This window comes from Microbacterium sp. 01T413_2, assembly GCF_056398985.1.
In genome coordinates this window covers 1-115,343 of record NZ_JBFTQL010000019.1, presented here as the reverse complement: position 1 = coordinate 115,343, position 115,343 = coordinate 1, and the positions used below count along the sequence as shown (strand labels likewise).

The 115,343-nt window shown below is 70.7% G+C and carries 97 protein-coding genes (1 of these 97 running past the window's edge); 52 read left to right on the top strand and 45 right to left on the bottom strand.

All coding sequences use genetic code 11. From position 1 onward, the window contains the following. Positions 1-289, bottom strand: the beginning of a protein-coding gene (locus AC1DMN_RS11585; RefSeq protein WP_477230274.1) for an ankyrin repeat domain-containing protein. Its footprint begins 302 nt before the window's first position; only the first 289 of its 591 coding nucleotides appear in the window; it begins with the start codon at positions 287-289; the stop codon falls past the left edge of the window. A gap of 343 nt (positions 290-632) precedes the next feature. Here AC1DMN_RS11585 and AC1DMN_RS11580 point away from each other — a divergent pair, with 343 nt between their 5' ends. Then, positions 633-1,349 (top strand): hypothetical protein, encoded by a 717-nt coding sequence (locus AC1DMN_RS11580; RefSeq protein WP_477230275.1) that lies wholly within the window; start codon positions 633-635, stop codon positions 1,347-1,349. Between the two features lie 232 nt (positions 1,350-1,581). Then, complete coding sequence (locus tag AC1DMN_RS11575; RefSeq protein WP_477230276.1) at positions 1,582-2,970, top strand: NAD(P)/FAD-dependent oxidoreductase; 1,389 nt, start codon at positions 1,582-1,584, stop codon at positions 2,968-2,970. Between the two features lie 34 nt (positions 2,971-3,004). On the opposite strand, the gene AC1DMN_RS11570 is transcribed toward AC1DMN_RS11575, so the two are convergent. After that, positions 3,005-3,577 carry a ribosomal protein L7/L12 gene (locus AC1DMN_RS11570; protein ID WP_441978075.1) on the bottom strand — a complete coding sequence of 191 codons (573 nt, stop codon included), beginning with the start codon at positions 3,575-3,577 and terminating at the stop codon, positions 3,005-3,007. Between the two features lie 74 nt (positions 3,578-3,651). On the opposite strand from AC1DMN_RS11570, the gene rlmN reads away from it, so the two are divergent. Next, entirely contained in the window at positions 3,652-4,905 is a 1,254-nt protein-coding gene (rlmN, locus tag AC1DMN_RS11565; protein ID WP_441978076.1) for a dual-specificity RNA methyltransferase RlmN, read from the top strand. 17 nt (positions 4,906-4,922) lie between these two features. On the opposite strand, the gene AC1DMN_RS11560 is transcribed toward rlmN, so the two are convergent. Next, the gene (locus AC1DMN_RS11560; protein WP_477230277.1) at positions 4,923-5,435 is read right to left on the bottom strand and encodes a SixA phosphatase family protein; all 513 of its coding nucleotides are present in this window, start codon (positions 5,433-5,435) and stop codon (positions 4,923-4,925) included. Between the two features lie 65 nt (positions 5,436-5,500). Then, the gene (locus tag AC1DMN_RS11555) at positions 5,501-6,412 is read right to left on the bottom strand and encodes a LysR family transcriptional regulator (RefSeq protein ID WP_477230278.1); all 912 of its coding nucleotides are present in this window, start codon (positions 6,410-6,412) and stop codon (positions 5,501-5,503) included. Positions 6,413-6,474: 62 nt separating this feature from the next. Between AC1DMN_RS11555 and AC1DMN_RS11550 the strand changes: the two genes are divergently transcribed. Both AC1DMN_RS11550 and AC1DMN_RS11545 read left to right on the top strand, forming a co-directional pair. Then, complete coding sequence (locus AC1DMN_RS11550; protein ID WP_477230279.1) at positions 6,475-7,248, top strand: 3-hydroxybutyrate dehydrogenase; 774 nt, start codon at positions 6,475-6,477, stop codon at positions 7,246-7,248. A 115-nt stretch (positions 7,249-7,363) separates the two neighbouring features. Further along, positions 7,364-9,292, top strand: coding sequence for a DUF4407 domain-containing protein (locus AC1DMN_RS11545; RefSeq protein ID WP_477384252.1), 1,929 nt, complete (start codon positions 7,364-7,366; stop codon positions 9,290-9,292). Positions 9,293-9,346: 54 nt separating this feature from the next. Here the strand turns inward: AC1DMN_RS11545 and AC1DMN_RS11540 are convergent, their stop codons facing one another. From AC1DMN_RS11540 to AC1DMN_RS11525, 4 genes are all read right to left on the bottom strand, one after another. Next, positions 9,347-10,240: a carbohydrate ABC transporter permease gene (locus AC1DMN_RS11540; protein WP_477384250.1), complete on the bottom strand. Its 894-nt coding sequence runs from the start codon at positions 10,238-10,240 to the stop codon at positions 9,347-9,349. Further along, the gene (locus tag AC1DMN_RS11535) at positions 10,237-11,217 is read right to left on the bottom strand and encodes a carbohydrate ABC transporter permease (protein WP_441976934.1); all 981 of its coding nucleotides are present in this window, start codon (positions 11,215-11,217) and stop codon (positions 10,237-10,239) included. The genes AC1DMN_RS11540 and AC1DMN_RS11535 overlap by 4 nt, the downstream gene beginning before the upstream one ends. Before the next feature lie 4 nt (positions 11,218-11,221). After that, positions 11,222-12,535, bottom strand: a complete 1,314-nt coding sequence (locus AC1DMN_RS11530) for an ABC transporter substrate-binding protein (RefSeq protein WP_477230281.1) — start codon at positions 12,533-12,535, stop codon at positions 11,222-11,224. Positions 12,536-12,611: 76 nt separating this feature from the next. After that, positions 12,612-13,829, bottom strand: a complete 1,218-nt coding sequence (locus AC1DMN_RS11525; RefSeq protein WP_477230282.1) for an aminotransferase class V-fold PLP-dependent enzyme — start codon at positions 13,827-13,829, stop codon at positions 12,612-12,614. Positions 13,830-13,996: 167 nt separating this feature from the next. Between AC1DMN_RS11525 and AC1DMN_RS11520 the strand changes: the two genes are divergently transcribed. Together AC1DMN_RS11520 and AC1DMN_RS11515 are read left to right on the top strand one after the other, a co-directional pair. Further along, a complete protein-coding gene (locus AC1DMN_RS11520) occupies positions 13,997-14,674 on the top strand; it encodes a FadR/GntR family transcriptional regulator (RefSeq protein ID WP_477230283.1) in 678 nt (225 codons plus the stop codon). A gap of 80 nt (positions 14,675-14,754) precedes the next feature. Continuing rightward, positions 14,755-15,768, top strand: coding sequence for an aldo/keto reductase family protein (locus AC1DMN_RS11515; RefSeq protein WP_441976931.1), 1,014 nt, complete (start codon positions 14,755-14,757; stop codon positions 15,766-15,768). A 220-nt stretch (positions 15,769-15,988) separates the two neighbouring features. Here the strand turns inward: AC1DMN_RS11515 and AC1DMN_RS11510 are convergent, their stop codons facing one another. The 3 genes from AC1DMN_RS11510 to AC1DMN_RS11500 all read right to left on the bottom strand — a co-directional run bounded on the left by AC1DMN_RS11510 (position 15,989) and on the right by AC1DMN_RS11500 (position 18,280). After that, complete coding sequence (locus AC1DMN_RS11510; protein ID WP_477384248.1) at positions 15,989-16,498, bottom strand: glycine cleavage system transcriptional repressor; 510 nt, start codon at positions 16,496-16,498, stop codon at positions 15,989-15,991. 146 nt (positions 16,499-16,644) lie between these two features. Further along, positions 16,645-17,712: an L-cysteine desulfhydrase Cds1 gene (cds1, locus tag AC1DMN_RS11505; protein WP_441976929.1), complete on the bottom strand. Its 1,068-nt coding sequence runs from the start codon at positions 17,710-17,712 to the stop codon at positions 16,645-16,647. Between the two features lie 97 nt (positions 17,713-17,809). Then, on the bottom strand, positions 17,810-18,280 hold the full coding sequence (locus AC1DMN_RS11500) for a MarR family winged helix-turn-helix transcriptional regulator (RefSeq protein ID WP_477230284.1): 471 nt from the start codon (positions 18,278-18,280) through the stop codon (positions 17,810-17,812). 99 nt (positions 18,281-18,379) lie between these two features. Here AC1DMN_RS11500 and AC1DMN_RS11495 point away from each other — a divergent pair, with 99 nt between their 5' ends. Beyond that, on the top strand, positions 18,380-19,498 hold the full coding sequence (locus tag AC1DMN_RS11495) for an ABC-2 transporter permease (RefSeq protein ID WP_477384246.1): 1,119 nt from the start codon (positions 18,380-18,382) through the stop codon (positions 19,496-19,498). A gap of 109 nt (positions 19,499-19,607) precedes the next feature. Here the strand turns inward: AC1DMN_RS11495 and AC1DMN_RS11490 are convergent, their stop codons facing one another. Beyond that, the gene (locus AC1DMN_RS11490) at positions 19,608-20,144 is read right to left on the bottom strand and encodes a CGNR zinc finger domain-containing protein (protein WP_440734253.1); all 537 of its coding nucleotides are present in this window, start codon (positions 20,142-20,144) and stop codon (positions 19,608-19,610) included. A 39-nt stretch (positions 20,145-20,183) separates the two neighbouring features. On the opposite strand from AC1DMN_RS11490, the gene AC1DMN_RS11485 reads away from it, so the two are divergent. The 5 genes from AC1DMN_RS11485 (at position 20,184) to AC1DMN_RS11465 (ending at position 25,546) form a co-directional block, all read left to right on the top strand. After that, positions 20,184-21,164: an EamA family transporter gene (locus AC1DMN_RS11485; RefSeq protein WP_477230286.1), complete on the top strand. Its 981-nt coding sequence runs from the start codon at positions 20,184-20,186 to the stop codon at positions 21,162-21,164. Positions 21,165-21,260: 96 nt separating this feature from the next. Next, positions 21,261-21,941 (top strand): GntR family transcriptional regulator, encoded by a 681-nt coding sequence (locus tag AC1DMN_RS11480; RefSeq protein WP_440734433.1) that lies wholly within the window; start codon positions 21,261-21,263, stop codon positions 21,939-21,941. Next, positions 21,938-23,464, top strand: a complete 1,527-nt coding sequence (locus AC1DMN_RS11475; RefSeq protein WP_477384244.1) for an MmgE/PrpD family protein — start codon at positions 21,938-21,940, stop codon at positions 23,462-23,464. The genes AC1DMN_RS11480 and AC1DMN_RS11475 overlap by 4 nt, the downstream gene beginning before the upstream one ends. Further along, positions 23,464-24,375 carry a methylisocitrate lyase gene (prpB, locus tag AC1DMN_RS11470; RefSeq protein WP_440734250.1) on the top strand — a complete coding sequence of 304 codons (912 nt, stop codon included), beginning with the start codon at positions 23,464-23,466 and terminating at the stop codon, positions 24,373-24,375. The genes AC1DMN_RS11475 and prpB overlap by 1 nt, the downstream gene beginning before the upstream one ends. A gap of 37 nt (positions 24,376-24,412) precedes the next feature. Next, a complete protein-coding gene (locus AC1DMN_RS11465; protein ID WP_477384242.1) occupies positions 24,413-25,546 on the top strand; it encodes a bifunctional 2-methylcitrate synthase/citrate synthase in 1,134 nt (377 codons plus the stop codon). An 82-nt stretch (positions 25,547-25,628) separates the two neighbouring features. Here the strand turns inward: AC1DMN_RS11465 and AC1DMN_RS11460 are convergent, their stop codons facing one another. The 5 genes from AC1DMN_RS11460 to AC1DMN_RS11440 all read right to left on the bottom strand — a co-directional run bounded on the left by AC1DMN_RS11460 (position 25,629) and on the right by AC1DMN_RS11440 (position 31,349). Then, positions 25,629-26,225, bottom strand: coding sequence for an antibiotic biosynthesis monooxygenase (locus tag AC1DMN_RS11460; RefSeq protein ID WP_477230288.1), 597 nt, complete (start codon positions 26,223-26,225; stop codon positions 25,629-25,631). A gap of 214 nt (positions 26,226-26,439) precedes the next feature. Then, the gene (locus AC1DMN_RS11455; RefSeq protein WP_477230289.1) at positions 26,440-27,405 is read right to left on the bottom strand and encodes an acetylxylan esterase; all 966 of its coding nucleotides are present in this window, start codon (positions 27,403-27,405) and stop codon (positions 26,440-26,442) included. Between the two features lie 10 nt (positions 27,406-27,415). Continuing rightward, positions 27,416-28,753 (bottom strand): xylulokinase, encoded by a 1,338-nt coding sequence (xylB, locus tag AC1DMN_RS11450; RefSeq protein ID WP_477230290.1) that lies wholly within the window; start codon positions 28,751-28,753, stop codon positions 27,416-27,418. Positions 28,754-28,873: 120 nt separating this feature from the next. Beyond that, complete coding sequence (gene xylA, locus AC1DMN_RS11445) at positions 28,874-30,064, bottom strand: xylose isomerase (RefSeq protein ID WP_441976906.1); 1,191 nt, start codon at positions 30,062-30,064, stop codon at positions 28,874-28,876. Positions 30,065-30,353: 289 nt separating this feature from the next. Continuing rightward, positions 30,354-31,349, bottom strand: coding sequence for a LacI family DNA-binding transcriptional regulator (locus AC1DMN_RS11440; RefSeq protein ID WP_441976905.1), 996 nt, complete (start codon positions 31,347-31,349; stop codon positions 30,354-30,356). 148 nt (positions 31,350-31,497) lie between these two features. On the opposite strand from AC1DMN_RS11440, the gene AC1DMN_RS11435 reads away from it, so the two are divergent. The 6 genes from AC1DMN_RS11435 to AC1DMN_RS11410 are packed head-to-tail and all read left to right on the top strand — an operon-like array spanning position 31,498 to position 39,895. Beyond that, the gene (locus AC1DMN_RS11435; protein WP_477384240.1) at positions 31,498-32,790 is read left to right on the top strand and encodes an extracellular solute-binding protein; all 1,293 of its coding nucleotides are present in this window, start codon (positions 31,498-31,500) and stop codon (positions 32,788-32,790) included. A gap of 27 nt (positions 32,791-32,817) precedes the next feature. After that, a complete protein-coding gene (locus AC1DMN_RS11430) occupies positions 32,818-33,807 on the top strand; it encodes a carbohydrate ABC transporter permease (protein WP_440734432.1) in 990 nt (329 codons plus the stop codon). Then, a complete protein-coding gene (locus tag AC1DMN_RS11425; RefSeq protein ID WP_440734242.1) occupies positions 33,804-34,694 on the top strand; it encodes a carbohydrate ABC transporter permease in 891 nt (296 codons plus the stop codon). Before AC1DMN_RS11430 ends, AC1DMN_RS11425 begins: the two co-directional genes overlap by 4 nt. 2 nt (positions 34,695-34,696) lie before the next feature. Next, on the top strand, positions 34,697-37,132 hold the full coding sequence (locus tag AC1DMN_RS11420; protein WP_477230291.1) for a beta-xylosidase/alpha-l-arabinosidase: 2,436 nt from the start codon (positions 34,697-34,699) through the stop codon (positions 37,130-37,132). Then, positions 37,129-38,697 (top strand): glycoside hydrolase family 43 protein, encoded by a 1,569-nt coding sequence (locus AC1DMN_RS11415; RefSeq protein ID WP_477230292.1) that lies wholly within the window; start codon positions 37,129-37,131, stop codon positions 38,695-38,697. Before AC1DMN_RS11420 ends, AC1DMN_RS11415 begins: the two co-directional genes overlap by 4 nt. Positions 38,698-38,734: 37 nt before the next feature. Beyond that, the gene (locus AC1DMN_RS11410) at positions 38,735-39,895 is read left to right on the top strand and encodes an ROK family transcriptional regulator (protein WP_477230293.1); all 1,161 of its coding nucleotides are present in this window, start codon (positions 38,735-38,737) and stop codon (positions 39,893-39,895) included. Between the two features lie 230 nt (positions 39,896-40,125). Here the strand turns inward: AC1DMN_RS11410 and arfA are convergent, their stop codons facing one another. From arfA to AC1DMN_RS11385, 5 genes are all read right to left on the bottom strand, one after another. Then, positions 40,126-41,661, bottom strand: a complete 1,536-nt coding sequence (gene arfA, locus AC1DMN_RS11405; protein WP_477230294.1) for an arabinosylfuranosidase ArfA — start codon at positions 41,659-41,661, stop codon at positions 40,126-40,128. Positions 41,662-41,681: 20 nt separating this feature from the next. Further along, entirely contained in the window at positions 41,682-42,578 is an 897-nt protein-coding gene (locus AC1DMN_RS11400) for a carbohydrate ABC transporter permease (protein ID WP_477384238.1), read from the bottom strand. Next, positions 42,575-43,528, bottom strand: a complete 954-nt coding sequence (locus tag AC1DMN_RS11395; RefSeq protein ID WP_477384236.1) for a carbohydrate ABC transporter permease — start codon at positions 43,526-43,528, stop codon at positions 42,575-42,577. The genes AC1DMN_RS11400 and AC1DMN_RS11395 overlap by 4 nt, the downstream gene beginning before the upstream one ends. Further along, entirely contained in the window at positions 43,525-44,859 is a 1,335-nt protein-coding gene (locus tag AC1DMN_RS11390) for an extracellular solute-binding protein (RefSeq protein ID WP_477230295.1), read from the bottom strand. Before AC1DMN_RS11390 ends, AC1DMN_RS11395 begins: the two co-directional genes overlap by 4 nt. A 119-nt stretch (positions 44,860-44,978) precedes the next feature. Beyond that, positions 44,979-46,025: a LacI family DNA-binding transcriptional regulator gene (locus AC1DMN_RS11385; protein WP_441976897.1), complete on the bottom strand. Its 1,047-nt coding sequence runs from the start codon at positions 46,023-46,025 to the stop codon at positions 44,979-44,981. 79 nt (positions 46,026-46,104) lie between these two features. On the opposite strand from AC1DMN_RS11385, the gene AC1DMN_RS11380 reads away from it, so the two are divergent. From AC1DMN_RS11380 to AC1DMN_RS11320, 13 genes are all read left to right on the top strand, one after another. Beyond that, positions 46,105-47,352, top strand: coding sequence for an FAD-binding protein (locus AC1DMN_RS11380; protein ID WP_477230296.1), 1,248 nt, complete (start codon positions 46,105-46,107; stop codon positions 47,350-47,352). A gap of 318 nt (positions 47,353-47,670) precedes the next feature. Further along, entirely contained in the window at positions 47,671-48,723 is a 1,053-nt protein-coding gene (locus AC1DMN_RS11375) for a LacI family DNA-binding transcriptional regulator (RefSeq protein WP_477230297.1), read from the top strand. A gap of 400 nt (positions 48,724-49,123) precedes the next feature. Further along, complete coding sequence (locus AC1DMN_RS11370) at positions 49,124-49,927, top strand: hypothetical protein (protein WP_477230298.1); 804 nt, start codon at positions 49,124-49,126, stop codon at positions 49,925-49,927. 400 nt (positions 49,928-50,327) lie between these two features. After that, positions 50,328-51,050, top strand: coding sequence for an L-ribulose-5-phosphate 4-epimerase (locus AC1DMN_RS11365; RefSeq protein ID WP_477230299.1), 723 nt, complete (start codon positions 50,328-50,330; stop codon positions 51,048-51,050). Beyond that, positions 51,047-52,642, top strand: coding sequence for a xylulokinase (locus AC1DMN_RS11360; RefSeq protein WP_477384234.1), 1,596 nt, complete (start codon positions 51,047-51,049; stop codon positions 52,640-52,642). Before AC1DMN_RS11365 ends, AC1DMN_RS11360 begins: the two co-directional genes overlap by 4 nt. A 98-nt stretch (positions 52,643-52,740) precedes the next feature. Next, positions 52,741-54,258, top strand: a complete 1,518-nt coding sequence (gene araA, locus AC1DMN_RS11355) for an L-arabinose isomerase (protein ID WP_477230301.1) — start codon at positions 52,741-52,743, stop codon at positions 54,256-54,258. Between the two features lie 2 nt (positions 54,259-54,260). Beyond that, positions 54,261-55,217, top strand: coding sequence for an aldose 1-epimerase family protein (locus tag AC1DMN_RS11350; RefSeq protein WP_441976890.1), 957 nt, complete (start codon positions 54,261-54,263; stop codon positions 55,215-55,217). A 97-nt stretch (positions 55,218-55,314) separates the two neighbouring features. Then, a complete protein-coding gene (locus tag AC1DMN_RS11345) occupies positions 55,315-56,871 on the top strand; it encodes a hypothetical protein (protein ID WP_477230302.1) in 1,557 nt (518 codons plus the stop codon). A 303-nt stretch (positions 56,872-57,174) separates the two neighbouring features. Continuing rightward, a complete protein-coding gene (locus AC1DMN_RS11340) occupies positions 57,175-58,677 on the top strand; it encodes a CoA-acylating methylmalonate-semialdehyde dehydrogenase (RefSeq protein ID WP_477230303.1) in 1,503 nt (500 codons plus the stop codon). A gap of 68 nt (positions 58,678-58,745) precedes the next feature. Next, positions 58,746-59,972, top strand: a complete 1,227-nt coding sequence (locus AC1DMN_RS11335; protein ID WP_477230304.1) for an acyl-CoA dehydrogenase family protein — start codon at positions 58,746-58,748, stop codon at positions 59,970-59,972. Continuing rightward, positions 59,969-60,853 (top strand): 3-hydroxyisobutyrate dehydrogenase, encoded by an 885-nt coding sequence (mmsB, locus tag AC1DMN_RS11330; protein WP_477230305.1) that lies wholly within the window; start codon positions 59,969-59,971, stop codon positions 60,851-60,853. Before AC1DMN_RS11335 ends, mmsB begins: the two co-directional genes overlap by 4 nt. A 183-nt stretch (positions 60,854-61,036) precedes the next feature. Continuing rightward, positions 61,037-61,819 (top strand): enoyl-CoA hydratase-related protein, encoded by a 783-nt coding sequence (locus AC1DMN_RS11325; protein ID WP_477230306.1) that lies wholly within the window; start codon positions 61,037-61,039, stop codon positions 61,817-61,819. Between the two features lie 5 nt (positions 61,820-61,824). Further along, positions 61,825-62,361 (top strand): putative immunity protein, encoded by a 537-nt coding sequence (locus AC1DMN_RS11320; protein ID WP_477384232.1) that lies wholly within the window; start codon positions 61,825-61,827, stop codon positions 62,359-62,361. Between the two features lie 48 nt (positions 62,362-62,409). Here AC1DMN_RS11320 and AC1DMN_RS11315 read toward each other — a convergent pair whose 3' ends face one another. The 5 genes from AC1DMN_RS11315 to AC1DMN_RS11295 form a co-directional block, all read right to left on the bottom strand. Continuing rightward, complete coding sequence (locus AC1DMN_RS11315) at positions 62,410-62,832, bottom strand: organic hydroperoxide resistance protein (protein ID WP_440734221.1); 423 nt, start codon at positions 62,830-62,832, stop codon at positions 62,410-62,412. A 41-nt stretch (positions 62,833-62,873) separates the two neighbouring features. Next, a complete protein-coding gene (locus AC1DMN_RS11310) occupies positions 62,874-63,323 on the bottom strand; it encodes a MarR family winged helix-turn-helix transcriptional regulator (protein WP_477230308.1) in 450 nt (149 codons plus the stop codon). Positions 63,324-63,547: 224 nt separating this feature from the next. Next, on the bottom strand, positions 63,548-63,988 hold the full coding sequence (locus tag AC1DMN_RS11305; protein ID WP_477230309.1) for a YdeI/OmpD-associated family protein: 441 nt from the start codon (positions 63,986-63,988) through the stop codon (positions 63,548-63,550). A gap of 10 nt (positions 63,989-63,998) precedes the next feature. Further along, positions 63,999-64,487, bottom strand: coding sequence for an SRPBCC family protein (locus tag AC1DMN_RS11300; RefSeq protein WP_477230310.1), 489 nt, complete (start codon positions 64,485-64,487; stop codon positions 63,999-64,001). Next, the gene (locus AC1DMN_RS11295) at positions 64,487-65,023 is read right to left on the bottom strand and encodes a MarR family winged helix-turn-helix transcriptional regulator (protein WP_477230311.1); all 537 of its coding nucleotides are present in this window, start codon (positions 65,021-65,023) and stop codon (positions 64,487-64,489) included. Before AC1DMN_RS11295 ends, AC1DMN_RS11300 begins: the two co-directional genes overlap by 1 nt. 220 nt (positions 65,024-65,243) lie before the next feature. On the opposite strand from AC1DMN_RS11295, the gene AC1DMN_RS11290 reads away from it, so the two are divergent. Genes AC1DMN_RS11290 through AC1DMN_RS11280 form a run of 3 tightly spaced genes read left to right on the top strand, consistent with a single transcriptional unit; the run spans position 65,244 to position 68,784 of the window. After that, positions 65,244-66,020: an electron transfer flavoprotein subunit beta/FixA family protein gene (locus tag AC1DMN_RS11290; RefSeq protein ID WP_477384230.1), complete on the top strand. Its 777-nt coding sequence runs from the start codon at positions 65,244-65,246 to the stop codon at positions 66,018-66,020. A 2-nt stretch (positions 66,021-66,022) separates the two neighbouring features. After that, the gene (locus AC1DMN_RS11285; protein ID WP_477384228.1) at positions 66,023-67,003 is read left to right on the top strand and encodes an electron transfer flavoprotein subunit alpha/FixB family protein; all 981 of its coding nucleotides are present in this window, start codon (positions 66,023-66,025) and stop codon (positions 67,001-67,003) included. A 2-nt stretch (positions 67,004-67,005) separates the two neighbouring features. Continuing rightward, complete coding sequence (locus AC1DMN_RS11280) at positions 67,006-68,784, top strand: cytochrome b/b6 domain-containing protein (RefSeq protein WP_477384226.1); 1,779 nt, start codon at positions 67,006-67,008, stop codon at positions 68,782-68,784. Between the two features lie 251 nt (positions 68,785-69,035). Here AC1DMN_RS11280 and AC1DMN_RS11275 read toward each other — a convergent pair whose 3' ends face one another. After that, positions 69,036-69,542, bottom strand: coding sequence for a GNAT family N-acetyltransferase (locus AC1DMN_RS11275; protein WP_440734213.1), 507 nt, complete (start codon positions 69,540-69,542; stop codon positions 69,036-69,038). Positions 69,543-69,683: 141 nt separating this feature from the next. On the opposite strand from AC1DMN_RS11275, the gene AC1DMN_RS11270 reads away from it, so the two are divergent. Together AC1DMN_RS11270 and AC1DMN_RS11265 are read left to right on the top strand one after the other, a co-directional pair. Next, the gene (locus tag AC1DMN_RS11270; protein ID WP_477230314.1) at positions 69,684-70,247 is read left to right on the top strand and encodes an acyl-CoA thioesterase; all 564 of its coding nucleotides are present in this window, start codon (positions 69,684-69,686) and stop codon (positions 70,245-70,247) included. A 76-nt stretch (positions 70,248-70,323) separates the two neighbouring features. Beyond that, entirely contained in the window at positions 70,324-71,706 is a 1,383-nt protein-coding gene (locus tag AC1DMN_RS11265) for a hypothetical protein (RefSeq protein ID WP_477230315.1), read from the top strand. 18 nt (positions 71,707-71,724) lie between these two features. On the opposite strand, the gene AC1DMN_RS11260 is transcribed toward AC1DMN_RS11265, so the two are convergent. The 3 genes from AC1DMN_RS11260 to AC1DMN_RS11250 are packed head-to-tail and all read right to left on the bottom strand — an operon-like array spanning position 71,725 to position 73,591. Next, positions 71,725-72,291, bottom strand: coding sequence for a hypothetical protein (locus AC1DMN_RS11260; protein WP_477230316.1), 567 nt, complete (start codon positions 72,289-72,291; stop codon positions 71,725-71,727). Next, positions 72,288-72,905: a hypothetical protein gene (locus AC1DMN_RS11255; RefSeq protein WP_477230317.1), complete on the bottom strand. Its 618-nt coding sequence runs from the start codon at positions 72,903-72,905 to the stop codon at positions 72,288-72,290. Before AC1DMN_RS11255 ends, AC1DMN_RS11260 begins: the two co-directional genes overlap by 4 nt. After that, on the bottom strand, positions 72,902-73,591 hold the full coding sequence (locus AC1DMN_RS11250; RefSeq protein ID WP_477230318.1) for a hypothetical protein: 690 nt from the start codon (positions 73,589-73,591) through the stop codon (positions 72,902-72,904). Before AC1DMN_RS11250 ends, AC1DMN_RS11255 begins: the two co-directional genes overlap by 4 nt. A 121-nt stretch (positions 73,592-73,712) precedes the next feature. On the opposite strand from AC1DMN_RS11250, the gene AC1DMN_RS11245 reads away from it, so the two are divergent. The 3 genes from AC1DMN_RS11245 (at position 73,713) to rocD (ending at position 79,905) form a co-directional block, all read left to right on the top strand. Then, entirely contained in the window at positions 73,713-77,630 is a 3,918-nt protein-coding gene (locus tag AC1DMN_RS11245; RefSeq protein ID WP_477384224.1) for a proline dehydrogenase family protein, read from the top strand. Between the two features lie 161 nt (positions 77,631-77,791). Next, on the top strand, positions 77,792-78,664 hold the full coding sequence (ddaH, locus tag AC1DMN_RS11240) for a dimethylargininase (protein ID WP_440734206.1): 873 nt from the start codon (positions 77,792-77,794) through the stop codon (positions 78,662-78,664). Next, a complete protein-coding gene (gene rocD / locus AC1DMN_RS11235) occupies positions 78,664-79,905 on the top strand; it encodes an ornithine--oxo-acid transaminase (RefSeq protein ID WP_477230320.1) in 1,242 nt (413 codons plus the stop codon). Before ddaH ends, rocD begins: the two co-directional genes overlap by 1 nt. Before the next feature lie 153 nt (positions 79,906-80,058). On the opposite strand, the gene AC1DMN_RS11230 is transcribed toward rocD, so the two are convergent. From AC1DMN_RS11230 to AC1DMN_RS11200, 7 genes are all read right to left on the bottom strand, one after another. Next, complete coding sequence (locus AC1DMN_RS11230) at positions 80,059-80,541, bottom strand: GbsR/MarR family transcriptional regulator (protein WP_477230321.1); 483 nt, start codon at positions 80,539-80,541, stop codon at positions 80,059-80,061. 7 nt (positions 80,542-80,548) lie between these two features. After that, positions 80,549-82,165 (bottom strand): ABC transporter permease, encoded by a 1,617-nt coding sequence (locus AC1DMN_RS11225; RefSeq protein ID WP_477230322.1) that lies wholly within the window; start codon positions 82,163-82,165, stop codon positions 80,549-80,551. Next, entirely contained in the window at positions 82,162-83,142 is a 981-nt protein-coding gene (locus tag AC1DMN_RS11220; protein WP_477230323.1) for an ABC transporter ATP-binding protein, read from the bottom strand. The genes AC1DMN_RS11225 and AC1DMN_RS11220 overlap by 4 nt, the downstream gene beginning before the upstream one ends. A gap of 77 nt (positions 83,143-83,219) precedes the next feature. Then, positions 83,220-84,869 carry a molybdopterin-dependent oxidoreductase gene (locus AC1DMN_RS11215; RefSeq protein ID WP_477230324.1) on the bottom strand — a complete coding sequence of 550 codons (1,650 nt, stop codon included), beginning with the start codon at positions 84,867-84,869 and terminating at the stop codon, positions 83,220-83,222. A 177-nt stretch (positions 84,870-85,046) separates the two neighbouring features. After that, positions 85,047-86,291, bottom strand: coding sequence for a multidrug effflux MFS transporter (locus AC1DMN_RS11210; RefSeq protein ID WP_440734200.1), 1,245 nt, complete (start codon positions 86,289-86,291; stop codon positions 85,047-85,049). Continuing rightward, positions 86,288-87,676 (bottom strand): MFS transporter, encoded by a 1,389-nt coding sequence (locus tag AC1DMN_RS11205; RefSeq protein ID WP_477384256.1) that lies wholly within the window; start codon positions 87,674-87,676, stop codon positions 86,288-86,290. The genes AC1DMN_RS11210 and AC1DMN_RS11205 overlap by 4 nt, the downstream gene beginning before the upstream one ends. A gap of 5 nt (positions 87,677-87,681) precedes the next feature. Then, on the bottom strand, positions 87,682-88,128 hold the full coding sequence (locus AC1DMN_RS11200) for a MarR family winged helix-turn-helix transcriptional regulator (protein WP_440734199.1): 447 nt from the start codon (positions 88,126-88,128) through the stop codon (positions 87,682-87,684). A gap of 118 nt (positions 88,129-88,246) precedes the next feature. Between AC1DMN_RS11200 and AC1DMN_RS11195 the strand changes: the two genes are divergently transcribed. From AC1DMN_RS11195 to AC1DMN_RS11160, 8 genes are all read left to right on the top strand, one after another. Beyond that, positions 88,247-88,990 carry a copper homeostasis protein CutC gene (locus AC1DMN_RS11195; RefSeq protein WP_477230325.1) on the top strand — a complete coding sequence of 248 codons (744 nt, stop codon included), beginning with the start codon at positions 88,247-88,249 and terminating at the stop codon, positions 88,988-88,990. A 115-nt stretch (positions 88,991-89,105) separates the two neighbouring features. After that, complete coding sequence (locus AC1DMN_RS11190) at positions 89,106-89,975, top strand: alpha/beta fold hydrolase (RefSeq protein WP_477230326.1); 870 nt, start codon at positions 89,106-89,108, stop codon at positions 89,973-89,975. Positions 89,976-90,016: 41 nt separating this feature from the next. After that, positions 90,017-91,066 (top strand): lipoyl protein ligase domain-containing protein, encoded by a 1,050-nt coding sequence (locus AC1DMN_RS11185; RefSeq protein WP_477230327.1) that lies wholly within the window; start codon positions 90,017-90,019, stop codon positions 91,064-91,066. A 77-nt stretch (positions 91,067-91,143) separates the two neighbouring features. Then, positions 91,144-92,139, top strand: coding sequence for a DNA-methyltransferase (locus AC1DMN_RS11180; RefSeq protein WP_477230364.1), 996 nt, complete (start codon positions 91,144-91,146; stop codon positions 92,137-92,139). Between the two features lie 36 nt (positions 92,140-92,175). After that, positions 92,176-92,751, top strand: a complete 576-nt coding sequence (locus AC1DMN_RS11175) for a helix-turn-helix domain-containing protein (protein ID WP_477230328.1) — start codon at positions 92,176-92,178, stop codon at positions 92,749-92,751. 194 nt (positions 92,752-92,945) lie between these two features. Then, positions 92,946-93,917, top strand: a complete 972-nt coding sequence (speB, locus tag AC1DMN_RS11170; RefSeq protein WP_441976861.1) for an agmatinase — start codon at positions 92,946-92,948, stop codon at positions 93,915-93,917. After that, positions 93,914-95,581: a thiamine pyrophosphate-binding protein gene (locus AC1DMN_RS11165; RefSeq protein ID WP_477230329.1), complete on the top strand. Its 1,668-nt coding sequence runs from the start codon at positions 93,914-93,916 to the stop codon at positions 95,579-95,581. The genes speB and AC1DMN_RS11165 overlap by 4 nt, the downstream gene beginning before the upstream one ends. A gap of 105 nt (positions 95,582-95,686) precedes the next feature. Further along, positions 95,687-97,177: a sodium:solute symporter family protein gene (locus AC1DMN_RS11160; RefSeq protein ID WP_440734428.1), complete on the top strand. Its 1,491-nt coding sequence runs from the start codon at positions 95,687-95,689 to the stop codon at positions 97,175-97,177. Positions 97,178-97,350: 173 nt separating this feature from the next. On the opposite strand, the gene AC1DMN_RS11155 is transcribed toward AC1DMN_RS11160, so the two are convergent. Next, entirely contained in the window at positions 97,351-99,093 is a 1,743-nt protein-coding gene (locus tag AC1DMN_RS11155) for a PHP domain-containing protein (protein WP_477230330.1), read from the bottom strand. 102 nt (positions 99,094-99,195) lie between these two features. Beyond that, entirely contained in the window at positions 99,196-100,092 is an 897-nt protein-coding gene (locus AC1DMN_RS11150) for a LysR family transcriptional regulator (protein WP_477230331.1), read from the bottom strand. Positions 100,093-100,236: 144 nt separating this feature from the next. Here AC1DMN_RS11150 and AC1DMN_RS11145 point away from each other — a divergent pair, with 144 nt between their 5' ends. Further along, a complete protein-coding gene (locus AC1DMN_RS11145) occupies positions 100,237-103,713 on the top strand; it encodes a bifunctional proline dehydrogenase/L-glutamate gamma-semialdehyde dehydrogenase (protein WP_477384222.1) in 3,477 nt (1,158 codons plus the stop codon). 425 nt (positions 103,714-104,138) lie between these two features. Here the strand turns inward: AC1DMN_RS11145 and AC1DMN_RS11140 are convergent, their stop codons facing one another. Next, on the bottom strand, positions 104,139-105,614 hold the full coding sequence (locus AC1DMN_RS11140; protein ID WP_477230333.1) for a carboxylesterase/lipase family protein: 1,476 nt from the start codon (positions 105,612-105,614) through the stop codon (positions 104,139-104,141). A 167-nt stretch (positions 105,615-105,781) separates the two neighbouring features. Then, positions 105,782-106,348: a TetR/AcrR family transcriptional regulator gene (locus AC1DMN_RS11135; RefSeq protein WP_477230334.1), complete on the bottom strand. Its 567-nt coding sequence runs from the start codon at positions 106,346-106,348 to the stop codon at positions 105,782-105,784. Positions 106,349-106,514: 166 nt separating this feature from the next. On the opposite strand from AC1DMN_RS11135, the gene AC1DMN_RS11130 reads away from it, so the two are divergent. Both AC1DMN_RS11130 and AC1DMN_RS11125 read left to right on the top strand, forming a co-directional pair. Then, positions 106,515-107,822, top strand: a complete 1,308-nt coding sequence (locus AC1DMN_RS11130) for an MFS transporter (protein ID WP_477230335.1) — start codon at positions 106,515-106,517, stop codon at positions 107,820-107,822. Between the two features lie 81 nt (positions 107,823-107,903). Then, positions 107,904-109,436, top strand: a complete 1,533-nt coding sequence (locus AC1DMN_RS11125) for a carboxylesterase/lipase family protein (RefSeq protein WP_477230336.1) — start codon at positions 107,904-107,906, stop codon at positions 109,434-109,436. 120 nt (positions 109,437-109,556) lie between these two features. On the opposite strand, the gene AC1DMN_RS11120 is transcribed toward AC1DMN_RS11125, so the two are convergent. Then, a complete protein-coding gene (locus AC1DMN_RS11120) occupies positions 109,557-110,180 on the bottom strand; it encodes a TetR/AcrR family transcriptional regulator (protein ID WP_477230337.1) in 624 nt (207 codons plus the stop codon). Positions 110,181-110,302: 122 nt separating this feature from the next. Between AC1DMN_RS11120 and AC1DMN_RS11115 the strand changes: the two genes are divergently transcribed. Next, a complete protein-coding gene (locus AC1DMN_RS11115) occupies positions 110,303-112,570 on the top strand; it encodes a glycoside hydrolase family 3 C-terminal domain-containing protein (RefSeq protein ID WP_477384220.1) in 2,268 nt (755 codons plus the stop codon). Positions 112,571-112,838: 268 nt separating this feature from the next. Here the strand turns inward: AC1DMN_RS11115 and galE are convergent, their stop codons facing one another. Together galE and galK are read right to left on the bottom strand one after the other, a co-directional pair. Then, the gene (galE, locus tag AC1DMN_RS11110) at positions 112,839-113,816 is read right to left on the bottom strand and encodes a UDP-glucose 4-epimerase GalE (protein WP_477230339.1); all 978 of its coding nucleotides are present in this window, start codon (positions 113,814-113,816) and stop codon (positions 112,839-112,841) included. A 247-nt stretch (positions 113,817-114,063) separates the two neighbouring features. Continuing rightward, entirely contained in the window at positions 114,064-115,209 is a 1,146-nt protein-coding gene (gene galK, locus AC1DMN_RS11105) for a galactokinase (RefSeq protein WP_477230365.1), read from the bottom strand. Between the last annotated feature and the right edge of the window lie 134 nt (positions 115,210-115,343).

The following is a 115,343-nucleotide window of genomic DNA, read 5'->3' as shown; positions in this document are numbered from 1 at the left end:
GCAGGTCGGCGCCGTGCGCGAGCGTCGCCTGGAGGATCTCGTTCTGGCCGCGCGCCCCCGCGTAGAGGTAGGCCGAGTCGACGATGTCGTCCTTGGCGTTCACGTGGGCGCCGGCGTCGATGAGCGCGAGGGCCGCGTCGATCCGGTTGCCCTTCGTGGCGGCGATCAATGCGGTCATGCCGCCGGATCCACGGGCCTCGAGGTCGGCGCCCTCGGTGATCGCGGCGCGCACGCCGTCGGCGTCTCCAGAGGTCGCGGCCTCGAACAGGAGGGAGTTCAGAGCGGTCATCTCGGCCTCGGTTCTCGGTGCAGGGGAGGAGGGGGCGCCGGCGGTGGACGGCGGGGTCGTGGTGACGGTCGGGACGCCGGCCGCATCCGTCGCGCTCGCTGTGCAACCAGCCAGCATTGCCGCCACCCCGAGCCCGGCGAGTGCGCCGACGACGCGCGTGCGGCGTGGGGCTGCGCTCCATGAGCGAGCAGTGTCGGGAGGGCGAAGGGCCGAGGGCATAGAAATGGTATACCACGCGAGAGGGGGTGCCTCCTGAGACCTCCCTGCATGGAGCGGTGACCACGCGCCATCGCACGCGAAGAACGCTGAGCGGATGAGAGCCGCGTTGTGGTGGGATCGTGGCATGAGCACCATCGATCCTGACGCCGCGCGGCGAGAGCGACCCCTGCGACCGACCACCGCAGCGAGCCTTCTCATGCCGGGACTGTTCCTGTTGGGCGCCGGCGGCGTCCTGGCATGGGGACTGACGCGGGGCGCGGCCACCGGCTTCTCCGATGACGCGGCGGATCAGGACGTTCCCGCGATCATCGCGGCGATCGGCTCGTCCTTCGTGCTCCTGATCGCGCTCGGAGCGTGGAGCATTGCGGCTTCGCGCAATCCGCGCCTCCCCGGCTGGCTGGCCGGGATCGGTGTCGCGGTGCTCGGCGCGACCGCGGGCCACGCCGTCGTCGCGCTGCCACCGAGGTGGCTGCAAGAGCCGGTCTTCGACCTCGTCGCCGTCAGTCTCGCCGCCACCGCCGGCGTGCTGCTGGTGCTGGCGACGATGGCACGCGCGGGCAGGGCGCGTCGACTCGATGCCGCGGAGGAACTGATGCGCACCACGTCGCCCGTCACCGGCTCGGTGACGAATCAGGGTTACACGGACTTCGATGAGGCGAGCCAGGTCATCACCGCCGTGACCTACACCTTCCGCGATGGATCCGGTGTGCAGCGCTGGGTCACGAAACCCGCGACCATCCATGTGCGCGATCCGCTGGTGAACGGCGAGGAGGTCGACGTCTGGTTCGACCGTCAGGACCCGTCGGACCAGAACAAGATCGTGATCCGTCGGCGGGCCTGAGAACACCGGCCGCACCCGTCCGGCTCGCCGTGCAACCGGTCAGCAGCGGCCCAGCCGCGCCGAGGCTGGCGCACGACAAGTGCGCTGCAGCCACGAGGGTCGGCGCGCAGGCGCGAGCCGACCGGCACGCGCCGCAGAAGTGTGATTCGATGCATTCCGACAGCCCGCGCGAACCCGACGCGCACGGGGATCCGCGACGGCGCGCATCCCCGGCTGACGGAAGAGGAGCAACATGGTCGCGGCGGCCCCGCCGATCAACGGCAACGTCTCGCACTGGTGGCAGCAGCTCGGTACCCCGGCGCCGCGGCCCGAGCTGCCCGGCGACCTCAGCGTCGACGTCGCCATCGTCGGCGCCGGATACACGGGGCTGTGGACGGCCTACTACCTGAAGAGAGCGCAGCCCGCGCTGCGGATCGCGGTCATCGAGCAGCGACATGCGGGCTACGGTGCGTCCGGCCGAAACGGAGGTTGGCTCACCAACTCGGTGACCGGCGGGCGCGAGCAGTACGTGCGCACGCACGGACGCGACGCCGCCACGCGCTTCCAGCGGGCGATGAACGACACCGTCGACGAGGTGATCACGGTCGCCGCGGCCGAGGGCATCGACGCCGACATCAAGAAGGGCGGCGAGTTCGGCGTCGCGTACACAGCCGCACAGGAGGGGCGCCTCAGGGCCTTCGCCGCCGCCGAGCAGACCTGGGCGCACACCGACCTCGCCCTGCTCGAGGCGGCCGAGGCGACCGCCAAGATCAATGTGCGCGGTACCAGGGCTGCGGTCTGGCATCCGCATGCGGCACGGATCCAGCCCGCCAAGCTTGTGGCGGGGCTGGCTGCGGCGGTCGAACGACTCGGCGTCGAGATCTACGAGCGCACCACGGTCGCCGAGATCGCCCCGCACCGGCTGCGCACCGATCACGGCACGGTCTCCGCCGAATGCATCGTGCGCGCGACCGAGGGGTTCACCGCGAACCTGAAGGGACTGCACCGGCTGTGGCTGCCGATGAATTCGTCGCTCATCGCCACGGAACCGCTGTCGCGGGAGGTGTGGGACGAACTGCACTGGAGCGAGGGCGAGGTGCTGGGCGATCTCGCGCACGTCTACATGTACGCGCAGCGCACGGCGGACGATCGGATCGCGATCGGCGGACGCGGCGTGCCCTACAAGTACGGCTCGAGGACCGACACCGACGGGCGCACCCCGATGTCGACCGTGCGCACGCTCACCGAGATCCTGCACCGGTTCTTCCCCGCGACGGCTCACGCCAGGATCGATCATGCGTGGTCCGGCGTGCTGGGCGTCCCCCGTGACTGGTCGGCGACGGTCGGTCTCGACCGCAGCACCGGGATCGCCTGGGGTGGCGGCTATGTCGGCACCGGCGTGACCTCGACGAACCTCGCGGGGCGCACGATCACCGATCTCATCCTCGGGAACGAGACCGAGATCACCGGTCTGCCCTGGGTGAACCACCGGGTGCGGCGCTGGGAGCCCGAACCGCTGCGGTGGATCGCGACGAAAGGCCTCTACGCGGCGTACGGCATGGCCGATCGGGCCGAGCTGGCCGGGCGCCCCGACACCTCGCCCGTCGCGCACCTCGCAGACGTGATCACCGGGCGGCACTGACCCGCGTCCTGCCTCGAGGAGCAGCGCTCCCTGGTCAGCGCCAGGACTCGACGGCGTCCTTCGAGTCCTTGAGGCCGAGCCCGGTCGCCTCGCGAAGCAGCTTGATCGCGGCGATCTTCTGATCTGCGGTGATGAGACGGCCGACCTCCGCCCGTACCTCGGGGGAGAGGTGAGCGACGGCGTCGGCGACGGACAGCCCGCCGGCATAGGACGGCGCTCCAGCGGGACGTGGGCCGGAATGTGCGAGGGAGACAGGCGTCGCGTCCCTCGTGCCAGGAGTCGAGGGCACCCAGGCGTCGATCTGATCCTTCGCCTCGCGCAGCGAGAGGCCGGAGTGCTCGCGCAGCACCTTGATCGCCGAGATCTTCTGCTCGGCGGCGACCAGCCCGTCGATCTCGGCGATGACGTCGGGGGTCAGTGGATCCGATGTCGCCGGGCGCGGTCCGCGGGACGTCGGGACCGCGGCCGGTGCGGCGGATGACGGCGCGGCGAAGGCCGTGCCGAGCGGCTCCGGGGCCTTCGGCCGGATCGCCCGCAGCGTCACGGCGATGGCGACGAACAGGATGACGATCGCGACGGCGAGGAGGATCCAGATCCAGAGGTCCATTCCGTCAGCGTACGGGCGGATCCGCCGGACCGCGCCCAGCGCCTTCGCACCTTGCAGGCCCTACCCTTGAAGTCATGTCCGAGACTCCTGCGTCCGCCCGCCCCGGCGCGCCCGCGAAGCGTGCCGCCCAGGTGCGCCCCGCCACCGAAGGCTGGACGCAGAAGAAGGACGCCGAGGGGCGCCCGCTGCTGCAGTTCGCCAGCCCGAAGCGGGGCAAGCCGCCCGTGCACCTCGCCGACCTCACGCCCACCGAGCGCGTGGAGAAGGTCAAGGAGCTGGGCCTGCCCGGATTCCGCGCGAAGCAGCTCGCCACGCATTACTTCACGCACTACACCTCGGACCCGGCGCACATGACGGATCTGCCCTCAGGCCAGCGCGACGAGCTCGTGGCCGGGATGCTGCCGCCGCTGCTCACCGAGGTGCGGCGGCTCGAGACCGACCGCGGCGACACCATCAAGTTCCTGTGGCGTCTGCACGACGGTGCGCTCGTCGAGTCGGTGCTCATGCGCTACCCGGGCCGCATCACGCTGTGCGTGTCTTCGCAGGCGGGCTGCGGAATGAACTGCCCGTTCTGCGCCACCGGCCAGGCCGGGCTCACGCGCAACATGTCGACGGCCGAGATCGTCGAGCAGATCGTGCGCGCCAACCGGCTCATCGCCGAGGGTGGCCTCGGCGGCAAGAAGGCCGACGACCACTCCATGGAGCGCGTCTCGAACATCGTGTTCATGGGGATGGGTGAGCCGCTCGCCAACTACAAGCGCGTGATGGATGCGGTGCGCGTCATGGTCGCCCCGCAGCCGGAGGGGCTCGGCATGAGCGCGCGCGGCATCACGGTGTCGACGGTCGGGCTGGTTCCCGCGATCAAGAAGCTCGCCGACGAGCACATCCCGGTCACGTTCGCGCTCTCGCTGCACGCGCCGGACGACAAGCTGCGTGACGAGCTGATCCCGGTCAACTCGCGGTGGAAGGTCGATGAGGCGCTCGACGCCGCGTACGACTATTACGCGAAGACCGGTCGCCGTGTGTCGATCGAGTACGCGCTGATCAAGGACATGAACGATCACGCCTGGCGCGCCGACCTGCTCGCGGAGAAGCTCAACGCCCGCGGGCGCGGCTGGGTGCACGTCAACCCGATCCCGCTGAACCCGACCCCCGGATCCATCTGGACCGCGTCGGAGAAGGATGTGCAGGACGAGTTCGTCCGCCGCCTCAACGACGCCGGCATCCCGACGACCCTCCGCGACACCCGCGGCAAGGAGATCGACGGGGCCTGCGGCCAGCTCGTCGCCACGACCGAGGACGAGGCCGCCGCCGCCGCGATGGCCTGAGCGACCGGTTCGGAAGCTCAGTCGTGCGGGGTGCGCAGCCGCAGCAGTCGTCCGGATCCTTCGATCAGCTCCGACCAGGATTCGACGTCGACGGCGCACGCGGCGACCGCGCAGGTCGGGAACTCGACGTATGAGCCGGTGAGCTCCGCCACCGCGTCCGCCATCCCGGGGTTGTGCCCCACCAGCATCGCGACGTCGACGTCGGCGGGAAGGGCGGCCGCGACCCCCAGGATCGCGCGGGCCGAGGCCGCGTAGAGGGCAGGATCCTCGGCTACGGAGAGTCCGAACGCCGCCGCGTACACGTCGGCGGTGCTGCGCGCGCGGGTCGCCGTGCTCGAGACGATCCGCCGCACGCCGACGCCCTCATCGACAAGGCGCTGTGCCATCGCCGGAGCATCGCGGCGCCCGCGCGTGTTCAACGGCCGGTCGTGATCGCGCAGGCCCGCCATGTCCCAGTCGGACTTCGCGTGGCGCGCCAGCAGCAGGGTCTTCACGGTCACCAGCGTGCCACCGCGGAGGCGGCGGCGCACGCTCGCCGGCTGGATCCGGGGCTCGCCCTGCGGCTCGCCCTGCGGCTCGCCCGCAGGCGTCGCAGCTACCGCTCGCCGAGGAGCTGCGGACGCACCTCGGCGAGGCGTGCCTGCAGCATCTCCAGGAATGCCGCGATCGCGGGCTGGTTCAACGCCTCCGGACGGGCGATGAGCCAGTAGGGGAGACGTTCGTCGATCTCCTCGGGCAGCACGCGCACCAGATCCTCGTGCTGATCGGCGAGGAACGCCGGCAGCAGGCCGAATCCGGCACCACCACGGGTGGCGTCGACGTGCACGTACACGTTCGTGCTCGCGACGGCGTCGAGCATGCCCGGCACCGCCCGTCGCGCGTCGTCGAGGGAGTCGACGTGCAGCATCGACTCGATGAAGTAGACGAGCGGCTGTCCGGCGAGCTCATCCGGATCCCTCGGTTCCGGATGCTCGCGCAGCCAGTCGCGGCTCGCGTACAAGCCGAGCGCGTAGTCGGCCAGGTGGATCGCGCGCGCCCGCCGCACCTGCGGGCGACCGACCACGACCTCCAGGTCGGCGCCGGTGCGCTGGTGCGAGGCCTGACGGGTGCCGGTGATGAGCTCCAGCTGCACGTCGGGGTGCGCCCGCCGCAGCGCGGCCATGGCGGGAGCGGCCACGAACCCGCTGAAACCGTCCGTCGCGGAGAGGCGGATCAGGCCGCCGATCCGTGTGCCGTCTCCGCCGTCCAGCCGGCCGAGAGCCCGCTCCACGCCCTCGGCCGCGGCCAGGGCGCGCGATCCGAGCGGAGTCAGCTCCCACCCGGCTCCCTCGCGCGAGAGCACGCGTCCGCCCAGCTGCGCCTCGAGCGCGGCGATGCGGCGCGCGACCGTGGTGTGGTTCAGCCCGAGCTGCTGGCCGGCGGCGGTGAACCGGCCGCTGCGCGCCACGGCGAGCAGCACCAGGAGGTCGTCCGCGCTGAGCGGCGGTGCGGGGAAGTGCGCGTCCATCTGTGCAGTTTTGCATAGCCGGGTCACTTCCGCCGTGCGCGACAGTGAACTACCGTGCAAGCATGGCAGCGCAGCGATCCCCAGGCCCCGACACCGACCTCCGGGGGCGCACCGCCCTCGTCACCGGCGCGGGGAGCGGCATCGGTGCGGCGTGCGCCCGGGCGCTCGCACGCGACGGCGCGCACGTGCTCGTGCTCGACCGCGACGCCGAGGCGGCCGCCGCAGTGGCCGCCGAGATCGCCGGCGAGGCTCTTGGGATCGACCTCGGCGACCTCGATGCGCTCGCGGAGCGCAGCTTCGGCGCGGACATCCTCGTGAACAACGCCGGGCTGCAGACCGTCGCGCCCATCGTCGACTTCGACCCGCTGATGTTCCGCCGGATGCTCGACATCATGGTCACCGCGCCGTTCCTGCTCATCCGGGCGGTGCTCCCGGGCATGTACGCCCGCGGGTGGGGGCGGATCGTCAACATCGGCTCCGTGCACGGGCTGCGGGCGAGCGAGTACAAGTCGGCATACGTGACCGCCAAGCACGCGCTGGAGGGGCTCTCCAAGGTGACCGCGCTCGAGGGTGGCCCGCACGGTGTCACGAGCAACTGCATCAACCCCGGGTATGTGAACACGCCCCTCGTGCAGAAGCAGATCGCGGATCAGGCCCGCACGCACGGCATCCCCGAGGCCGACGTGATCGAGAAGGTCATGCTCGTCGAGTCGGCGATCAAGCGCCTGCTCGAGCCCGACGAGGTCGCGGATCTGGCTCGATGGCTGTGCGGTCCGATGGCGGGCTCGGTCACCGGCGCCTCGTACACGATGGACGGCGGCTGGAGCGCGCGGTGACGGTGACGGCTCGGTGTGCGGGGGGAGTCCTCCATAGCCGGCGCCAACGCTCTGCCCGGCGTGCGTACAGGCTTCGCCCATCGGTTGCCCAGGCGGGTTTTCGTACGGTTGAGGGATGTCCTATTCCGCCCACCGCCCTGGCCGCATGGATTCCCAGGGCCGGATCGCCTTCGACGTCGACGGACAGACCGACCCCTCGAACCCTTCCGACCCGACCGCTGAGGACCCGTTCATCTTCGTGCGGGACTACACGCCGACCGGATCCGATCCCGCCGCGGAGGCCGTGACCGCCCCGATCGAGCCCGTCGTGACCCCGCGCGCTGCCGGGCCGGAGACACTCCCCGAGCCCGCGCCGCGGATCGAGGACCTGTTCCCCACGGCCGCCGCGCCGGCTGTGGAGCCGGAGCCGGCGGCCGTCGTCGAGCCCGCCCCCGTCATCGCGGCGCCCGCACCGGCCGCCTCCAGGCCTCCGAAGCCGCCGCGCGAGCCCCGTCCGCAGGGCTGGTTCTGGCGTCGCCTCGCGATCCTCGGCGGCGCCGACGGCACGATCCTCGACCGCGTGCCCAGCGAGCAGCCGCGCTTCGTGCAGATGTTCTTCGTGCTCGCGGGCACCGCGCTGGTCTCCGCGCTGTCGATGCTGTTCGCCCTCACCACGGGCGTGCAGGTGCTGGTCTGGCTGGCGGTGCCGCTCGCAATCGTCTGGGCACTGCTGATCTTCAATCTCGACCGCTTCCTCACCTCGACCATGCGCTCCACGCGCAACTTCTGGCGCCTGCTCGGGCTCGCGATCCCGCGTGTGCTGATGGCCGCGATCATCGGGTTCGTCGTCGCCGAACCGATCGTGCTGCAGGCGTTCCACAACGACATCGCCCGCGAGGTCACCGCGACCAACCTGGTGCAGGCGCAGTCCGACCAGAAGGCCGTGACCAGYGGTCCCGAGAAGAAGGCGCTCGACGCCGCCTCGACCCGCCTCGCCGACCTGCAGAACCAGGCCTCGACCGGCATCGTGAAGGGCACGTCCAGCGACTCCGCCTCGCAGAAGGCCGCCCAGGACACCGTCACCAAGATCACCGGCCAGATGACCGACCAGCAGAAGGTCATCGACCAGGCCCGTGCGCTGTACCAGTGCGAGCTGACCGGGCAGGGCGCCGGAACGGTGCCCGGCTGCACCGGCGTGCAGGGCGACGGCGCGAGTTCGGACGCGGCGAAGTCGCAGCTCGATCAGGCCCAGYAGACCTACGACGCGCTCGCCGCGCAGTTGCGCCAGGCCAACACCGACCTGGAGTCGGCGGACAGCTCGTCGAAGTCGGCGACCTCGGCCTCCGAGACGCAGAACCGTCAGCAGGCGAAGGATCAGATCCCCGCCGCCGAGCAGGCGTACAAGACCGCACTCGACGCGTACAACGCACGGGCGGCATCCGTGGCCGGCACGAACGCCGGTGCGGTGGGCCTGCTCAGCCAGATCTCGGCGCTGGACCGGCTCTCCGCGAAGGAGCCCGTGCTGGGCTTCGCGCACTGGCTGATCGCCGCCCTGTTCTTCATGATCGAGCTGCTGCCGGTCATCGTGAAGGTGCTGACCAGCTGGGGCGACCCGTCGCTCTACGAGAAGGCCGAGGCGATCGCGAAGCAGGTCGAGCTCGACCGCGTCACGTCGAGGGGCTACCGCGATCGCGCCGCCATCATCGCGGAGGAGGCGCAGCATCGCGCCTTCGCCGACGCGCACGAGGCCGAGACGACCAACCCGGCCGACTCGGGTCGGACGTCCGCGAGCGAGACGGAGCCGGCACCCGCCGCGCCCACTTTCGCGGGTGCGACCGCGCCCGCGGTCGCTGTGACCGCTTTCGCGGGTGAGCCCGCGCCCACGGTCGCCGTCGAGACGACTCCGCCCGCACACCCCGCGCCGACCCCGCCCGTTCCGTCCGGTGCGCCCTCGTGGCCGGTGCCCGCACACCCGGGCATCGGATCCGCTCATCCCGCTCCGGCTTCCGCGCACCCGGCTCCGGCTTCCGCTCACCCCGCCTCGCCCGAGACGGCCAGAGTCTGAGCAGGCGCGAAAGGGCCCCCTCCGGTCGAATCGGAGGGGGCCCTTTCGCATCTGCTACTCCTTGAYGGATCCTGCGGTGAGTCCCGCCACGATCCAGCGGCTGGCGACGGCGAAGAGCACCATCGTCGGCAGGATCGTGAGCACCGCGGCCGCCGACATCGAGCCCCAGTCCACGTTGAACGTCGAGATGAAGCTGTTCAGCGCGGCTGGGATCGTGCGGTTCTCCTCGGACTGCATGAGCACCACCGACAGGAACAACTCGTTCCAGCAGTTCACGAAGTTGAAGATGAACGCGGCGATGATGCCGGGCGTCATGACCGGCACCAGGATCCGGAACAGCGCGCCGAGCCGTGAGCAGCCGTCGATCATCGCGGACTCCTCGAGCGCATCCGGCACGTTCTCGAAGAAGCCGCGCAGCATCACCGTGGAGAACGGGATGCACACGGCGATGTAGACCAGGATCAGCCCGGGCTTGCTGTCCACCAGTCCCAGATCGGTCATCATCGTGTAGAGCGGGCCGAGCGCGATGAACGCGGGGATCATCTGGGTCAGCAGGAACGCGATGAGCACCGCGCCCTTGCCGCGGAACTCGAACCGCGAGATCACGTACGAGCTGAGCAGCGCGATGAGCGTCGATGTCGCTCCCGCGATGAGCGCGACGACCGCCGAGTTCGCGAGGAATACYCCGAAGTTSGCGTCSGAGAACARCTTSGCGTAGTTCTGCACCGASGGYTCGGAGGGCCAGTACTCGATCGGGAACCGGTTCACGGTCTGCGGCGATTTGAACGACGTCAGCACGATCCAGTASAGCGGGAACAGCGTGATCAGCAGCCAGAGGGCGAGCCCCACCACCTTGACGACGCCGCCCGCGGTGATCCGGGAGCGGGAGGAGCGCACGGGGCGCGAGGAGCCCGCGCGGCCGGTCGTGAGGGTCATGGTCGCGGTCATCGGCTGGCCTTCCGCATCGCGAAGAGATAGAACGCGCAGAACACGAAGAGCACCGCGACGACGATGAGACCGAGCGCGCTCGCCGTGCCGTAGTTGCCCTGCTGCGTGAAGTTGATCATCCAGGTCGTGATGATGTGGGTCCGGTTCGCCGGTCCTCCGCCCGTCATCGCCCAGATGATGTCGGGGAAGTTGAAGATCCAGATCACGCGCAGCAGCACCGTGAGGAACAGTGTCGTGGAGATGTACGGGATCACGATGGAGAAGAGCTGACGGACCTTGCCCGCGCCGTCCAGGCTCGCCGCCTCGAGCACCTCGTCCGGCACGGACTGGAGGGCGGCGAGGATCATGATCGCGAAGAAGGTCACGCCGTACCAGATGTTGGCGACGATCACCGCGAACATCGCGAGCTTCGGATCCGCGAGCCAGGGCAGGGGCGCCGAGATGACGTGCGCCTTCATGAGCAGGTCGTTGATCACGCCGAACTCGGCGTTGAACATCCAGCGGAACAGCATCCCGATGAGGAATCCGGAGACGGCCCATGGGAAGAAGACGAGCGCCTGGTAGACGCCGCGGAAGCGGAACCGCTGGCGCAGCGCCAGCGCGATGAGGAAGCCGATCACGAACTGCGGGACGAGGGATCCGACCACCCACAGCACCGTGTTGCCCGCGACGGTCGGGAAGACCGGATCCGAGAGCACCTTGACGAAGTTGTCGAAGCCGACGAACGGCGTCGAGGTGAGATCCCAGAGGTTGTAGTCGAGGAACGCCATACGCGCGCCCTGCAGCATCGGCAGGTAGGTGAACCAGCACACGAAGACGGTCGCGGGGGCGAGGAACGCGAGGATCGTGAACGCGTGGCGGGCGCGGAACGTGGTGCGGCGGCGCCCGGCGCCGGAAGAGGCAGGACGCGATCGATCGGACCGGGCCGCCCGGCCGGACGAACCGGCCGGGCGCTCGGTGGCGGAGGTCGAGGTCACGACATCAGCCCTTCTTGTACTTGGACGTCCAGTACTGGTCCCACGAGGCGAGCAGCTCCTTGGTGCTCATGTTGCCGAGCARCACGCTCTGCACGTCCTGGTCGGACTTCTGGATCCACTCCGTCCACCACGAGACCCCGCGGGGCTGCTGCACGTTGACGTAGGTGTCGGGGTGCTCGGTCATGGTGACGTAGCTCGTCCACGGGCCGGTCGAGTAGAACGGGTCCTTGGCGGCAGCCGCGATGATCGGGACGAGGCTGTTCTTCTGCGCGAATGTGGTGGCAGGCTTCGCCGAGGACAGGTACTCGACGAGCTTGACGGCCGCGTCCTTGTGCGCGCTCGACTGCGCGATGCCCCAGCCGGCGACGGCCAGCGGCTGCGCCGCCTTGCCGCTCGGGCCGGTCAGCAGCGGCGCGGTGTTCCACTGGTCCTGCTTCAGGCTCGACGCCGAGACCGTGGCGATGACCTCCGGATCCTGCAGCAGGAACGCCGTGGTGCCGTTGGTGAAACCGGCCACCATCTCCGGGTAGCCCCACGACACGGCTGACGGCGGAGAGGCCTTCTTGAACAGCGCGAAGTAGTCGTCGACCCCCTTCTGCGCGTCCGGCGAGGAGAAGATCGTCTTGCCGTCCTTGAGCAGGAACGCGTTCGAGGTGTCCAGATCGTCGATCGTGTACGCCTCGATCGCCGCGACCACGTTCGAGTTGGCGTTCTTGCCCCCGCGGAATGCGTAGCCGTACTGGTTCTTCTCCGGATCCTGGATCTTCGAGGCCTGCTCGAGCAGATCCTTCCAGGACTTCGGCGGCCCGTCGAAGCCCGCGGACTTCACGAGATCGGTGCGGTAGAACAGCGAGAGGCCGTAGAAGCCATAGGGGACGAACCAGGTCTTGCCGTCGGAGACGCCGGCCTTCTTGGCGTTGTCGGTGAGCGCGCTCCAGCCGTCCCAGCTCTTCAGATTCTTGGTCATGTCGTACAGCCAGTGGTTGTTGGCGAACGGCCCGACCGTGATGTCGCGGGTCTCCAGCACGTCGATGCCCTTGCCGGACTGCAGCATCTGCTGGATGGTCGTGTCGGCCTGCTCGGTCGGCGGTGAGACCAGCTTGACCGTGATGTTCGGATTGGCCTTCTGGAAGTCGTCGAGCAGGCCGCGGATGAGCTTGGTGCGGTCGGGATTGGTCAGGCTCTCCACCATCTGGAGGGTGACCTTGCCGTCGGCGGATCCGCTTCCGCTCGTCGCTCCGCCGGAGCAGGCGCTGAGCGCGAGGAGGGCGACGATGCCCACCCCGGCGATCGAGGCGAGTCGGGTGCGCTTCACCATGGGGCTTCCTTTCGTTGGGTGTTGCAGGGGACGGTGCAGGGGAGGGGACGGTCGGCCAGCGTCCGGGCGGAGCCGGTCAGCGTCGGGCGAGTTCGAGGATCCGCGGCACGCAGCGCTCGGCGAACGCCTCGAAGTCGGCGGGCTCGTTGTAGAGGTGGGCAGAGAGGCGGAAGTAGCCGGCGCCGGCGAAGCTCGTGAAGGCGGTCTCCACACCGACCTCGTCGAACAGGCGCATGCGCAGGTCGTCGGCCTCCTCGCGGGTCCGGCCGATGCCGAGAGGCAGCCGGATCAGACGCATCGAGGGCACGGGCATCGGAAGCTCCACCAGGGCCGGCTCGTCGGCGGCGTGCTCGAACGCGTCCGCGATGATCCGCGCACCCGCATCGGCGATCTCGGAGATGGTGCGGCGCGTGCGCTCCCAGCCGTGCTCGCGCTCGATGAAGGCGATCGCGGCGGGGGTCGCGAGGTAGGTCGTGGCGTCGATCGTGCCCTGCGTGTCGAAGCGCACGGGGTACGCGTCCGTCGCGGCCCAGGAGTCGATGAGCGGCCAGAGCTCGTCCCGGTCGGGCGCCCGGGTGACGAGCAAGGCCGATCCGCGGGGTGCGCAGGGCCACTTGTGCATGTTGCCGAACCACCAGTCGCCGCCGCCCGCGACCGCCGCGTCGGGGATCAGGCCGGGGGCGTGGGCGCCGTCGACGAGGACGCGCACGCCGCGCTCGTGTGCGAGGGCGGTGATCTCGGCCGTGGGGAAGCGACGGGCCGTGGAGGACGTGATCTGGTCGACCACGATGAGGCGCGTGCGCGGTCCGATCTCCTCGGCGAAGCGGGCGACGACGGTCTCCGCATCGTCCAGCAGGCCGAGCGCGACCGTGCGCAGGCGGGCGCCGAACCGGCGGGCCAGCCGTGCCGCGCCCATGGTGACCGCACCGTAGCCGTGGTCCGTGACGAGGATCTCGTCGTCCCGATCCAGCTGCAGCGCGTTGTACACGACCGTCGCCGCGGCCGACGCGTTCGGTACGAAGGCGGTGTCGGCGGGGTCGGCGCCCACGAACGGGGCGACCTCGCTGCGCGCGGCCTCGACTTTCTCCGCGATCCGGGGGAACCAGCCGATCGGGCTGAGGTCTGCCTCGCGGCGCAGGGAATCCTGAAGGTCGACGACCTCGGTCGGCACGGCGCCGAAGGATCCGTGGTTCAGGTGCACGATCGCCGGGTCGAGGGGCCACGCGTCGCGTGCGCGCTCGAAAGTGGCCAGGCGCACGGGGGAGGTGCGGACGGTCGTGTCGGCGTCGGGCATGGTGCGCGCGGATCCTCACGGTCGGGGACGGGGTGACTTGTCGCACAACTTTGGCATGAAACCCCGGAAATAGCCACTGTTACGATCAGGTTTCACCATAGTCGTAGAACAACTACCCCTGGGGCGTGCGAAACGGCACACTCAAGGGAACGGATCGAAGGAGAAGCATGAGCGCTCGGGAGACCGCCTTGCACGGATTGCGGGCGCTCATCGCCGACGGGGAACTGAAGCCGGGGGACAAGCTGCCGAGCGAGGGTGAGCTCGGCGAGCAGCTCGGCGTCTCGCGCGGATCGGTGCGCGAGGCGATCCGTACACTGTCGGCGCTCGGGGTGCTCGAGACCAGGCACGGATCGGGCAGCTATGTCAGCAGCCTGCGTCCCGCCGATCTGATCCGCGGGCTGTCGCTGACCGTGGACGTGCTGCCTCTGGATGCCATCCTGGAACTCGTCGAGATCCGCCGTCCACTGGAGGCGCACGCGGCATCGATCGCGGCGGCACGGGGCGACGACGCTCTGCTGGCCGGGCTCACCGAGCTCGTCGAGCGGATCGCCGAGTGCCCCGATCACGACGAGGCGTCGCGCCTGGACCACGAGTTCCACATGCGCATCGCCGAACTCGCCGGGAACGCGGCGCTCACCAGCCTCCTCGAGGTGCTGCGCTCGCGCACCCGCCAATACCGGATCTTCGACGACGAGGACGCCGCTCAGCTCAAGATCCTCTCGGACGCCGGGCACCGCGCGATCGTACGGGGCCTGATCGCCCGCGATCCTGCAGCGGCATCCGCGGCGGCCGCAGGTCACGTGGCCCAGACCGAGTTCTGGCTGCGCAAGCAGATGTCGGAGTGATGCATCGCGTGGCCGCTTCCGTGTGACATCCCGAGGCGGATCCGGCCCGAGGTGTGTCCGGTCACGCCTACGCTGGAGCCATGGTCAACTACCGATACCTGGGCAACAGCGGTCTGAAGGTCTCCGAGATCACCTACGGCAACTGGGTCACTCACGCCTCGCAGGTCGAGGACGACGCCGCGGTCAAGACGGTGCACGCCGCGCTCGATGCCGGCATCACGACGTTCGACACCGCCGACACCTACGCCAACACGGCGGCGGAGCTCGTGCTGGGCAAGGCCCTCGAGGGTCAGCGCCGCGAGAGCCTCGAGATCTTCACCAAGGTCTACTTCCCGACCGGCCCCAAGGGCCCGAACGACACCGGTCTCAGCCGCAAGCACATCCTCGAGTCGATCAACGGATCGCTGAAGCGACTCGGCACCGACTACGTCGACCTGTACCAGGCGCACCGCTTCGACTACGAGACGCCGCTGGAGGAGACGTTCCAGGCGTTCGCCGATGTCGTCCGCCAGGGCAAGGCGCTCTACATCGGCGTCTCGGAGTGGACCGCGGAGCAGCTCCGCGCGGGCCACGCGCTGGCGAAGCAGCTGGGCGTGCAGCTCATCTCGAACCAGCCGCAGTACTCGATGCTGCACCGGGCGATCGAGGGCAAGGTCGTGCCGGCGTCGGAGGAGCTCGGGATCTCGCAGATCGTCTGGTCGCCGATGGCGCAGGGCGTACTGAGCGGCAAGTACCTGCCCGGGCAGCCGGTGCCGGAGGGGTCGCGCGCGACGGATCCGCACTCGGGCGCGCACTTCATCCAGCGCCTCCTGCAGGACGACATCCTCACCGCTGTGCAGCGGCTCAAGCCGATCGCGGCGCAGGCGGGCCTCACGATGCCGCAGCTCGCGATCGCCTGGGTGCTGCAGAACAAGAACGTGGCGGCCGCCCTGGTCGGCGCGTCCCGCCCGGAGCAGCTCGCGGACACGGTCAAGGCGTCCGGCGTGGTGCTCGACGCCGACACCCTCGCCGCGATCGACGAGGCGCTCGCGGGCGTCGTGAACGACGATCCGGAGGACACCTACGAGGTGTCGCCGAAGGAGCGCCTGGTCTGACGGCCGGCCCGCAAGACGGCCCGAGCCCGTGCGGCCGGGCCGTCTTGCGCGGCTCCGTCGCCCGTCACCGGGGTCTCGCCCGACGCGTGCGTACGTAAATCAGGCTGGATTTGCAATCGGCGCCCATGTGCACGTCAACACGGGCCTCGCCCCCGAATCCATCCTGAATACGGTGCAGTCCAGCGCGCCAACTGCGTGCCGACGCTTGCCGAAGGGGCACTCAGCCGACGGTGATGTCGACCTGGAGGTCGTGCGCGATCCGCTCCAGCGCGGCGCGCAGGGCCTCCGGATCCGCATCCGCCGGCACACGTGCGACCACCGACGCCTCGAACAGGCGTCCGCCGGCCATCGCCGCATCACGGGTCTCGGTGGTCATGCTSTCGATGCTCAGGGCGTGCTCGTTCAGCACGCTGGAGATCTCGCGCACGATGCCCGGCCGGTCGTTGCCGAGCACCTGGATCGACAGCTCCTGCGCGGCCTCGGCCGATTCGGATCCGGATCCCGGATGCACCGCGATCGTGAGCAGTCCGTCGAGCCCGTGCAGCGACGCGCGCAGCTCCTCGACCCGCTCGACGGGCACCGATACCTGGACCACACCGGCGAACGTGCCTGCGAGCTCGGCGAGGCTGCTGTTCTCCCAGTTGCCGCCGTGCTCGTCGACGATGTGCGCGACGGTCGCGACGAGACCGGGACGATCGGATCCGACGAGGGTGAGGATGAGCGTGGTCATGCCGCCAGCGTAGGGGAGCCCGGTCCCGGACCGCGAGACCGAACCCCTGTCCCGAGACCGAGGACAAGAACGTCGGTCTCGGGACGCCGTTTCGGTCTCGCGGTCAGCCGCGGGATCCTCGGGGCCGGCTGGGGCCGAGGCCCGGCTCAGCCCTCGGTCCACTCCCCGGTGGCGAGGAACTGCTCCAGGCGCGCGCGGTGCGGGGCGAGATCCCAGCCCTTCGCGGCGACCCAGTCGTCGGAGTAGTAGGTGTCGAGGTAGCGGGCGCCGCCGTCGCAGATGAGGGTGACCACGCTGCCGCGCTCGCCGTCGCGCAGCATCCGGGCGATGAGCTGGAACGCGCCGACGAGGTTCGTGCCGGTGGATCCGCCCGCCCAGTGCAGGGTGCGCTGCTTGAGCAGCCGGATCGCGGCGATCGATGCGGCGTCGGGCACGGGGATCATCTCGTCGATGACGCCGGGTACGAACGAGGGCTCGACGCGCGGTCGTCCGATGCCCTCGATCCGGCTCGGGGTGCCGGTCGTGAACGACGGATCCCCGTTGCGCCAGCCGCCGTAGAAGGCCGAGCCCTCGGGGTCCACGACGGCGATGCGGGTGTCGTGGCGACGGTAGCGCACATAGCGGCCGAAGGTCGCGCTCGTGCCGCCGGTGCCGGCGCCGACGACGATCCAGCTCGGGATCGGGTGCCGCTCGCGGCTCAACTGGCTGAACACGCTCTCGGCGATGTTGTTGTTGCCGCGCCAGTCGGTCGCACGCTCGGCATAGGTGAACTGGTCGAGGTAATGCCCGCCGCACTCGGATGCGAGGCGCTCGGCCTCGGCGTACATCGCCGCTCCGGAGTCCACGAAGTGGCAGCGCCCGCCGTAGAACTCGATGAGGTCGATCTTCTCCTGGCTGGTCGAGCGCGGCACGACCGTGACGAACGGCAGCCCCAGCATCCGCGCGAAGTACGCCTCGGACACGGCCGTGGATCCGCTCGACGCCTCGACCAGTGTCGTGCCCTCGTGGATGCGGCCATTGACCAGTCCGTACAGGATCAGCGACCGGGCGAGCCGATGCTTCAGGGAACCGGTCGGGTGCACCGACTCGTCCTTGAGGTAGAGGTCGATGCCCCATTCCGCGGGCAGCGGGAACACATGCAGGTGGGTGTCGGCGCTGCGGTTCCCGTCCGCCTCGAGCAGGGCGATGGCGGATCCGGTCCAGTCGGAGGTCATGACAACGAGGGTAGCCGGGGTCGTCGACGCGGACCGGGGACCGCCGTCCGTCGAGGCAGTCCGAACCAAGAGGGCTGCGAGCGCCCTCGCCTGTGCGTCACGCCTCCGGGCCGGAGTTGTAGCGCTCGAGGATCTCGGCGAATCGCGCGACGTCCGCGGTCGTCCACTCGCGCATGCGGCGGTCGGTGACGTCGCGCATCGCCCCCGCCTGCGCAGAGAGCAGATCCTGGCCGCGTGTCGAGAGCTGAAGCGGCTGTCCGCGGCGAGAGCTGCTGGAGGCCTCCGCCGGCACCTCTTCGATGAGCCCAGCCTCGAGCAGCGCGGCGGTCTGTCGTGAAGCGGTCGACCGGTTGAAGCCGAAGTACTCGGCGATGTCGACGACGCGCGCGCCCGGATTGTCCGCGAGCATCCTCAGCAGCGTCTGGTCGACATGCGAGATGGTGCCGGAGGAGCGATTGCGCGTGGCGCCGCGGCGCGCGACGACGCTCAGTCCGGTGTGCACCCGCGCCAGCGCCGCGTCGCGCGCGTCATCCGGTGGAGGCGCGGGGGAGATGCGGTCGGAGGGCATGCCCGGAGTCTAGGTCCATGTGTTGCCTAACACAACTTACGTGGTATGGTTCATGACGTTCCTGTTGCGTTTTGCAACATTGATGTCGTCCCCCGTGAAATGAGCATCGTGACCGCCGCGCCGACTCTGACCGCCGCCTCCGCTCCGTCGTCCCTCGCCCCGACGCGCGCCTCCGCGCAGCGCGGCCCCGCCCTCGGCCTTCCGTCCGCGGCCACGTGGCGCTCGATCGGGGCGCACCTGCTCATTCCGCTCTTCCTCGCGATCGGCATGGCGTTCGCCTACCTGGGCGCATTCCACGCCCCCAGCGCACACGATCTGCCGGTCGCCGTCGTCGGGACGACGCCACAGGCGGCCGTCTTCGCGCAGACGCTGAACGACAAGGGCGACGGCAAGGTCGCCGTGCGCACGGTCGCCGACGCTGCGCAGGCGAAGCGGTGGATCGTCGATCAGAAGATCCTCGCGGCCTACGAGGCGACGCCTGAGGGGGCGAACCTCTACGTCTCCCGCGCGGCTTCCGAGGCCGGCGCCGCCACCGCGGAGACGATCTTCCTGCCGATCGCCTACCAGCAGCATCTGCCGGTCAACGTCGTCGACGTCCGCCCCGGCACCGTGYAGGATCCGGGCGGGCAGACGCTCTTCTTCCTGCTCGTGGCTCTGAGCGTGGGCGCTTATGCGAGTGCGGTCGCGATCGCCGCGGCCACCGCGCGGCTGCGCGCCGGCTGGCGCCTCGGGATCGGTGCGGTCGTGTCGTTCGTCCTCTCCGCGATCGCGGTGATCATCGGCGGGGGCGTCTATCAGGCGCTGAACGGCAACGAGTGGAGCATCTGGCTGCTCGGAGCCCTCTATGTCTTCGGCATCCTGTCGATCGGGATCGGCCTGCACCCGATCCTCGGCAAGTGGACCACGCCGGCACTCACCGCGCTGTTCGTGATGCTGAACTTCACGAGTTCTGGCGGTGTCTATCCCGCCAGCCTGTCGCCCTGGTTCTTCGCGGGCCTGCACTCGTTCTGGAACGGCGCCGCCTGGCTCGACGCTGCCAGGGCGCTCACCTACTTCCCGGATCAGAGCATCGGCTTCGACGCACTGCGTCTGGCACTGTGGGCTGTCGCGGGCGTCTTGCTCGTCGTCATCGGCGCGGCGTTCGCGCGCTCGCGACGCGTGCTCGCCGAGCCGGCACGCGATGCGCAGGAGGCCGAGACGGACCTGGTCGCCGCCTGACCGCCACGCGATCGCGCGGAGGTCGGATCCGGGCGTCCATGCTCCCGAGTGGTCCCCATGGGCGGACGCCATCGCGTGCGCCGGCGGGGCGACTCGAAGATAGCGGGCGTCAGGCCTCGGCGCGGCGAGCTCGATAGGCGGCGACGGCGTTGCGGTTGGCGCAGGCCGTGGAGCAGTAGCGCTTCGACCGGTTGCGCGAGAGATCCAGGGCGACGGACTCGCAGGTGTCGTCCGCGCAGACGGAGATGCGGGAACCCTCCTCCGCGCGGATCACGTCGATCAGGGCCATCGCGGTCTCGACCAGCACGCGCTCGGGGAGGGGGTGGTCGTCGGCCACCGCATGCAGGTGCCAGTCCAGGTCGCCGTGGCGGGCCAGGCGCGGCGTCAGGGAGACGTGAGCCAGGGCGTCGTTGACGGCTGCGGCCATGTCGTCGCGCGGGGCCAGCAGCATGGTGCGCAGCTGCGGGCGGAGCTCCCGCAATCCCGCCAGCTCCGCTTCATCGCGATCGATCCGTCCGGTGTACCCGAACCCTCCGAGGAAGGTTGCCTCATCGCTGAGGGAGACGAGGGTGTCCGGATCCTCGGCCGAGTTCACGAGCCACACGGCGGCCCGGAGGGTCTCCTCGGTGTCATCGGTGAAGATCATGTTGACATCTTACATCTCATCCGGGTAGCGTCACATGTCATGAGCGCAGTGGCAAATGACAAGCGGGCCGGCGGCATGCGCGCCGGACTCGTCTTCGCCCTCGGTGCTGCACTCTCGTTCGGGATGAGCGGCGCGTGGGCGCGCGGCCTCATGGATGCGGGCTGGAGCCCCGGCGCCGCCGTGACCGTGCGCATGTGGGTGGCCGCGCTCGTGCTGCTCGTGCCGACGCTGCTCGCGCTGCGGGGTCGCTGGGGCGTGGTGCGCAAGCACGCGGGCATGATCCTCGTCTACGGGCTGCTCGCCGTCACCGCGGCGCAGCTGTGCTTCTTCCAGGCCGTGGCCGTGATGGACGTCGGCCTTGCGCTGCTCGTCGAGTACACCGCGCCGATCGCCGTCGTGCTCTGGCTCTGGCTCCGCCGCGGCGAGCGCCCGGGTGCTCTTGGCGTGGTCGGGGCGATCGTCGCGTTCGTCGGACTCGTGCTCATGCTGGAGGTCTTCACCGGATCCCGGGTCGATCCGATCGGGATCCTGTGGGCGCTCGGTGCGATGGTCGGAGCGGCCACCTACTTCCTGCTCTCCGGCCGCGGCGACACGGGCCTCCCTCCGATCGCTCTCGCCGGACTGGGACTGCTGATCGGGGCGATCGGCCTGACCGTCGCCGGGGCGACCGGGATCCTGCCGATGGCGTGGAACACCCACGACGTCACCTACCGATTCGGCACGCTGCCCTGGTTCGTTCCCGTGATCGCGGTCGGGGTGATCGCCACGGCGCTCGCCTACGTGCTCGGCATCGTCTCGACGCGCAGGCTGGGATCCCGCTTCGCGTCGTTCGTGGCCCTCTCCGAGGTGATCGCCGCGCTGCTGTTCGGCTGGCTGTTCCTGGGTCAGCTGCCCGATCTGGTGCAGGCGTTCGGCGGTGCGCTCGTGCTCGTCGGCGTGGTGCTCGTGAAGCTCGGGGAGCCCATCGTCGACGAGGTGGATCCGGAAGCGATGCCGGAGCCTGTCGCCACACTGCATTGACGTTCAATGTATACGAAATAGCTCCACTTCGGGCGATGCTCGCCCATGGGTCGCGTTTGTGCATACACTGATGGCATGACCATCATCGCCGAGGGGATGCGCGCGGGGGAGTTCGCGTACCGCGCGCTGCTCGAGGAGATCCAGTCCGGATCCCTCGCCGCCGGCACCGTGCTCGCCGAGGTCGAGCAGGCCGAGCGGCTCGGCGTGAGCCGCACTCCGCTGCGTGAGGCACTGCGCCGGCTGACCGCGGACGGGCTCGTCGAGCAGGTCTCGCCGCGCATCACCGTTGTCGCCGCGCTCGACGCCGACGACATTCGCGACCTGTTCGCGCTGCGCCGCGCGCTGGAGGAGAGCACCGCGCGCGCGGCCGCGGCCGCCGCTGAGCGCGCCGAGTTCGCCGATCTCGCCGATCGCTTCGCCCACGCTGCGCGCTCCCTCGGAGACGAGGAGGGGCGCGCCCAGTACTACGCGCTCATCGCCCGCTTCGACGAGGCGCTCGACGCTGCTGTCGGCAACGACTACCTCACCGCGGCCCTGCGCACCGTGCGCACCCACCTGGTGCGCGTGCGCCGGATGGCGCGGGACAAGCCCGCCCGCCTCGCCGCGAGTGCCGGCGAGCACCGCCTGATCGCGGAGGCGATCGGATCCGGAGACGGCGACCTGGCCGCGCACGCCACCCACGTCCACCTGCACAACGCGCTCGCGAGCATCCTCGACTCGCTCGCCGGTGCGGATCCCGACACCACGACCCCGTCCGGAAAGAAGGCCAGAGCATGACCGTCACCCACCACCTCCGCGTGCACCGCAGCGACGAGCAGCTCCCGCGCGAGGGGCAGCTCGCCTGGCGCCTCGCCGAGATCGCCGCCGACCCTGTCGAGGTCGACGCCGACGTCGTCGACATGATCATCAACCGCGTGATCGACAACGCCTCCGTCGCGGCCGCCTCGCTCACCCGCGCCCCCGTCAGCGCCGCCCGCCAGCAGGCGCTGGACCACCCGGTCTCGGTGAACGGATCCGGATCCACCGTGTTCGGCTGCGCGCTCGAGCGCCGCACGAGCCCGGAGTGGGCCGCCTGGGCGAACGGCGTCGCCGTGCGCGAGCTGGACTACCACGACACCTTCCTCGCCGCCGAGTATTCGCACCCGGGCGACAACATCCCGCCGATCCTCGCGGTGGCGCAGCACGTCGGCGCCGACGGTCGTGCCCTTGTGCGCGGCATCGCGACCGGGTACGAGATCCAGGTCGACCTGGTGAAGGCGATCAGCCTGCACGCGCACAAGATCGACCACGTCGCGCACCTCGGCCCCTCCGCTGCCGCCGGTATCGGCACCCTGCTCGGCCTCGACGTGGAGACGATCTACCAGGCGGTCGGCCAGGCGCTGCACACCACGACCGCCACGCGGCAGAGCCGCAAGGGTGAGATCTCCACGTGGAAGGCGCACGCCCCGGCCTTCGCCGGCAAGATGGCGGTCGAGGCCGTCGACCGGGCGATGCGCGGCGAGACCTCGCCGAGCCCGATCTACGAGGGCGAGGACGGCGTGATCGCCTGGATGCTGGACGGCCCGGACGCGTCGTACGACGTGCCGCTGCCCGTGACCGGCGAGTCCAAGCGCGCGATCCTCGACACGTACACGAAGGAGCACTCCGCGGAGTACCAGGCGCAGGCCTGGATCGACCTCGCACRCAAGCTGCACAACGAGCGTCCGGAGCTGACGAATCCTGCGAACGTCGACTCGATCGTGATCCACACCAGCCACCACACGCACTACGTGATCGGATCCGGTGCGAACGATCCGCAGAAGTACGACCCGCACGCGTCCCGGGAGACGCTGGACCACTCGATCCCGTACATCTTCGCGGTGGCACTGCAGGACGGCAGCTGGCACCACGTCGACTCCTACGCGCCCGAGCGTGCGCAGCGCGAGGACACCGTGGCGCTCTGGCACAAGATCACCACSGCCGAGGACSMGGAGTGGACCCGCCGCTACCACTCGATCGACCCSGCYGAGAAGGCSTTCGGCGGACGCGTSGAGATCCGCCTGACGAACGGCGAGACGGTGACCGACGAGATCGCCGTCGCCGACGCGCACCCCCTCGGCGCCAGGCCGTTCGCCCGGGAGGACTACATCCGCAAGTTCCGGATCCTCGCTGAGCCCGTGCTGGAGCCTACGGAGATCGACCGCTTCCTGGAGCTCGTGCAGCGCCTGCCCGAGCTCACCGCGGAGGAGGTCGCCCAGCTCTCGATCGTCGCCGCGCCCGGCGTGCTCGCGATGGCACCGGCGCCCAAGGGCCTGTTCTGATGCTGTACTCCACCACACCGGCCGCGGAGAAGCGGCGGATCCTGCGGGAGCGGCTCGCGGCGGGGGAGCTGCTGCGCTTCCCCGGTGCGTTCAACCCGCTCTCCGCCCGGCTCATCGAGCGCAAGGGCTTCGACGGGGTCTACATCTCCGGCGCCGTSCTGTCCGCGGATCTGGGCCTGCCCGACATCGGCCTCACCACGCTCACCGAGGTGGCGGGGCGAGGGCAGCAGATCGCCCGGATGACCGAACTGCCGGCGATCATCGATGCCGACACCGGCTTCGGCGAGCCCATGAACGTGGCCCGCACGATCCAGACCCTCGAGGATGCCGGGCTCGCCGGCACCCACATCGAGGACCAGATCAACCCCAAGCGCTGCGGTCACCTGGACGGCAAGGCGGTGGTCGACGAGTCGACCGCGACCAAGCGCATCAGGGCCGCGGTCGACGCCCGCCGGGATCCGAACTTCCTCATCATGGCGCGCACCGACATCCGCGCCGTGGAGGGCATGGACGCCGCGGTCGACCGGGCCAAGGCGCTCGTCGACGCCGGGGCGGATGCGATCTTCCCCGAGGCGATGCGCACGCTCGCCGAGTTCGAACGGATGGCGTCCGAGCTCGACGTGCCGATCCTGGCGAACATGACGGAGTTCGGCAAGAGCGAGCTGTTCACGACGGCGCAGCTCAAGGGCGCCGGTGTGAGCATCGTGATCTGGCCGGTCTCGATGCTCCGGATCGCGATGGGTGCGACCGGGCGCGCGCTGGATACCCTGAACGAGGAGGGGCACCTGACCTCGAAGCTCGGTGAGATGCAGCACCGCGCGGATCTGTACGACCTCATCGACTACGAGTCGTACAACCACTTCGACACGAACGTCTTCAACTTCCGCATCGACAAGGAGCTCGGTCTCTGAGCCCCGCTCGGACACCGTGCGCACACGAAGGAGTGACATGAGCGACCCCGACATCAAGAAGGGCCTCGCCGGCGTCGTCGTCGACACGACGGCGATCTCGAAGGTCAACCCCGAGACCAACAGCCTGCTCTACCGCGGCTACCCCGTGCAGGAACTCGCAGCGACCCAGCCGTTCGAGGCCGTCGCCTACCTGCTCTGGAACGGTGAGCTGCCCACCACGCAGCAGCTGGCCGACCTGCGCGCGACCGAGCGCGAACACCGCGCGCTCGCCGCGAACGTCAAGGCCGCGATCGACCTCGTGCCGGTCGAGGCGCATCCAATGGACGAGATCCGCACGGCGGTCAGCCTGCTCGGCGCCTCCGACGCGGCCGGATCCGGATCCGTCCTCGACGCGAGCGGCACGCCGGAGCAGAACCTCGAGCGCAGCGTCCGGCTCTTCGCCGCGCTGCCGGCGATCGTCGCCTACGGGCAGCGCCGCCGACGCGGCGAGGGCATCGTCGCCCCGCGCGACGACCTGGACTACTCCGCGAACTTCCTCTGGATGACGTTCGGCACCGAGCCGGATCCGGTCGTCGTCGATGCATTCAACCGCTCGATGATCCTGTACGCGGAGCACTCCTTCAACGCGTCGACCTTCACGGCGCGCGTCATCACCTCGACGCTGAGCGACCTGTACTCCGCGGTGGTCGGCGCGATCGGCGCGCTGAAGGGACCGCTGCACGGCGGCGCGAACGAGGCGGTGCTGCACATCTTCGACGAGATCGGCGAGGCGGCGAACGTCAACGCATGGCTCGACACGGCCCTCGCCGAGAAGCGCAAGATCATGGGCTTCGGGCACCGCGTCTACAAGAAGGGCGACTCGCGCGTGCCGACCATGAAGGCCGCGCTGGACACGCTCGTGGAGCACTACGACCGCCCCGAGGTGCTCGACCTGTACACGACGCTGGCGGACGAGTTCGTCGCCCGCAAGGGGATCCACCCGAATCTCGACTACCCGTCAGGTCCGGCGTACAACCTCATCGGCTTCGACACGCTCACGTTCACGCCGCTGTTCGTGGCGTCGCGGGTCACCGGCTGGACCGCGCACGTCATRGAGCAGGCCGCGTCRAACGCCCTGATTCGTCCGCTGTCCGCCTACGACGGCGTGGCGGAGCGGCACGTCGAGGTCTGACCCGGGATTTCAGAGCGCGCAAATGGCCCCTTTTGCGTCGCAGATGCAGCCATTTGCGCGCTTTGAAACGGGAGGCGGCCGTTCAGCGGGCCAGCCACCGGCGCAGCGAGCGCGTCACGAACGGCAGCACCCAGTACGTCATGACCGGCGTCAGCACGATCGTGGTCGCGAGCACGCGCAGCCAGATCGGCAGGCCGTTCCACCCGGGCACGGGGCTCATGAGATAGGTGAAGACGAGGTTCATCGGGAAGAAGCCGAGCCAGATCGACACCGCCTGCTTCCACCGCGGCGGCGCCGGGGCCACGGTCACCGTGGTCGCGCCGGTCGAGGTCGGCACCGAGATCGTCCCGGTCGACGGCTCGTCGAACCAGCCCTCGATCCCGGTGCGGCGGCGTACGCGCTCGCTGCGCACGAACTGCTCGCCCATCGACAGCCACCAGGCCCGTTCGCTCGAGGCCTCCCACGCGTCCAGGGCCGCCTCGTCGGCGAAGCGGTAGAGCATGTGCCAGTGGTGCGAGTCCTCGCCGTCGCGCACCCACCCGGATCCGAGGAAACCTGGGTGGCCGCTCGCGAGATTCACCCCGGTCTGCACCCAGGCGGTGGCCTCGGCGATGCGGGCGGGGTCGACCTCACGGCGGATCGACACGGTGATGGGCGCGGGTGACGGCGTACCGGACATGGTGGGTCCTTCGGGGGAGTGCGTGCTTGTGGCGTCCCCGAGTGTACGCAGTGCGTGTTTCCCGGATGTTGCGACCCTTCTCGCCCGTTCAGGTCGCACTTCCCCTGTTCGGGTCGCACTTTCGGTCCCGAATCCGGGTTTTTTGGAGCCGAAAGTGCGACCTGAACGGCCCGCGTGTCGGCGGGGGGATCCGACCCGCCAGAACAGCGGCGCGTCAGAGGCGCTCGGCGAGCCAGGCGGTCTGGCGCAGCCACTGGGCGAAGCCGCCGCCCTCGTGGCCGTTGAACTCGTAGACCTCGATCGTCGCGTCGTCCGTCGCCAGGTGGTTGTACGCGGCGAAGACGCTGGACGGCAGCACGATGTCGTCCATGAGCGCCACCGAGAACAACGCCGGCTTGATGATGCGACGTGCGAAGTTCACGCCGTCGAAATACGACAGGGTCTGGAAGGCCTGCTCGACGCGGTCGCGGTGCACCGCGAGATAGCGCTCGATCTCGCGGAACGGGTGCTCGGGGGTCAGCGCGACGGAGCGCCGGAAGTGGCTCAGGAACGGCACGTCGGGCATGACCGCGGCGACGCCGGGGTGCAGTGCCGCCACGGCGATGCTGATGCCCCCGCCCTGGCTGCCACCGGTCACCGCGATCCGCGCCGGGTCGGCGAACGCGAAGCCCTGCACGGCATCCACGAGGAGCGCGGCGTCGGTGAACACCCGGCGGTAGTAGTAATCCTCGGGGCGGGCGATGCCGCGTGTCATGAAGCCGGGCGTCGCCCCGTCCGATCCGTGCGGATCCGGGGTGGCGCCGCCGGATCCCCAGCCGGCGCCCTGGCCGCGGGTGTCCATGAGCACGTGCGCATATCCCGAGGCCGCCCACTGGAGGCGCTCGCCGGGGATGCCGCGGCCACCGCCGTAGCCGAGGTATTCGATGACGACGGGCAGGCGCCCCTCGCGGCGAGGGCGGGTGACCCAGCCGCGGATCCGCTCGCCGCCGAAGCCGGAGAAAGCGAGGTCCTCGACGATGAGCTCGTCGATCGGGGTCGTCGCGGGTGACAGCTCGGCAGGGGCGGCGAGCTCTCGGGATCCGGCGAGCGTGTCCTGCCAGAACGTGTCGAAGTCGGCGGGTTCGGCGACCTCGGGAAGGTAGGTGCGCAGGTCGGCGAGGGGGAGATCGGTCAGCGGCATGCCCGTCAGCCTAGGTCCGATCCACGCCGTGGGGCTGGAGCGCCGGGTGTCCCGTCAGAGCGGCAGCCTGTCGTGCGGCCCCCAGTGCCACGTACTCGCCCGGTTCGGGCACCACGACCGGCACACCGAGGATCTCGGGTGCGATCCGGCGCACGGCCTCGGACTGCGCGCCACCGCCGATGAGCAACGCGCGCTCGAGGGGGATGCCGAGCCCGCGGAGGGCGTCGAGCCCGGCGCCCAGGCCGCGCAGCATCCCTTCGACGGCGGCGCGGGCGAGGTTCGCGCGCGTGGTGGAGGCGAGCGTCATCCCGGTCAGCGACGCCGTGGCGTCAGGGAGGTTCGGGGTGCGCTCGCCCTCGAAGTACGGCAGCAGAGTCAGCCCGTCGGCCCCGGCGGAGGCGTGCAGCGCGAGGTCGCTGAGCTCGTCGTGCCCGACCCCGAGCAGCGCCGCGGTGACATCGAGCACGCGCGCCGCGTTCAGCGTCGCCACGAGCGGGAGGAAGTTCCCGGTCGCGTCGGCGAACCCTGCGACCGTGCCGGACGGATCCGCGATCGGCGCGCGGCTGATCGCGCACACCGTGCCCGAAGTGCCGATCGACACCACGACGTCGCCGGGCTCCGCTCCGAGCCCGAGCGCGGCCGCGGCGTTGTCCCCGGCGCCGGGGGCGACGCGGCGACCGGCCGGATCCGCGACCGACTCGTCAGGGCCCAGCACTCGTGGCAGGATCGCGTCGTGCCCGAGCGCGGCGACGAGCAGCGCCCGGTCGTAACCGCCGTCTGCCGGGCTCCAGTAGCCGGTGCCGCTCGCGTCGGAGCGGTCGGTGACGAGCTCGTCCAGCACCGGTCCGAGCGGCGACGCCCCCGCAGGCCCGTATCCGCGCAGACGCCAGGTCAACCAGTCATGAGGCAGCGCCACGGCAGCCGCGCGCGCCGCGTTCTCCGGCTCCGCGTCGCGCAGCCAGCGCAGCTTGGTGATCGTGAACGACGCCACCGGCACGAGCCCCGTGCGCGCCGCGAGCTCGGACGCGCCGAACTCCGCGATCAGGTCTTGCGCGGCGCCGGCCGAGCGGGTGTCGTTCCACAGCAGCGCGTCGCGGATCACGGATCCGGACGCATCGAGCGCGACCATGCCGTGCTGCTGGCCGCCGATGGACCAGGCCTCGACGTCGTCGATGCCTCCGGCGTCGGCGATCGCGGCGTTCAGCGCGCGCCACCACGCCTCGGGGTCGACGGCCGTACCGTCCGGATGCGCCGCACGGCCGGTGCGCACGACGGATCCGGACGCGGCGTCGAGGATGACGACCTTGCACGACTGCGTGGACGAGTCCACGCCCATCACCAGCGTCATGGGTCTTTCCTTTCGCGGGGTTCGATGTGTCGAGGCCCCTCCGTGGCGCCGAGGCCCCCTCTCAGCAGCGTGTCTGGGAGGGGGCCTCGGCACCCAGAGGGGGCGTCGACGGAAGTGGAGTCAGCGGGCGCCGAGGAGGTGCTCGGTCGCGAGCTGCTGCAGKCGCACGAAGCCGAAGCCCTTGCCGCCGAAGTACGCGTTCGTGTCGAAGTCCTCGTAGGCGGAGCGGTCGGACAGGAGCTCGTCGTAGCTCTCGCCGGCGTTCAGGGTCGGCGCGGAGAGCTCGTCGACGCGCGAAGCGGCCAGCGCCTCCTGCACCTCCGGGTCGGCGCGGAAGGCCGCCGCGCGCTCCTTGAGCAGGAGGTAGGTGCGCATGTTCGCGCTCGCCGAGTCCCAGACGCCGGTCTCGTCCTCGGTGCGCGACGGCTTGTAGTCGAAGTGGCGCGGGCCTTCGTAGGCGGGCACGCCGCTGGGGCCGCCGTTCTCGAGCAGGTCGACGAGGGCGAACGCGTTGTGCAGATCGCCGTGGCCGAAGACCAGATCCTGGTCGTACTTGATGCCGCGCTGACCGTTGAGGTCGATGTGGAAGAGCTTGCCGTGGTAGAGCGCCTGGGCGATGCCGGCGGCGAAGTTGAGCCCGGCCATCTGCTCGTGACCGACCTCGGGGTTCAGGCCGACGAGCTCGGGACGCTCGAGGGAGTCGATGAAGGCGAGCGCGTGGCCGAGGGTCGGAAGCAGGATGTCGCCGCGCGGCTCGTTCGGCTTCGGCTCGATCGCGAAGCGGATGTCGTAGCCCTTGTCTGTGACGTAGTCGCCGAGCAGGTTCACGGCCTCGCGGTAGCGCTCCAGCGCCGCACGGATGTCCTTCGCGGAGTCGTACTCGGCGCCCTCGCGCCCGCCCCACATGACGAAGGTCTTCGCCCCCAGCTCGGCGCCGAGATCGAGCTGACGCAGCACCTTGCGCAGCGCGAAGCGGCGCACGCCGCGGTCGTTCGAGGTGAAGCCGCCGTCCTTGAAGACCGGGGCGCTGAACAGGTTCGTGGTCACCATCGGCACCACGAGCCCGGTGTCGGCGAGCGCGCCCTTGAGGCGGTCGATCTGCATCTGGCGCTCGGCCTCCGTGGATCCGAACGCGAACAGGTCGTCGTCGTGGAAGGTCAGGCCGTAGGCGCCGAGCTCGGCGAGCTTCTCCACGGCGTGGACCACATCCAGGGCCGGCCGGGTCGGACCGCCGAACGGGTCGGCGCCGTTGTAGCCGACGGTCCAGAGGCCGAACGAGAACTTGTCCTCGCGGGTGGGAGTGAGTGCCATGATGATCCGCCTTCAGCGACGTCGATGAAATGTTGTAGCAGCGAACATATCAGTGGATCCGACTGATCGCAACGCGCCTGCGGGGTCCTTCCGTGAGCCGCACCGGTACCGCGAGACTGCATCTGCGTCGCGAGACTGCAGTCAAGAACTGCAGTCTCGTGATGCCAGTGCAGTCTGACGGTGCAGGCGGTGAGAGCGGCGAGGGCGGTGGGAGCAGCGAGTCGGCGAGGCGATGAGGCCGTCGCGCTGTGCACCGTCGTGCCGGGCGGCGGTTCAATGCGGCGGGCGGTCAGCGCGGAGCAGCGGTCGAGGCGCGCACGATCAGTTCCGCCGGCATCCGCACGTGCTCGTGCGGGGCGCCGTCGAGCATCGCCAGCAGCAGGCGCACGGCCTCGGCCCCCATCTCGGTGAGCGGCTGGCGCACGGTGGTCAGCTGGGGGACGTGCGCGGCGGCTTCCGGCACGTCGTCGAATCCCACGACCGACAGGTCCTCGGGAACCCGCAGGCCCCGTTCGACCGCGACCCGGATCATCTCGATCCCGGACAGGTCATTGGCTGCGAACACCGCGGTCGGCGGCGCGGCCAGATCGAGCAGGGCGTGCGCGCCGGCGGTCGAGCTCGCGGCGCGGTACCCGCCGTCGACCACGAGCGCGGCGTCGAAGGGGATACCGGCGCTCTCCAGGGCTCGGCGGTATCCGTCCTCGCGCTGGTGCGCCGACTCCAGATCGGTCCGGCCGCGCAGGTGCGCGATGCGACGATGCCCCAGTGAGATCAGGTGCGCGGTCGCGGCGAAGCCGCCCTCGGCGTTGTGCACGCTCACCGAGGCGGGCCCGTCGGGCCCCTCGTGCGGGTCGATCGCGACGAGCGGCACGGTGGCGTCGGTCGGCATCGTCGTGGGGGTGACCAGGATGGCGCCGTCGATGAGCGTTCCGCCCAGCCGGGACAGCGAGCGACGCTCCCACCCGAGGTGCTCGCCGGCGGACACGCTGCCGGCGTAGGCGAGCACGTCGAAGCGGGTGCCCTGCAGGGCCGCCGAGACGCCCTGCAGCAGTTGCACGGCGAACGGCTCGAACTCCGCGACGAGCACGCCGATGACATCCGTCCTGCGCCGGCGCATCGAGGTCGCGACCAGCGAGCTCTCGTATCCGAGCCGCGCCACGACCTCCTGCACGTGCTCGAGCGTCGTGGCGGAGACGCCGTCTCGCCCGTTGATCGCCTTCGAGACGGTCGCGACGGAGACGCCCGCGGCGTGAGCGACGTCGTGGATCGTAATGCGGCGGTTCATTCGTCCAATCTACCGAGCGAAAACGTTATCGATATCGTTTGACATGCGGGCGATCCGAGTGTCAGAGTAGGCCGACAGCACATTGGGTGTTGCTGGCAACAAATGCCGGCGCGGGTGCTGAAGACTCAACGATGAGGAGACACACAGCATGAAGATCCGCAAAGTGCTGACGGCAGCCGTGGCGCTCGCAGCCGTGGGAGCGATCGCCCTCACCGGCTGCTCGGGAGGGTCCGGCAGCGGCGACAGCGGCGGCAAGCAGACGCTGACCGTATGGCAGAACTCGACCACCGGCGACGGCAAGCAGTTCTGGACCGATGCCGCCGAGGCGTTCCACAAGGCCAATCCCGATGTCACGGTGAAGGTCACCTCGATCCAGAACGAGGACATGGACGGCAAGCTGCAGACCGCCGTCAATTCGGGCGACATGCCGGACGTCTTCATGGCGCGCGGCGGCAGCAAGCTGGCCGACGTCGTGGCGGCGGGCAAGGTCAAGGATCTGACGGACAAGATCGACCCCGACGTGAAGAAGGCGATCGGCGATGCAGCCCTCAGCGCCTTCACGGTCGACGGCAAGCTCTACGGCGTGCCSASSGCRGTGCTKCCCGGCGGKCTCTTCTACAGCAAGGACCTGTTCGCGCAGGCCGGCATCACCGAGACSCCGAAGACCATGGACGACCTCGAGGCCGCCATCGGCAAGCTCAAGGCCGCCGGCATCCCGCCCATCGCCCTGGGTGCGAAGGACGCCTGGCCGGCCGCGCACTGGTACTACTTCTTCGCGGTGCGCGCCTGCGGCAAGGACCTCATCACGAACCTCGCCACCAAGAAGGACTTCAAGGACGGGTGCTGGCTGACCGCGGCGAACAACCTGCAGAAGTTCGCGCAGGTCGAGCCGTTCAACGAGGGCTTCCTCACCACGTCGGCCCAGCAGGGTGCGAACTCCTCGGCGGGCCTGGTCGCCAACCACAAGGCGGCGATGGAGCTCATGGGAGCCTGGGAGCCGGGCGTGGTCGCGAGCCTCACGCCGGATCAGAAGCCGCTGGCCGACCTCGACTGGTTCCCGTTCCCCGAGGTCTCCGGAGGCAAGGGCGAACCCGGCGCGATGATGGGCGGCCTGGACGGCTACTCCTGCTCCGAGAAGTCCCCGTCCTCGTGCGAGAAGTTCCTCAACTTCGTCGCGTCGAAGGCGCAGCAGGAGAAGTACGCCGTGGCGTTCCAGACCATCCCGGCCAACCAGGACGCGAAGGGCGCGGTCGACAACGCGTCGCTGAAGCCCCTCATGGAGGCCTACAGCAAGGCGCCGTACGTGGCGCTCTGGCTCGACACCGCCCTCGGGCAGAACGTCGGCAACGCGCTGAACACCGGCGTGGTCGAGATGCTCGCGGGGCAGGGCGACCCGAAGACGCTCCTCCAGAAGATCACCGACGCCGCGGCGAGGGGCTGAGCGAGAGCGATGACTGGCACCCAGGTGATGGCCGAGGCCGTGCCTGAGAGCGACCGCCGCACCGGGACCGGGACCTCCCCGGCCCCGGTGCGGCGAGCACGCGCCGACTGGCGCAAGCGCGGCGAGATCGCGCTGCTCTCCGGGCCCGCCCTGTTGATGTTCGTCGGATTCGTCATCCTCCCCGTGGGGATGGCATCCGTCTACGGGTTCTTCAAGTGGAACGGGTTCGGGTGGCCGACGCAGTTCGTCGGCCTCGACAACTACATCCACATGTGGCAGGACCACACGTTCCGCGATGCGGTCGTGCACAACTTCGCGATCGTCGTGCTCTCCCTCGTGCTGCAGGGGCCGATCGCGATCCTGTTCGCACTGCTGCTGAACCAGAAGTTCCGTGGACGTTCGCTGATCCGCGTGCTGATCTTCGTGCCGTACGTGATCTCCGAGGTCATCGTCGGCACCGGATGGAACCTGATGATGCAGGACGCCGGCGCGCTGAACTCGCTGCTCGGCAAGGTCGGGCTCGGGTTCCTCCAGCACTCCTGGCTCGCGGATCCGAAGCTCGCGCTGTGGACGCTGATGGTCATCATCACCTGGAAGTACATCGGCTTCGCGGTCATCCTCATGCTCGCCGGGATGCAGTCCATCCCGGAGGAGCTCTTCGAGGCCGCGGCGATCGACGGCGCAGGGTTCTGGAAGATCCAGTGGAACATCACGGTGCCGCTGCTGGGGCCGACGATCCGCATCTGGGCGTTCCTTTCGATCATCGGCGCCCTCCAGCTCTTCGACCTCGTCAACATCATCTGGGGGCAGTACATCTCCGCCACGGCGGGCACCTCGACGATGGCGACGTACATGTACCAGAACGGGCATCTCGCCGGCAGCTACGGCTTCGGCAACGCGGTCGCCGTGATGCTCTTCCTGATCACCCTCGTCGTCGCCCTGATCTACCAGCGGTTCGTGCTGCGGCGCGACACCGACGGCGCGCTGACGGGCGACAGCGGAAAGGCCCGCAGATGACCACCGAAAGCCTCCGCACYACCGCCATCGTGCAGCCGCGCGATCGCAAGGGCGTCCGCCGCTCGCCGAAGGCCCCCTGGGGGAGCCCCGGCCTGTATCTGATCGCGATCGTGCTCGTCACGATCTGCATCACGCCCGTGCTCTACATCATCATCGGCGGGTTCCGCACGAACTCGCAGATCACGAAGGACCCGTCCGGTTTCCCGGCTCCCTGGCAGTTCGCCAACTACTCCGACGTGCTTGCCGGATCCGAGTTCTGGACCGCCCTGGTCAACTCGACCGTGGTGGCGATCGGCACGACCGCCGGCGCCGTGCTGCTCGGCGTGATGGCGGCGTACGTGCTCGCCCGCTACGAGTTCGCGGCCAAACCGGCGATGTACGCGCTCTTCGCCGCAGGGCTGATGTTCCCCGTCACCGTCGCGATCACGCCGCTGTACCTGTTGATCCGCAACCTCGGCCTGGTGAACAGCCTGGCCGGGATCATCGTGCCGCAGATCGCGTTCGCGCTGCCCGGCACGATCATCATCCTGGTGCCGTTCCTGAAGGCGATCCCGAAGGAGCTCGAGGAGGCGGCGGCGATCGACGGCGCATCCCGCCTCGGCTTCTTCTGGCGGATGGTGATCCCGCTGAGCCTGCCGGGTGTGGTCACGGTCGGCATCCTCGCGTTCGTCGGATCCTGGAACGGCTACATGCTGCCGCTGTTCATCCTCAACGACCCGAGCCTGTTCACCCTGCCGCTGGGCGTGCAGAACTTCTCCTCGCAGTACTCGGTCGACACCGCCCGCGTGCTCGCCTACACCTCGCTGTCGATGCTGCCCGCGCTCATCTTCTTCAGCCTCTTCGAACGCCGCATCGTCGGCGGCCTGACCGGCGCGGTGAAGGGCTGAGCATGACTTCGGACACGACCACGGAGGGCCTTGTCGCGACGGAGGAGGTCCCGGCCTTCCCGATCGCCTCCGAGCGGGTCGGGGCGCTGCTCGCGCAGATGACCCTCGAGGAGAAGGCCGCGCAGCTCGTCGGATACTGGCTCGATCAGGGCGGTGAGGTCGTGGCGCCGCTGCAGAACGAGATGGCGGCCGCGGGGCGCCATGACACGCTGGCCGGCATCACCCGCGACGGCATCGGCCACTACACCCGCGTGTACGGCACCCGGCCCGTCGAGCCCGCTGAGCGCGCGGCCTGGCTGTGGGCGGAGCAGCGCCGGCTGAAGCGCGAGACGCGCCTCGGCATCCCGGCGCTCGTGCACGAGGAGTGTCTGACCGGGCTTGCCGCGTGGAAGGCGGCGAGCTTCCCGACGCCGCTGGCCTGGGGCGCCTCGTTCGACCCCGAGCTCGTCGCCGAGATGGGCGCGCTCATCGGGGAGTCGATGCGCACCCTCGGCATCCACCAGGGGCTCGCCCCGGTGCTCGACGTGGTGCGCGACCCTCGCTGGGGGCGCGTCGACGAGTGCATCGGCGAGGATCCGTACCTCGTGGGCACCGTGGGAACCGCCTACGTCCAGGGCCTGCAGTCCGCCGGCGTGCACGCCACGCTCAAGCACTTCCTCGGGTACTCCGGCTCACGTGCCGGGCGCAATCACGCCCCGGTGTCCGCCGGGCCGCGTGAGGTCGCGGACGTCTTCCTGCCGCCGTTCGAGATGGCGATCCGGGATGGCCGTGTGCGCAGCGTCATGAACAGCTACGCCGAGATCGACGGCGTTCCTGTCGCGTCGGATCCGGCGCTGCTGACGGGGCTCCTCCGGGAGCGGCTCGGGTTCGACGGCGTCGTGGTGGCGGACTATTTCGCGATCGCGTTCCTCGAGGTCATGCATGCCGTCGCGGCCGACCGCGGCGAGGCCGCCGAGCTCGCGCTGCGGGCCGGGATCGACGTCGAGCTGCCCTCCGGCGACGCGTATCTCGAACCCCTCGTCGACCGGGTGCGCAGCGGTGCGCTCGACGAGGCGTATCTCGATCGCGCCGTCATCCGGGTGCTCACTCAGAAGGAGCAGCTCGGGCTGTTCGCGCCCGATGTCTTCGACGACGCGCCCCCCGCGGCCGTCGACCTGGACACGCCGCGGCACCGCGACGTCGCCCGACGCCTGGCCGCGGAATCGCTCGTGCTGCTGTCGAACGACGGTGTGCTGCCGCTCGCGGCGGCGGCGCGGCGCATCGCACTCATCGGGCCGAATGCCGATCGCTCGGAGGCGCTGCAGGGGTGCTATTCCTTCGCGAACCACGTGCTGGCGCACCACCCGGGCTACGAGCTCGGCATCGAGATGCCCACGGTTCGCGAGGCGCTGACCGCCGCCGTCCCGAGGGCTCAGATCGTGCACGTGCGCGGATCCGAGGTCGAAGGCTCCGACCGCACCGGGCTCGCCGATGCCGAGCGGGCCGCCGCGGACGCCGACGTCGCGATCGTCGTGGTCGGGGACCAGGCCGGCCTCTTCGGCCGCGGCACGGTCGGCGAGGGCAACGACGTGGAGTCGCTGGACCTTCCGGGCGTGCAGCGCGAGCTCGTCGAGCGCGTGGTCGCGACGGGAACGCCCGTCGTCATGGTCGTGCTCTCGGGCCGTCCCTACGCGATCGACTGGGCGCTCGACGACGGGGCCGCGCGTCCGGGGGCGGTGCTGCAGGCCTTCTTCCCCGGCGAGGAAGGCGGCACGGCGATCGCGGATGTGCTCACCGGCGCGTCCTCGCCGTCGGGGCGACTGCCCCTGAGCCTGCCTCGGTCCTCGGGGGCCCAGCCCTACAGCTACCTGCATCCGATCCTGGGCGGCCCCTCCGACGTCACCTCCACGGATCCGACCCCGCTGCGGCCGTTCGGATTCGGGCTGTCGTACACGTGCTTCGCCTACGAGGAGTTCACCGCCTCCGCCGAGGCCCGCACGGACGGCTCCTTCACCGCAACCGTGACGGTCGCGAACACGGGTGCCCGCCGCGGGGCCGAGGTCGTGCAGCTGTACGGGCGGGACATGGTGGCGAGCGTCACCCGTCCGGTCGCGCAGCTGCTGGGCTACGGGCGGGTCGAGCTCGATCCGGGCGAGCGCCGCACGCTGCGCTTCGAGGTTCCCGCGGCGCGCTTCGCGTTCTCCGACCGCACCCTGACCCGCGTCGTGGAACCGGGGGAGGTGCGGGTGTGGGCTGCCGCCCATGCAGAGGCGTCCGCTCCAGCGCCCGACGACGGCGAGGTCGCCGGCGTCACCGGGGGCGCGATCTCGAACGAGCGCGCTCGTGCGCACCGCGTGCTCGCCGGCGCTGCCACGGCGTCGCTGCTGGTGCAGCTCACGGGCGACGTGCACGAGGTCGGCGCCGCAGACGCCCGTCTGGTGACGGTGTCGAGCGCGTGATCGAGGTCGCCAATCCGATCCTGCCCGGATGCCATCCGGACCCGTCGATCTGCCGGGTGGGCGAGTGGTATTACCTCGTGACATCCACGTTCGAGTACCTCCCCGGCCTGCCGGTGCTGCGTTCGCGCGACCTGGCGCGCTGGGAGACGATCGGGCACGTGATCGACCGCCCCGGCATGCTCGACTTCGAGGGCATCGGATCCTCCGGCGGACTGTACGCGCCGACGATCCGGCACGGGCTGGGGCTGTACTGGGTCGTGTGCACGCTCGTCGACCGGGAGGATCCGTCCCGGGGCGGGAACTTCCTCGTCACCGCGAGCGACCCGGCAGGGCCGTGGAGCGATCCCGTGCTGCTCGACGTCGCCGGCATCGACCCGTCGATCGCGTTCGACGACGGAGGGCGCGTGTGGCTGCACGGCACCCGCCTGGCCGCCGATCCGGAGTGGCACGACCAGACCGAGGTCTGGGTGCGGGAGTATGCGCCGGACCGAAGCGCACTCGTGGGCGAGGAGCACGTGATCTGGCGCGGTGCCGTGCACGGCGCGGTCTGGGCGGAGGGCCCGCATCTGTACCGCATCGACGGGAGCTGGTTCCTGCTCGCAGCCGAGGGCGGCACCGAGTTCCACCACGCGGTGAGCGTGGCGCGCGCCGACGCGGTCACCGGGCCGTACGTCGGCAACCGGGCCAACCCGGTCTTCACCCATCGGCATCTGGGGCGGACCAGCACGGTGATCGGCGCTGGGCATGCGGATCTCGTGCAGGCGGCGGACGGATCGTGGTTCGCCGTCATGCTCGCGATGCGCGCGGACGACGGGCACCACTACCCGCTCGGACGGGAGACCTTCCTGTGTCCGGTCGTGTGGGAGGACGGCTGGCCGGTCTTCGCGCCGGGCGAAGGGCGCCTTCCCGCCACAGTGCGGATCCCCTGGGCGCTGGAGGAGCCGACGCCGGGGGAGTGGCAGCCGGACGACCGCATCGCCGGCGTCGTCGTGCCATCGGACCCTCGGTGGACCGCGCTGCGCGCCCTGCCCTCCCAGGTCGCGGTCGCGGAAGGCGACGCCTGGAGGCTGCCGGTGCGCGCTGCGACGCTGCACGAGCCGTCGTCGCCGGCGTTCCTGGGCGTGCGGCAGCAGCACGCGGATGTCGACGTGCGCTGCGTGCTGGACGTGCGCGGACTCGCCGAGGGAGAGAGCGCCGGCCTGGTGCTGCGGCAGTCGGAGCTCGATCACGTGGCACTCGCGGTGACCCGCACGGCGGAAGGATTACGGCTCTCATCCGAGGAGTGCCGCGCCGGCGACCGGCAGCAGCGCGGTCTCGGGGCGCTGTCCGAGGCGGACGAGGTCGAGCTCGCGCTGAGCGGGCGCGGATACGCGTACTCGCTCCGGCACGGAGAGACCGAGCTCGCCGTGGCGGACGGACGCGAGCTGGATGCGTCCGCCACGGGCGGCTTCCTGGGGCTCTGGGTCGGCATCCACGCGACGAGCGCGGGTGCCGAGCCGCGCGGCGAGGTGCGCATCACTCGATTCGAGTACGCGCCTGCGCTGGTGGACCACGGCGATCGGTAGCCTGGAGTCCCACCGCGTGCAGGAAGCGAGACGCCGCATGAACGAACGCGCCACGACCGTCGAGGGGGTGCGGCGCACCAACCTCGCCGAGGTGCTGCGCCTCGTGCACCATGCGGGTGCGCGCTCGCGGGCCGTCATCACGGCGGAGACGGGGCTGAACCGCTCCACCGTCTCGGATCTGGTCGGACGGCTGGTGGAGGCGGGTCTCGTCGAGGAGCACGAGCCCGATCCCACGCGCCGGGTGGGGCGCCCCTCCCCGGTCGTCGCACCGAGCCCCGGCGTCGTCGCCATCGGCGTCAACCCCGAGATCGACGCCGTCGAGATCGGTGCGGTCGCGCTGGGCGGCGCGGTGCGAGAGCGGGTGCGGATCCCCGCCGACCAGCCCGAGGTCGCGGACGTCGTCCGGATCGTGACCGACGTCGTGCGCGAATGGCGCGACGGAGCGCTGCGCGGGTGCCGCATCGAGGGCATCGGCGTCGCGGTGCCCGGCCTGGTGCGCGCCTCGGACGGGCTGGTGCGGTTCGCCCCGCACCTGGATTGGCGCGATGCCGACATCGCGGGGCCGCTTGCGGCAGCTCTCGGCATCGACGTGGTCGTGGGCAATGACGCCTCGCTCGGCGCGCGGGCCGAGCGGCTCTTCGGCGCGGCACGGGAGCACGAGGACGTCGTGTACCTGAACGGCGGTGCCAGCGGTATCGGCGGCGGGCTGATCCTGCACGGACGGCTCATCGGGGGCGTCGGCGGGTATGCCGGGGAGTGGGGGCAGACCGCTGCGAGCGTGGCGGATGCCGCGGACCGGCGCGCCGAAGGCGGAGTGCTGGAGGACGAGGTGAACCGGGCCCGTCTGGTCCAGGCCGCGGGCCTCGCCGCGCCCGACGACGTCGAGCTCCGTGCGGCGCTCGGCGCTGCCGGCGAGGGGCCGGCGATCGCCGAGGCCGCACGGCAGCGCCGCATCCTCACGGCCACCCTGGGCAACGCCGTCAACGTGCTGAACCCGGCGATGATCGTGCTGGGCGGCTTCCTCGCGATCCTGCGGGATCTGGATCCGGACTCCTTCGATGCCGAGGTGCGCCGGCGTGCGCTCGCCGCGTCGGCCGAGGGGCTGGAGATCTCCGCGGCCGCACTCGGCGCGGACCGCCTGCTCATCGGGGCTGCCGACGCCGCCTTCGAACGACTGCTGGCGGACCCCCTGGGCTGAGCCCGCCATTGTGACGCCTTCGGGGGCGTTGAGCGCGGACGCCGAAGGTGGTGGTTCCCTCCCGGGGGTCGTTGAGCGAGGACGGAGCGCAGCGACGACCGAGACGAAACGCGGCGCTCTCGCGAGGGCACCGCGTTTCATCTCGCTTCGCTCGCTCAACGACCCCGGAGTGTCGGCTCGCTCAACGACCGCCAGGCGTGCCTGCGGTCGCCCCCTCCCGGCGCGCCGGCTCAGCTCCGGGCGACCTCGAACTCCACCGCCGACCACGACAGCGCCGGCAGGGTGAGGTGCACCGCGCCGTCGTCGAGCGTCACGCCCTCGAGCGGGCGCAGGCCGACCGCGTCCGGCGTCTGCTCCAGGTTCGCGGTGAGCCGGTCGCCGTCCTCGGGCACGGTGAGCACCTCGGCCGAGCGCACCGCGGTCGCGCGCAGTCCGTGCAGGGCGAGGTCGACGGTCGCCTCCGAGTCCAGCGAGCGGTTCGCGACGAACAGGGCGAGCCGTCCCGACGCCTCATCCCACGTCGCGACGGCGTCCACTTCGTCCACGTCGCCGTACTGCGCGGTCGCGCCCTGCGACGAAGAGATCGCCAGGCGCATGATCCGCCCCTTCGCCATCCGCGCCATCCGTGCGAACGGCCAGAAGATGGTCTGCCGCCAGGCGGGCCCGCCCTCCTCGGAGCGGATCGGAGCGATGACGTTCACGAGCTGGGCCTGGTTGGCGATCTTCACACGGTCGCCGTGCCGTAGCAGGCTGTGCAGGAACGTGCCGACCACGACCGCGTCGGTGACGTTGTACGTGTCCTCGATGAGGCGGGGGTGCTCGCGCCAGCCGGCCGCGGCCACCTCGCCCTCCTCGACGTCATTGAACCGGTCGAAGTCCCAGACGTTCCACTCGTCGAAGGAGATGTCCACCTGCTTGCTGTGCTTGCCGGCGGCCTTGACCGCGTCGATCGTCGAGATCACGCCGTCGATGAACATGTCCATCTCCACGCCCTCGGCGAGGAACGACGCCGCATCGCCGTTCTTCTCGCGGTAGTACGCGTGCATCGAGATGTAGTCGACCTCGTCATACGCGTGCGTGAGCACGGTGTGCTCCCAGGTGCCGAAGGTGGGCATCCCCCGGTTGGAGGAGCCGACCGCCACGAGCTCGATGGTCGGATCCACGAGCTTCATTGCCTTGGCGGTCTCCTGTGCAAGCCGGCCGTACTCGTGCGCGGTCTTGTGGCCGATCTGCCACGGTCCGTCCAGCTCGTTGCCGAGGCACCACAGCTTGATGCCGAACGGATCCTCTGCGCCGTTGCGGCGGCGCAGATCCGACCAATACGTACCACCGGGGTGGTTGGCGTACTCGACCAGCGCGCGCGCCTCCTCGACGCCGCGCGTGCCGAGGTTGATGGCCTCCATGACCTCGACCTCCGCCTCGCGCGACCAGTCCATGAACTCGTGCAGGCCGAACGCGTTCGTCTCGATCGTGTGCCAGGCGCCGTCCATCCGCACAGGACGATCGGCGACGGGGCCGACGCCGTCCTCCCAGCGGTAGCCGGAGACGAAGTTGCCGCCGGGATAGCGGACCACGGTCGGTCCGAGTTCTCGCACGAGCTCGAGCACGTCGGTGCGGAAGCCGCGGGCGTCCGCCGCCGGGTGGCCGGGCTCGTAGATGCCGGTGTAGACGCAGCGGCCCATGTGCTCGACGAACTGGCCGAACAGGCGGCGCGGGACGTCGGCGAGCGAGAAGTCGCGGTCGATGGTGATGCGGGCGTGGGTCATGGAGATTCGATCCGTTCGGGTCATTGACCGCCGAAGCCGCTGGTGGCGACTCCCTTGACGATCTGCTTCTGGAAGATGAGGAAGACGACGATGAGGGGGAGGGCGGCGAGCACGGCCTGGGCCATGACCTGCGCGTACTGCACYCCRTAGGCGCTGATRACGGTCTGYAGGCCGACCGGMAGGGTCATCAGSCYGGTGTCGTTGATSACGAGGAASGGCCACAGGAAGTTGTTCCAGGCGCCGATGAACACGAAGATCGCGACGGAGGCGAGGATCGGCCGCGACAGCGGCAGCACGATCGACCAGAACACCCGGAACCTCGACGCGCCGTCGACGCGCGCCGCATCCTCGAGCTCGATCGGGATCGCGTCGAAGAAGCGCTTCAGGATGAAGACCATCGCCGGCGCCACGACCTGCGGCAGGATCAGGCCCCAGTGCGTGTCGACCAGGTTGAAGGCGAGCATCTCGTAGAACAGCGGGATGATCAGCACCTGCGGCGGCACGACGATCGCCGCGACGATGACGACGAACAGCCACTTGCGGCCGCGGAAGTCGAGCCGGGAGAACGCGTAGGCGGCGAGGGCCGAGATCGTGACGGTGAGCACGGTGACCGCGGTCGCGGTCCACAGGCTGTTCCACGCCCAGAGGTAGACGTTGCCCTGCGAGAGGATCGAGCCGAACGCCTGGGCGCTCGGACCGCTCGCGCCGATCCAGCCGGGGTCGCCGGAGGCGGCATCGGTCTCGGTCTTGAACGCGGTCGCGACCGCCCACAGGAACGGCAGCAGCCACCCGATCGCGAGGATCAGCAGCACCGCGAAGGCGAGCACGGTGAGAACGGTGAACCGGCGGCCGATCGGCCGGCGGGTGCGAGCGCGCGCAGCGCCCGGAGCGACGAGAGTGCGGGTCGCGGTGGTCATCGGGCGTCCTTCCGCCGACGGGTGATCAGCGCCTGCACGACGCCGAGGATGATGATGATCGCGAAGAACACGTACGAGATGGCGGCAGAGTAGCCGAACCGGTATCCGACGAAGCCGGTCTCGTAGATGTACTGCACGATCGATCGGGTGGTGTCGCTGGAGAGGCCGCCGAGCATCTGGTACGCCTGATCGAACAGCTTGAGCGATGCGAGGATCTGCAGCAGGCCGATGAGCGTGGTCGCCGGTCCCAGCTGGGGGAGCGTGATCGAGGTGAACTGCCGCCAGCCGCCGGCGCCGTCCAGCGACGCCGCCTCGTACTGCTGCTGCGGGATGTTCTGCAGGGCGGCCAGGTAGAGCAGGAAGTTGAAGCCGACTGTCCACCATACGGTCGCGATGACGATCGCGAGCATGTTGATCTTCGGATCCTGCAGCCAGGCGATCGGCTCGAGACCGAAGGCCTTCAGGACGTTGTTCGCCRCACCGATCTGCGGGTTGAAGATCCAGATCCAGATCTGCGAGATGACCGTGGACGCCAGCAGGTACGGCATGAAGAACGACAGCCGCCACAGCCACTGGCCGGGCAGGCCCCGGTCGACGAGCACCGCCATGAGCAGGGCGATGACGACGAGCGGGATCGTGGACAGCAGGGTGAACCACGCCGTGTTGCCGAATGCTCCCCACATCACCGGGTCGCTGAGCGCCTCGACGTAGTTCGCGAGCCCGACGAAGCCGCCCCCGGATCCGGTGAGGGACTGGTCGGTGAAGCTCAGATAGAGCCCCTGCAGGATCGGCCAGGCGAGGAACAGCGCGAAAGCCACCAGGAACGGCGCGAGGAAGACCCAGCCGATCAGCTGCTCGCCGCGGTGGGATCCGCCCGCGTGGCGCCGGGTGGTTCGGGTCGCCGCGCGGCCGGTGACGATGGTCGTGGTGGTGGGGGCCGTCGTGGTCATCTCCGTGCTCCTTCCGGATCGGCGGGATTGGGTTGGGCGAGGAAGCGCTTCACGGCGGCCTCGAAACGGGTGATGGCATCGGCGGGGCTGCCTCCGCCGAGGAGGGCGGGCTGCGCGGCGGCGCCGAACTGGCCCTGGAAGTTGGATCCGGATCCGGTGAACCACGCGGGCGGGTCGTAGCGCACGTACTTCGCGGCCTCCGCGTAGTGCGCCTGCGGAAGCAGCTTCGCGTACTTCGCGGACTCGGTGACCGGCAGGTACGCGGGGACGTGCCCGGCCTCGGCCCAKCCGAAGGAGCCCTTCAGCATGTCGGCCACGAAGCGGTACACGAGATCGCGGCCCGCCGCATCGGGGTGCGACTGGTGCGGCAGAACGAAGGAGTGCGAGTCGGCGTAGACCGCGCGGGTGCCGAAGAGCGGCGGGATCATCGCGACGTCGAAGGGGATCTTCGCGGCCTGCATCGTGCGCAGCTCCCACACGCCGCTGAGGAACATTCCGCTCTTGCCCGTCGCGAACTCCGCGACCGCTGTGCCGTAGTCGGCCTGCTTCGCGGCCCTCTTGCCGTCGAGCAGCTTCTGCATGAACTCGAGCGACGCGACGGCGGCGTCCCTGTCGATCACGGCGGAGCCGCCCTGCGGCATGTCCATCTCGATGCCGTGCTGGGTGTACAGCGTGTAGAACAGCCGCCACATCTGGGAGCCGTCGCCGAGATAGCCGTAGGAGAGGCCGTGCCCGCCGGTGACGCCGGCGATCGCGTCGACCATCGCGAGGAACTCCTCGGGGCTGGTCGCCTCCTTCAGGCGCCCGTCCGCCTCGAGCACACCCGCCTTGCCGCAGACGTCGGTGTTGTACATGAGCACGAAGGGGTGCGCGTCGAGCGCGATGCTGAGGCGCCTGCCGTCGACGTCGCCCTTCTTCCAGATCGGATCCGAGAAGGTGGAGGCGTCCACGCCGAGGTCCGCGAGACGCCCGGTGTCCCAGGCGTCGAGCAGGCCGCCGGGCGCCCAGCCGAGCACGCGGGTGGCGTGCATGATCGCAACGTCGGGGGCCCGGCCGCCGGCCGCGGCCATGGCGAGCTTCGTGTAGTAAGGGGTGCCCCAGGCCAGCACGGTGGGGCGGATGCGGTAGGCCGACTGCGCCTTGTTCACGCCGTCGAGCAGGCCCGACATCGTGACGCCGTCGCCGCCCGACAGCAGGTGCCAGAACTGCAGTGTGCGCGTGTCGGACGCGGATGCCGAGGACGGGGCGCATCCGGCGAGCAGGGCGGCGCCCGCGGTGACGCCCGCGGCGCCGAGGAATTGCCGCCGGTTCAGATCGAGAGGTGGTGTCATCGTCACTCCTTCGTGGACGATCGGGGGATCCCGACATCATTACATCGATGAAATGGAGTGCGCAAGAGGCTTCTGAGACCGGTCACGGAGTTGTCGCCCAGTCCCGCCCGGGAGCGCGGTCAGCGCCCTGCGGTCCAGCCGGCCGGAGCGGCGCCGGTGCTCTCGCGCACGATGAGCCGGTGCGGCACAGTGATCGTGCGCGGGGTTCCGGTCGGATCCGCGATCCGCTCGGCGAGCAGGTCGACCGCGGCCGCGGCGAAGGCGGCCCGGTCGATCTGCACCGTGGACAGGGCGGGATCGGTGAAGCGGGCGAGCTCCACGTCGTCGAAACCCGTGACGAGCACGTCCTCCGGGACGCGGATCCCGCGGCTGTGCAAGACATGCAGGGCGCCGGCGGCGAGCGAGTCGGTGAAAGCCAGGACGGCGTCGAACGGCACGCCGCGATCGAGCAGCTCGGTCATCGCGGACGCGCCCCCGCTCATCGTCCAGTCCGAATGGTTCGCCGTCAGGCGCGGGTCCGCGGGGAGCCCGGCCTCCGCGAGCGCCTGGCGCACCCCCTGCAGGCGGAGCCGGCTGGTGGCGGTCGCGATCGCGTGCTGGTCGTCGCCGCCGACGACGACGATCCGGCGCGCGCCACGGGCGATCACGTGCCGCGTCAGCTCGGCAGCCCCGGTGACGCTGTCGATCCCCACGTGGTCGACGAGCTGGTGCTCGACCTCGCCGATGAGCACCACCGGCAGCTGCCGGTCCTCGTCGGTGAGGGCACTGTCCTCGAGCCGGATGGGGTTCAGGATCAGCCCGTCGACGAGGTGCGCACGGGCGCGCGAGAGAAGTTCGCGTTCGCGGCGCGGTTCGGATCCGGTCTGCTCGACTTGCACAGCGAAGCCCTTCAGCCGGGCGGCCTGGACGATGTGGTCGAGCAGTTCGGCGGAGAACGACGTCGCGAGGTAGGGGAGGGCGAGCGCGATGACCCCGGAGCGGCCGTTGCGCAGGCTCCGGGCGCTCAGGTTGGGCACGAAGTCGAGCTTGCGCATCGCGTCTTCGACGCGCTCGCGCGTGTCCTCGCGCACGAAGACCGTGCCGGTGACCACGTTCGATACCGTCTTCGCCGAGACGCCGGCCAGTGATGCGACGTCCCGCATCGTCGCGCGCGTGCCCCCTGCCATGCGCTCAGCCTATGCCCGTGCATGCGGCTTCCGGATCCGCCACGGTTCTATCGATGTAAGCGGGTTCTATGATGTGGCGATGAGCATCGGGACGAACTGGGCCGGCAACCTGCACTACGGCGCGGCGGGGATCGCCCGCCCGCGCAACCGCGACGAACTGCACGATGCGCTCGCGACCGCGGGCTCGCTGCGCCCGCTCGGATCCCGGCACAGCTTCAACGCGATCGCCGACACCGCGGGCACGCTCATCGACCTCTCCGCGATGCCCGCCGAGGTGCAGCAGACGGCGCCCGATGCCGTGCGTGTGCCGGGCGGTATCCGCTATGGCGAACTCGGCGCCGAACTGCAACGCCGCGGGCTGGCGCTAGCGAACCTCGCTTCGTTGCCGCACATCTCCGTCGCCGGCGCCGTCTCCACCGGGACGCACGGGTCGGGCGATGCGACCGGATCCCTCGCCACGGCTGTGCGCTCGCTCACGTTCGCAGGCCCGGACGGTGAGCGCACTCTGCGCCGGGGGGACGCGGACTTCGATGGAGCGGTCGTGTCGCTCGGCGCGCTCGGCCTGATCGTCGAGCTCGAACTGGAGGTGGAGCCGGCGTACGACGTGGCGCAGACCGTGCACGAGGGGCCGGCGTGGGACGCCGTGCTGGCCGACTTCGACCGGGTCACCGCGCTGGGCACGAGCGTCAGCCTGTTCAGCCGCTGGACCGACCGCGACCGTGCCGACCAGCTCTGGGTGAAGAACCGGGTCGGCGGCGTCGCTCTCGACGAAGAACTGCTCGCTCAGCTCGGAACCACTCCGGCGGTTGTGCAGCGGCACCCGATCCTCGGCGTCGCGGCCGAGGCCTGCACTCCGCAGCTCGGCGAGCCCGGACCCTGGCACGAACGACTGCCTCATTTCCGGCTGGCGTTCACACCCTCGGCGGGCGAGGAGCTGCAGAGCGAGTACCTGGTGCCGCGGCGCGATGCGGTGCGTGCGATCGAGGCGATCCGCGCCATGGCCGACCGGATCGCACCGCTGCTGCTCGTGAACGAGATCCGCACGGTCGCCGCCGACGACCTGTGGCTGAGTTCGTCGTACGGCGAGGCCGCGGTGGGGCTGCACTTCACCTGGCGCCGGGACCAGCCCGCGGTCGAGGCGCTGCTGCCGGTGATCGAGGCGGCGCTGCCCGACACCGCCCGTCCGCACTGGGGCAAGCTCGCCACGCTCGAACCGGCCGAGATCCGCCGCCGCTACGCCCGCTGGGCGGACTTCGCGGCGCTCGCGGCGCGGATGGATCCGGGCGGACGGTTCCGCAACGCGTACCTGGAGCGGCTCGGGCTGTAGTGCCGGGACGAGTCTGGCTGTGGCGGGCGCCAGGCGTTCGGGCGCCGGCGCTCCGGCGTCGGCTCGGGCGTTCGCGTGCTCGGACCGTGCCCGCGGACCGGGTGCGTGCGCCGGGCGTCGGGCGCCAGGGAGGGGCCCAGGGTTCAGGTCGCACTTTCTGCTGCGTGGAGCCCCTCGATGGAGCAGAAACTGCGACCTGAACGCGAGGATCGCGACCTGAAGCGTTCGCTGGGAAGGGTTCCTCCTCACGTTGGATCCGTGACGCCGCGTGCCGGCCTCGTCGTCGGCGGTCGGCGCCGGGCCCGTACACTCGCAGGCGTGAGTGAGTCGAAGCCGCAGCGCGCCGCCGGAGTGCGAGAGGTCGCTGCGCTCGCGGGCGTCTCGCGACAGACCGTGTCGCGCGTGCTCAACGATCATCCGGACGTCGCACCCGACACGCACGCCCGCGTCGTGGCGGCGATGGAGGAGCTCGGCTACCGCATGAACAACGCCGCGCGGGCGCTCGGCACGCACCGCACGCGCACGATCGGCGTCCTCGCCTCGGATGCCCTGCAATACGGCCCCTCGCGGAGCATGGCGGCGATCGAGGCTTCAGCGCGCGAGGCCGGGTACTGGATCACCGCGGCGTTCGCCGATTCCGGCGACGAGGCCTCCGTCCGCGACGCGATCGAGCACCTGCGCGCGCAGTCGGTGGACGGGATGATCGTGTTCGCGCCGCATGCGCGCACGCTCGACGTGCTCGACGCGCTGCGCATCGGGACCCCCGTCGTGATCCTGCACGCCGCCGAGCGGGCCGACTTCTCGGTCGATCAGCGGGCGGGCGCGCGCCTCGCCGTGGCGACCCTCGCCGACGCCGGACACGAGCGGATCGCACACCTCGCCGGCCCGGCGGACTGGCTCGAGGCCGAGGCGCGGGCCGCCGGCTTCGCCGAGGAGCTCGCGGCGCGCGGTCTGCCCGCCGGCGCGGTCTTCGCGGGTGACTGGAGCCCGCGCTCGGGCCATGAGGCCGCGGCGGCCGTGATCGCCTCCGGCGCGACCGCGGTCTTCGCCGCGAACGACCAGATGGCGCTCGGCCTGATCGGCGGCCTGCGCGCGGCGGGAGTGGACGTTCCGGCGCAGCTCAGCATCGTCGGGTTCGACGACGTGCCCGAAGCGGCGTACGCCTGGCCGCCGCTCACGACCGTGCGACAGGACTTCGAGGAGCTCGCGCGGCGTGCGGTCGCGCAGGTGATCGCGCAAAGCGGATCCGGTGCTCCCGGTGCCGGCAGCGCGGGGGCGTCGGGTGCGTCGGCGGCCGTGGTATCCGGCTCGACGGATCCGATCGCCCCCGTCCTGGTCGCCCGCGATTCGGTGGTTCCGCCGTCGGCCTGAGCGCCCTTGAGCCGGTGGTTCCGCCGTCGGCCTGAGTGCCCTCGATCTGCGGACGGCCCCGTTCGCTCAGGTCGCGGTTTTTGTCCGCCGGATATCCAGGTCGCAATTTCTGCGGCCTCGGGGATCCGGATAGAGCCGAAAGTGCGACCTGACCAGCAGGAGTGCGACCTGAAGCATCCGATAGTCAGCACGGCGGTCGCCGCGCCCAACAGAGCCTGTGGATAACCTTCGACGCCGGGCGACGATCCTGACACGGTGGGGGAGTGTCTCGCTCCCAACCGCTCCCTGATGCACTCGGCTCCTCGTTCGCTGTCGGCGAGGCCCGGGCCCTCGGAGTGCGGGCCGGACGGCTGCGCGGCTCCGACCTTACTCCGGCCTGCGCACTCGCCGCTCCGCCGACGTGCCGGACCATGACGAGGATCCTTTCGCCGCACAACGACGGATCCGCGTCGAGCAGGCGCTGGCGTTCGCACCGCGGCTGCGGCCTGGTCAGTACTTCAGCCACGAGACGGCTGCGGCGCTGTGGGGCGGCCCGCTGCCGATCGTCCGTGAGGATCGCGTCGTCGGCGTGCACGTGAGCACCCTCGGCGAGGGGCCGCTCGTGCGGGCGGTGGGCGTCGAGCGCCATCGCGGGGATCCGAGATTCGTCCGGGTGCGCACCGATCTCGGCGTTCCTGTCGCCTCGCCTGCTTCGACCTGGACGCAGATGGGGCACCTGCCGTTGTTCGCGCTGGTGGCTCTCGGCGACTGCTTCTGCCGGATGTGGCGGCCCGGTGTGGGGCGTCCGCATGCGGGGAAGCCGCCTCTGGCGACCGTCGCTCAGCTCCGCGCCGACATCGGTGCGGGACGACGCCTCGGGGCTCCGATGCTGCGCGAGGCGATCGAGTGGATCCGAGAGGACTCCTGGTCGCCGCGGGAGTCCGAGCTTCGCTGCCTGATCGTCGCCGCAGGGCTGCCCGAGCCGCTGCTGAACGTCGATCTGTTCGACGGCTCGACGTTCTTGGGCTGCGTCGACATGGTCTACCCGGAGCGGAAGGTGGCGATCGAATACCTGGGGAGGGTGCACGCGAACAGCTGGGGCGCGGACGTGGAGCGGCTGGCACGACTTCGCGCGGCCGGGTGGACGGTGATCGAGGTCACGGCGGAGCTCATTGCGGATCCGCCTGAGCTGCTCGGCCGCATACGGCGCGCGCTCGGCTTCTGACTCCGAGCCCGGCGACGGCTTCGGCGTATGCGTCCCCGGCCGCGGTGTCGGCGTGTGCGCCCGGGTTCGAACGGACGCCGGCTCCCGGCGTCCGCTTCGGCGTCTGCGCCGGCTCACGTTCCCCACTCAGGTCGCACTTCCATCGTTCAGGTCGCAGTTTCTGCGGCTTGGAGGGCCTCGATAGAGCCGAAAGTGCGACCTGAACTGCAGGAGTGCGACCTGAGCAGCAGGAGTGCGACCTGAACGGCAGGAGTGCGACCGCCAGGGGATCGCGTCGTTCCGAGAGCGTGCAACGAGCCCGGTCCCCGCGGCCCTTGACGGACCGAGCGCAGGGATGTCAGACTTGCCGTGACCGGTCACAGTAGCCCAGGAACTCCGGGCGCCACCCGAGAGGATCCGAATGGCCACCTTCGCCCCCGACGTCGAGCAGGCGATCGACGCCGTCCGCGCCGATGTGGCCCGGCTGCACGCCGAGCTCGTGCGCTACGGCCTCGTGGTCTGGACCGGCGGCAACATCTCCGGCCGAGTGCGGCTCTCCGAAGACGGCAGCGGCGACCTGTTCGTGATCAAGCCCTCCGGCGTCGGCTACGACGACCTCGCTCCGGAGAACATGATCCTCTGCGACCTCGACGGCACGGCGATTCCGGGCAGCCCGGGCAGCGACCGCAGCCCGTCGAGCGACACCGCCGCGCACGCGTACGTCTACCGGAACATGCCCGAGATCGGCGGCGTCGTGCACACCCACTCCGACTACGCCGTGGCCTGGGCGGCGCGCGGTGAGGAGATCCCCTGCGTGATCACGGCGATGGCCGACGAGTTCGGCGGGCCGATCCCGGTGGGCCCGTTCGCGATCATCGGCGACGACTCGATCGGCCGCGGGATCGTTCAGACTCTGCGTGGGCACCGCAGCCGTGCGGTGCTCATGCAGAACCACGGACCGTTCACGATCGGCGTGGACGCGAAGGACGCGGTCAAGGCCGCCGTCATGGTCGAGGACGTGGCGCGCACGGTGCACCTCGCCCGCGAGGCGGGGCCGCTCATCCCGATCCCGCAGGAGGCGATCGACAGCCTCTACAACCGGTACCAGAACGTCTACGGGCAGAACACGGACGCTCGCCGATGAGCGCGCGCGACGACATCCTCGCCGGCCGCACGAGCCTCGGTATCGAACTGGGATCCACGCGCATCAAGGCGTGCCTGATCGGATCCGATCCGGCGGTCGTGCTCGCGAGCGGATCCTCATCCTGGGAGAACCGCCTCGAGGACGGGCTGTGGACCTACGGCCTCGACGAGGTCTGGGCGGGCCTCCAGGAGGCCTACGCGACGCTCGTCGCCGACGTGCACGACCGCTACGGCGTGCGGCCGACGACGGTCGGAGCCATCGGCATCTCCGCCATGATGCACGGCTACCTGGCCTTCGACGCCGAGGGCGAGCTGCTCGTGCCGTTCCGCACCTGGCGCAACACCAGCACCGCGGTCGCGGCGGCGGAGCTCACGGAGCTGTTGGGCGTGAACATCCCGCTGCGCTGGTCGATCGCGCACCTGCACCAGGCCGTCCTCGACGGCGAGGAGCACGTGCCTCGGATCGCGAGCGTGAACACCCTCGCCGGGTACGTGCACGAGCGCCTGACCGGCCGCCGGGCGCTGGGCGTCGGCGACGCCTCGGGCATGTTCCCGATCGACTCCGCGACCGGCGACTACGACGCGGCCATGGTCGCGTCCTACGACGCGCTCGCCGCGGGCCGGCTTCCCGCACCCCTGACCGCACTGCTCCCCGCGGTGCTGCCCGCCGGCGCCGACGCCGGCGCGCTCACCGCCGAGGGCGCGCTGCTGTTGGATCCGTCCGGATCCCTCGCGGCCGGCGTCCCGCTCTGCCCGCCTGAGGGCGACGCCGGCACCGGCATGGTCGCCACGAACGCGGTCACCCCGCGCTCCGGCAACGTCAGCGCGGGAACGAGCATCTTCGCGATGGTCGTCCTCGAACGACCGCTCGAAGGTCTGCACCACGAGATCGACCTCGTCACGACCCCGGCCGGCGACGCCGTCGCCATGGTGCACTGCAACAACGGCGCGAGCGAGCTCGCCGCCTGGGCGGGGCTGTTCACTCGCTTCGCCATCGCGGCCGGCGCGCCCGTGAGCGACGACACCGCCTTCGAGGCGCTGTTCCGCGAGGCACTCGCGGGTGAGGCCGACGCGGGCGGACTGCTCGCCTACAACCACCTCGCGGGGGAGCCGATCGCCGGACTCACTGAGGGACGACCGCTTCTCGTGCGCACCCCCGACAGCGCCTTCACCCTGGCGAATTTCATGCGCGCCCAGCTCTACGGCGTGTTCGGCACGCTCGCGTTGGGCATGCAGACCCTCGCCGCGGAGGGCGTGCAGCTCGATCGGATGTATGCCCATGGCGGAATGTTCCGCACCRCCGGCGTGGCGCAGCGCTTCCTCGCCGGTGCCCTGGGCGCGCCCGTCGCGGTGGGCGAGGCGGCGTCCGAAGGCGGAGCGTGGGGGATCGCGGTCCTCGCGTCGTACCTCGCGCACGCGGGCGAACGGAGCCTGGGCGACTACCTCGACCGGCAGGTGTTCGCCTCGGCGGACATCGCCGTGGCGGATCCGGATCCTGACGACGTCGCCGGATTCGCCGCCTACCTCGACCGCTACCGCGCCGGCCTCGCCATCGAGGCCGCCGCCGTGAACTCCCTTCCATCCGGTCGTTGAGCGAGCGGAGCGAGACGAAACGCAGCCTCCCGCGGAAACCGCGTTTCGTCTCGTCGCTTCGCTCCTCGCTCAACGACCGGCACACAGAAAGGCCAATGATGCCGAAACTCACCACCTCACTCGACGGCTACGAGGTCTGGTTCCTCACCGGCAGCCAGCATCTGTACGGCCCCGAGACTCTCGCGCAGGTCGCCGATCAGTCGCAGCAGATCGCGCGGATCCTCGACGAGGCCGGYGACGTGCCGGTGCGGATGGTGTGGAAGCCGGTGCTCACCGACGCGGCCGCCATCAAGCGCACCGCGCTCGAGGCCAATGCCGATGAGAAGGTCATCGGCCTGATCGCCTGGATGCACACCTTCAGCCCCGCGAAGATGTGGATCGCGGGCCTCGACGCGCTGCAGAAGCCGCTCGCGCACCTGCACACGCAGGCCAATGTCGAGCTGCCCTGGGCCGACATCGACTTCGACTTCATGAACCTGAATCAGGCCGCGCACGGCGATCGCGAGTTCGGATACATCCAGACCCGGCTCGGTGTGCCGCGCAAGACGATCGTCGGGCACGCGTCCGATCCGCGCGTGCAGCGCGAGCTGGGCACCTGGCAGCGCGCCGCGGCCGGTCTCGCCGCGAGCCGCGACCTCAAGCTCGCCCGCTTCGGCGACAACATGCGCTTCGTCGCGGTGACGGAGGGGGACAAGACCGAGGCCGAGCTGCGCTTCGGCGTGCAGGTGAACACCTGGGGCGTGAACGAGCTCACCGAAGCCGTCGCCGCGGCGGCCGAGACCGACATCGACGCGCTCGTCGCCGAGTACGAGGAGCTGTACGAGGTCGTCCCCGAGCTGAGGCGGGGAGGGGAGCGGCACCAGTCGCTCCGCGACGGCGCGGCGATCGAGCTTGGTCTGCGCGCGTTCCTGGAGGAGGGCGGATTCAGCGCCTTCACCACCTCGTTCGAGGACCTCGGCGCATTGAAGCAGCTCCCGGGGCTCGCCGTGCAGCGGCTCATGGCCGAGGGGTACGGCTTCGGCGCGGAGGGCGACTGGAAGACCGCCGTGCTCGTCCGCATCGCGAACGTCATGGGCGCCGGCCTGCCCGGCGGGGCAAGCCTCATGGAGGACTACACCTACGATCTGACCCCCGGCGACGAGCTCATCCTCGGTGCGCACATGCTGGAGGTCTCGCCCTCGCTCACCACGCGGAAGCCCACGCTCGAGATCCATCCGCTCGGCATCGGCGGCAAGGACGACCCGGTGCGTCTGGTCTTCACCGCGGATCCCGGATCCGCGGTCGTCGTCGCGCTCAGCGACATGCGCGACCGGTTCCGCCTCACCGCCAACGTCGTCGAGAACGTCGCGCCGCGCGCCGCGCTGCCGAAGCTGCCCGTCGGCCGCGCCGTGTGGAAGCCGCAGCCCGACTTCACGACCTCGGCGGCTGCGTGGCTGACCGCTGGTGCCGCGCACCACACCGTGATGTCCACGGCCGTGGGCATCGAGGCGTTCCGCGACTTCGCCGAGATGGCGGAGGTCGAGCTTCTCGTGATCGACGAGAGCACCACTCTGGGCGAGTTCCAGAAACAGGTGCGCTGGAACCAGGCGTACTACCGCCTCGCCCAGGGGCTGTGACCGTGGCGGAGCCTCGCTCCGGCCGGCAGCTGCGCATCGCGGCGCACGGCTACGAGGCCGACATCGCGTCCGTCGGGGCGACCCTGCGCGCGCTGCGGTTCGAGGGGCGTGATCTCGTCGTGCCGTTCGACGCCGACGAGGTGCGGCCAGGGTACCGCGGCGCGACGCTGGCGCCATGGCCGAACCGCATCGTCGACGGACGGTACTCCTTCGGAGGGGTCGAGCACCGGCTGCCGCTCACCGAGCCGGAGCGCGGCCAGGCGCTGCACGGGCTGGTTGCGTGGAGCGAGTTCGCCGATCGGACCGTGGATCAGGATCGCGTCGTGCTGGCCACGACCATCGAACCCCAGACGGGCTATCCGTTCCGCGTCGAGGTCGAGGTGGAGTACCGCCTCGGCGCCGACGGGCTCACGCAGACCGTGACCGGGCGCAACCTCGGCGTCGACGCGGCGCCGTGGGGGACCGGTCCGCACCCGTATCTGGTGGCGGAGCCGGCCCCGATCGCGGATGCCGCGGGAGGAACGGGATCCGCTGTGCCGCCCGTCGACGGCTGGACCCTGCTGCTGCCCGCCGCGGCGGTGCTCACCGTCACACCGGATCGGCTCAGTCCGGTCGCCCTGGAATCGGTCGAGGCGTACCCGGACTGGGACTTCCGCACACCGCGCCGGATCGGGGCCACGTTCATCGATCACGCGTTCACGGCGCTGTCGCAGACGGGCGGATCCACGACGGTCGAGCTGCGCGCCGGTGAGCGCGGCGTCGCCCTCACCTGGGATGCGGCCTGCCCGTGGGTGCAGATCCACACCGCGGACACCCCGGACGATCACGCCACGCACCGGCGCGGACTCGCGGTCGAGCCGATGACCTGCGCGCCCGATGCGTTCAACTCCGGTGCCGGCCTCGTGGTGCTGGAACCCGGTGCGGCGCATGCCGCGAGCTGGCGGATCCACGCGCTGTAGCCGACGCGTCATCGCGACGTGCGCGGTGCCGGAGTTCACCGAGAGCGGGGCAGTTCTGCCCATCGATCTGGGTCGGGCCGCTCGCTAGTCTGAACCCATGGCCACAGAGGGGGAACCGCCGCAGGGCGGACATGAGCTCGATTTCGGAACCGGGTCGCAGGATCCGACTCCGCCACCGCCGGCGGCGGCAGACGGCGAGACGGTGGACACCGCATCCGTGCCTCCGGTCGCTCCGGAGCAGTCGCATCCCGCACCGGAGCAGGCCTTCCCGCCGCCTGGTCAGCCCGTGCCGGCACAGCCGGGAGCGGAGCAGGGCCCGCCGTACGGCGCGCAGCCGGATCAGCCGTACGTGGGGCAGCCGGATCAGTCGTACGGCGCACAGCCAGGCCAGCCGTACGGCGCGCAGACCGATCAGCCGTACGCGGGGCAGCCAGGTCAGCCCTATGGTGCACAACCCGGACAGCCGTATCCCGGGCAGCCCGCGCAGCCGTACGGGGCGCAGCCCGGGCAGGCATACCCCGGCCAGCCGTACGGTGCGCAGCCGGGCCAGCAGTATCCCAGCCAGCCGGGCCAGCAGTACCCGGGCCAGCCAGGCCAGCCGGGCCAGCCCTATGGTGGACAGCCCTATGGCGCGCAGCCCGGTCAGCCCTACCCGGGCCAGGCCGGCGGTGCGCAGCCGCCGAAGAAGTCGTCGAAGGGCTTGCTCTGGGGCCTGATCGGTGGCGGTGTCGCCGTGCTCATCATCGCGATCCTGGTCGTCGCCCTGCTCGTGGTGCCGGCTCTCACCCGCTCCTCGGTGACGGCGGCAGACACGGTGAAGGCGTACCTGACGGCCGTCTCCAAGAGTGACGCGAAGGCCGCGCTCGGCTATCTCGAGAGCGTCCCCGACAAGAAGCTGCTCACCGACTCGGTGCTGAAGGCCTCCGACAAGCTCGGTGGCCTCAGCCACATCTCGGTGCAGAAGGGCGGCGAGAGCAAGTACGCCGCCACCGTCCCGGCGACGTTCGAGGTGGGCGGGCGCACCGTGTCGACGACGTACGAGGTGTACAAGGACAAGGACACCTGGAAGATCGCGAACGGCGTGACGCCGATCTCGCTGGACAGCCTGCGCGGCCTGGATGCGACATTCAACGGCGTTCCCACGGCCGAGATCAGCAACGCATATGTCTTCCCCGGCACCTACGAGATCGCGATGGACTCGAAGTACTTCTCGATCGATGGCGACTCGACCTTCGCCATCGCGTCGTCCGATGACGCCTCGGCGTTGTACGACGTGCACACGAAGCTCAACGATGCCGGCGTCACCGAGTTCCGTTCGCTCGTGCGCACGGCCGTCGAGGCGTGCGTGGCGATGAAGACCCTGGCGACGCCGTGCGGCATGGACATCACCGCGATCGACCTCTCCGGGGCGAGCCCGGTAGAGGGCACGGTCACCCGCACGCTCACCGCGGACGGCAGTGCGAAACTCGATGCCCTGCAACCGGAGAGCGGTGGATCCACGCCGACGGTCGTCTCTGCATACGACTACATCAGCGTCGACATGAGTCTGCAGGGCAGTGACGGCCAGACGTACACCGTCACGTTCGGCGGATCCCTGGACACCCCGACGGTGGACTTCGGGAAGGCCGATCCCCAGGTCACCTGGGAGCAATGAGCGACTGACTCCACCCGCACACGAGGGAACCCCCGCCGACCCGATTCGGCGGGGGTTCTGCGGTTCGTGACCGCGTGGGCGCCCGGGCAGGAAATGCCGGGCGCATCCCGTGGCGCGGGGAGACGAGCACCCGATCCGGTCAGCGTCTGCGGCCCGCGCACGATCCGTTGTACGTGCCGAAGGTGACCGGCAGGTGAACTCGGCGGCAGGTGTCGATGAATTACATGGGAGCCCTCCTAACTGCATGGATGACCATGTAATCTGGATCCAGCGTCGACGACGACGCAGAACCAGGAGCACACGATGGTCCGCGACATCACTCACTTCATCGGAGGATCCGAAGTCCCCGGCAACTCGGGACGCTGGGGGGAGGTCTTCGATCCCTCGACCGGTGCCGTGCAGGCGCGGGTTCCGCTCGCGAGCGCGGACGAGGTGCGTGCGGCGATCGCGAACGCCGAGGCCGCTCAGCCCGCGTGGGCGGAGACCAACCCGCAGAAGAGAGCGCGTGTGCTCATGCGCTTCCTCGAGCTGGTCCGCGAGGAGATGGACGACCTTGCCGCCCTGCTCTCCAGCGAGCACGGCAAGACGCTGGACGATGCCAAGGGCGACATCCAGCGCGGCGTCGAGGTGATCGAGTTCTGCGTCGGCGCCCCGCACCTGCTCAAGGGGGAGTACTCCACCGGCGTCGGCACCGGTATCGACGTGTACTCGCTGCGCCAGCCGCTCGGCGTGGTCGCCGGTATCACCCCGTTCAACTTCCCCGCGATGATCCCGCTCTGGCAGATGGGCCCGGCGATCGCCGCCGGCAACGCGTTCATCCTCAAGCCCAGCGAACGCGACCCCTCGGTGCCCGTCCGGATCGCCGAACTGTTCCTGAAGGCGGGCCTGCCGGCGGGGATCCTCAACGTCGTGCACGGCGACAAGGAGGCCGTCGACGTGCTGCTCACCGACGAGCGGGTGCGCGCGATCGGCTTCGTCGGATCCACCCCAATCGCGGAGTACATCTACACGACCGCGAACGCGCACGGCAAGCGCGCACAGTGCTTCGGCGGGGCGAAGAACCACCTCGTGGTCATGCCCGACGCCGACCTGGAGCAGGCCGCCGACGCCCTCATCGGCGCCGGCTACGGCTCGGCGGGGGAACGCTGCATGGCGATCTCGGTCGCCGTGCCGGTCGGGGAGGAGACCGCGGACGCGCTCGCCGCGAAGCTCGCCGAGCGCGTAGCCGCGCTCAAGGTCGGGCCCTCGCTCGAGCCGGGTATGGACTACGGTCCGCTCGTGAACCGCGCCGCGGTCGAGCGCGTGACCGACTACATCCAGCAGGGCATCGATGCCGGTGCCGAGCTGCTCGCCGACGGGCGAGGCTTCGCCGTGGACGGTCACGAGGAGGGCTTCTACCTCGGCCCGACGCTGTTCGACCGCGTCACGACGGACATGTCGATCTACCGGGAGGAGATCTTCGGGCCTGTGCTCGTGATCGCTCGCGCGGCGGACTACGAGGAGGCGCTGCGGATGGCGTCCGAGCACGAGTTCGGCAACGGCGTGGGCATCTTCACTCGCGACGGCGACGCGGCTCGCGACTTCGTGGCCCGGGTGAACGTCGGCATGGTCGGAGTGAACGTGCCGATCCCCGTGCCGATCGCCTACTTCACCTTCGGTGGATGGAAGCGCAGCGGCTTCGGCGACCTCAACCAGCACGGTGCCGACGCCTTCCGCTTCTACACGAAGACCAAGACCGTGACGAGCCGCTGGCCCGCCGCCGGCGTCCGCGAAGGCGCCAGCTTCGTCATCCCCACGATGCACTGATCCTTTCTGGTCGTTGAGCGAGGACGCGAAGCGACCGAGACGAAACGCCGCCCACAAGGAGCAACCACATGACCACCGTCGCCACCCCGATCACGATGACCAGCGAAGAGCGCGCCGCCATCCTCGGCGCCGTGCGCGAGTTCGCCGAGACCGAGCTCGCCCCGTTCGCCGCCGAGCGCGACGAGAAGCACCTCTTCCCCCGCGAGGCTCTGCGCGCGGCGGGCGAGCTGGGCCTCGGCGGCATCTACGTGCGCGAGGAGTCCGGGGGCACCGGGCTCGAGCGCGTCGACACCGTCGCGATCTTCGAGGAGCTCGCCAAGGGCGACCCGACGATCGCCGCCTACATCTCCATCCACAACATGGTCGTCTGGATGATCGACAGCTATGCGACCGACGCACAGCTCGCGCGCTGGATGCCCGAGCTCACCACGATGCAGGGACTGGGCAGCTACTGCCTCACCGAGCCGGGAGCAGGATCCGACGCCGCGGCGCTCGCGACGAGTGCAACCCGCGAAGGCGATGAGTACGTGCTCACCGGTGTGAAGCAGTTCATCTCGGGCGCAGGCGAGGCCGCCGTCTACATCGTGATGGCCCGCACGGGAGCCCCGGGAGCGCGCGGCATCTCCGCCTTCCTGGTTCCGGGCGACGCGGAGGGTCTCAGCTTCGGGGCGCCGGAGAAGAAGATGGGCTGGCATGCGCAGCCCACCCGCCAGGTGATCCTGGACGGCGTGCGGGTCCCGGCGACGAACATGCTCGGATCCGAGGGGCAGGGCTTCGCGATCGCGATGAGCGCGCTGAACGGCGGCCGCCTCAACATTGCGGCCTGCTCGATCGGCGGTGCGCAGTGGGCGCTGGATCGCGCCGTGCAATACGTGCACGAGCGTGAGGCATTCGGCGAGCCCCTCGCGGAGAAGCAGTCCATCCTGTTCGCCGTCGCCGACATGCGCACGGACCTGCAGGCCGCTCGGCTCATGGTGCGCGACGGTGCGCAGGCCGTGGACGAGAAGGCACCGGACGCCACGATGCGCTGTGCGATGGCCAAGCGTTTCGCGACGGACGCCGGCTTCGATGTGGCCAACAGGGCTCTTCAGCTGCACGGCGGGTACGGGTACCTTCAGGACTACGGGATCGAGAGGGTCGTCCGTGATCTGCGGGTGCATCAGATCCTGGAAGGGACGAACGAGATCATGAGACTCATCGTCGGACGCGAGATGCTGCGCCCCTCCGGATCCGCCTCCATGCGTCAGGGCCTCCAGCGCAGCGGCGAGAACACGCAGATGCAGGTGGCGTCATGACGCGGATCGCGTTCCTCGGCCTCGGTCATATGGGTCTGCCCATGGCGAAGAACCTGCTCGCCGCCGGGCACGAGGTGATCGGCTTCGACGTGGTGTCCGCCGCGGTCGACGCCGCCGCAGCCGCGGGCCTGCCGGTCGCGCAGTTCGGCGTGGACGCGGTCGCCGGCGCCGAGGTCGTCATCACGATGTTCCCGGCGGGCAAACACGTGATCGCCGCGTACGAGAACGAACTGCTGGGCGCCGCCGACCCCGGCACGCTTTTCATCGAGAGCTCGACGATCGCCGTCGACGAGGCGCGCGTCGCGCACGCCCTCGCGATCGAGGCCGGGCACCGCAACATCGACGCCCCCGTGTCGGGCGGCGTCGTGGGGGCCGAGAACGGCACGCTCGCCTTCATGGTGGGCGGATCCGACGAGGACTTCGCTGCCGCGCTCCCGCTGCTCGAGGCCATGGGCAAGCGCATCGTGCACTGCGGCGGGCCCGGACTCGGGCAGGCCGCGAAGGTGTGCAACAACATGATCCTCGGCATCTCCCAGATCGCCGTGGCCGAGGCGTTCGTGCTCGGCGAGCGGCTGGGCCTCGAGCATCAGGCTCTGTTCGACGTGGTGTCGCAGGCGTCGGGCCAGTGCTGGTCGATGACGACGAACTGCCCCGTGCCCGGCCCGGTGCCGACAAGCCCCGCCAACCGCGACTACCAGCCCGGATTCGCGGGAGCGCTCATGGCGAAGGACCTGGGGCTCGCGCTGCAGGCGATCGAGGGCACGGGCACGGACGCGCAGATGGGCCGGCTCGCGCAGCAGATCTACGCGACGTTCGCGGCCGGTCCCGGTGCCCGCCGCGACTTCTCCGGCATCATCACCGACATCCGCGACGCGTCCTGAGCCGCCCCGTTCCCTGACCGCGAGACTCCATCTGGGCGACGAGACTGCACGATTCGGGCGCAGTCTCGTCGCTCAAATGGAGTCTCGCGGATCCTCTCCCCCCGCTCGGACGAGAGGGACACCCTCCGTTCACCGACATCGGAGATACTGGAAGCGCCACGAAGGTGCGGCGAAAGGATGACCATGGCCACGAGCGAGTACGAGACGATCCTCACGGAGCAGCGCGGACGGGTCGGCTGGATCACCCTGAACCGGCCGCAGGCACTCAACGCGCTGAACTCGCAGGTCGCCGAGGAGGTCACCGCCGCCGCCACCGCCTTCGACGCGGACGAGGGCATCGGTGCGATCGTCGTGACGGGATCCGAGAAGGCCTTCGCCGCGGGCGCCGACATCAAGGAGATGGAGGGGATGTCCGCGGCCGAGATCACTGCGACCGACCACTTCGGCGTGTGGCGCGACTTCGCCGCCGTGCGCACTCCGGTCATCGCCGCCGTGTCCGGCTTCGCTCTCGGTGGGGGATGCGAGCTTGCGATGATGTGCGACATCATCCTCGCCGCGGACAACGCCAAGTTCGGCCAGCCCGAGGTGAACCTCGGGGTGATCCCCGGCATGGGCGGCACGCAGCGACTCATCCGCGCGGTCGGCTACTTCAAGGCCGCCGAGCTCGTGCTGTCCGGGCGGATCATGGGTGCCGAGGAGGCCGAGCGCGCGGGCCTGGTGTCGCGCGTGGTTCCGACGGCCGAGCTGCTCGCCGAGGCGTCGACGCTCGCCGAGACGATCGCGTCGAAGTCGCTGCCGTCGATCCTCGCCGCGAAGGCGACGCTCGACGCCGCCATGGAGACCACGCTCGCGGTCGGACTCGACATCGAGCGCGAGGCCTTCGCCTCCCTGTTCGACACGGTCGACCAGAAGGAGGGCATGGCCGCCTTCCGTGAGAAGCGACCGCCCCAGTTCGTGAATCGGTGATCGACATGGCCGACATCCGCTCCCTCGGATCCTTCCCGGATCCGTCCGGCGATGATGCAACCGGGCGTGACCGGGACGACTCCAACGTGGTGCCCCTCTTCGCGGACGGCGCACTGCCCGACTCCGACGATCTGCGGCTGTCGGAGGACGACCGACGAGAGTTGGTCRGCTGGACSATCGCCTGCGCCGAGCGGCTSCTGCCGCTGTTCCAGGCCGAGCGTCCCGACGACGACCGCCCCCGGGAGGCGCTCGCCGCCGCAGAGGCGTTCCTGCGCGGCGAGCTCGACATCGACGCCGTGCGGGAGAAGGCGTTCGCCTGCCACGAGGCGGCGCGGCAGGCGCAGGATCCGAGTGCCGTCGCCGCTGCGCGCGTCTGCGGGCAGGCGGTGGCCGTCGCGCACCTCGCCGGACACAGCCGTCAGGTGCCGCGGCACACGGCCCGGGCATTCCCCGGCGACCGCTCCCGCCGCGACGAGGAGCTCGCCTGGCAGCGGATGAACATCCCGGCCCGCTTCGACGCCTACGTGTACGACGGCGACTGAGTCGGCCGCCCGGCAGCGCCGGCGGCGGTCAGGATCCGTGACCGCGGGTCAATCCTCGGAGACGACGACTGTCACCTCGATGTTCCCGCGGGTCGCATTCGAGTACGGGCAGACCTGGTGCGCGGCGTCGGCGAGAGCCTGGGCCTGGGCCTGCTCGAGCCCGGGGAGGACGACCTCGAGGCGCACCGCGAGCTGATAGCCGCCCTGGCCGTTCGGGCCGATCTGCACGCGGCCGGCGACGGAGGAATCGGCGATCGACACCTTCTGCGCACGGGCCACGGAATGGAGCGCGGAGTGGAAGCACGCGCTGTATCCGGCGGCGAAGAGCTGCTCGGGGTTGGCGCCGTCGCCGGAGCCGCCCATCTCGCGGGGGATCGCCAGGTCCAGCTCGACGCGGCGGTCGGTCGTGACGACGCGGCCGTTGCGGCCGGCTCCGGTTGCGATGGCTTCGGCGGTGTAGAGGACGTCCATGGGTGATCTCCTTCGGATCGATGTGGGGGTGGTCGAATGGGTCACGGCTGCGGCGCGCGGCCGGCGGCGACGGCGTGCATGGATGACGAGATCGTGTGCAGTCTGCGGATGAGGTCTTCGGCGCTCGTGCGATCGGGAAGGGCGAAGCCCTCGGCGATCTGACGGGGGATCTCGCGGAGCTCCTCGCGCAGACGAACGCCGTGAGCGGTCAAGCCGATCGAGACGACCCGCTCATCGGGGGAGCGACGTTCGCGCACGATCAGATCGTTGCTCTCCATGCGGCGCAGAAGAGGCGACAGCGTGCCGGAGTCGAGCTGCAGGCGATCGCCGAGCGACGAGACCGTCTGCTCGCCGTCCAGCCACAGGGTCACGAGCACCAGGTACTGCGGATAGGTGAGGCCCCACGGTTCGAGCAGGACGCGATAGGCCTGGGTCGTCGCGCGGGTCGCCGCGTAGAGCGCGAAGCACACCATCTCGTCGGTTGCAGCCATGCCGCAAGCATTGCACACAAGTTAGTTGTGCACAACTTAACTGACCGCGCGTGCGGGGTGGTCCCGCCGGCATCCGTGGACGACTCGTACGGTTCGCACCGTCGGCGATCGGGCTCGATGCTTTGTACGCGGGAAAGCCGCAATTCGCGACCACTGAACGGGCTGCGGGTGAGGGGTGCGGCTTCGGGGTTTGAGGAGCAGTCTTCGGGCGGGCGGACCCGCTGTCAGCTGCGCAGCTCGTCCAGGGCCTTGGCGATGCGGCGGTCGCGGGTCTCCGCCTGCTTGGCATCGGCGACGGAGCGTGCGATCTCCTTGCGACGGGTGAAGCTGAGTGCGTCGTAGGCGGCGGTCAGCCCGGCGTCGGTGAGGGCGGACGCCAGCGCCTCGGGCACGTCGACCGTGCGCTCGGCGACATCCGGCGTGATCACCGCGTCGAACTCTTCGTCGAGTTCGATGCCTATCGCGGCACGGTTCGCCTTGCTGAAGCCGATGAGGTTCTGTCCGCCCATCCGCGAGAGCCGCAGCCGCGCAGAGTTCCCGCCGATGGTCACCACGACGGGGAACGCCTTCGCCGAGCTGAGTTCGGCGACCTGTGCGTCGGTGAGCACGATCGCTCCCGCCGATCCCTTGGACATGAGGGTGGTACGGATCCGCAGTTCGGTCATGCGCGTCAGCCTACGGCGCGAGCGCCAGGGCGGCGAGGGTGTCGCCCCGCTGCTGGATGAGCCGGACCAGGTACCGCCTCATGACGAGCGCGTCGACGATCCGCCCGATCGGGCCGAACGGCGAGCGGAACACGATCTCGTCGCGCATGAGGGTCGCGTGCTCGCCGGGGCGTTCGGGAGTCCCCGGAGTCGGAGCGGGAGCCGGCTCGAAGGTGTGCCGGTGCCGGAACTCGGCGAACGGGCCGCGGATCTGCCGGTCCGAGAACGTGTGCGGCGCGTCCACGTCGAACACCAGCGAGGTCATCCGAAAGCGGATCCCGAAGTGCCGGGCGTCCCAGGTGACCGTGTCGCCCTCGGTCATCCGGCCGGAGCGCACGCCGTCGGCGATGCGCTCGTCGTGCGTCACCATCGAGTCGACGTGCACGCCGACGTCGAGGGAGAGGGCGAACACCCGCTCGACGGGTGCGGCGATCGTCCGCTCCAGGACGAACGATCCCATCAGAGCGGATCCGGCTGTGGACGCGGGTCCGCGAAGTCCCCGGCGGCCTTGCGCATCCGCGCCACGATCGCGACGAGATCCGCGCCGTCCTCGGGGGTGATCCCCGGATCTACGAACACCTCGTCGTTGAGCGCCGTCGTGGCCCGTTCGACGAGCTCGCGACCGGTCTCGGTGAGCTCCAGCAGGGCGGCGCGGCCGTCGTGCGGGTCGCGGTGCCTGGCAATGAGGCCGTCGCGGACCAGGCGGTCCGCCGTGCTGGAGACGCTCGTCGCATGCACCTGCAGACGCGCGACCACGCTCGACAGCGGCAGGGTGCCCGTGCGGCTGAAGGCGAGCAGTCGCAGCACCTCGTAGCGCGCGAAGGACAGTGCGAACGGKCGCAGAGTGGCATCCACCCGGGCGAGCAGCAGCTGCTGGGCCCGCATGACCGATGTGACCAGCGACATGCCGTCGGCGGCGTGGTCCCAGCCGTGCGCGAGCCACTGCCTCTTCGCCTCGGCGAGAGGGTCGACGGGCAGCGGATGCGGACGGGCCATTCCCCTACGTTACCGGGGCGGGAAACGGATCCTCGTCGGCTCGCTGGCACCCGAAAGGCGCCGTCGAGGGCGCGAAGGGCGGTGGCCACGGTCTCGGTGCGCCGTGTGGCGCGAGCGTGGCCGGCCTGTCTTGCCTGGTGAGACTGAATGTCACCGAGTGTGAGATCGAATTCCACAACTCTCGCCCGCTAGACTCGTCGCAAGCGCAAACGGAGGTTCGATGAAGATCTACGTCCTGGTGAAAGAGGTTCCCGATACGTACGGGGATCGCAAGCTCGACCTGGATACGGGTCTGGCGGACCGCGGCGCGGGGGAGGTCGTGCTCGACGAGATCACCGAGCGCGCTCTCGAGGTCGCACTGAGCTACGCCGACGCGAACCCCGGGACCGAGGTCGTGGCGCTGTCGATGGCTCCCGAGTCGGCGACCGCATCGATCCGGCGGGCCCTCGCGATCGGCGCCGGATCCGCGGTGCACGTCGTCGACGCAGAGCTGCACGGCGCTGACCTGGGCCTGACCGCGGCGGTGCTCGCGGCGGCGATCCGGCGCGGCGAGCCCGACCTGGTCATCACCGGAAATCTCTCCACGGATGGATCCGGGGGAGTGATCCCGGCGATGCTCGCCGAGCATCTCGGCTTCGCGCAGGCGACCGCGCTCAGTGCTGTGGCGATCGCGACCGACGCCGTGACGGGCACGCGCGCGACGGACTTCGGATCCCAGCAGGTGAGCGCGCCGCTGCCCGCCGTGATCTCGATCACCGAGGCGCTGCCCGACGCGCGCTTCCCCAACTTCAAGGGCATCATGGCGGCCAAGAAGAAGCCGCTGGAGGTGCTCTCGCTGGCCGACCTCGGTGTGAGCGCCGACCCGGCGGAGGCGCCGCAGACCATCCTCACAGCCGTGRCCGAGAAGCCGCCGCGCGCGGCAGGCGTGAAGATCACGGATGAGGGCGACGCGGCCGCGCAGCTCGTCGAGTTCCTCGCGCAGAACAGGCTGGTGTGATCATGGCGTACCCCTCCGACTCGATTCTTGTGCTCGTGGATGTGACTCCGGCGGGTGCGGCAGCGCCCTCGACCGCGGGCCTGCTCGGCGCTGCGGCGCAACTGGGTTCCCCGGTCGCGCTCGTGGCCGCTCCCGCCGGCACCGCGCAGGCGGCGGTGGACGCCGCCACCGCCGCCGGCGCAMAGGTGGTGCTGACTGCGGACGTCGATGCCGGATCCGTCACCGTCCCCGTGGTCGATGCGCTGCAGGCCGCGTACCGCGAGGTCGGCCCGGACGCGGTGCTCGTGTCGAACTCGATCGCCGGCCGCGACGCCGCGGCGCGGCTCGCCGTGCGCGAGCGCCTGGCGCTGTCCGTCGACGCGATCGGGGTCTCCCGCGACGACGAGGGCGTGGTGGCGCACCACTCGGTCTACGGCGGGGCGTTCCTCACCGACTCCGCTCCCACGTTCGGCGCCCCCGTGATCACGGTGCGTCAGGGCGCGATCGACGCGCGTGCGGAGGCCGTGGCCGATGCTCGTGTCGAGGCGCTCGCGGTGGAGCCGTCGGGAGCCCCGGCGGCCACGGGTGAGCCGATCGAGGCCGTCGAGGCGGTGTCGTCCCGGCCTGAGCTGCGCGGCGCCAAGGTCGTCGTCTCGGGTGGACGCGGGCTCGGATCCAAGGAGAACTTCTCCCTCGTCGAGGATCTGGCCGATGAGCTCGGCGGCGCGATCGGCGCCTCCCGCGCCGCGGTCGACGCCGGGTACATCCCTTATGCGCACCAGGTGGGCCAGACCGGCGTCTCGGTCTCGCCACAGCTGTACATCGCGCTCGGCATCTCCGGGGCGATCCAGCACCGTGCCGGCATGCAGACCGCCAAGACGATCGTCGCGATCAACAAGGATCCGGAATCGCCGATCTTCGACGTGGCGGACTTCGGCATCGTGGGCGATCTGTTCACGGTCGTGCCGCAGGTGATCGAACAGCTGCGCGCACGGAAGAAGTAGCGATGGCGACGTTGCGCAGGGGACTGCCCCGCACCCGTGGCGGCGAGGCCTGGCCTCCCGCCGGGGTTGCCGTCGCGGGCGCCCTCGGCACCGCCGCGCCCGGCGATGAGCGCGTCCTCGAGATGGATTCCGCTGCTCCGGGCCTCCCCGAAGCTGCGGAATCCATCTCCCTGGCGCACGGCGCGGCAGCGGGGATGGAAAACGCCGCTCCGAGGGCCGGAGAGGCAGCGGAATCCATCTCGGCGTCTGCAGATCCGGCGCGCGATGCCGGCGCCGGCGCGACAGCAGGCGGATCCACGCTCCGCCGGGGACTCCCGCGGGTGACCGGGGGCGACCCGTGGCCGCCCGCCGGTGCCCTGGCGGCGGGCGCCGCAGCGTCGAGTGGCGCGACGAACGCGTCTGTTCGGGCGACGCTCGATCGGGAGGACGATACTTGGGGTGCAGCGGGAGCTCCGCACCCCCTTTCCCCGGCCGTCGCCCCGGCCGCGGCCACCGTCGATCCCGCGGCGTCTGCACTCGACGCCCCCTCGGCGATCTCGACCGCGGGCGCGTCTGCGCCGGAATCCGGATCCGCCCTGCGCCGCGGACTGCCGCGCGTCGTCGGAGGGGAGCCATGGCCCCCGGCAGGGACGGCTGTGGTGATCGGGAAGGTCGTCGAACCGGTGGCCACCCGCTCCCCGATGGAGGAGACCGCCGCCATCGCGACCGACCTCGTATCCGATGCGGCAGCGGCAGCGGCAGCGGCATCGGCACTGGCCACGGCACCGGCAGTGCCCACGACCGTCGTCGCCACGCGCCCGGACGTGTCCGCGCCGCTGCCGTTCACCCGGACGGTCTGGAACGGCTCGGCCCCGCGCCACCTCGCGGCAGAGCCCGCGCGGTCGAGGCCCCGCCCGACCTGGCCGCAGGCGATCGGCGGGCTGTTCGCCGCAGCGGGACTCGCGGTGCTCGCGGGCGCCGCGATCGCGATCGTGCGGGCGTTGTGCAGCCTGCCGTTCATGCAGGACTTCCTCGCGACCTACCCGGGCGAGTACCACCTGCCCGCGGGCGCGCCCGTCGGCATCCCCGGCTGGATCGGCTGGCAGCACTTCTTCAACGTGTTCCTGATGACGCTGATCATCCGCTCCGGTCTGCGCGTGCGCAGCGAGAAGCGGCCGACCGCGTTCTGGACGCCACGCGGCAACCCGAAGGGCAAGATCAGCCTCACGCTGTGGTTCCACCAGGGTCTCGATCTGCTCTGGATCATCAACGGCGTGATCTTCGTGGTGCTGCTGTTCGTCACGGGGCAGTGGATGCGGATCGTGCCGACGAGCTGGGACGTGTTCCCGAACGCGCTCTCCGCCGCGCTCCAGTACGTCTCCTTCGACTGGCCGACCGAGAMCGGCTGGGTGAACTACAACAGCCTGCAGCAGCTCGCCTACTTCACGATCGTGTTCCTCGCCGCACCCGTCGCGATCGCCACGGGGTTCCGGATGTCGGGGCTGTGGCCGAAGAAGGCGGAGGGCCTGTCGAAGGCGTATCCGATCGAGATCGCCCGCGCGGTGCACTTCCCGACGATGCTGTTCTTCACGGCGTTCATCGTGGTGCACGTGGCGCTCGTGCTGCTCACCGGCATGCTGCGCAACCTGAACCACATGTTCGCCGCGCAGGACGCGGTGACCTGGACCGGCTTCTGGGTGTTCGTGCTCTCGCTCGTCGTGATCGCCGGCGGGTGGGCCGCCGCCCGGCCGCTCGTGCTCGCCCCCATCGCGAAGATGTTCGGCCAGGTCTCAGGCCGCTGACCGGCAGCACCCGATGGAGCGTCGGGTCCGTCTTCACCCCCTCGTGCGGCCGCATCCCAGAGGGGGTAAAGACGCTCAGAGGGGGTAAACGCGTTGACGGAGTACCCCGGGCAGTGCACCCCGCGGCGGCGCATGCCGGGCTCGGATCCGCATCGACGCCCCTCGCAGCATCGAGGCCCCCTCCGAGAAGCGATCCCCTGTGGGGGCGCGGATGCTCGGAGGGGGCCTCGACGCAGAGGCGCTGAGAGGAGTCAGCGCACGAAGCGGACTTCCTTGATGGTCTCGCCGAGGAACGGCTCCTGCTGCGACGCGCCGTCCAGGACGAAGCCGTTGCGCACGTAGAAGCGGTGCGCGCGGGGGTTGTCCTCGGCCACCCAGAGGTAGCTGTGCTCGCCGGCGGCCACGGCCGCCTCGAAGAGGCGCTGGCCGATGCCGGTGCCGTGCCAGGCGTCCAGCAGGTAGATGAAGTAGAGCTCGCGCTCGGCCGGCGGGTTCTCGTCACGGGCCGGGCCGGATCCGACGAAGCCCACGATCTCGCCGTCGACGAGCGCCGCGCTCATGCGGTACTCCTCGCCCTGGGAGGCCCAGTGCGTCCACAGTTCGGCGAGGCGCTTGGGCGAGACGGCCTCGAGCGTCGCGGTGCTGATCAGGTGGTCGTAGGTCTCGTGCCAGCACTTCGCGTGCACACGGCCGAGGGCTTCGGCATCGACATCGCGAACAGGCCGGACGGTGACGGTGGGAAGGGCTTCGGCGCTCATGTTCGTGACTCTACGCGCGCCGTGCGCTGAGGAGAAATCGGGCGTTACGGGCTCGTTTCGCCGCGTGACACGGTGTGCCGTGACTGTGCGGATCCGACAATCGATTCCTGGGATCCGTGCCGGATTCACTACGCTCCCGGTGTGAACGTGATCTGGCGCACCCTGCTCGTCATCCTCTCCGCCCGCCGGCGCTCCCGTCGGGGACAGGCCCTGGCGGCGACGGCCGTCGGGCGGATCCGTCTCACCACGCTGCCGACGGATCTGGACATCCTGCGGCACATGAACAACGGCCGGTATCTGTCGCTGTTCGACCTCGGCCGGTGGGACCTGCTGATCCGCACGGGTCTGTTCGACGCCATGAAGGAGCGCGGCTGGTACGCCGTGGTCTCGAGCGAGACGATCACCTTCCGCAAGTCGCTCGAACTGTGGCAGCGCTTCGACGTGGAGTCCCGGTTCATCGGACACGACGACAAGGCCCTGTTCATGGAGCACCGCGCGGTCGTCGACGGCGAGGTCTACGCCAAGGTGATCGTGCGCGCACGCATGCTGCGCCGCACCGGCGGAACGGTCTCGCACGAGGAGTTCTTCGGAGCCCTGGGCCGCCCGGAAGACGTGCCGGGCGTCGAGGACTGGATCCACGACTGGGCCGCAGCGTCCGCATTGCCTCCGACGAAGGCCCCGGCGCCGAGCGTCTGGGCGGACTGAGCGCTGCGACTCGAACCAGCGCACGAGGCCGGATCCTCCTCGCGAGGGCGGCGCGCTCGCACGCTAATCTGAGCGCGTGGGGGCGATACTTCGGACGACCGGCCGGGTGCTGTGGATGCGGTGGCCTGCGCTGCTGGCCTGGTATCTCGCGGGAATCCTCGTGCACTACGCGGTGAACGAGGTCGCCGGCGTCGTGGGCGCGTACACCTCGGTCGGCGGACTGCTGATCCTCCCGATCGCCGTGCTCGCGCGCCTCATCAGCCTGGTCGGGATGCTGCTCGTCATGCGCGACGGCCTGCGCGCGCTGCAGAGCGTCGCGCCGGTGCCCGAGACGGCCGCGGAACGGCGGCGCAGTTTCCTCACGGCTCTGCTGGCGAGCATCCTGCCCTTCTTCGCGGTGTACGCCGCGCAGGGCCTGCTGCGCGAGGACATCCAGGCCTACGGACTGCGCGCACTCGCGAAGAACACCGAGGAGATCGGGGCCACCCTCGGCACCGACCGCACCTTCGACCCGGGCGACAACGTGCTCGAGCTGTCGTTCAACGTCTGGACGGTGCTCGTCATCGTCGTGGCCTTCGCCGCGCGCTGGGCCTGGGGCCGCTGGGCGAACAGGCTCCCTCGGGTGCTGGCCCTGCTCGCCGTGTACTGCGAGGTCGTCTGGGTGTTCTTCTCCGTGCTGCTGCTGAAGGACATCACCGATGCCGTAACCGCCTGGATCGACACGCGTGCGGCCATGGCGTGGCTCGGAGAGGCGCGCGCGACGCTCGCAGGCTGGCTGCCTCCCCTCGTCTGGCTCGGGGACGGCGTCGGCTGGCTGATCGGCCAGGCGGGGCCGGTGCTCCTCGCGCCGCTGGCATGGCTCACGGTCGCCGGAGTCGTCTACGGGCAGGCGATCGTGGCGGAGAAGCTGCAGATCCAGCACAGGCTCATCACGCAGATGCATGAGCGCGTCGCGCGGGTGCCCAACCCGGTGATGCGGCGGCTGCGCGACCTCGGCGCCGAACTCGGTTCGCGCTTCCTCCCGATCTGGCGCGCGATCCTGCTGATGTGGCGCGCCGGGCCCCTCATCATCGCGTCGTATGCGCTGCTCCACACGGTCATCGTGGTGGCGCAATCGTGGCTGCGCTACGGGGTGAGCCGCTGGTTCGGGCCGCACGACCTCGATCTCTTCTGGAACGTGTACTGGCCGGTGATCTTTCTCATCCCGCCGCTGATCATGGAGCCGATCCGCCTCGCCGTGGTGGCCGGCGCCTACGACACCACGTTCGGGATGCTGCGGCGCGCGCAGCAGGCGCGCACCGATGCGGCCGCGCCTACGACGGAGGACGAGGTCGACGCCGCGGCGATCACCGCCGCCGCGGGGGTGCTGCCCACGGCCGCTCCGCGCGAACCCGCGTCGTCGCGGACCACGGCGCTGCCGCCCGGCGCGCCGGTGCCACCGGCCGTGCCACCGGCCTGACCGGGGCCGCCACCGGACTCAGGGATCGATGCTGAAGCGCACGTACTTCGACTTCGCGGAGAGCGGCTCCACATCGACCCAGAACGGGCCCTCCACATCGTCCGGGACGACGTAGGGGAGGACCAGCTCGTAGCGCTCGGCCTTCTCGCCCTCGAGCGTCGGCACGCAGTCCTCGGGCTCGTCGTCGTTCCACAGCAGCCCGAGCTCGGTGCGCGCCGTCAGCCAGACCCGCCCCGTGCTGTTCTGGACCAGCTTGGGCGACCAGCATCCCGGACCCTTGTCGCCCGTGGGATCCACCGGAACGCCGACGAGGATGAGCTTCGCGTTCGGGGGCATGTCGAGTCCGGAGGTGTCGGCGACCTCCTTGAAGCGCACCGGACCCCAGGTCGCGCCCTGCAGCTCCACGGTGCCAGAATTCCCGGGCTCCACGGCCCAGACCGGCTGGCCCGAGCCGGGGAACGCGTGATCCCATTTCCACCAGCCGATGCCGAGCACCGTCGCCGGCAGCAGCACCACCAGCACGCCGAGGCTGAGGAGGTTGCTGCGCCACCAACCCCGCCGGACGGGGGTCGCGTCGTCCGTCATCGCGCCCACCCCTCCGGGTCGAGGGTGACCTCGTTCTGCATCGCGACCTGATCGAGATCGACCACGACCTCGATCACGCCGTCGGCGTCCGTGTCGTAGTCCACCGCGAACTCCAGGGTCGCGGTGCCCTCCAGGGACCCAGGGGGCACCTCGAAGGCGATGCTCCCGTGCCGCGGGACGCCGGTGATCAGCACCATGTTCCGGGCGCTCTCGCCGCGCTCCGTGGCGGAGTACGTGCGGTCGCCGAGGTGCAGGTTCGAGGTGGCCAGCAGGGTTCCGAACTGGTCCACGACGGCGGCGGCATCGAAATCGACGACGAGCCACGTGCCATCCGCATGCCAGCGATCGCCGTCGGATACCAAGCGCGCTGCGCGGACGCGGGTGACCGTCACCGCCAGATTCCGGGTGGTGGCGCGCTCACCGACCGTCGTGGTGCTGACGAAGCTGTCGTAGGGAGCGTCGTCGGGTTTCTGCACCTGGGTGAGCCCCCATGCCGCGACGACCAGGACGACCGATAGCGCCCAGACCCCTGCGATGTGCCAGCGATTCCGCGCCGGCGGGGTGGGGGGAGACGGTGGGACCACGGGTGAGGCGGGGAGCGGTGGAGCGGTCACGGCGTCGCCTCCTCCTCGGCCGGCACCTGGTCCACGGTGACCACCGCGTAGGCGCCGGTGCGGACGTCGGACCAGTAGTCGCCCATCGTGAAGAGCTGGCCGACGTAGTGCGTCGAGTCCGGCAGTGCGACGCGGATCTCGTCTCCGCGGGCGACCTGGGCCTCATCCACCACCCAGGCGACCCGCACCCGGGTGGCGACATCCGGCTGAAGATAGGAGACATTGCTGCCATCGACGACCCGGTTGGCGTTGAACCCCTGAAGGGCGACGTCCTTCACGGCGATGCCCTCGAGCGTGTCCTTCTCGGATGCGCTGCGGGGCTTGTCGAACTTGTTCGTGACATCGAGGACGACGACCAGCGTGCGCTGCCCCTCTGCCGGGTAGAGGTTCGTGCCACGCACCTCGCCGCCGATCGCCGCGCTGACGACCGACATGTCGAGGTCGGATCCGACATAGTGCTGACCGACCTGCAGCTCCGGCGGCGGCGCCTTCGGCACCTCCGCGAGCCCGCCGAAGGCCGCCGTGGAGGCGAGCAGGACGGCACCGGCGCCGCTGATCAGCCAGCCCGTCGGCAGGCGGTCCGCCATCTTCCGCGCCCACGCTGTGGCACGGGCCTCCGACGCCGCGCGCGTCGCGGCGTCCGCGACGGCCGGCGGCGCGGCCTCCGCCTCGTCCTCTTCCCCCACGAGCACAGCATATAGAGAGGCGCGGAGGGCGTGCCGCCCTGCCGTGGACGGTGAGGAGCGCCATGCTGGAGGGGAGCACTCCGCGCCCATCCCGACGGCGCGGGGAGGGAAGGACGAACCGATGCCGCAGTGGCTGAACGCCGCGGACACCGAGCGTGCGCGCCGGGCCGTCGCCCTCGCCCAGCGCTGGATCGACGAGGCCGCCGCCTCGCACGCGGATCCGGCTGCCGAGCGGCTGGCCGGGGTGCTGCGGGATCCGAACGGGCTGCCGTTCACACTCGGCTTCGTGGATGACGTGATGCGCCCGGAGAGCCTGGGCGCGGCAGCCGCCGGGCTGAACAGGGTGGCTCCGCTCGTGCCCGGGTTCCTGCCCTGGTACCTGCGTGCGGCCGTCCGCGCGGGCGGCCTGGTGGCGCAGGGGCTTCCCGCGCCCACCGTGCCGATCGCCCGCACCGTGCTGCGCGAGATGGTCGGCCACCTCATCGCCGACGCCCGCCCGGCGAAGCTCACCCCGACCATCGCCAAGCTGCGGGCGACCGGTGCGCGCCTGAACCTGAACCTGCTCGGCGAGGCGGTGCTCGGAGAGGACGAGGCGCAGCGGCGCCTGGACGGGATCCACGAGCTCATCCGCCGTGACGACGTCGACTACGTGTCGGTGAAGGTCTCGGCGGTCGTGAGCCGCATCTCGATGTGGGCGTTCGACGAGGTCGTCGAACAGGTCGCCGAGCGGCTGCTGCCGCTGTACCTGACCGCGGCGGGCCCTTCGACAGGCTCAGGGACCGGCCCTTGGTCGAGCCCGAAGAGCCGTCAGACGTTCATCAACCTCGACATGGAGGAGTACCGCGACCTCGACCTCACGATCGCCGTGTTCACCCGGATCCTGGAGGATCCGCGGCTGAAGGATCTGGAGGCGGGCATCGTGCTGCAGGCCTACCTGCCCGATGCGCTGCCGGCGCTGCGCGAGCTGACCGCGTGGGCGAAGGACCGGGTCGACCATGGCGGGGCGCCGATCAAGGTGCGCCTCGTGAAGGGCGCGAACCTCGCGATGGAGCGGGTCGAGGCGGCGCTGCACGGCTGGACGCCCGCGCCCTACGACACCAAGATCGATACTGACGCGAACTACCTGCGCTGCCTGGACGCGGCGCTCACTCCGGAGTCGGTGCGGGCGGTGCGCATCGGCGTCGCAGGGCACAACCTCTTCGACATCGCATACGCCTGGCTGCTCGCCGGCGACCGCGGGGTGCGACCGGACCCGTCCTCTCCCACTGTGGACGTTGAGCGAGGACGCCCGCAGGGCGACCGAGACGAAACGGGGTCACCTGCGGACAACGTTTCGTCTCGCTTCGCTCGCTCAACGACCGATGGCACCGGATCCGGCTCCGCCCCGATCGAGTTCGAGATGCTGCTCGGCATGGCGCAGGGGCAGGTCGAGGCGGTGAGTCGCGAGGTCGGGCATGTGCTGCTGTACGTGCCGGTCGTGAAGCCGCGCGAGTTCGACGTCGCGATCAGCTACCTCGTGCGGCGCCTCGAGGAGACCGCCTCCCCGGAGAACTTCCTGTCCGCGGCGTTCCGCCTGCATGAGGATCCGGATGCCCTGGACCGCGAGGTCAACCGGTTCGCGCTGTCGCTCGAGCGCTCCGCCGACCCTGCGCTGCCCGCGCGCCCGCGCCGCCGCCAGAACCGGCTCGCCCCGGTCCACGAGTCCGCCGCGCTCACCACGGATCCGGATGCGGAATCCGCCGCACTCACCCAGGCGGTGCTCGGCATCGCCGAGGCCGTGGACCCCGGCGACACCTTCGTCGAGACGGCCGTGTTCGCGGCGCGCGAGGACGAGTCCGCCGTCGCGGCAGGCGCTCCCGGCTTCCGCAACGCCGTCGACACCGACCCGGCGTTGCCGGCGAACCGGGAGTGGGTGCGCGAGATCCTCGCCCGCATCCCCGTCTCCACCGCCGGCGACGGACTCGTGCGGAGTGCGCGTGTGACCGAGGAGGCGGAGCTGGAGCGGATCCTGTCCCGGGTGCGCGCCGCGGCCGGCGCCTGGGGCGCGCGACCCGCGGCCGAGCGCGGCGAAGTGCTGCTGCGGGCCGCCGCGGTGCTCGAGTCGCGCCGTGCCGAGCTCATCGAGGTCGCGGCAGCAGAGACGGGCAAGGTGGTCTCCGAGGGTGACATCGAGGTCAGCGAGGCCGTCGACTTCGCGCGCTACTACGCGGCCAAGGCCCGCGAGCTCGACGCGATCCCCGGAGCCGCGTTCGTGCCGTCCCGGGTCACCGTGGTCGCTCCGCCCTGGAACTTCCCGCTCTCGATCCCCGCGGGCGGCGTGCTCGCCGCGCTCGCTGCGGGATCCGGCGTCGTGTTCAAGCCGGCTCCGCAGGCGCGGCGCTCGGCGGCGGTGATCGCCGCGGCGCTCTGGGATGCGGGGATCCCGCGCGACCTGCTCGCCTTCGTCGACATCTCCGAGGGCGAACTCGGCCGGCAACTCATCGCGCACGCCGACGTCGACCGGGTGATCCTCACCGGATCCTTCGAGACCGCCGCGCTGTTCCGCAGCTGGCGGCACGACCTGGCGTTGCACGCGGAGACGAGCGGGAAGAACGCGATCGTGATCGCCCCGTCGGCGGATCTGGATCTCGCCGTCGCCGACCTCGTGAAGAGCGCGTTCGCGCATGCAGGGCAGAAGTGCTCCGCCGCATCGCTGGCGATCCTGGTCGGCCCCGTGGGGCGGTCGAAGCGGTTCGCCCGCCAGCTGGTCGACGCGACCCGGTCCCTGCACGTCGCCTGGCCCGAGGATCCGCGCGCCGAGGTCGGGCCGGTCATCGAGCCGCCCCAGGGCAAGCTGCAGTGGGCGCTCACCGAGCTCGSYCCSGACGAGAAGTGGCTGCTGAAGCCGCGCGAGATCCCCGGATCCGAGGGGCGGCTGTGGACGCCCGGCATCCGCCTCGGCGTGCAGCCGGGGTCGCGCTTCCATCGCGAGGAGTTCTTCGGTCCCGTGCTCGGCGTCATGCACGCCCCGACGCTCGCGCGGGCGGTCGAGCTGCAGAACGCCGTGGACTACGGCCTCACGGCGGGACTGCACACGCAGGATCCGGATGACCTCGCGCTCTGGCTCGACCGCGTGCAGGCCGGCAACCTGTACGTGAACCGCGGCATCACCGGCGCCATCGTGCAGCGCCAGCCCTTCGGCGGCTGGAAGCGCTCCTCGGTCGGCACCGGCGCGAAGGCGGGCGGGCCGAACCACCTGATCGGGCTGGGATCCTGGCGCGACACCGGCGGGGCCGGATCCACGACCCTGCACCTGCGCGGACTGGACTCGCGCATCACCGCGCTCATCGAGGCGGCCCAGCCGTCGCTGGACTACACCGCGTTCGAATGGCTGCGTCGTGCCGCGCTGGCGGACGCGCTGGCGTGGGACCGCGAGTTCGGGCGGGTGCGCGACGTCTCGCGCCTCGGCGTGGAGCGCAATCTGTTCCGTTACCGCTCGGTGCCAGTCGCCGTGCGCGCCACCGGCGAGGCGCCTCTGCGCGCGCTGTTGCGCGTCGCGATCGCGGCGATCCGCGGCGGGGGAGCGTTCACGCTCTCCTCGCCCATCGGCCTGCCCGCCGCGGTGCGCCGCGTGCTGGGCGAAGCCGGCGTCACCGTGTTCGTGGAGAGCGACGCGGAGTGGATCCAGCGGTTCACGGGACCTGCAGCGACGGCGGACGGACCCGTTCCGTTCGGATCCGGTCTGCTCGCGTCGCAGCACCTGCCGGAAGGCCGGGCGGAGAGCGGCGGACATCGCGACGGGAGCGAGAGGGGGGCCGTTGTCGAGGGCGCCCCGCAGCGGCCGAACCGCGTGCGGATCGTGGGAGCGGCGGATGACGTGGCTGCCCTGCACTCTGCGCTCGCCGCGGCGGTGCAGGGGGATCCGGATCTGGCGATCTTCGCCGGCGAGGTGACCACGGCCGGCCGTATCGAGCTGCTGCCCTTCCTGCACGAGCAGGCCATCGCGATCACCGCGCACCGCTACGGCAACCCCGACGACTGGAGCGCGGCGGTGATCTGAGCCGGAGCCGCGGCGTGACGGACACGTCCAGGCTCGGATGAGACAATGGTCGACGGCGTGCCCGTGTCGCACCTTCTCCGCACATCCGCGATGTACCGGATCGAAGGACCGCCGGGCCTCAGGACAGCGTCCGCCGCGACCGAAGATTCGCAAGGAGCCTCATGTCGACGCCTGAGACCGCCACCGTCACGCCGGCCCGTACCGCGCACCACCGCCGGTACCTGATGTGCAAGCCCGAGCACTTCACGGTGAACTACAGCATCAACCCGTGGATGGAGCCGGCGAACCCCACCGACACGGCCAAGGCCGTCGCGCAGTGGCAGAAGCTGTACGACCTGTACCTCGAGCTGGGCCATGAGGTCGAGCTCATCGAGCCGCTCGCCGGCTACCCCGACATGGTCTACACCGCCAACGGCGGCTTCGTCATCGGCGGCCGCGCCTACGTGCCCTCGTTCTACTACGAGCAGCGCCAGGGCGAGTCCCCGGCGTTCGCTGACTGGTTCCGCACCCACGGCTTCGACACCGTCATGCCGAAGGAGATCAACGAGGGTGAGGGCGACTTCCTGCTCGCGGGTGACGTGATCCTCGCCGGCACGGGCTTCCGCTCCGCCGGTGACAGCCACCGCGAGGTGAGCGAGGTCTTCGGTCGCGAGGTCGTGACCCTGACCCTCGTCGACCCGCGCTTCTACCACCTCGACACGGCGCTGACCGTGCTCGACCCCGTGATCGGCGAGGAGAACGGTGGGCCCGAGGCCGCCAACATCGCCTACCTGCCGCACGCCTTCGACGACGCCTCGCAGCGGATCCTCGCCGAGCGCTTCCCCGACGCGATCCTGGTCTCGGACGAGGACGGCGCCGTGTTCGGCCTCAACTCGGCGAGCGACGGCTACAACGTGATCATCTCGCCGCGTGCCACGGGCTTCGAGAAGCAGCTGCGCGAGCGCGGCTACAACCCGCTCACGGTCGACCTCAGCGAGCTGCTGCTCGGCGGCGGCGGCATCAAGTGCTGCACCCTGGAACTGCGGGGCGCGTGATGACGCCCGAGCAGGTCAGGGAGTACGCAGAGCACGGGACGATCGGCGGGCAGGATCCCGATGCCGGCGCCGAGCCGCACGTGGCGCGCAACTACGCGCCGCTCGACGTCACGATCGCCCGCGCCGAGGGCGCCTGGGTGACCGATGTCGAGGGCAAGCGCTACCTCGACCTGCTCGCGGCGTACTCCGCCGTGAACTTCGGGCACCGTCACCCCGCACTCGTCTCCGCCCTCGAGGAGCAGCTSGGCCGCGTCGCACTCACCAGCCGCGCCTTCCGCAACGACCGGCTCGAGCCGTTCGCCGCCGCGCTCGCGCGACTGTGCGGCAAGGACCTGGTGCTGCCGATGAACACCGGCGCCGAGGCCGTCGAGACCGGCATCAAGGTCGCGCGCGCCTGGGGCTACCGCGTCAAGGGCGTGCGCCCGGATGCGGCGCGCATCGTCGTCGCGCACGGCAACTTCCACGGCCGCACGACGACCATCGTCGGCTTCAGCGACGACGAGTCGGCGCGCGACGGGTTCGGTCCGTTCACGCCCGGCTTCGATGCGGTGCCGTACGCCGACGCGGAGGCGATCGCCGCCGCCATCACCGACGACACCGTCGCCGTGCTCATCGAGCCGATCCAGGGCGAGGGCGGCGTGGTCATCCCGCCCGAGGGCTACCTGCGCCGCGTGCGCGAGATCTGCACCGAGCGGAACGTGCTGTTCATCGCCGACGAGATCCAGTCCGGCCTCGGTCGTGTCGGCGAGACCTTCGCGTGCGACCGCGAGGGCGTCGTGCCCGACCTGTACCTGCTCGGCAAGGCCCTCGGCGGCGGGATCCTCCCCGTCTCCGCGGTCGTCGGCAACGAGGACGTGCTGGGCGTCATCCGCCCGGGCGAGCACGGATCCACCTTCGGCGGCAATCCGCTCGCCGCGGCCGTCGGACTGCGCGCGGTCGAGATGCTCGAGTCGGGGGAGTTCCAGGAGCGCGCCCGCGCGCTCGGGCAGCACCTGCGCGAAGGGCTCGAGACGTTCCTCGGCCACGGGGTCACGGAGGTGCGCGTCGCGGGTCTCTGGGCCGGCGTCGACATCGATCCGGCCCGCGGCACAGGCCGCGAGATCGCGGAGAAGCTGCTGGACCGGGGGGTGCTCGTGAAGGACACCCACGGTCAGACCATCCGCATCGCCCCGCCCATCGTGGTGCGCGCGACCGAGCTGGACTGGGCGCTCGAGCAGCTCCGGGTTGTGCTCGGGAGCTGACGCCGGTCCGACGGGGTCGTTGAGCGACGACGCCGAAGCGACGGAGACGAAACGGGGTGCCCTTGCGGGTGACCGCGTTTCGTCTCGCTCGGCCTTCGGCCGTGCTCGCTCAACGGCCCCATTTCGGCGTCACTCCGACAGGCGGCGCGTGTTTCACAGCCCGGCGCGATGCGCCTCCCACTCGTCGACGAGCTCGGGCATCCGGCGCGCCATGAARCGGAAGAACTCCGCCATCTCGGCGGCACGGTCCCGCGCGGCGTGGTCGTCGTCGTGCTCGGCGCCGATCGCCTCGATGTGCGCGGCGAGGCGCTCGTAGATCGGGCCGTTGTTCGTCATCAACCCGTACCAGGTGTCCGGGATGATGACGTAGTGGTCGCGGCGACGATCGGGGCGCGAGACGCGGCGGATGACCTGGATCGTCTGGAGATAGCGCACGGCGCCCGACACGGCCGCGGCGCTGATGCCGAGCCTGTCGGCGAGATCCGCGGCGCTGTACCCTTCCGCGGGTGCGGCGATGAGCGCCATCATCACGCGACCCGGCATGCGCGGGAAGCCGACCGCGGTGATCATCGCCGCGGCCGCCTCCGCCGCATCCACGCCGTGGTGCACCGGCGCCTCCGGTTCCTGCATGCTCATGACCCCATCATCCCGCCGCACGCAGCTCGCGGCGCCGCATGAGCGTCAGCACGGCCGCCGCGCCGGCCGCGACCACCAGCACGAGCCACCACGTCCCGCGCGCATCGACCTCACCGTTCGCTACGATCGGGGTGACCGAGAACGGCGAGAACCGCGTGGTCCACTCCGGCAGCCCGAACAGCGGACCGAACAGGCCGAACAGCGTCGCCAGGAGCAGGAGCGCCCAGGCGGCGGCGATCGTGCCGCGGGGCACCAGCACGAACACGAGCCCGGTCAGCACGATGAACACGCAGGCGGCGAGGCCCTGACCGAGCCCGACCACGGTGACGACCCGAGCGAGCGACGACGCGTGCGCGTTGCCGGCGAGACCGGCGTAGGCGGCGAGCATCGCGGCAGCCACGACGATCGCGATCGCGGCGGTCGCCACAACCAGGTAGTCGGCCAGCCACCGCACCCGTCCGACCGGGAGCGCCAAGACGCTTTCCGCGGTGCCGTGCGCCTCCTCCTGCCGGGCTCGCGCGACGATCTGCACGGCGGCGCAGGCGGCCAGGATCCCCAGCATCGTGAAGAACACCGAGACGACGGTCTCTTCGAGATCACCGGCCTTGCCGATCTTCTCGAGCAGCTGCTGCACCGCAGGGTTCTGCCCGGAGATCTGCCCGGCCAGCCCCGACAGCTTGGTCGCGAGCACGCCGGTCAGTGCGCCGCCGACAGCCCAGCCGATGATGGCGCCGTTGGTCAGCCGCCACACGAGTGCGTGCGGCGTCGACAACGCGGGCCGCGCGTGCACCCGTCCGGGGCGCGCCGGGACGAAGCCCTCGCCGATGTCGCGCGCGGACTGCAGCGTCACGGCAATCACCGCGATGACGAGGCCGAACGCGAGTCCGAGCAGCGCCGGCCACGCGTCGTTCGTGTCGTAGGGGCGCGCCTGCTCGGCCCAGCCGAACGGCGAGACCCACACGAGGCCGGAGCTGCTGATGCGCGTGAGGTCGTCGCTCGGCGTTCCGGCGACGTTGCCGATGCCGTTGATCAGGAACGTGCAGACGAGGATCCACACCGTGAGCGCGTTCGCCCCGCGCGAGGTGCGCATGAGCTGCGCGGCGATGAGGCCGATCCCGAGGAAGGCGATCCCGGTCGTCGCGGAGGTCGCGCCCATGAGCCAGGATCCGGCGGGCTCGAGCTTCGAGCCGATCAGTGCGAGCGCGACCAGCACGCCGAGGATGAGGTTCGCCGCGACGCCGTGGATGGTCGTGGCGATCGTCGGGAGAGCGCGTCCGACCGGCGTGGCGGCGACGAGCTCGGCACGGCCCGCCTCCTCGTCGCCGCGGGTGTGCCGCACAGCGAGGAAGGTGCTCATGAGGGCCGCGAGCATCGTCAGCCACGGCAGGATCTCGAAGGAGAGGAACTGTCCCTCCGAGGCGCCGGACGGCAGGCCGCGGAACATCATGATGACCGGGTTCGCCATCACGGCCGCGAGCACCTCGACGCGGTCCTTGAGGGTGGCGTACGACTGGGTGACGCCCGCATAGCCCGCGTAGGCCATGAGCACGGTGGCGAGGATCCAGAGCAGCAGCTGCAGCCAGTCGCGACGCAGGCGCTGCTTCAGCAGGGTGGCGAGCATCATGACTCCTTCGCGGCGGCGCGACGGGACGCGCGAGTCCCCGCGCCGGTCGATCCCTCGTCCTCGGCGGCGCGGAGCGCAGCGAGGTCGTCGCCGTAGTGCCGCAGGAACAGCTCCTCCAGGGAGGGTGGCTCGATGCGCAGGCCGGTGACCGCGCGCTGGGCGAGCACCGGGAGCACGGCGGGGATCGCATCGCTGTCGACCGTGAAGCGCGCGCGGCCGTCATCGATCGTGCCGTCGTGAGCCTCGGGGATCCCGGCGAACGCGGAGGCGTCCGCCGCCTCGAACGACACCTCGGTGCGGGTGAGGTGGCGCAGCTCCTGCAGCGTGCCCGATTCGACGATGCGCCCGGCGCGGATGATGCTGACGCGGTCGCAGAGCAGCTCGACCTCCGACAGGATGTGGCTGGAGAGCAGCACCGTCGCGCCGCCGCGGCGGAGCCGCTGCACCTCGTCGCGGAAGACGACCTCCATCAGCGGATCCAGCCCGCTGGTCGGCTCGTCGAGGATGTACAGGTCGGCGGGGACGGAGAAGGCGGCGATGAGGGCGACCTTCTGCCTGTTGCCCTTCGAGTAGGCGCGGCCCTTCTTGCGCGGGTCGAACTGGAACGCCGTCATCAGGCGCTCCCGCTCCGCGCGGTAGGCGGCGTCCTTGGTCGCAGCTCCCCGCAGGCGCGCGAGGAAGTCGATCGCTTCGCCGCCGGAGAGATTCGGCCACACGCTGACGTCGCCGGGCACGTAGGCGACGCGGCGGTGGATGCTCACGGCCGACGTCCAGGGGTCCTCGCCGAAGACCGTGGCGGATCCGCCGGTCTTTCGGGCGAGGCCCAGCAGGATCCGGATCGTGGTGGACTTGCCGGCCCCGTTCGGGCCGAGGAAGCCGTGCACCTGGCCCTCGTCGACGCTGAGGTCCAGTCCGTCGAGCGCGTGCACGCGGCCGTAGTGCTTGGTGAGGCCGTCGGTGCGAATGATCGTGTTCATGGCGGTGATGCTACGCCGATTTCACAAATTCGTGAAGCAAGTGAAGCATTTGGATTCCGTGAGGATCCTGGGCCGGCTCAGGCGTTCACCGTGACGCCGATSGTGTGCCAGCCGGTCGCGCCGTCCGGCGCCGGGGGWGCSGTCTGCGCGGTCTGCACGGTGCCGTCGGCGCCGATCGCCCGGCAGCGGAGAGTGCGCTGTCCGGCCGTCGCCGTCCACGGCAGCCGCCACTGCACCCAGGTGTCGGCGGAGATCGCCGGGGCGAGTTCGGCGCGCTGCCACGGGCCGTCGTCGACCTGCACCTCGACCGCGGAGACGCCGGCGTGCGGCTGCCACGCCACCCCCGCGATCACCGTGTCGCCGGCTGAGACAGGGCCGCGGGGCACGTCGATACGCGATTCGAGCTTGATCGGGCCGCGCTCCGACCAGCCGCGCGCCGTCCAGTACGCGGTGGCGCGGTCGAAGCGGGTGACCTCCAGATCCGTGACCCACTTCGTCGCCGAGACGTATCCGTACAGACCCGGCACCACCATGCGCACCGGGAAGCCGTGCTCGAACGGCAGCGGTTCGCCGTTCATGCCGATCGCGAGCAGCGCGTCGCGGTCGTCGGTGAGCGCCTCCAGCGGCGTACCCGCGGTGAAACCGTCTGCGGAGGTGGACAGCACCATGTCGGCGTCGGCGGACGGCTGCGCCTTCGCCAGCAGCTCGCGGATCGGGTAGCCGAGCCAGACGGCATTGCCGATGAGGTCGCCGCCGACCTCGTTCGACACGCAGGACAGCGTCGCGGCGTTCTCCACGAGCGGGAGCGCCAGCAGTTCATCCCAGGTCAGCTCGACCTCGTGCGCGACCATGCCGTGGATGCGCAGCCGCCATTTCGCGGGATCCACTTGCGGCACGACGAGCGCGGTGTCGATGCGGTAGAAGTCGGCGTTCGGGGTGATCAACGGGCTCAGGCCGTCGACCTTCAGCGCGGCGCCGGCCGGGATCGGGGCGGCAGGAGTCGCGGGCTTCGGCAGGTGCAGCGCGGCGCGCACGGTGCCGACGGCGACGGATCCGGCACGGCCGGCGGTGGCGGCGACGGCCGCGAGGATCCCGACCGCGGCGGTGCCGACGGTCCACGCGAGGAAATGGCGGCGCGAGGCACCGCCCGGTGCAGGGCGCGCGACGAGTGCGTCCGGCCCGTCGGGTGCGGTCGGGATCGCGTCCCCCCAGGGTCGCGAGACTGCTTCTGCGCTCCGAGACTGCGGTTCTCGTCTGCTGTCTCGCGACGCAGATGCAGTCTCGCGGTCGGGTAGACGCTTCACGAGCATGCGCAGCACGAGGGCGGCGGCGATCCCGGACAGCAGCGCCGGCAGCCACGACAGGGTGGCGGCGTCGGCACGCAGCGGGGCGAGCAGCGAGACTGCGGCCCCGAGAACCACGAATCCGGCGACGCCGATGCCGCGCCAGCGTCGCTCGCAGAGTCCGAGCGCGGCCGCCACAGCGAGCAGCACGATCGCGATCCCGGTGAGCAGCGCCGCCTTGTCGCCGGTGCCGAACAACGCGATCGCCGTGTCCTTCGCCCAGGCCGGGGCGGCGTCGATCAGGGTGCCGCCGACCACGGCGAACGGGCTGGACGAGGGCGCCAGCAGCGTCGCGATGAGCTCGCCGGCGCCGATCCCGAGCAGGGCCGCGGCGGTGCCGGCGGCTGCGGCCCCTGCCCTGTCGCGCGAAGCGGATCCGGTCATGCACTCAGCGTACGAATCCCCGGGATTCGAGGGGCGCCGAGATCACGGATCCGTAAGAACTTCGCAGTTCCACCCTGCTCACTGGACGCGAATTGCGTCTTTGCCGCGGGCGAGGCCGCACTTTGCGACCAGTGAGCGGAGGTGGGCCGGTCGCGATCGGGCGCGGGGCGGATCCGGTCAGCCTCGTGCGCGTGTGATGCGCCCGGTCGCGGCGAGCAGGGCCAGCGCGGCGGCGAACGCGACCAGCATGGTGGCGCCCATCAGAGTCGCGGACACCCCCGCCCGCGACAGCAGTGGCGGCACCAGCGCGCCCAGCAACGCGGCGAGTGTTCCGAGCACGGCGGAGGCGGATCCGGCCCCGCGGGTGATGCGGCCCAGCGCCAGGGCGGTCAGCGTCGGGTTGTTCACGCCGTGCAGGCCGACGAGCAGGAACAGCGGCGCGAGCAGCCACGGCAGCGGGCTGTGCAGCAGCCCGCTCAGCAGCACGGCCGCGGCTGCTGCGGTGCCGAGGGTGAGCGAGATCAGCACGACGCGGCGAGCGTCGAGGCGGCCGCGGCCCTCGGTCCCTGAGGTCCTCGAAGGGCGGCGCGCGAGGCGCCGGCTGATCCAGGCGCCCAGCATGATGCCTCCGGCATTCACGGCGAAGATCAGCGCGAAGCCCTGCGCATCGACGCCGAACTGGTTCTGCAGCACGAACGATGACATCTGCAGATAGGTGAAGAACCCGGCAGAGGCCAGGCCCAGGGTGAGCGCGAACACCATGAACGGCCCGTTGCCGAGAGCCGCCCCGATGCCGCGCAGGTCGTTGCCGAGCCCGCCGGTGGTGCGTTCGGCGCGGGGGTGCGTCTCCGGCACGAACAGTGCCGCCGTCAGCAGCAGCAATGCGCCGATCGCGCCCAGCGCGACGAACAGGCCGCGCCAGTCGGTGAAGGTCAGCAGCGCGCCGCCCAGCAGAGGCGCGAGCACCGGGGCCGCGCCCGCGATCGCCGTGAGCGCGGCGAACGCCGCTGTCGCCTCCGCCCCCGCGTACACGTCGTGCACGACGGCACGGGCGATCGCCATCCCCGCTGCGCCGCACAGCCCCTGCAGCAGTCGCACAAGGATCAGCAGCTCGATCGACGGCGAGACCGCGCACACGAGCGAGGCGACCGCGAAGCCCGCCACGGCCCACAGCAGTGGACGGCGGCGCCCGTAGCGGTCGCTGATCGGACCCCACAGCAGCTGGCCCAGGGCGAGCCCGATGAGGCACGCGCTCATGGTCACCTGGGCGAGCGCCTCCGTCGTGTGCAGCTCGTGGCCGAGCGCGGGCAGCGCCGGAATGTACAGATCCATCGAGAGCGGCCCGAACGCCGAGAGCGCGCCGAGCGCGGGCAGCAGCGAACGACGGGCACGTGCGTTCTCGGCCGAGGATGCGTCGCTCACTCGTCGTCGCCCGAGCCGTGGCGGCCGACTCCGTCGGGGCGTTCCCCGGCGTTCGAGCCCGCCGCGCGCGGCTCGACCCGGATCGGCGTGGTCGCGCTCGTGATCGGCGGGGTCACGGCGCGCCGCATCGCCTCGACCACCCGCACCGGACGCGTCTCATCGAGGGTGAGCAGGAAGCGGGACTCCTCCCGGCGATGCAGCCGCCCGGAGTAGAGCATCCAGCCGGCGCCGATCGCGAACGACAGCAGTCCCGCGGCGCCGCCGACCATGATCGCCGCGCGCGGCCCGAACGCGTCGGCCACCCAGCCCGCGATCGGGGCGCCGATCGGGGTCGCGCCCATCACGACGGCCATGTACAGCGCGAGCACGCGGCCGCGCAGGGCCGGATCCGTCGTCGTCTGCACGTATCCGTTCGCCGTCGTGAGCATGGTCACCGTGGAGAATCCGACGAACACGAGCGTGACGGCGTAGGAGACGTAGTTCGGCATCTGCGCCGAGACGATCGATGCGACGCCGAACCCGCCGGCGGCGATCATGAGCACCCGCACCCTGGCACGATCGCGGCGTGCGGCCAGCAGGGCCCCGGTGAGGGATCCGATCGCGAGCACCGAGCTGAGCACGCCGTAKCCGTCKGCCTGCTTGTGGAAYTCSAGCGCCATGGTCGASGCGAAGATCGGGAAGTTCATGCCGAACGCGCCGATGAGGAASACCATCGCGAAGACGACCAGGAGATCCGGCCGGCTGCCCACGTACCGCATGCCCACGATGAGCCCGCCGGCGCGGCGGTTCTTCGGGCGGGGCATGAGCTCGCGGGTGCGGATCAGGAGCAGCGCCACGATCATCGCGAGGAACGTGGCCGCGTTCGCGACGAACACCCAGCCGGATCCGAGGGCGACGATCGCGAGGCCGCCGACGGCAGGGCCGATCAGGCGCGCCATGTTGAAGGACGCGGAGTTCAGCGCGACGGCGTTCGAGGCGTTCTCCATCGAGACCATGTCGGACACGAACGCCTGCCTCGCGGGCGCGTCGAATGCGTTCGCGACGCCGAAGCACGCCGCGAACACGAGCATGAGCGGCAGGGTCATCACGTGCGTGAGCAGGAGCACGGCGACCGCGATGGCGAGCGCCATCAGGGTGCTCTGCGTGACGAGCAGGATCCGGCGCCGKTCGAAGCGGTCGGCGACCCGTCCGGTGAGCCCGACCAGCACGAGGGGCGGCCCGAACTGCAGCGCCATGGTCGCGCCCATCGCCGTGGCGTCGTTGTGCGTGAGCTCGGTCAGCACGACCCAGTCCTGCGCGGTCGACTGCATCCAGCCGCCGATGTTCGAGACGATCGCGCCGAAGAACCAGATCCGGTAGTTGAAGACCCCGAAGGAGCGGAACATCTGGCTCACAGCTCGGCCAGCTTCCGCATCAGGATGCTGGCCTCGTGGAGCACGGTGAGCTCGCGGCTCGTCAGGCCGAGTTCGGTGATCTCGGCGACCAGGAGCTCCGTGCGCCGCTCCAGCGTCTCGACCACGACCTTCTCACCGGCGGCGGTGATCTCCACGTGCACACGGCGCCGGTCCTGGTCATCGGGGATCCGGGTGACGTAGCCCTGCTCCTCGAGCCCGGTCACGACCGCGCTCATCGTGGGGGCGGTGACGCGCTCGCGATCGGCGAGCGCGGTGAGGGAGTGGCGGCCGTGCGCGCGGAGCGCGGCGAGCACGCCGAGCTGGGCGTCGCTCATCGCCGTGTTGCGGCTGTCCACGGCGCGCACGGAGCGCAGGCGGCGGGCGAGTCGGAACGTGGCGAGGCGCAGTTCGGTGGCGGTCTCGTGCAGGTTCTCGGTAGTCATTGCTTAGATAGCCTAACTAAGTATTCGAGAACCTGGGGCTGGATCGGAGTAGGCAGGAGGCTGAACAAATGCCAGCGCGTCCGTTCCGCTCGCATCGGCGACCGGTGAGAATGGACGAATGCCCCTCGCGCTCGAAGTCGCCGTTCAGGACGCTGCCGGAGTACGTGTCGCCCGGGAGATCGGCGCCCGCCGCGTGGAGCTGACCCAGGCCCTGGCCCTCGGCGGGCTCACGCCGTCGCCGGCGACGCTCGAGCTCGCGGTGGAGGCGGCATCGCACGGCGGTCCCGAGGTGCACGTGCTGGTGCGTCCGCGTGCGGGCGGGTTCCACTACGACGCGGAGGAGATCGCGACCGCAGTGCGCGACGTGCGCTGGATGCTCGCCCACGGCGCGGCCGGTGTGGTGATCGGTGCGCAGACGGCCGCCGGCGAGCTCGACGCGGATGCCCTGACGCGCCTGCGCGACGCGGCCCGCGAAGCGAGCCCTGACGCCGCCGTCACCCTGCACCGGGTGATCGACGTCACCCCGGATCCGCGGGCCGGGCTCGATGTCGCGCTCGCCCTGGGTCTCACGCGCGTGCTGACCTCGGGTGGGGCGTCGGCCGCATGCGACGGCGTGGACGTGCTGCGCGCTCTGGTCGCGGCAGCCGCGGGCCGGATCGAGGTGATGGCCGGCAGCGGCGTCACCGCGGCGAACGCGGCCGAGATCGCCGCGACCGGTGTGGACGCCCTGCACTTCTCCGCCAAGCGCACGGTCGCCGCGTCCGGATCCGTACGGATGGGATCCGCAGCCGACGACGGCGGCGGCCATGAGGTCACGGACCTGGAGGAGGCCCGCGCGGTCTGCGCCGCGCTCGGGCTCTGACACGAGCCGGCGCATCGACGCGGGTCGCCCCGCGATGCGGCCTCGGTGAGCGCGCCGACCGCGTCATCTGCCGACCCGATGCGGCGTGCGGGCGTGGGATCCGTAGACTCGGGGCATGGCTGAGCCCCGCACCGCCGAGTTCACCGACGCACACGGCATCGCGATCGTCTACGACGTCCATCCCGCCGCCTCCGGCGTCGCCCCGCGTGGAGTGGTGCAACTGCTGCACGGCGTGGGCGAGCACGCGGGTCGCTACGGCGCGCTGATCGCAGCGCTCACCGCCGCCGGGTTCACGGTCTACGCCGACGACCACCGCGGGCACGGGCGCACGGGCATGAAGCAGCACGGCGACGCGGCGAAGCTGGGCCGGCTAGGCCCCGGCGGCATCCGCGCGGTCGTCGCCGACGAGTGGCAGCTGACCGAGCTCATCCGCGGTGAGAACCCGGGGCTCCCGCTCGTGCTGCTGGGGCACTCCTGGGGGTCGTTCCTCGCGCAGATGGTGCTCAACGCACACCCTGAGGCGTACGACGCCGTGATCCTCACCGGATCCGCCCACCGCACCCCGACCGACCTCAACTCGATGCCGCTGAACGCGCGATGGAAGGGGCCGGACGCGCACGGACTGGAGTGGCTCACGCGTGACCCTGCGGTGTGGGAGGCGTTCCGCGCCGACCCGCTGACGACCGAGGTGCCGCTGCTGAAGCTGTTCGGGCCGATCGAGGCCGCGCGCCTCTACGGGCGCCCGGGCAAGGACTATCCGAACGACGTGCCGGTGCTGCTCATGGTCGGCCGCGACGACCCTGTGGGCGGACCGCGCAGCGTGCACCGCCTCGCCGACGACTACCGCAACCGCTCGGGCCTCAGCGACGTCACCACGCTGGTCTACCCCGACGCGCGCCACGAGATCTTCAACGAGCTGCAGCAGGCCGAGGTGCGCGCCGACCTGCTCGCCTGGCTCGACAAGCGCGTCCCCTCCCGCGACTGAGCCGCGGGGCCGCGGGGGCTCGCGCCGCGTAGGCTGGACCGGTGCACGGTGAGTACAAGGTTCCTGGCGGCAAGCTGGTCGTCGTCGACTTCGAGGTGACGGACGGCGTGATCTCCGACTTCCGGCTGGCGGGGGACTTCTTCCTCGAGCCGGACGACGCCCTCGACGACATCAACGCCGCGGTCACGGGGCTGCCCGTCGAGACGGACGCATCGGCCATCGCCGCCGCCGTGCGCGCCGCGCTGCCCACGGGCGCGCAGCTGCTCGGACTCACGCCGGAGGCCGTCGGCACCGCGGTGCGCCGCGCCCTCGTCACGGCGCCGGGCTGGCGCGACTTCGACTGGGAGATCCTGCACGACAAGGCCGTCTCGCCGCGGATGAACCTCGCCCTCGACGAGGTGCTCACCACCCGCGTCGGCGAGGGTCGGCGCCGTCCCACGCTGCGGATCTGGGAGTGGGACGAGTCCGCGGTCGTGATCGGATCCTTCCAGTCCTATCGCAACGAGGTGGATCCGGCCGGGGCTGCGAAGCACGGCTTCGACGTCGTCCGCCGGATCTCCGGCGGCGGCGCCATGATGATGGCGGCCGGCCAGATCATCACCTACTCGCTGTACGTGCCGGCGACCCTCGTGCAGGGCATGACGTTCGCCGATTCCTACGCCTTCCTCGACGACTGGGTGCTGCAGGCGCTGCGCTCGCTCGGCATCGACGCCGTCTACCAGCCGCTCAACGACATCGCCGGCCCCAGTGGCAAGATCGGCGGCGCCGCGCAGAAGCGCCTCGCGAACGGCGGAGTGCTGCACCACGCCACGCTCTCCTACGACATCGACGGTCAGATGATGACCGAGGTGCTGCGGATCGGGCGCGAGAAGCTCAGCGACAAGGGCACCGCCTCCGCGGCCAAGCGCGTGGATCCGCTGCGCAGCCAGACAGGCCTCAGCCGCGCCGAGATCATCGAGCGGTTCAAGGACACCTTCCGCGCCGTCACCGGCGCCGAGGACGGCACGATCGCCGCCGACGAATACGAGGCGGCGGAGGACCTGGTGCGCACGAAGTTCGCCACCGAGGCGTGGCTGCACCGGGTTCCGTGAGCGGCGCTCCAGAGCCGGTCGCCGAGGTCGCCGAGGCAGCTCCGGTCGCTGAGCCTGTCGAAGCGTCCGGCCACGGCGTGGTCCCTTCGACAAGCTCAGGGACCGGATCGAACTCGGGCGCGCGAACCGGAGTCGTCGAGATCGTGCACGGCGAGGCGCTCGACGTGGCCCGCACGCTGGCCGACGGATCCTTCACGCTCGTCTACCTGGATCCGCCGTTCAATACCGGCCGCACGCAGGAGCGGCATGCCGTCTCGAGCCGCCGTGCCGACCGACCGGCGGACGCAACTCAGGATGGATCCGGGGAATCGACCGATTCCGCGCCCGAAATCCGGGGATCCACGAAATCCATCCTGAGAACGGAACAGCGCACCCCCGAGGAGCGCCCTCGTGAGGTCAACCACGGCTTCCACGGGCACCGCTACGAGCGGGTGCGCGAGCTGCTGCACGCCTACGACGACCGCTTCGACGACTACGGCGACTTCCTGATGCCGCGGCTCGAGGAGGCCTGGCGGCTGCTCGCCGACGACGGCACGCTGTACCTGCACCTCGATTATCGCGAGGCGCACTACGCCAAGGTCATGCTCGACGCGGTGTTCGGGCGGGACTGCTTCCTGAACGAGATCATCTGGGCGTACGACTACGGCGCCAAGCCGCGCACCCGCTGGCCCACGAAGCATGACACGATCCTCGTCTACGTGAAGACGCCGGGCGGGCACGTGTTCAACGTCGACGACATCGAGCGCGAACCGTACATGGCGCCGAGCCTGGTGAGCGCGGCGAAGCGCGAGCGCGGCAAGCTCCCGACGGACGTCTGGTGGCACACGATCGTGCCGACGTCGGGGCGGGAGAAGACCGGGTATCCGACCCAGAAGCCGGAGGGGATCCTGCGCCGCATGATCCAGGCGTCGAGTCGCCCGGGAGATCGGATCCTGGACCTGTTCGCCGGATCCGGCACCGCGGGCGCCGTCGCGTCCGCGCTCGGCCGCGACGCCCTGCTCGTGGACGTCAGCCCGGAGGCGGTGCGGGTGATGCGGCAGCGGATCCCGCATGCGACGCTTCGCGAGGGCTGACCGGGGCGCCCGGGAACTCGGGTAGCGTGTGGATCCATGCGCTCCCTGCCCGTGGATCCGAACAGCCGACCGGTCGCGATCGGTTCGCGGTTGCGTGCGGCGCGCAAAGCGCAGTACCTCACGATCGACGAAGTCGCTGAGGTCACCGGCCTGACCAAGGGCTTCCTCTCGCGCGTCGAGCGCGATCTGACCTCGCCGAGCGTGGCGTCGCTCATCACGCTGTGCGACGTGCTCTCGATCTCGGTCGGCTCGCTGTTCGAGGCCCCCGACGTGCGGGTGGTCCCGGCCGGCACCGGCCCGCAGATCAACTTCGGCGGCACGGGGGTCGAGGAGCGGCTGCTCTCGCCCCGTGGGGAGTCGCGCGTGCAGGTCATGCGCTCGACGGTCTCCGCCGGCGGACACGGTGGCGGGCAGCTGTACACGATCGCTGCCGAGGTCGAGGTGATGCACGTGCTGAGCGGGCGGGTCTCGGTGCGCTTCTCGGATCGGGACTGGCAACTCGGTCCCGGCGACACGGTCACCTTCCGCGGCAGCGAGCCGCACAGCTGGCGCACCGAGGGCGACGAGGGCGCCGAGCTGATCTGGGTCTTCGCGCCCGCGGCCTGGGCCTGACGGCGAGACCCCGCGGAGCCGTCGGAGGCCGATCGCCGGCCCTGCGCCGGTGCTGAGGACGAGATCCGGTTCGAGGCCTTGACGTGCGTCCTGCGCGGCTGCTAGATTCGCGCACATCGAAAGTTGTCAAATAGGCAACTAAGGATTCATCCAGAACAACTCTTGGATGAGTATGGTGCGTCGAGGAGGTCGCCGTGGTGGTTCCGATTGGTCCTGTCGACAGTTCGCTGATCCCGAGGTACGCCGGGCGCGACGGGTTCGCCAGGCTCCCGCGTCTGGACCAGGTCGGACGCGCCGACATCGTGGTCGCCGGGGTTCCGTTCGACAGCGGGGTCTCCTACCGCTCCGGAGCACGGTTCGGGCCGAATCACATCCGTGAGGCCTCGCGGCTGCTGCGCCCGTACAACCCTGCGCTCGACGTCTCGCCGTTCGAGCTCGCCCAGGTCGCCGACGCCGGCGACATCGCGGCGAACCCGTTCAACATCGGCGAGGCGATCGAGACGATCGAGCAGGCCGCGCTCGACCTCACCGCTGACGACACCCGGCTGGTGATGTTCGGCGGCGATCACACGATCGCGCTGCCGCTGCTGCGCGCCGCCGCCAAGCGGCACGGGCCGGTCGCGCTGCTGCACTTCGACGCGCACCTGGACACCTGGGACACCTACTTCGGCGCGGAGTACACGCACGGCACGCCGTTCCGCCGGGCGTTCGAAGAGGGCATCATCGACACCGAGGCGCTCAGCCACGTCGGCACGCGCGGACCGCTCTACGGCAAGAAGGACCTCGAGGACGACCGTCGCTTCGGGTTCGGCATCGTCACGAGCGCCGACGTCTACTACCAGGGCGTCGTCGAGACCGTCGCGAAGCTGCGGGACCGCATCGGCGACCGCCCGCTGTACATCTCGATCGACATCGACGTGCTGGACCCCGCGCACGCCCCCGGCACCGGCACCCCCGAGGCCGGCGGCATCACGAGCCGGGAGATCCTCGAGATCCTGCGCGGCTTCCGCGGGCTGAACATCATCGGCGCCGACGTCGTCGAGGTCGCGCCGGCCTATGACCACGCCGAGCTCACCGGCGTCGCGGCCTCGCACATCGCGTACGACCTGGTGTCGCTGCTCGCGGACAAGCACGCGGCCGATGCCGCGGAAAGGGCCTCCGCATGACGGAGCACATCCGCAACGGCGGTGACGTGGTTGTCGAGACGCTGACCGCGCTCGGCGTCTCGCACATCTTCGGCATCCCGGGGCAGCACGCCCTCGGCCTGTTCGACGCGATCCGCCGCAGCGACCTCGAGTTCGTCAGCTCACGCGTCGAGAACAACTCCGCCTTCGGTGCAGACGGCTATGCCCGCGCGACCGGCGAGGTCGCGGTCATGTTCGTCTCGACCGGGCCGGGAGCCCTCACCGCCCTCGGTGCGCTGCAGGAGCCGTACGCGACCGGCGTACCGGTGCTCGTGATCAGCGCGCAGATCCCCCGCCGAGGTCTCGGCGGGCAGAAGAACGGTCTGCTGCACCAGCTCGACGATCAGCAGCGCAGCGCGCAGAACGTCACCAAGAGCACCGCGCTGGTGCGCGACTCGGCGCACATTCCGAGCGCGATCCTGGAGGCCTGGGAGCTCGCCCAGACCGTACCGGCGGGCCCGGTCTGGGTGGAAGTGCCGCAGGACGTGCTGCTGGACCCCGCGACGATCCCCGTGGTTCGCGACCTCTCCGCCGCGGTCCCGGACCGCCCGGCCCGAGCCGAGCTCGTCGACGAGGCTGCGCGCCTGCTCGCCGGAGCCGAGCGGCCGGCGATCCTCGCCGGTGGCGGGGTGCGCAGGTCGGCGACCGGATCCGCGGAGCTGCTGCGCGTGGCCGAGGCGCTCGGCGCGCCGGTCGTCTCGACGGCGGGCGGCAAGGGTGCGATCCGCTTCGACCACCCGCTCTCCGCCGCGAGCTGGATCGAGGATCGCTGCACGACCGACCTCCTGGAGGACGCGGACGTGCTGCTGGTGATCGGCAGCACGATCGGCGAGGTCACCAGCAACTACTTCACCTTCGCCCCCCGCGGGCGGCTGATCCAGATCGACGCCGAGCCGCGCGCTCTGGGGTCGAACTATCCGGTGCTGGGAATCCACGCCGACGCCGGTCTCGCGCTCAGCGCGATCGCGGACGCGCTGGARGGATCCGGATCCGCCGACGGATCCGCGGATCCGGAAACCGTCGAGGCCGCGCGGCAGGATGCGAACCTCCGCGGCGCCCGGATCGCGGCCGAGCTGCGCGCGAGAGTCGAGGAGCGCCTCGCAGGCCAGGACCTCGCGACCGAACGGAACCTCCTGCGCGACCTGCGCGCGGCGGTGCCATCCGACGCGCAGACCTTCTGGGACATGACGATCGCGGCCTACTGGGCGTGGTCGGCGTGGGATTCGCAGGACGGTGGGTTCCACTCCGCGCAGGGCGCGGGCGGGCTCGGGTTCGCGTTCCCCGCGGCCATCGCCGCCGCGATCGGCACGGGCCGGCGCACACTCGCCGTCTCGGGCGATGGCGGCGCGATGTACTCGATCGCCGAGCTCGCCACTGCCCGACAGCACGACGCCGACGTGACCTGGCTGATCGTCGACGACGGCGGCTACGGGATCCTCCGCGAGTACATGGAGGGCGCCTTCGGGCAGGCCACGGCGACCGAGCTGGCACGGCCCGACTTCGTGGCGCTGTCCGCCGCGTTCGGCGTCCCCGCCTACGAAGCCACCCTCGACACCCTCGGCGAGATCCTCGCCGGCACCTTCCGGCAGTCCGGACCTGTCGTGGTCGTGCTGCCTGCGCTGCTGCGCATGTTCGAACTCACCTGACGCACGCCGGTCCTCGCCCGAGACGCCGGATCATCATTCGTCCCCTCCACGCACGACAAAGGAGCCCTCGTGGATATCGCCATCATCATCATCTACCTCGTCGCCATGCTGGCGTTCGGGTTCTGGGGCAAGACCAGGACCAAGAACTCCAAGGACTTCCTCGTCGCCGGGCGCCGCCTGGGCCCGGGGTTCTACACCGGGACCATGGCCGCGGTCGTGCTCGGCGGCGCGTCCACCGTCGGCGGCGTCGGCCTCGGCTACAAGTTCGGCATCTCCGGCATGTGGCTCGTCGTCGCGATCGCCGTCGGCCTGCTGCTGCTGAGCCTGCTGTTCGCCCCGGCCATCCAGCGGCTGAAGGTGTACACGGTCGCTCAGATGCTGCAGCTGCGGTACGGCATCAACGGCACCCAGGCGTCCGGCATCGTGATGGCGCTCTACACGCTGATGCTCGTGGTCACCTCGACCATCGCGTACTCGACGATCTTCCACGTGCTGTTCGGCACGGAGCGCTGGGCGTCGATCACGATCGGCGCGGCCATCGTGATCATCTACTCGTCGATCGGCGGGATGTGGTCGATCACGCTGACCGACATGGTGCAGTTCATCATCAAGACCGTCGGCGTGTTCTTCCTGCTGCTGCCGTTCTCCTGGGCGCAGGCCGGCGGCTACGACGGCATCGTGAAGCGCCTCGGCGAGACGGTCGGCGCCTCGCACTTCGACCTGTTCGCCATCGGCGGCGACACCATCATCACGTACTTCGTGATCTACACCTTCGGCATGCTGATCGGCCAGGACATCTGGCAGCGCGTCTTCACGGCCCGCTCTCCGCAGGTCGCCCGCTGGGGCGGCACAGCGGCCGGCATCTACTGCGTGCTGTACGGCATCGCCGGCGCGCTCATCGGCACCGCGGCCGCGGCGGTGCTGCCGAAGGACGCCGTGAAGGACGACGTCTACGCCGCCATGGCCGAGCACGCCCTGCCGGTCGGCCTGTCCGGCATCGTGCTCGCCGCGGCCGTGGCCGCGATGATGTCGACGGCCTCGGGTGCGCTCATCGCCTCGGCGACCGTGGCCCGCGCCGACGTGATGCCGCTGCTGCGGCGTCTGGTGGGCCGGGGAACCGATCACAGCCACGACATCGGTCAGGGCAATCCCGAGCACGACATCCGCTCGAACCAGATCTACATCGTCGTCCTCGGCGTGGTCGCTACCCTCATCGCGCTCGTCCTCAATGATGTGGTCGCCGCACTCACTGTGGCCTATGACGTGCTGGTGGGCGGCCTGCTGGTCTCCATCCTCGGCGGCCTGATCTGGAAGCGCGCGAACGGCGCCGGCGCGATCGCGTCGATGATCGTCGGCACCGCCGTGACCCTCGGCAGCATGGTGGTCTACGGCATCATCGCCGGTGATGCGCTCTCGGGTGTGCTCGCGAACGAACCCATCTACTGGGGCCTGCTGTCCAGCGTCGTCGTGTACGTCGTGGTGAGCCTTGCGACCAAGCCCACGCCCGCGGATGTGCTGCAGCGCTGGGAGGACCGCAAGGCGGGCAACTTCGACGAGGAGACCGGCGTCGTCGTGGTCGAGCCGCAGCACCACTGAGCCCGACCGCACCCGGCGCGATCGCGGTCCGCGCGTCTGCGCCGGGTGCGACGATCAGCACAGGATGCGACGATCAGCACGCGGATCCGGCGGAAACGCGTGCTGATCGTCGCACTGTGTGCAGATCGTCACCGGTGCGGGGCCCCGCGCGACGCTGCGGGAGACCACAGGCCTCAGTGCACGTCGACGAACACCGGGTTCGCGTAGAACCACGTGTCCGACCACGGGTCGCCCTCGCCGTCGCCGTGCCGCTGCGGGCCCGCGGGATCGACGGCGGCACCGTGGTATCCGGCGCCGGTCCGGTTGCCGTCGCTGCCGCGGAACCGCACGTAGAACGGCCGGTCGACCCGTTCGAACACGTGCGTCAGGGTGAAGGTGCCGCGACTGCCCGTGGTGTCGAACTGGCGCACCACGCGCGTCTCGGGCGCACGCATGGCGTCGGCGTCCGCCGCGGTGCCCGTGACCGGCCCGGCGATCAGGTCGAGGTGCGCGAGCTGCGGCACGATCCCCGCGGCGTTCGCCGAGTCGGTCGTGGTCACCGTGATCGTGACGACCACGTCCTGTCCGCGCTTGGCCGTGAGCCGGCCGCCGAGCGTGACCGTCGTGCCCGCGGCATTGCCCCAGCCGCCGCCGTTGCCGTTGCCGCGGCCGTTGCCCTTGCCGGGCATCGTGGCTCCGACGCGGACGTCGAGCCCGGCGATGAGGTGGCCGTGGTCGACCCACATCCGGCCTCGGCGCATCGCCTCGAGCACGCCGGCGTAGGAGCGCGTCGTGACGCCCGTGTGCAGGCGCGAGAACTGTCCGGGCCAGAAGTCGCTGCCGCCCTGGGGCATCCCGGTGTCGACCGGGTCGGGCCGCATCCCGCGTACGGCCCAGCGGTCGAACTCGCTCGGCAGGCTCGCATACGGTTCACCGGCCGGGTAGTCCCCGATGCGCCAGGTGTCTTTCACGGTGAGGTGGTTGTCGGAGTTCGAGGTGATCCAGAACGGCTTGCCCTCGGCGAGCATCGCGTCCCAGAGTCCGCCGACGGTGGCGGTGGCCCAGTCGAACCCGCCGTACGGACGGTAGGCGTCCGCGGGGTAGGCCGCCCAGCTGTCCGGCCGCGGCGCGTTCACGTACTCGCCGCGCTGATCACCGGGTCCGGCATTCTGGCTGATCGCCGATCCCTGCGCACCGGGCGCGCCCTCCATGCCGATGAAGATGTCCGGATCCGCGTCGCGCCATCCGCGGAGCTCGTGGGGGGAGTCGATGCCGAGGCGCATCGGATGGTTCGCGAGCACGACGGCGTCGCCGAGGGCGCCGGCGGACTTCTGCGCGCCGAGCCAGGCGACCGCTTCGGCTGCACGGCGCTCGAAGTCCGCCATCTGGGCGGCGTCCGCCGGCTTGTCCCAGTGATTGAGCTTGCCGTCCCAGGCCAGCTCGAAGGCGCGCAGCAGGCGGATGTCGTCGGTGCCGGGGGTGATCAGCACGGTGGCGTGCTCGGCGGCCGGGATGTACCACTCCAGGCCCTGGAAGATCAGCATGCCGCGGGCATCCCGCTCCAGCTGGATGAGGTCGCGCGCGGTGGGCAGTCCGCGGTCGGCGTGGGCGAAGTTGCTGTGCTCCGTGAAGGCGAGCCAGTCGACGCCGTAGTGCTGTGCGGCGTCGAGCTGCTGGGCCATCCGGTACTTCGCGTCGTGGCTGAACTGCGTGTGCACGTGGTGGTCGCCCACGAGCCATGCCAGCTGCGGGTCGCCGGCGGGGCGCGTCGCGGATGTGCTCGCCATCGCTGCGCCGGCTCCGCCGAAGGCCGACAGCCCGCCGGCGGCGAGGGCGATACCGGCGGTGCGGAGGATGTCGCGGCGGGAGAAGCCCAGCGCGCGCAGTTCGGCGTCGGCGTCGAGGGCATGGGTGCGCGGGGCGTCATGGGTGTGCATCGGGCGCTTCCTTCGGAGTCGGGGACCCTGGGACCCTAGGCACTGCGGATGGACGGCGAGGAAACATCCGATGTCCTGCGCGTGGCGAATCGCGCCGGGTGCTCAGTCCCTCAGCCGCGGGCGCCGGTGCTGCGCGAACGCCTCCGCCAACGTTCCTCGCACGGCGCCGATCGCCTCCGAGCCTCGTGCCGACTCGCGCACAGCCGTGAACACCTCGCGCACGGGGGATCCGGGCAGCTCGGCCAGCGTGACGCGCGCCGCCGTGTCGCCCCAGATCAGATCCGGCAGCATGCCGACTGCGTGGCCGGACTCGATCAGCCGCACGTGCGCGGTCAGGTCGGCCGCCTCGAAGCGCACATCGGGCTCGAAGCCCGCGGCGCGGCACTGCTGCACCGCCCACTGGCGCGCGGCGGATCCGGTGGGCTCCATGACCCAGGCGCGATCGCGCAGCCTGTCGAGCGACGCGGCGTGCTCGCCGGGAGGCAGGACGAGGCGAATCGGATCCTCGCCGATGAGCTCGTGCACGTTGCCGGGGTGCCGCTCGCGCGTGTGGCCCGGATACTGCTCGGCGATCACGAGGTCGAATCGGCGCGCGGTGAGCTCGAACAGGCCCTCCTCGGGCGGAGCCTCGGTCATCTCGACGCGCAGGTGCGGATGCGTGAGCGCGAGCGCCGTGAGCGCGGCGGGCACGATCGTCTCGGCGGCGGTGGGCATGGCGCTGATCCGCACGGCCTCGGCCGGGGCGTGCGCGAGTGCCTGCCGGGCCTGCTCGTCGAGCTCGAGGGCGCGCGCGGCGTGCGCGGCGAGCACCCTGCCCTCCGGGGTCAACCTGATACGGCGCCCATCGGGTTCGAGCAGCGCGACTCCGGCCTCGCGCTCGAGCAGCGCGAGCTGCTGCGACACCGTGGAAGGGCTGTACGACAGGGAGCGCGCGACCTCGGCGACCGTGCCGCGCAGGGCGAACTCGTGCAGCAGTCGCAGCCGTCGCAGCTCGAACATGAACCCTCCTCAATCAGTCGATATCTACGAATGATATCCGTCACAAATGATCGCTTTTCCTGCAGGGAGATCGGATCCATGCTGGGAGCGTCCCCGCGCGTGCGCGCGTGATCCCGACCCCCGGCACCGAACCCACGAGGAACCATGACCGCCACCGAAAGCCCCGTCTCCGCCGCAGCCGGCATCGACGATCTCTCCGCTCTCGCCGACGACGCCGTCGCCCTCGTCAAGAAGTGGCTCGTGGAGAGCCGCGAGGTGCCTGTCGATGCCGCCGGTCAGCGTCTCGCCGGCGTGCTGCGCGACCCCAACGGCCTCGACTTCACGGTCGGCTTCGTCGACGGCGTCGTGCGCCCGGAGGACCTCAAGGTCGCCGCGGCCAAGCTCAAGGAGCTCGTGCCGCTGACCCCCGGCTTCCTGCCCGCGCCGATGAAGGCCGCGATCGGCCTCGGCGGCGCGACCGCCGGCATGGTCCCCGGCATCGTCGTGCCCGCGGCCCGCACGGTGCTGCGCCAGATGGTGCGCCACCTCATCGTGGACGCCCGCGACGAGAAGCTCGGCAAGGCCATCGCGCACATCCGCGAGACCCAGGGCGTGAAGCTCAACATCAACCTGCTCGGCGAGGCGATCCTCGGCCGCGAGGAGGCCGCGCGCCGTCTCGAGGGCACCCGTCGTCTGCTTCAGCGCGACGATGTCGACTACGTCTCGATCAAGGTCTCGTCCACCGTCGCCCCGCACAGCCCGTGGGCCTTCGACGACGCCGTCGCCGATGCCGCCGAGGCGCTGCTGCCGCTGTACCGGATCGCTCTGAAGGGCATGCCCGACGGATCCGCCAAGTTCATCAACCTGGACATGGAGGAGTTCAAGGATCTCGACCTCACGATCGCGGTCTTCACGGACATCCTCGACCGTGCGGAGTTCAAGACCCTCGAGGCAGGCATCGTGCTGCAGGCCTACCTGCCCGATGCGCTCGGCGCCATGATCCGCCTGCAGGAGTGGGCGGCGAAGCGCGTGGCCGATGGCGGTGCTCCGATCAAGGTGCGCGTCGTCAAGGGCGCCAACCTGCCSATGGAGACCGTCGACGCCGAGTCGCACGGCTGGCCGCTCGCGACCTGGTCGACCAAGCAGCAGTCCGACGCCTCGTACAAGGCCGTGCTCGAGTACGCGCTGCGCCCCGAGCACGTCAAGAACCTGCGGATCGGCGTCGCCGGTCACAACCTCTTCGACATCGCGCTGGCGTGGCTGCTCGCCGAGAAGCGCGGCGTCACCGAGGGCATCGAGTTCGAGATGCTGCTCGGCATGGCCTCCGCGCAGGCGCAGGTCGTCAAGCGCACCGTCGGCTCGCTGCTGCTGTACACGCCGGTCGTGCACCCCGACGAGTTCGACGTGGCGATCGCCTACCTGATCCGCCGCCTCGAGGAGGGGGCCTCGCAGGAGAACTTCATGTCGGCTGTCTTCGACCTCGACGCGGACCCGGCGCTCTTCGAGCGCGAGAAGGAGCGCTTCCTCGCCTCCGTGCGCTCGATGCCCACCGAGGTGCCCGGCACCAACCGCGTGCAGGATCGCACCGCGCCCGCCGCGCCGGGTCTCACCGACGGCTTCCTGAACGCCCCCGACACCGACCCGTCGCTCGCGGCCAACCGCGCGTGGGGCGACGCGATCCGCGCCCGCATGAAGGAGTCCGAACTCGGCAACGCGACGGTCGAAGCGAACACCCTGTCCACCCCGGAGCAGGTCGACACCGCGATCGCGACCGCCGTCGCCGCGGGCGAGGCCTGGCGCGCACTCGGCGCCGAGGGGCGTGCCGCGATCCTGCACAAGGCCGGCGACGTGCTCGAGGCGCGTCGCGCCGATCTGCTCGAGGTCATGGGATCCGAGGCGGGCAAGGTCATCGAGCAGGGCGACCCCGAGGTCTCCGAGGCGATCGACTTCGCGCACTACTACGCGGAGAGCGCCAAGAAGCTCGCCGATGTCGACGGCGCGACCATGCAGCCGGTCGGTCTGACCGTCGTCACGCCGCCGTGGAACTTCCCCGTCGCGATCCCGGCCGGATCCACCCTCTCGGCTCTGGCGACCGGATCCCCGGTCATCATCAAGCCCGCCCGTCAGGCCCGCCGCTCCGGCGCGGTCATGGTCGAGGCGCTGTGGGAGGCCGGCGTGCCGCGCGAGGTGCTGCAGTACGTGCTGCTCGACGGCCGCGACCTGGGCACCAAGCTCGTGAGCGACCCGGCCGTGGGGCGCGTCATCCTCACCGGCGGTTACGAGACGGCCGAGCTGTTCCGCGGGTTCCGTCAGGATCTGCCGCTGCTCGCGGAGACCAGCGGCAAGAACGCCATCATCGTCACCCCGTCGGCCGACCTCGACCTCGCGGCGAAGGACGTCGCGTACGCCGCGTTCGGCCACGCCGGTCAGAAGTGCTCGGCGGCATCGCTCGTCGTGCTCGTCGGATCCGCCGCGCGCTCCGAGCGGTTCCGCCGCCAGCTCGTCGACGCCGTGCGCGCCTACGACGTGGGCTCGCCGGAGGACGGCTCCAACCGCATCGGCCCGCTCATCGGCCCGGCCGAGGGCAAGCTGCTCGGCGCCCTGACCACGCTGCACGCGGGCGAGAGCTGGCTGCTGAAGCCGGAGAAGCTCGACGAGGCCGGCCAGCTGTGGCGCCCGGGCATCCGCGACGGCGTGAAGCGCGGATCCGAGTTCCACCGTGTGGAGTACTTCGGTCCGGTGCTCGGCATCTTGACCGCCGACTCCCTGGACGAGGCGATCGACGTCGTCAACGACATCGATTACGGCCTCACCTCGGGGCTGCACTCCCTCGACGAGGACGAGATCCAGACCTGGCTCGCTGCGATCCAGGCGGGCAACGTGTACGTCAACCGCGGCACCACGGGCGCGATCGTGCAGCGCCAGCCGTTCGGCGGCTGGAAGAAGGCSGCSGTCGGCGCMGGCTCCAAGGCSGGCGGCCCGAACTACCTSGTCGGYCTSTCSGAGTGGASYGACGCKCCSGTCTCSWCGACGCGMGAGCTCGACGCGCTCGCGACSGGCGCGGTSGGYGCGCTSGCCGCGGCGGGCGACGCGGACGCCGACATCGCGTGGCTGCGCGGCGCACTGGCCACCGACATCGACGCCTGGGTCGACGAGTTCGGCGTGGTGCGCGACGCCACCGGCCTCACCACGGAGCAGAACGCGCTGCGCTACCAGGCCGTGCCGGTGACGGTGCGCTTCGAGGGTGACCGGGTGGCCGAGCTGGTGCGCGTGGTCGCCGCCGGACGCCGAGCCCGCGCGCGGGTCACCGTCAGCACTCTCGCGCCGCTGCCGGGGGCCGTGGCCACCTGGCTCGGCACGCAGGACGTGACCGTCGCCACCGAGGACGCCGCCGCATGGGCCGCACACGCTCAGCGCCTCGCCGCGCGCGACGGCCGGGTGCGCCTCATCGGCGCCGCCGCGGCGGCAACCGCGGAGGCCGTGAACGGGTCGCCCAGCCTCGCGCTGTACGCGAACCCGGTGGTCGCCGCCGGCCGCGTSGAGATCCTGACCTTCCTGCGCGAGCAGGCGGTCTCGGTCACSGCGCACCGCTTCGGTACGCCGCACCGCTACGACATCCCGCTGCTGGACCCGATCGCCTGATCGGATCCGGATCCGGGGATCCTGATCCTGCGCGTCGTGCCGCGGCGTCGGGATCCGCCCGGGGCGTCGCGCCCCGTATCGACCCGAACCCGCCGTCCCGCTCCCACTGGACGGCGGGTTCGTCGTCTTCGCCGGTACGTAATTCAGGCTGGATCTGCCGCAAAGGGCCCGGATGGATCGATTCGGGCGGTCACGAGCGAACTCAACCTGAATTACGAACAGGGGCTACCACCCACCGGGGTCGTTGAGCGAACACGGCCGAAGGCCGGGTGAGACGAAACGCGGTGCTCTCGCGAGATGCTGCGTTTCGTCTCGCGGAGATCCGCACTGAGCGAGCGCAGCGAGTCGAAGCGTCGCTCAACGACCCCGGTGGATTTGCGCGACCCGCCGCTGCGCCCTCGACGATCCCGTGTGGGGGAGCGCCCTCACGCCAGCGGCAGGGCCCCGTCGTAGGCGGTCGCGGACAGCGCCGGCTCTGCCGGTCCAGCACCGAAGACGCGCGAGAGCCCCGGATCCGTGCGCCACTGCGGCCAGCCCGGATCGCCTTCCTCGACGAATCGGGCCGCCACGCCGTGCATCTCAGTGGCGAGGTGCTGCGGCGGGGTGGGACCGGCCAGGCGCTCCACGAACGGATCCTCGAGCACGTCGAACCAGAACGGCACGTCGAGGCAGTGGCACGACCACCCCTTCGCCGGGGACACCCAGGCGAAGCGGTAGGCCCAGGTGGGGGCGTCGCCTCTCGCCTGCGCGGCCCGCACCACGAGCGAGCGGAACACCCGGTCCGTCACGAACCGGCCGAGCAGCGCCGGCGTGCCGCGCCGGCGCTGGGCGCGGTTCGCGGCGAGGTACGCCCGGCGCACGCTGCGATCGCGGCTCAGCAGCATCAGCGCGAGCGCTGCGGGGACGAACCGCAGGACGCCGGGAGCCCGGTCCATCGTCATGGTGAATTCGTCGTCGGTGGCCCCGAGGAGCAGCGGCTTGTCGGCGCCGATCCCGTCCCGCAGCGCCTGCACGGCGGGCCGCGGCACGACGTCACCATCGACCACCGGGCCCCAGGGCAGCCCGTCTGCGAGCGGGGCGAGCAGGGCCTTCAGCTTCGTGGCCCCGAGCAGCGCGGCCTTCGGCTGCGCACGCTGCAGGGTGCGCTCCGGCACGGCGCGGAAGCCTTCGGCATCGGGCGCGCAGCCGAGCAGCACGCCCAGCGCCCGCGTGCGCCGCGCCGCCAGGTCGGGGTCGATGTCCGCCAATGCGGGGGAGAAGGCCATCGCCGCATGGAACAGGTGCTGCGCGCGCTCCAGGCCGAGCAGGGTCAGCACTGCGCCCGCGCCGGCGGATTGCCCCGCGATCGTCACGCGCGACGGATCCCCGCCGAACGCCGCGATGTTGCGCTGCACCCACTCCAGCCCCGCGATCCAGTCCAGCACGCCGCGATTCGCCGGAGCGCCCGGCATCAGGCCGAAGCCGTCGAAGCCGAGCCGGTAGGACACGGACACGGTCACCACGTCGTCGCGATTGAACGCGGCGCCGTCGTACCAGGGGCTCGCGGGCGAGCCGTCGACGTAGCCGCCGCCGTGGATCCACACCATGACCGGGCGGGATCCGCCGAGCGACGGGGTGAACACGTTCACGTTCAGCGTCGCGGCGCCGGGGATGCTCGGTTCGGGGATGAGCGTCTCGCCCTTGTCGCCGCGTTGCGCGGTCGGGCCGAAGGCGGTCGCGTCGCGCACCTCGGTCCACGGCGCGGGAGGCTGCGGGGCGGCGAACCGGCGCTCGCCGGTGGGTGCCGCGGCGAACGGGATTCCGAGGAATGCGGCCGAGGCGCCGGGGGTACCGGGCTCGCCCCGCCAGAACCCGCGCACGGGACCGGTGTCGGTCTGGGCGAGGGGTGCGTCGGCGGTCATCCGATCAGCGTATCCGGCCGCCCCGATGGGGTCGTTGAGCGAGGACGCGCTTGCGCGACCGAGACGAAACGCGGTGCTCTCACCGGCGGCGTTTCGTCTCGCGGAGACCCGCACTGAGCGAGCGCAGCGAGTCGAAGTGTCGCTCAACGACCCCGGGGAGCGGTCATTCAGGGCCTCAGCAGGGCGAAGAACCGCTCGATGTCCGCGGCCATGTCGATCGTCGGATCCAGCATCCATGCGTTCTGCAACCCGTCGGCGAGGGCGTGCCCGGCGCGGATGATCCATTCGGGATCCAGGTCGCTGCGCATCCGCCCTTCCGTCTGCGCGGCGGCGATGGCCTCACGAGCCGCGGCATGCACCCGCGCCGTCCGCTCGAGGAAGAAGTCGTGCGCGGGGTGGGTCGGGTCGGCCGCCTCGGCCTGCAACTGGGTGTACAGCTGCACGAGCCCCGGCACGTCGGCGTTGTGACGCACCACCAGCAGGAAGCCGTCGAAGAACTCGATCTCATCGCTGACGCCGATGTCCTGCGCGTCCCGCGCACGCAGGATCTCGACGAACAGCTGCTCCTTGGTGCCGAAGTAGTGCAGCAGGCCGGCCGGGCTCAGCCCCACGGCGTCGGCGATCTCGCGCACCGAGGCGTTGCGATAGCCGAGCCTGCCGACGATCTCGAGCGCGGCCTCGAGGATCTCCTCGCGCTTGACGACGCCCTTCGCGTACGCGCCTCGTTTGGCCATGGGATCAGGATATCCGTCCGTCACGAAACATGAATGACGGTCGGTTTGTGACACCGAAACCCTTGCGGCGTTCAGGTTTCGGTGTCACAATACGAGTCGGATCCAAATACCAAACAAGGTTCGGGATTTGGATCCGAACCCGATCCGCTCGACGAGGAGCCGCCCCATGACCATCACCCCTCCCGATCCCGCCGCCGAGATCGCCCCCACGGGGCTCATCCGGGCGGCCGCGCCCGCTGCGGGGGAGCCCGCGGCGAGCCCGCCGGCGACCAAGCGGCTGCTGCCCAGCCTCCTCATCGCGTCGATGACGCTGTTCGCCACCTACGGCGGGCTCATCGCGATCCTGCTGCCGACGCAGATCCTGCTGCTCGACGAGAAGAACAAGGTCGCCAATCTCGCGATCGTCACGACGACCTCCTTCATCTTCACGCTGTTCGCGCAGCCGATCGCGGGCGCCCTCAGCGACCGCACCCGCTCGCGCTTCGGCCGGCGCGTGCCGTGGATGGTGCTCGGCGCCCTGGTCGGCGGCGTGCTGCTGCTGGGGATGGGCACGCTCACCGATCTGATGTGGATCACCGTGTTCTGGGTGGTGATCCAGGTCGCGCTGAACTTCCTGCAGGCGCCGCTGACGACCATCACCGCCGACCGCTTCCCGCGTGCGAAGCGCGGCGGCGCGAGCGCCATGATCGGTCTCGGCACGCAGCTCGGCATGACGGTCGGTGTCATGCTCGCGGTCGGCCTCGGCGCGCAGCTGGGCCTCGGCTACTCGGTCTTCGGCATCGCCGTGATCGTGGTCACGATCCTGTTCGCGCTGTTCAACAAGGACTGGTCTTCGAAGGATGCGGAGGTCGAGCCGTTCCGCTGGGGCCCGTTCTTCAAGGGCTTCTGGATCAACCCGCGCAAGCACCCCGACTTCTTCTGGGCCTTCACCGGCCGCTTCCTGCTGATCCTGGGCTACTTCGTCGTCTCGGCGTATCAGCTGTACATCCTGACCGACTACATCAAGCTGCCGCTGCAGCAGGCGCAGGGCGCCGTGATGACCCTGACGCTCGTGGCCTTCGTGCCGACGCTGATCGCGATCGCGCTCTCCGGCTGGTGGAGCGACAAGGTGGGCCGTCGCAAGGTGTTCATCTACGTCGCGACCGTCGTCATGGCCGCGGGGCTCGCGTTCCCGCTGATCATGCCGAACATGACCGGCATGATCCTCATGAGCATCGTCAACGGCGTCGGCTTCGGCCTGTACATGTCGGTCGACGCCGCGCTCATGACCGAGGTGCTGCCGAACGAGGGCACCTCGGCCGGCAAGGACCTCGGCATCCTCAATGTCGCCACCAACATCCCGCAGGCGCTGAGTGCGCTGATCGCCGCGGTCATCATCGGATCCCTCGGGGGCTATCCGGTGCTGTTCGTCTTCGCGATCGTGTTCGCGGTCCTCGGGGCGATCGCCATCGCACCGATCAAGTCGGTCAAGTAGCAGTCCGCCGTCCCTGCGGCCGGATCGGATCCGGTGCGGCCGCAGGGAACGGCAGCAATCTCCTCCACGAAAGGAACTCCGATGGAGAACACCCAGACCTCGTCCGTCGCGGCAGGCGCCGCGCTCGCGCAGCCCGAAGTGCGGATCGCAGAAGGCGTCGTCCGCGGGCGCTGGCGCCCCACCACGGGTGGCAAGGGCAATCCGCAGTCGGCGGCGTTCCTCGGTATCCCCTTCGCCGAGGCGCCCGTCGGCGAGCTCCGCTTCGCAGCCCCGGTGCCCAAGGCGCCTTGGGAGGGCGTGTTCGATGCCGCGGAGTTCGGCGCGACCGCGCAGCGCGGCGACCCCGGAGTGACGCTCATCCCCGAGCCCAGCGTCGAGGGCGAGTCCACGCTCAACGTGAACGTGTACACCCCGCTGGTCCCGGCCGACGGTACCGGGGACGCGGCAGGCATGCCCGTGCTCGTCTACATCCACGGTGGCGGCTACTTCGCCGGGTCCCCGGCCAGCCCCTGGTACGACGGSCGYAACTTCAACCGCGACGGCGTCGTGACSGTGACGATCTCGTACCGGCTCGGYTTCGACGGATTCGGCTGGATCGAGGATGCCCCGTCGAACCGSGGCGTGCGCGACTGGYTGCTSGCYCTGGACTGGGTGCAGCGSAACATCGCGGCCTTCGGCGGGGATCCGGGGCGTGTCACCATCGCCGGGCAGTCCGCCGGCGGTGGCGCGGTGATGACCCTGCTCGGCATGGAGAAGGCGCAGCACCTGTTCCACGGCGTGTATGCGATCTCGGGCGCGCTCGCCGATGTGTCGGCCGCGCGCTCGGAGGAGTTCGGGCGCCGTCTGGCCGCCGAGCTCGGCGTCGCCCCGACCCGGGAGGGCCTCGGTGTGCTAAGCGAGGAGCGGATCCTCGAGGCGCAGAAGAAGCTCACCGCCTTCGACGGCGGTGACATGAGCGACATCGTCGAGAAAGGGCTCCCGCTCGGGCCGTCCGTCGACGGCGACCTCATCCTGCGTCCGACGCCCGAGTCGTTCCGCGCCGGTGTCGGATCCGACAAGCCCCTCGTGCTCGGCGCCACCGATGACGAGTTCACGATGGCGACGGCCGATGCCGGCAGGGCTATGGCACTCGTGCCGAAGGGGATCCTGCTCGGCAAGCTCGGGGTGCCGAAAGAAGCGCGCAGGCCCTACCTCGCCGCGAACGCCGATGTGCTCGCGAAGGGCAAGGCGCGCCTGGCCGGGCGTGTGCTGACGGATCGGATGTTCCGTGTCGCGATCCTGCGGATCGTGGCAGATCGCGGTGCGGCCCCCACCTGGGTGTACCGGTTCTCCTGGCCGTCCGGCACCTTCGGCTTCGCCGAGCACTGCCTCGACGTGCCGTTCTTCTTCGATTGCCTGGACGGTCCCGCGATGGTGCCGCTGGCAGGGCCCAACCCGCCGCAGACGCTCGCGGACGAGGTGCACGAGGCCGCGGTCGCGTTCATCGTGGGCGGGGACCCGGGCTGGTCGCGCTACGACGCCGCGACCGGGATCGCGCGTGTGTACGACACCCCGTCGCGAGACGTGGCGGACGCCTACGCGTCGGTGCGGCCGCTGCTCACCACTGGTCGTTGAGCGAGCACGGTCGAAGGTCGCGCGAGACAAAACGCGGTCGCCTGCGAGGTCGCCGCGTTTCGTCTCTGCGTTTCGACTCGCCTTCGGCTCGCTCAACGAACGCGGCTGCGCCGCCCTCGCTCAACGACCCCGGGGTTGCTCGACCGAGTCCGGCGCGGGTGCCTGCATGAGGTCGAACAGCGTCTCGATGAGGGCCGTCATTTCGAGCTCCGGTTCGACGAGCAGCTGCATCTGGGCGCCGTCCGAGACGGCCTGCAGCAGCCGCGCGGCCAGCATCGGATCGATGCCGCTGCGGATCCGGCCCTCGGCCTGAGCGTCGGCGATCGTCCCGGCCCATCGATCGCGCAGGCCGGCGCCGCGTTCGGCGAAGAAGGCGCGGGAGGGGTGCTCGGGGTTCGCGGCGTCGGCCGCGAGGCGGGTGAACAGCTCGACGAGCCCCGGCACGCGGGCGTTGTGGCGGACGATGTCGAGATAGCCGTCGCGCATCTCGTCGAGGTCGGCGGCCCGCGCGGCCCCGAGATGGCCGGCCATGTCGACCTCATCGCGGGTGCGCAGGATCTCGACGAACAGCTCGTCCTTGCTGTCGAAGTAGTGCAGGAGGCCGGCCTGGCTGAGGCCGACCGCCTCGGCGAGCTCCTTCACGGAGGCCCCGTGATAGCCCTCGCGGGCGACCACCGCGAGGGCTGCGTGCAGGATCTCCTCGCGCTTCGCGATGCCCTTCGCGTACGAACCTCGTCGTGCCATGACCCGAGACTATCCCGGCCTCTGCTGCGATGGATTCAAAACCGAGTAGTACTTGCTTTTTATCCCACAACCTGATCGACTGACCCTGCCCGTCACCCGAGTCGTCCACGAAGGAGTCGACAATGACATCGCCCCGCGATCACCTGCCCCAGCTCAGCACCGAGGAGAAGGCGTCGCTGACCAGCGGCAAGGACTTCTGGACGCTCAAGCCCATCGAACGCATCGGCGTGCCGTCGATCATGGTCACCGACGGCCCGCACGGCCTCCGCAAGCAGGCCGCGGAGAGCGATCACCTCGGCCTCAGCCAGAGCGTCCCGGCGACCTGCTTCCCGCCGGCGTCCGGACTCGGATCCGCCTTCGATCCCGAGCTCGCGGAGCGCGTGGGCGTCGCGCTCGGCGTGGAGTCGGCGATCGAGGACGTCGCGGTGATCCTCGGCCCCGGCATCAACATCAAGCGGTCGCCGCTGTGCGGGCGCAACTTCGAGTACGTCTCCGAGGATCCGATCGTGTCCGGCGTGATCGGTGCGGGACTCGTGAAGGGGATCCAGTCGCAGGGGGTCGGCAGCTCGCTCAAGCACTTCGCGGCSAACAAYCAGGAGTTCGAGCGGATGACSGCSTCGAGCGACGTGGATCCCCGACCGCTGCGGGAGATCTACCTGCGCGGCTTCGAGCGCGTCGTCACCGATGCCCAGCCGTGGACCGTGATGTGCTCGTACAACAAGATCAACGGCGTGTATGCGTCGCAGGACCCGTGGCTACTCACGCAGGTGCTGCGCGACGAGTGGGGCTTCGAGGGTCTCGTCGTCTCCGACTGGGGCGCGGTGAACGACCGCGTCGCCGCACTCGTCGCGGGACTCGACCTGGAGATGCCCGGCAGCGACGGCGCCCCCGATCGTGCCGTGGCCGCCGCCGCAGGATCCGACCCGGCCGTCGCAGCTGCGCTGGACGCCTCGGCCGCTCGTGTGCTCGACCTCGTCGGTCGCGCCCAGGCGCGCCCGGACGTCGCCGGCCCGCTCGATGTCGAGGCCCACCACGCCCTCGCCCGCGAGGTCGCCGGACGGTCGATCGTGCTGCTGCGCAACGAGGCCGTCGACGGGGCTCCGCTGCTGCCGCTCGCCGAGGACGCCTCGATCGCACTCATCGGCGAGTTCGCCCGCACCCCGCGGTTCCAGGGCGGCGGCTCCTCGCACATCAACCCGACCCGCGTCGACTCCGCGCTCGACGCCCTCACCGCCGTGGCCGGCGAGCGGGTCGCGTTCGCGCCGGGCTTCGCCTTCGATGCCGCGGCGGACGGACAGGACGCCCTGCGCGACGAGGCCGTGTCGCTCGCCGCCTCCCGCGATGTCGCCGTGGTCTTCCTCGGCCTCACCGACGCCGAGGAGTCGGAGGGCTTCGACCGCGAGCACATCGACCTCGCCGCGCACCAGCTCGCCCTGCTCGACGCCGTCGTCGCCGCGAACCCGCGCACGGTCGTCGTGCTGTCGAACGGCTCCGTCGTGGCGCTGCCGTTCGCCGACCGCGTGCCGGCGATCGTCGAGGCGTGGCTGCTGGGCCAGGCCGGCGGATCCGCGACTGTCGACGTGCTGCTCGGCGCGGTGAACCCGTCGGGCCGGCTCGCCGAGACGATTCCGCACCGCATCGAGGACACCCCGGCGTTCGGCAACTTCCCCGGCTCGAACGGGCACGTGCGCTACGGCGAGGGCATCTTCGTGGGCTACCGCTGGTACGACGCGCGCGACATCGCGGTGACCTACCCGTTCGGCCACGGCCTGTCGTACACGTCCTTCGCCTACGGCGCCGTCTCCGCCGAGGTCACGGCGTCGGGCGACATCATGGTGACGGTCCCCGTCACGAACACCGGATCCTGCGACGGCCGCGAGGTCGTGCAGGTCTACGTCGCGCCCGTCGCCTCCGCTGTGGAGCGCGCGCCGCGCGAGCTCAAGGCGTTCGCGTCGGTCGAGATCGCCGCGGGCGCCACGACCGACGTCGTGCTGACCGTGCGCCGCGAGGACCTCGCGTACTGGGACATCCGRGTCGAKCGCTTCGTCGTCGAGGGCGGCGYGTACCGSGTCGAGGCCGSGKCKTCCAGCCGCGACCTGCGCGGCTCCACCGTCATCGACGTGGCCGGCGACGCGGTCATGGTTCCGCTCACGCCCGAATCCACGCTGGCCGCGGTGTTTGCGCACCCGGTCGCAGGTCCGATGGTCGCGGGCGCGTTCGCCGCGCTCCAGGAGCAGTTCGGCGGCGAGGGCGACGGCATCATGTCGGGCGAGGCCATGGCGAAGATGATGGGTTCGTTCCCGCTCGGGCGCCTCCCCGCGTTCGGCTGGGGCCTCAATCGCGAGGGCGTCGACCAGCTGATCGCCGCCGCGAACGCCCCGCAGGCGTAGTCCGCCGCTCGGCCCACGGAACGCGGCCTCCCGTCGCGGAGGCCGCGTTCCTCATGTCGGCAGCCGTCGAGGCCGGATCCTTCCCGTTCAGGCGGACCCCATCCCGTTCACTGGTCGCGAAATGCCGTTATGGACCGCGGAGAACGGCAATACGCGACCAGTGAACGGTGATGCCGAGGGCCGGCCGGAGCCGGATCCCGGAGTCGGATCCCGGATCAGCCGGCGTGCTGGCGGGCCCGGCGCTCGGAGTCGGATCCCTGATGCCGGATCAGCCGGCGTTGCGGCGGGCCTCCCAGCCGGAGCGCACCATCTCGTCGACCGTGTGACGCATCCGCCAGTCCAGGTCGCGCGCGGCGAGCTCTCCCGTCGCGACGATGCGGTCGGGGTCGCCCGGGCGGCGCGGACCGATCTCGGGAGTGAAGGCGATGCCGGTCACGCGGGCCATCGCGTCCATGATCTGGCGCACCGAGAGGCCGTCGCCGGATCCGAGGTTGTAGGCGGCCTCGATCGGCTCACCGGCGATCATGCGCTGCGCGGCGGCGACATGGGCGGCGGCGATGTCGCCGACGTGCACGTAGTCGCGCACGTTCGTGCCGTCCTCGGTGGCGTAGTCGTCGCCGTTGATGCGCGGTGTCTCGCCCGCGAGCAGCTTCTCGAACACGATCGGGAACAGGTTGTGCGGGCTCACGTCGTAGACGGACGGATCCGCGGATCCGACGACGTTGAAGTAGCGCAGCGACGTGTGCACGAGAGGTGTCTCGGATCCGGCGGTCGCGACGGCCTGGTCGCGCAGCAGCCACTCGCCGATGAGCTTCGACTCGCCGTAGGGGCTGGCTGGGCGCTTCTCGGTCTCCTCGACGACGAGCGGGACGTCGGGCGTGCCGAACACCGCGGCGCTCGAGGAGAACACGATGTTCGCGACGCCGGCCGCGGCCATCGCCTCGAGGATCACGCGGGTGCCCTCGACGTTCTGCGCGTAGGTGTGCAGCGGGCGCTGCACCGAGACCCCGGCGTACTTGTACCCGGCCACGTGGATCACGCCCTGCACGGCGTGCTCGCGGAGGGTCCGCTCGATCAGGTCCCGGTCGAGGATGCTGCCCTGCACGAAGGCGACGCCCTCGGGCACGAACGATGCGACGCCGCTGGAGAGATCGTCCAGCACGACCGGCGTGAGCCCGGCCTCCGCGAGCGCGCGCACCACGTGCGATCCGATGTAGCCGGCGCCGCCGGTGACAAGCCAGGACATGGGTCTCCTTCCGTCGCGCGTTTGCGCGGGTCTCATTCTGGCAGGGGGCTTGCTGGAGGTTCGCCGGGGCGGAGCGGATGGCCGGATCCGCGAGCTCGCGACTCTCCGAGGCTCGAACCTGCACCCCGATCACGTACCGGCTCGTGCTGACCGCGAGACTCCATCTGGGTAACGAGACTGCTCATCTGGACTGCAGTCTCGTTGCGCAGATGAAGTCTCGCGGTCAAGAGGCAGGGGATGCGGCGGATCAGACGTCGCGGTGCGGGCCGGCCGAGGGGACGACCGTGAACAGGTGCGGCTCGGCGAAGCCGGCCTCGGCGAACGCCGTGCGCACGGCCTCCGAGACGGCCGGCACGCGGTCGTGGTCGACGAGGGCGATCGCGGCGCCGCCGAACCCGCCGCCGGTCATGCGCGCCCCGATCGCGCCGTGCGCGAGGGTGGTGTCCACGGCGGTGTCGAGCTCGGGGATCGAGATCTCGAAGTCGTCCCGCATCGACGCGTGCGAGGCGACCAGGAGGTCGCCGATCGCGCGCGGTCCGTGTGCGGCGAGGGCCGCGACCGTGTCGAGCACGCGCTGGTCCTCGGTCACGACATGGCGCACTCGGCGGAAGTCGACGTCGTCGAGCAGCTCCGCGGCGCGCGGCAGATCCGCCTCGGTCACGTCTCGCAGCGCTGCCACCCCGAGGGCGGCGGCCCCGCGTTCGCAGGACTCGCGGCGCTCGCGGTAGCCGCCCGTGGAGTGGGCGTGCTTCACGCCCGTATCGATCACGAGCACCTCGAGCCCGGCCTCCGCGAAACCGAGCGGGATCGAGCGGGTCTCCAGCGTGCGGCAGTCCAGGAACACCGCGGCGTCGGCCTGCCCGAGCGTCGACGCCATCTGATCCATGATCCCGGTCGGGGCGCCCACGGCCTCGTTCTCGGCGCGGCGGCCCGCCTGGGCGAGGGACACCGCATCGAGGCCGAGGCCCCAGAGCTCGTTCAGGGCGGCGCCCGTCGCGCCCTCGATCGCGGCGGACGACGACAGGCCGGCACCGACCGGCACCTCGGAGGCGATCGCGATGTCGATGCCGGCGAAGGTTCCCGCAGCCCAGGCGGGAACCAGGGCGCGCAGTGCCCATGCCACGCCGAGGGGGTAGGCCGCCCATTCCGGGACGGTCGGTCCCTGGGCTCGCCCCGCGGCGCCGTCGGACGGGAAGAGCGTCTCGAGATCGTCGAGCGCGACCTCGACCGGCTCCTCGGCGAACGTGGAGGCGACGCGGATCCGCCCGTCGACCCGCAGGCGCACGGCGGCGGCTGTGCGGTGCTGGATCGCGAAGGGCAGCACGAACCCGTCGTTGTAGTCGGTGTGCTCGCCGATGAGGTTCGCGCGCCCAGGGGCCGACCAGACGCCCATGGGCTCGGATCCGGTCAGGCTGCGGAACAGTTCCGTCGCGGCGCCGACCGCAGGGGGCGTGGAGGCGGAGGCCGCGGGGGTGGCGGCGGTGGGCGCGGCGCCGACCGCGGGCGACGCGGGAGCCGCGGCGGTGA

Coding starts and splice junctions, on each gene's coding strand:
- AC1DMN_RS11580 (WP_477230275.1), top strand. CDS start 633: ATGAGCACCATCGATCCTGACGCCGCGCGGCGAGAGCGACCCCTGCGA.
- AC1DMN_RS11575 (WP_477230276.1), top strand. CDS start 1,582: ATGGTCGCGGCGGCCCCGCCGATCAACGGCAACGTCTCGCACTGGTGG.
- AC1DMN_RS11570 (WP_441978075.1), bottom strand. CDS start 3,577: ATGGACCTCTGGATCTGGATCCTCCTCGCCGTCGCGATCGTCATCCTG.
- rlmN (WP_441978076.1), top strand. CDS start 3,652: ATGTCCGAGACTCCTGCGTCCGCCCGCCCCGGCGCGCCCGCGAAGCGT.
- AC1DMN_RS11555 (WP_477230278.1), bottom strand. CDS start 6,412: ATGGACGCGCACTTCCCCGCACCGCCGCTCAGCGCGGACGACCTCCTG.
- AC1DMN_RS11550 (WP_477230279.1), top strand. CDS start 6,475: ATGGCAGCGCAGCGATCCCCAGGCCCCGACACCGACCTCCGGGGGCGC.
- AC1DMN_RS11525 (WP_477230282.1), bottom strand. CDS start 13,829: ATGCCCGACGCCGACACGACCGTCCGCACCTCCCCCGTGCGCCTGGCC.
- AC1DMN_RS11520 (WP_477230283.1), top strand. CDS start 13,997: ATGAGCGCTCGGGAGACCGCCTTGCACGGATTGCGGGCGCTCATCGCC.
- AC1DMN_RS11515 (WP_441976931.1), top strand. CDS start 14,755: ATGGTCAACTACCGATACCTGGGCAACAGCGGTCTGAAGGTCTCCGAG.
- cds1 (WP_441976929.1), bottom strand. CDS start 17,712: ATGACCTCCGACTGGACCGGATCCGCCATCGCCCTGCTCGAGGCGGAC.
- AC1DMN_RS11500 (WP_477230284.1), bottom strand. CDS start 18,280: ATGCCCTCCGACCGCATCTCCCCCGCGCCTCCACCGGATGACGCGCGC.
- AC1DMN_RS11490 (WP_440734253.1), bottom strand. CDS start 20,144: ATGATCTTCACCGATGACACCGAGGAGACCCTCCGGGCCGCCGTGTGG.
- AC1DMN_RS11485 (WP_477230286.1), top strand. CDS start 20,184: ATGAGCGCAGTGGCAAATGACAAGCGGGCCGGCGGCATGCGCGCCGGA.
- AC1DMN_RS11480 (WP_440734433.1), top strand. CDS start 21,261: ATGCGCGCGGGGGAGTTCGCGTACCGCGCGCTGCTCGAGGAGATCCAG.
- AC1DMN_RS11460 (WP_477230288.1), bottom strand. CDS start 26,225: ATGTCCGGTACGCCGTCACCCGCGCCCATCACCGTGTCGATCCGCCGT.
- AC1DMN_RS11455 (WP_477230289.1), bottom strand. CDS start 27,405: ATGCCGCTGACCGATCTCCCCCTCGCCGACCTGCGCACCTACCTTCCC.
- xylB (WP_477230290.1), bottom strand. CDS start 28,753: ATGACGCTGGTGATGGGCGTGGACTCGTCCACGCAGTCGTGCAAGGTC.
- AC1DMN_RS11440 (WP_441976905.1), bottom strand. CDS start 31,349: ATGAACCGCCGCATTACGATCCACGACGTCGCTCACGCCGCGGGCGTC.
- AC1DMN_RS11430 (WP_440734432.1), top strand. CDS start 32,818: ATGGCCGAGGCCGTGCCTGAGAGCGACCGCCGCACCGGGACCGGGACC.
- AC1DMN_RS11420 (WP_477230291.1), top strand. CDS start 34,697: ATGACTTCGGACACGACCACGGAGGGCCTTGTCGCGACGGAGGAGGTC.
- AC1DMN_RS11410 (WP_477230293.1), top strand. CDS start 38,735: ATGAACGAACGCGCCACGACCGTCGAGGGGGTGCGGCGCACCAACCTC.
- arfA (WP_477230294.1), bottom strand. CDS start 41,661: ATGACCCACGCCCGCATCACCATCGACCGCGACTTCTCGCTCGCCGAC.
- AC1DMN_RS11385 (WP_441976897.1), bottom strand. CDS start 46,025: ATGGCAGGGGGCACGCGCGCGACGATGCGGGACGTCGCATCACTGGCC.
- AC1DMN_RS11380 (WP_477230296.1), top strand. CDS start 46,105: ATGAGCATCGGGACGAACTGGGCCGGCAACCTGCACTACGGCGCGGCG.
- AC1DMN_RS11365 (WP_477230299.1), top strand. CDS start 50,328: ATGGCCACCTTCGCCCCCGACGTCGAGCAGGCGATCGACGCCGTCCGC.
- AC1DMN_RS11345 (WP_477230302.1), top strand. CDS start 55,315: ATGGCCACAGAGGGGGAACCGCCGCAGGGCGGACATGAGCTCGATTTC.
- AC1DMN_RS11340 (WP_477230303.1), top strand. CDS start 57,175: ATGGTCCGCGACATCACTCACTTCATCGGAGGATCCGAAGTCCCCGGC.
- AC1DMN_RS11335 (WP_477230304.1), top strand. CDS start 58,746: ATGACCACCGTCGCCACCCCGATCACGATGACCAGCGAAGAGCGCGCC.
- mmsB (WP_477230305.1), top strand. CDS start 59,969: ATGACGCGGATCGCGTTCCTCGGCCTCGGTCATATGGGTCTGCCCATG.
- AC1DMN_RS11325 (WP_477230306.1), top strand. CDS start 61,037: ATGGCCACGAGCGAGTACGAGACGATCCTCACGGAGCAGCGCGGACGG.
- AC1DMN_RS11315 (WP_440734221.1), bottom strand. CDS start 62,832: ATGGACGTCCTCTACACCGCCGAAGCCATCGCAACCGGAGCCGGCCGC.
- AC1DMN_RS11310 (WP_477230308.1), bottom strand. CDS start 63,323: ATGGCTGCAACCGACGAGATGGTGTGCTTCGCGCTCTACGCGGCGACC.
- AC1DMN_RS11305 (WP_477230309.1), bottom strand. CDS start 63,988: ATGACCGAACTGCGGATCCGTACCACCCTCATGTCCAAGGGATCGGCG.
- AC1DMN_RS11300 (WP_477230310.1), bottom strand. CDS start 64,487: ATGGGATCGTTCGTCCTGGAGCGGACGATCGCCGCACCCGTCGAGCGG.
- AC1DMN_RS11275 (WP_440734213.1), bottom strand. CDS start 69,542: ATGAGCGCCGAAGCCCTTCCCACCGTCACCGTCCGGCCTGTTCGCGAT.
- AC1DMN_RS11260 (WP_477230316.1), bottom strand. CDS start 72,291: ATGACGGACGACGCGACCCCCGTCCGGCGGGGTTGGTGGCGCAGCAAC.
- ddaH (WP_440734206.1), top strand. CDS start 77,792: ATGTCGACGCCTGAGACCGCCACCGTCACGCCGGCCCGTACCGCGCAC.
- AC1DMN_RS11225 (WP_477230322.1), bottom strand. CDS start 82,165: ATGATGCTCGCCACCCTGCTGAAGCAGCGCCTGCGTCGCGACTGGCTG.
- AC1DMN_RS11220 (WP_477230323.1), bottom strand. CDS start 83,142: ATGAACACGATCATTCGCACCGACGGCCTCACCAAGCACTACGGCCGC.
- AC1DMN_RS11200 (WP_440734199.1), bottom strand. CDS start 88,128: ATGACTACCGAGAACCTGCACGAGACCGCCACCGAACTGCGCCTCGCC.
- AC1DMN_RS11195 (WP_477230325.1), top strand. CDS start 88,247: ATGCCCCTCGCGCTCGAAGTCGCCGTTCAGGACGCTGCCGGAGTACGT.
- AC1DMN_RS11190 (WP_477230326.1), top strand. CDS start 89,106: ATGGCTGAGCCCCGCACCGCCGAGTTCACCGACGCACACGGCATCGCG.
- AC1DMN_RS11175 (WP_477230328.1), top strand. CDS start 92,176: ATGCGCTCCCTGCCCGTGGATCCGAACAGCCGACCGGTCGCGATCGGT.
- AC1DMN_RS11160 (WP_440734428.1), top strand. CDS start 95,687: ATGCTGGCGTTCGGGTTCTGGGGCAAGACCAGGACCAAGAACTCCAAG.
- AC1DMN_RS11155 (WP_477230330.1), bottom strand. CDS start 99,093: ATGCACACCCATGACGCCCCGCGCACCCATGCCCTCGACGCCGACGCC.
- AC1DMN_RS11150 (WP_477230331.1), bottom strand. CDS start 100,092: ATGTTCGAGCTGCGACGGCTGCGACTGCTGCACGAGTTCGCCCTGCGC.
- AC1DMN_RS11140 (WP_477230333.1), bottom strand. CDS start 105,614: ATGACCGCCGACGCACCCCTCGCCCAGACCGACACCGGTCCCGTGCGC.
- AC1DMN_RS11135 (WP_477230334.1), bottom strand. CDS start 106,348: ATGGCCAAACGAGGCGCGTACGCGAAGGGCGTCGTCAAGCGCGAGGAG.
- AC1DMN_RS11130 (WP_477230335.1), top strand. CDS start 106,515: ATGACCATCACCCCTCCCGATCCCGCCGCCGAGATCGCCCCCACGGGG.
- AC1DMN_RS11120 (WP_477230337.1), bottom strand. CDS start 110,180: ATGGCACGACGAGGTTCGTACGCGAAGGGCATCGCGAAGCGCGAGGAG.
- galE (WP_477230339.1), bottom strand. CDS start 113,816: ATGTCCTGGCTTGTCACCGGCGGCGCCGGCTACATCGGATCGCACGTG.
- galK (WP_477230365.1), bottom strand. CDS start 115,209: ATGGGCGTCTGGTCGGCCCCTGGGCGCGCGAACCTCATCGGCGAGCAC.